Origin of the sequence: Pseudomonas sp. PvP027, assembly GCF_017833005.1 — a bacterium.
GTDB lineage: Bacteria > Pseudomonadota > Gammaproteobacteria > Pseudomonadales > Pseudomonadaceae > Aquipseudomonas > Aquipseudomonas congelans.
In genome coordinates, this window is sequence record NZ_JAFIBK010000001.1 from 1727913 (window position 1) to 1843255 (window position 115343).

Genomic DNA, 115343 nt, shown 5'->3' on the forward strand with positions numbered 1-115343 from the left:
TTGAATAAAAGCTTAGCGGTTGCTAAGCTTTGCAAAGAGGTCTGCAACTGCGCATTCGTCGGGCATGGGTACCAGTTTATAACCCCCCCGCATTTTTGGCAGCAGAGAAGCTGGTTTCTCTGATAGTAGTGACGGTCAACACGCAATGGACAGGAAGTTCAATTGGAGTGCTTGAGTAAGTCTAGGGACGTACTGACGTGTTGAATCGGATTCTGACACCAAGGCCGTAAGGCTGGGAGCTAAAGAATCGCTGCGACTACTCCTCTGTAAATTCAAAAGACGCCTGATGGCGTCTTTTTTTTTGACACCGTCAGACCATCAAAATTTGCCCACGACCTGCCCAACCAATGTCCCACTGGCATTGCGCTTTGGGTACCAGGTCACAACATAGTAACCAAAGCCTCGCCTATCATCACGCCCCTCTAGCACCAGAGATCCAGCCGGTGTTTTCATGACCGTTAGCCTATGGTGCCCACGCACCTCACGAAACTCGCAATAAATGGGTGCCTTGTGCACCACCATGTTCGCGATATGTTGTGGGATTTGGTCAGCAGAAACGCATCCATACCTAGCCAAATCAGATTTATGGGCTTCCCAGATATGCATAATCCCAAACCCCTGATTATTACCTAGATGTATACCGACACGCAGGTAGATCTCGCCGCCCCGTAGACCAAATTTTGGCATGCTTGGAATCGTTCCGAAGCTTTCCGATCCGCTGGGGTGAGGGATCAAAACGTTCTTTTTGAGGGTGGTCAGTAAAGACAAGGCACGTTCCTAGCCAAGATGATATGGGATCTGGTGGCCGCATTGTGCCATGTATAGCACTTCCGCGACTTGGCGTTTTGGATCCAGAACGTTTAGAGCTCCAATCTACAACCGTGATGTCGGCTTCACGCTCGCGCACTCTCGCTCAAAACCCTTTCCGACTGAAAAACGGTTTCCTACTGCTTCTGATCAAGCTTTTTGCGAACGTGCCTCACATCTTGAGTGAGGTCCTCCATGAAGCTGCCACTGCGCCCTTCTCTTTCCCGCGCCACCGTCCTGCAAATCCTGGCCCTGATCGTCCTGATCGGCATGCTGGTTTACCAGCAGTGGCAGATTCTCCACCTGAAAACAGGTTTTGAATCAGCTGCGAACCTGGAAACCGTCAACGCCATCACCCAACGCATCAATGGCGTTGATGACCGGCTCGATGCTGCCAGCCAGCTGAAGTCCGTGACCATCGATGACTTCAGGGCCGGCCAGCAGGCTCTGTCAAACCGCATCGATGCCGTTCAAGCCCTCCTGAAGCAGGTGCAGGAGGCGGCGAAGGACGCTGCCCAACAGGGTGCCTCCATGCAAGAAGTTGTGGTCATGGGCGCTCGGATCGAGGAGCTGCAGGTGAAACTCCAAGACCTGCGTGCGGCTAAACCAGCATCTGTTCAAATCACGGCAGCCAAGCCAAAGACTCCACCCCCCTCCCGCAAAACAACAGCACAAACCAAAGCTGCAGAGGCAACTCCACCGTTTTCGGTCGTGGGTGTGGAGTATCGCGGAGGGGAACGTTTCTTGTCAGTTGCCCCGCCGGGCAGCACTCAACTGAGTCAACTGAACCTGATACGCCCGGGCGACATGGTCGCGGGGAGCAACTGGCAGCTCAACAGCCTGGATGACTCGCGCGCCCTGTTCAGCATCAACGGCTCAACCCGCATTCTGCCCCTGCGCCCTTAGAGGTTCACATGACCGATTACAACCTGCGAATGTTCACACTGACGGGAGTCATCCTGATCACAGCGGCTGGTATGGCCAACGCTGCAACAAACAGCTCTGCACAGTCCACCAGTAGAGAGCAACAGAGCACCGTGCTGGACAGCCAGTCGCAATCGAGCGACGAGATGCTTGCACGAGACTGGAACCTCAGTCCTCAGGAATGGCAGCGCTACCAAACGCTGATGCAGAGTTCACGAGGTGTGTATTCCCCCGGGCTGGATCCGCTGACAGCATTGGGTATCGAAGCCCGCAATGATGAAGAGCGCCGGCGGTATGCAGAGCTCCAGGTCAAAGCCGAGGCGCAGCGCACGGCAAAAGAGTTAGCGTATCAACGCGCCTATGACGATGCCTTCAAACGCGTCTACCCGAACCTGATGCCCATCGCCAGCTCTGCGCCCCAAGGGACGGCCGCGAGCCCAGCTAACCAGGGCAACGGCCGATTGGCAGTGTTTGTTAAGGACGACTGCCCGGAATGCTCGATACGAGTGAAGGCCCTTCAAGCTCAGAAGCAGCCGTTTGACGTGTACATGGTGGGTAGCCAGAACGACGACGAGCGAATTCGCAACTGGGCGATTGTCTCGGGGATCGACCCTGCGAATGTCAGAACCCGACAAATCACCCTCAACCATGACGGTGGACGTTGGCTTGGCCTGAGCTTGGGTGGCGAGTTACCGGCCGTTGTGCGAGAGGTGAACGGGCAATGGCTGCGTCAGTGACGTGGGCAGGCCTTGCCCTGCTGTGCTTCGCGTTGACAAGCCATGCAGCCGAGCTTCCGCCGCCGGCTTATCAGCTGGCTGCCCAAGCCGCGAGTATTCCGTCGGAAGTGCTCTATTCAGTGGCACTGCAGGAAAGCGGGGCGAAGTTGCGTGGTCAGCTTGTGCCGTGGCCTTGGACGCTGAACGTTGCCGGCGCGGGTTACCGTTTTGCAACTCGCGCGGATGCATGCACTGCCTTACTCATAGCCCTCGTCCAGGCAGGCCCTAAGCGTGTAGACGTGGGTTTGGGACAGGTGAACATGGGCTGGAACGGCCATCGTTTCCATTCCAGTAATCCATGCGACTCGCTCAATCCCTACAAGAACCTGGACGTGACCGCGCAGATCCTGGCTGAACAGCGAGCGCTCGGCGGTGACTGGATCACCGTAGCCGGGCGCTATCACCGGCCTGCCGGCGGCGCTCCAGCCGCGAATTACCGTAAGGCTTTTGCCAAACATCTCAGCCGGGTAACCGGCATCCAAATGCTGGTGACCAATCCATGAACCGTTCAGTGATCCTCGGCGCAGCGCTCTGCCTGCCATTTATGATCTGCCAGGCTGCAGAGCTCATCGTGGTAGAAGACAAAGATGGTGACTCAGCGCTGCCTTACTATCGATCTCTCAATCCCGAGCCATCCTCTTCTGTCTCAAATGACCTGACCTCGCAACTGGATCCTGTAGCAGCACAGGGATTGCCGGTACGCACCACTCGAATGACTCCAGGGACAGTTGAGGGCCGAATCATCAACGCGCCAGGCCTGCAGCCTTTGTTCCTGATCGGGGACGATGAAACATCACGCCGATGGCTACAAGAGCGCGGTGCGGTGCTGAAGCAGATGCAGGCCGTAGGACTGGTGGTCAACGTGGCCACACAAGAACGACTTGCCGTAGTCAGGAGTTGGTTGCCCGACGCGCTCGTGTCCCCCGCATCTGGTGACGAGCTTTCTCAACGTCTCGGTCTGAATCACTATCCGGTGTTGATCACCCCAACCGCCATCGAGCAATAGGAGGTCGGGATATGGCTCACGATTACGCCATCGAATCACTGCTCAGGCCCGCCGTTGAGCTCTACACAGTATATGTGTGCGCTGCAGGTGCATTCCTATGCGTGTTCGCGCCCTGGGCATTTGCGCTTACTCCGCTGTTCGGCATCGTGACCTCCGCGGGCTTTCTCGCTCTGGGTTTAGTGCGTCTGAAACAAGCATGGCAGGTGCTGCGCTATCGCCGAAACATCCGTCGACTGCCTCATTACACGATGACCAGTAAAGAAGTGCCGGTCAGCAATCAACGTCTGTTCATCGGTCTTGGCTTTCGCTGGCAGCAGCGCCATACCCAGCGGCTGATGGACACTTACCTGCCGAAGTACTCCAGCTACGTTGAAGCCACCACACTGTTCCGCGCAGCGCGTCGTTTTGAGGAAAGAGCGGAGTTTGCTCCATACCCTGTCCGACTTCTGGCCAGAGCCACATCATGGGACGTGCCCATCAATCCTGTGCGACCTCTACCACCCGTCGGTGGCTTGCCACGGCTGCACGGCATCGAGCCATACGAGGAGAACGTCTCTCTCCCTTTGGGCGAGCGAGTAGGCCATTCGATTGTTCTGGGCACCACCCGTGTCGGAAAAACGCGCCTGGCTGAATTGTTCATCACTCAGGACATTCGGCGTAAAAAACACGGCCAGCATGAAGTCGTTATCGTCTTCGACCCGAAGGGCGACGCCGATCTGCTCAAGCGCATGTATCTCGAAGCCAAACGCGCCGGCCGCCTGAACGAATTTTATGTGTTCCACCTGGGCTGGCCAGACCACTCGGCACGCTACAACGCCGTTGGGCGTTTTGGGCGGATTTCAGAAGTGGCCACCAGGATCGCTGGGCAACTCTCCGGGGAAGGTAACTCAGCAGCATTCCGTGAATTCGCTTGGCGATTCGTGAACATCATCGCAAGAGCCCTCGTCGCGCTGGGCCGTCGACCTGACTACCTGCAGATCCAGCAGCACGTGATCAACATCGAAGGGATCTTCCAGGAGTATGCCTCCAAATACTTTGATGAATATGATCCAAAGGCCTGGGAGGCGATCGTCGCTATTGAAGGCAAGCTCAACGAAAAAAACGTACCGTTCAACATGAAGGGCCGGCCGTTCCGTGTGGTGGCAATCGATCAATACCTGTCTCAGACGCGCGTGGCAGATCCAGTGATGGATGGACTGCGCAGCGCGGTCCGCTACGACAAGACCTATTTCGACAAGATCGTCGCCTCGCTGCTGCCACTGCTTGAGAAGCTGACAACAGGCCGCATGGCGGAACTGATCTCGCCGGACTATCAGGACGTGAACGATCCTCGACCGATCTTTGACTGGATGCAGGTGGTCCGCAAAAAGGCCGTGGTTTATATCGGCCTGGACGCCTTGTCGGACACAGAGGTCGCCGCTGCCGTCGGCAACTCTATGTTCTCCGACCTGGTCTCGGTCGCTGGCCATATCTACAAGTTCGGTGTCGACGACGGACTACCGGGCGGCGTCCCTGGCACCAAAGTGCCTATCAACCTCCATGCCGATGAGTTCAACGAGCTGATGGGTGAGGAATTCATTCCGATGATCAACAAGGGCGGCGGTGCCGGCATGCAGGTGACTGCCTACACCCAGACAATGAGCGATATCGAAGCGAAGATCGGCAACAAGGCCAAGGCTGGCCAGGTGATCGGTAACTTCAACAACGTGTTCATGCTGCGCGTCCGCGAAACGTCCACCGCCGAGCTGCTGACAAACCAGTTGCCTAAGGTTCAGGTTTTCACATCCACCCCGGCCAGCTCGGCGAATGACAGTGCAACGGGCAATACCGCGTTCACATCATCCAGTCATGACCAGGTGCAGCAGGTCAGCGTGCCAATGATTGAGCCAGCGCATGTCGTCGGCCTGCCCAAGGGACAATGCTTTGCGCTCATGGAAGGCGGCAATCTGTGGAAAATCAGAATGCCTTTGCCTGGCCATGATCCTGATGAAGTAATGCCGGCAGATCTGCAGGCCTTGGCGGAAAGCATGCGTCAGACGTATCAGGTGGGCAAGGTCGACGACACTGGCTGGTGGTCAGCGCCCGGTTATCAGACGCTAAACGAGTCGCTGCCTGCAGATCTACTCGACGACTTCAAAAAAATCGCTGTTGCACCTGAGGATGCGGCATGACTCTCGGCGGGTTGAGCGATCGGCAAGGGGGCATCTGATATGGCGGACGTTGCCGATCGCGCGAAACAGCAGCAAGACCACGAACAGTCGTTCATAGGATCTCTCTTCACCCTGCCATTCCGATTCGCTGCAGTGATGTTCCTCTCTCTGGGGGGAGCCATCATCGTCGAATGGATCTGCATGTACTTCTTCTGGCCGGAGGCCGGTTGGCAGCATGCTCGTGCAATGCTCGATCATGAACTCAGCTGGCTCTCCAAGGGGTTCCTGCAGAGTGTGGTTGTTCAAGAGCCAGGCCGAACGGCGACATGGCTGGTTCAAACCACATATGACTGGCTGGTGGTCAAGACTGGGCTTCAGGACTGGGTTCAACACACCTCTGATTATGCTGCGACAGGACAACGATCACGCGGTTTCGATATGCGCTACATGCTAGGCGTGGGAGTCAGCAAGTTTCAGGATTACGGCCTTGCGGCGCTCTACACGACACTGGTGTTTTGCGTGCGTCTGGTGATCCTGACCCTCGCAATCCCGTTATTTGTGATGACGGCATTTGTTGGTTTTGTGGACGGGCTGGTGCGCAGAGACTTGCGGCGGTTCGGTGCCGGCCGCGAGTCCAGCTACCTCTATCACAAAGCTCGAGCAACGATGGTGCCGCTGGTGATAGTCCCCTGGAGCCTTTACCTGGCTCTGCCATTCAGCGTGAGCCCTTTGCTAGTGCTCCTGCCATGCGCGGCACTGCTCGGCCTGGCGGTCAGCATTACGGCGTCCAGCTTCAAAAAATACCTTTAGGTGCCCTCCATGCAATGGACAGAAGAACAACTGCCAGCTATTCACTCCTTCGCAAAGAAGCTACTGGTCCAGGCGTTTGCCGGTACCGGGAAGACAACGACACTCGTCGGTTACGCCACGCACAACTCGTCGGTCAAAATGCTGTACCTCTGCTACAACAAAGCCGTTGAGATCGCGGCAAAGAATCGTTTTCCACGCAATGTGACCTGCAAAACAGCTCACGGCCTCGCCTACGCTGTCTATGGCAGCCAGTACAAACACAAGCAGGCTGGCAATCTGCGTTTGACCGACATCGCGAGGACGATCAATACCCAGGATTGGGAGCTGGCCAAAGATATCGTTTCTACCCTCAATGCCTTCATGGCCAGCAAGGATCTGGAGCTGCTGGAAGACCACTTTGTGCGATTCCAGAGCAACCGCACACTGACCTCGGTCCAGCAGCAGTACATGAGTAAAGCGCTCAACCTGACCAGAGACGTTTGGCAGAAGATGGTCGATATCAACGATCGCTCAGTCCCCATGACGCACGATGGCTATCTGAAGCTGTACCAGATGAGCCAGCCAGATCTGAGCCAGCGTTTCGGTGCGATTTTGCTCGACGAAGGGCAGGACGTGAACCCGGTCATCGCGAATCTGGTCCAGATCCAAACAATAACTCAAGTCACTGTAGGTGATCGGCATCAGCAGCTGTATCGGTTCAGAGGCGCTGTGGATGCTTTAAACAGCCCGGCGATGAAGGACGCCGAGAAGCACTTCCTGACTCAGAGCTTCAGATTTGGACCGGCTGTTGCCTACGTGGCCAACGTCATCCTTTCCTTCAAGGGTGAAAAGATCCCCCTGCAAGGCCTGGGACAGCCGACGCTGGTGAAACGAGCCTTACCGGACGATCTTCCTCATCGCACCTACCTGCACCGTACTGTGAGCGGTGTGATCGAGAACGCGCTGCGCCTGGTCAACCAAAACCACCGCATGCAGTGGATCGGAGGGATCGACAGCTATTCCTTGCGCGATCTGGAGGACCTGTTCTATTTCAGCCGGCATATGAATGACCAGGTCCAGCAGCGCAAATTGCTGACCGACTATGCCGATTACGACCAGTATGTCGTGATCGCGAAGGCCACGCAGGATCCTGAGATGCTGCGCTCGATCAAAATCATCGAAAACTATGCGGATCTGCCCCTACGAATCGAGCAGCTGCGTGCTGCATCTGTCACGTCGGAGCTCGATGCAACCGTGACCCTTACCACTGCGCACAGAGCCAAAGGTCTGGAGTGGGACTTCGTTGGGCTTTATGACGACTTTTCAGCAGATCCGCTTTCCCCTGACATCGATGCCGGCAAACGCGACGATGAGCTGAACCTTCTGTACGTAGCTGTCACACGAGCCATGAAGATTCTGGCCGTCAACTCTCTTGTGATCGACATCATGCAGCGCTTCAAAGACATGAAGCAGCGCTAGAAACCTTGATGCGCTGCCCCATTCCCAATCAACTACCTCTTATGACGCAAGTCTTCTTCGGTCAGATCTAAGAAGGCGGGCTCTACACCGCAATGAGCTACTACGCTTTGAAAGCTCGCGTGTGTCCAATCCGGTTTACGTTCGGAATCAAGGGTAACGATTGCCCACGAACCGTCTGGTGAGATGCCAAGACCGGGGGCATATCGTTCGATCCAAACAGAACGTTCAAGAATTTTATCCATTGACGAAAGCGCCTTGGGAAGGGCTTTTTCAGAATCAAGACGCTTAACAACACCATACATGATGTCTTCAATAACGTTTGTAACGGACGTGCCGTTGTAGTCACGAAGTTGAGCTATCAGACAGACAAGGGATCCGTCATCCTTGATACGCACACGAACAAAACATGCTCCCATGGAGTGGAAGCCTTTGTACTCAAAATTGCGGTAGTCCAGCGTCTGCATCCCTACGTTTCCTTTGAAAATAACTGCGTGGACCGGCTCATGACCGGCGTAGTAAATATCTCACTACCTATACCATTTTCCAAATGGAATAGGTTTGGCGCTTCGCCCAGCGCTTAGAGACTGCAAAAATGACCTGCCCTTCCCCATCTGCTTGCAGTAGGTATCCGATGACACTCTATGAATACACCCAGACCTTCGTCCCCCTGCCCTACAAAACCGTGACCAGCGGCATGTTGATGTTCAAGTCGATAGATGAGACGACCCAGCCGGATGTTGAGAGGTATATGAGCGACCCAGAAACTCTGGCCGTATTGAATCGACATGGCAGAGAAGGATGGGAGCTGGTGAGCGTTCAGCAGATAAATCGTGGCCGTGAACAGATTGGCAACCAAAACGCACAGGGCTGGGCGCTTGGCTACACACTCAGTACGGGCTTCCTATTCTTCTTCAAACGCTGCGTGAGAATTCAGCAAGTCGAATAATGGGACTTCGACCTGCTTTCTGGCGATAAATGACTTGAAGGGAGTGTCGCTGGCCTCCTAAACGTCATGAGCATCGTCCAAGTCGTCAAGAAGCCATGAATAATCTTGATCAAGCATAGGTCTCATCGAGTCGTCGAAATGAATTCTCGCGCGTTTGAGCTTAAAGTTGGACGTAGGCTCGGTTATTTTCCAAAATTTTATGGTCGATTTTTCCCCTCCCAGCATCGACATGGTCGACTCAAAAATTGCTGAAGGACAGTTCATACCAAATGTGACGGATTTGACAGGGAATGGGCTACGGTCTAACCCGATGGGAGCGAGTAACCTCCATTCTTTCTCGTATCTCCACTCGCCCGACTTTGTGAGTAGAGAGGCCCTCTCGACCTCGAGCTGCGACTGTACGTCGCCATCCTGCAACCACCGGAGAATTGAGTCGGCTAGTATTTCACGGCTCTTGCCATACACCACTTTATGGATACGCGTCGATTTGAGATCCGAAGTGTCATACTCAATGCACACACCTCGATGCTGCTGCCCATAGTGTGACCACATCAATGGGCTTGTCGCATTCGCACTGAGACAAAGAACGCCCGTGGCAAGTGTGTCTTTTACTTCACTCTGAATCAGCATCAACAGCTCACGTTGATAATAGCCTGCCTGATCGGTGATCTCTGGATCCGTCGCCATGTACTCTATTCCACGGATAGCATCCTGTACCTCGGTCTCCCCGAGTCGAGCTCGGTGCAAGTCGAGTTTCTGCCCCTTCAACTTTAAGCGTTTCAGCGCTGCAGAGGACTCCTTCTCTACGCGCCTAATGACCATTAACTTTAGAAGCAATTTCAGTCTTTCAATGCTTTGGTCACCAGCGATTACGACAGGCCGGCAATCTAATGGGTCGTTGAACGTCCCTGGATCAGCGTAAAAAACTTTTCCGTGGTACAGCTGCTCTACCATACGATCACTGAAACTTAAATATTTGTACAAGCTTGCTGGTGCTTTACCCATCACATCAATAACTCCAATCCTTCCCTATGAAGCTCTCAGCAGCATGTCTGCTCCGACCCACCATTGAGAGCGCTGCATGCTGTGCATTAAAGCCTCGCCAAACGACTTTCTTCAATGAATCTCTGGCCGGATGAGCAGTTAGCACGCCAACCTAAACCCCCTCAGACCTAAAAAGGGTTTCGTACTGATTCCTTCCGGGGCGTTGGTCATGCTGTGGACATAGATTCCTACAGCTTCCAAGGCCCGCGACGTGAAAATCAAACTCCCCGCGATCAAACCAGCGTTTTCAAGCGTGCAGATCTGCCTGTCTGCAGTCCTCATATGCACACCGCTGCTTTCCTCGCATGCCCGAGCAGCCGGCACGGCTTCCGAGCAAGCCAACGTGGAAGTAATGATTCGCCAGCTCAATGCGCTTGAGGCCGTAGCACAGCGCAGCGCTAACCTACCCAGTGAATCGGCCCAGCGCTATCACCTGGATTACTCCAGATTAGTCAGCGATATCGCACGCATTCGCCAAGGCCTGCAGGATTATCTGACTCCCTCTCGGGCACAGCCCCGCGACCCAGTCGAGATATCAGGCCAATACAACGTCAGCGGTGATCACACGCGATGACGATGTCCTCCACCCAGATCAGTGCCTTTCAGGCCGCTGCCGGCTTTTCACCGTCCAACAGCAACACGCTTTGGACCGGGCTTGCTATGGGCATCCTCATTCTGTGGGGCGTCTGGGTGTTTACAAGCATTTATCGCGGTTGGGCGACAAGAAATCTTGCAGCTCCAGCGGCTGCAGTAGCAGCTACTCGCTGGGCGGTGCTGTTCATGATTATGACTTTCATGCTGTTGAGTTGATTTTTCCAAGGAGACAAAGATGACGCTGTATCGATTATTTTCCCAGGCATTTGCCCTTTTTCAGTCCCGCCGCTCAATCGTCCTGATGGCGGTAAGCCCAGGTAGTGCTTTTGCAGCGCTACCAGGCGCACAGGCTCCGACGCGCGGCACGGGGACCAGCTTCATACAGACGATTCAAAACTACGCGTTTGATGGCTTCACACTACTTGGGTTGTGTCTCTGCGCTTACGGCATCGTGATGGTCGGACGCCATGCGCTTGGCGTCTTCCACGAAATCCATATGGGCAAAGCCAAATGGGCTGACTTGGGCAGCACTGCCATAGTCGGTGTGTGCTTGATTGGCGTCACGATCTACCTGGTCACTACAGCTTCCAACATCCTTTGAGTCGCAGAGGCTTCCATGACTGAGCGCCAGCAAGATCAGCATGAAGACGGCACCCTGCGTTTTCTGCCAAGTCGATTGAACAATCAGCCAGTGGTGATTGGCGGTCTTACGGCGGACGAGATGTGGGTCACTGTATTTGGCTGTGGTGGGTTTGGCTTTGTGATTGGTCTGCCGCTGGCCTTCATGGTGACTCCATCCATGCCGGTGGTATGCGCCCTCATAGGAGGAGTATTGGGAATGCTCATCGCATCTAGGGTCTTGCGACGCCTTAAACGCGGTAGACCAGAGACATGGGTCTACCGCAGGTTGCAGCTACAAACGGCGATGCTCGGCCCGACCTCATTCAACAAAGCCAACCTGGTCCTTCGATCAGGCAACTGGACTTGCCGCCGGAGCGAGCACCGATGAGCCGTTTCTTGAAGTTGGCCGACTCACAACGCGCCCACATCACAAGCTTGAGAATAGCCATTGTATTGCTCGCGCTTATTAATGCCGGGCTCGGTGTCGGCTGGTGGAGCGCCCCCAAGCAATTGACCGTTCACGTTCCGCCAGATCTGAGGTCTGGAAGCACGCGAATGTGGTGGGATGTCCCTCCCCAATCGGTATACACATTCGGCCTGTACATCTTTCAGCAAATGAACCGGTGGCCGGTCGACGGCGAGCAGGACTACCAAGCCAATATCACCCGTCTGGATGCTTACATCACGCCATCTTGCAAGCATTACCTTCAGAGTGATTTTGAACTGCGCAGGTCTAGCGGTGAGCTACGCAAGCGCGTCCGAGGCGTGTACGAAATTCCAGGTCGAGGCTATGGAGATTCGCCAGAGATCAGGACGGTGACCAACTCTATCGACGATTGGACTGTCACGCTCGATATCACAGCAGACGAGTATTACGGCGGGCAGTTGGTCAAGCGTGCCCTCGCGAGATATCCGCTCCACGTTGTACGTATGGACGTCGACCCTGAAACCAATCCCTTCGGTTTGGCCTGGGACTGCTACAACGGCGCACCACAACGCATCGAGGGCAATGTTGAAGCTCCCGCAACTCCGTCGAAAGGAGTCTTCAAATGAGTGTATTGCGGGTAATCACATGCTCGACATTACTGGCGGTGTTGGTTGGCAACGTCCAAGTCGCCTCGGCAGTCGAGATTCTCCGCTGGGAGCGGTTGCCGCTGGCCGTTCCTCTGCGCATCAATCAGGAACGCATCGTCTTCGTTGATCAGAATGTTCGTGTTGGACTCCCGCGTTCGCTGACTGAAAAGCTGCGGGTGCAGAGTACGGGGGGCGCGATCTACCTGTATGCGAAGGAAGCGATAGAGCCAACTCGAGTTCAGCTGCAGAACGCCAAGACCGGTGAGATCATTCTGGTCGACATCGCTGCTACAGAGGCATCTACGGATCAAACGCCGCTTGAGCCGGTGAAGATAGTCGAAGGTGAAACATCATCCGCACGCTATGGAGGGGCTGCTACAGCACGCTCAGCCAAGGCCACTGCGAAGAGCACGGACTCATCCAGCCGTTCAAGCGATGAAGACGATGAACCAGAGGAAGTGGTCAAGCGTGAAACTCCCGTCCCAGTCGTCCTCACCCGCTATGCAGCCCAGATGCTCTATGCGCCATTGCGCACCGTTGAGCCTGTAGACGGCATCGCCCAGGTGAAGGTTGAGCGCAACCTTGATCTGGCCACCCTGCTTCCCACTCTACCTGTGAAGTCCACACCCTTAGGTGCATGGCGTCTGGATGATTATTGGGTGACTGCTGTGAGGCTGCAGAATCAGACGACGCAGCGCATCACGCTTGACCCTCGCGAGCTCATGGGTGAATTCGTCACTGCAGCGTTTCAACATCCTTACCTTGGATCACGCGGCGATGCCAGTGACACCACGACCTTGTACTTGGTCACGCGAGGACACGGGCTGACACAGGCGGCCGTATTCTCGGCGACCCAAGCAGATCCGCGTGCAGCGCAAGGAGCGAAGCATGAAAGGTAATCCGCTGCTCAAGTACCTGGTGATTCCATTCCTCCTGCTTGTGATTTTCGTCGGCATCAAATCACTGGGAAGTGCCCCCGCACCAAGTACCGAAACCCCTGCTCCAAAACTGACGGCTGAGCAAGCCAAAGCTCTTGGTGTGGAAGGCGACACGCCGAGCGATACGCTGCGCACGGTCGTCGCCGAAGGACGCGAGCTCAAGCAACAGATCACAGACGTCATTGCGCAGAACAATGCCTACAAGCAGGACAACGAGACGCTCAAACAGCGACTGGCAAACGTTGACCAGAACGTCGAACAGCGCCTTAAAAACGCCCAGGAGCAATTCAAGCTGGATAGTCAGCAGCAACAGCAGAGCGTGCTGGAGGGCTTGCGCAAACAGATGGATGAACTGACCCGAATGGGACAAAACAGTAATTCCAGTTCGGACCTACCGATTGGTTTGGGTGTTCAGCCTGGTGATGGCCAACAGTTCAAATCGGAAACAAGCGGTTCAGACATCGTGTGGATTGATCCACAGGACGCGACGGCCCTGGACAGCAACGGTAAACCGATCACTGCCGGCAATAGCGTCCCAGCCAGCGCCTACAGCTTTCCTACAGCCTTCGGCGAGTCCGTAGACCGAGGCCAGAAAGCGCTCACAACAGGCGCTCAGTCTGTCCGCGATGACATGGGTGGCCAGCAACAGGAACGTAAGAAGGTACGTCGTGCCTATACCCTGCCTCAGAACTCGACGTTGATGGGATCTGTGGCCATGTCAGCGCTGATTGGGCGAGTCCCTGTTGATGGGACGGTTAATGACCCCTACCCGTTCAAGGTCCTGATCGGTCCCGACAACCTGACCGCCAATGGCATCGACCTTCCCGACGTAGCGGGTGCCGTGGCCAGCGGTACAGCATCCGGCGACTGGACCCTCTCGTGCGTGCGGGGGCAGATCAAAAGTCTGACCTTCGTGTTTACCGACGGCACTGTCCGCACGTTGCCGGCACCGGTTCAGGGTGGGAATCAACAGAACAACAACCAGAACAACTCTGGAGACCAACAACCCATCCAGGGTGGTCTGGGCTGGATAAGTGATCCATACGGCATTCCCTGTATTGCGGGCGAGCGACGCAGCAATGCTCAACAGTACATCGGCTCACAAGCCCTCATTACCGCAGCCGGTGCTGGAGCAGCATCGTTGATCAAGACCGAGGGAAGCACCTCCTCTTACGTCTCGAACGCTTCTGGGACGCTGGGTAGCACCGGTTTGTCTGGTAACGAGGCGATGGGAAAGATCCTGACCCAAGGAGTCACGGATGTTTCGAGCTGGGTTAACAAACTCTACGGACAAGCGTTCGCGGCCATTTATGTCCTGCCTGGTGCGCAAGTCTCACTGCACATCGATCAAGAGCTAGAAATTGACTACGAACTCAAAGGCCGCAAGGTCAAGTACGCCTCAGGAGCGAACCATGCCAATGCCAACCTGGATTGATCACTTGGGCTCAGCGCGCAGCGCGCTGTTGTATTGCGTTCTCACGGCGGGCTTGCTGGCTGGATGCTCGACAAACAAAGAGCAAATGCTGCCACATGGTCAAAACACCATGATGGACGTCTGGAATCAAGGCACGACCGGTTCGGCCGGGAGCGCTAGTGGCCGGCAGTTGCTCGATGCGCGTTCGGAGTTACGCCGTCCAATCGACTTAGGCGCTACCCAGCCTTTGCAGGACAGCGCGGCCTACACCCGTACCGCTCAAAACGAGATCTACAGCCAGTTCAAACGACTGCCCAATCCGGATCTTGTCATGTATGTGTTTCCGCACCTTGCGGGCTCCGATCCAGCACCAGTCCCTGGCTACACCACTGTGTTCCCTCTCTATCAGCGTGTGCAGTACGCCATGCCTGGCGAGCGGGTCGAGGACTACTGATGACTCTTTTTCAACGGCTCAAAAGCCGCGCGTCCCTCAATTCAGCTACGCAGACGGATATAGCGGGCGACCCTCTGCTGAGCGAGCCTTCAGCGGTCGAACTTGAACAGCCTGAGGATGATCTGGTTGGGGATTTGAAAGCTTCAGATCAAAACGATGTGGATGCTGCCCTTGAACGTTACCTGAAGCGACTGGAGGATCAGGGCATACCCGCGCCAGGCGATTGGAGAAACCCGAAGCAGAAGCCTGCCACGGTTGGCGACGTCGCCGCGCTGTACGACGTCAAGCCGAGCTTTGTCGACCTCCTTCCATGGATTGAGTACCTGCCAGCTGAGCAAGCGATGCTGCTTGAGGATGGCAAATCCTTGGCAGCATTCTTCGAACTGACTCCGATCGGCACTGAAGGCCGTGATCCCGAATGGCTTCGCAAGGTGCGCGATGCCCTGGAGAACGCGCTGCAAAACAGTTTTGACGAGCTCGATACTTCACCTTGGGTTGTGCAGTTCTACGCGAAGGACGAAACCAGCTGGGATGACTACCTTCGTAACCTGCGTGAATACATCCGACCACAGGCTAAAGGCAGCCCGTTCTCGGAGCTGTATCTGGATCTTTTCAAGCATCACCTCGATGCAATCGCCAAACCTGGTGGTCTTTTTGAAGACACCACAGTTTCAAAATTGCCTTGGCGTGGCCAGCAGCGCCGCGTGCGGGTAGTCGTGTATCGCCGGGTAGTCGGTGATGCAGCGTTCCGTGGCCAAACCCCTGCCATGCACCTGGACAACATTTGTCAGCGTTTCACAGGAGGTCTGGCCAACGCCGGCATTAAAAGCAAACGGATGGACGGTTACGACATCCGACATTGGCTCCTGCAGTGGTTCAACCCTCACCCTGATCACCTGGGCACGACTCTCAAAGACTTTGATCGCTTCTTTCAACTGGTGAACAAACGCACAGAGGATGCAGGCGAGGATCTCCCACTGGTCACTGGCGACGACTTCGCCCAGGGACTCTTTTATCGAGAGCCAAAATCCGACAGTCAAAAAGGCTTGTGGTACTTCGATGGCCAGCCTCACAGAGTCATCATGCTGGATCGGCTGCGCGAAGCCCCGAAGACCGGCCACCTGACTGGCGAAACACGTAAAGGCGGTGATGCCTTGCATGCCCTGTTCGACAAGTTGCCTGAGGACACTGTGTTGGCCATCACCCTGGTCATCACACCTCAAGACGTGCTGGAGGCTCATCTTGAAAAGCTGGCACGCAAGTCGGTGGGTGACAACCAGGCTTCACTACTGACCCGCGAAGCGGTAAACGATGCCAGGAAACTGATCGGTCGTGAGCACAAGCTGTACCGAGGCAGCATCGCCTTTTACCTCAAGGGAAATGACGAAGCACAGCTCACCGCGCGCAGCATGCAGTTGACCAACGCATTGCTGGGTGCCGGTATGGAACCCGTAGCATCTGACGACGAGGTGGCCCCGCTCAACAGCTACCTGCGTTGGCTTCCCGGGAATTTCGACGTCAATCAAAAGCGATCCATGGACTGGTACGTGCAGATGATGCTCGCCCAGCATGTTGCAAACCTGTGCCCGGTGTGGGGTCGCTCCAGTGGTACTGGGCATCCTGGCATCACGCTATTCAACCGTGGTGGAGCTCCACTGACATTTGATCCATTCAACAAGCTGGATCGTCAGATGAATGCCCACATGTTTCTGTTCGGCCCCACAGGGGCAGGTAAGTCCGCCACGTTGAATAACCTGCTCAACCAGCTCATTGCGGTTTACGCTCCCCGCCTGTTCATCGTCGAGGCGGGTAACAGTTTCGGCCTACTCGGGGATTTCGCGAAAAAGCTTGGGTTGACAGTCAACAGGATCAAGCTGGCCCCGAACTCGGGCGTTAGCCTGGCTCCGTTCGCTGACGCCATTCGCTTGGTAAACACTCCGAGCCAGGTCAAGACCTTGGACGCTGATGACCTAGAGAGCTCTGACGAGGACATGAATGCCAAGCCCGATGAAGACGATGATGAACGGGATGTCCTCGGCGAGATGGAAATCGTAGCCCGTTTGATGATCACCGGCGGTGAGGAAAAAGAGGAAGCTCGGCTGACCCGGGCTGACCGCAGCGTAATCCGACAGTGCATCCTTGCAGCGGCCAGAATTTGCTCCGACGCCGATCGCACCGTCCTGACGGAAGATGTCCGCAATGCGTTGCGCGCGGCCGGGGAAGACACCTCCATTCCCGAGGGCAGACGCAATCGGATGCTTGAAATGGCCGAAGCCATGGACATGTTTTGCATGGGCGCCGACGGGGAGATGTTCAACCGTGCGGGTACGCCTTGGCCTGAGGCAGATCTGACCATCGTCGACTTGGCCACCTACGCACGTGAGGGCTACAACGCCCAGTTGTCGATCGCTTACATCTCGCTGATCAACACCGTGAACAACATAGCGGAGCGTGATCAGTACAAGGGCCGTCCTCTTGTCAACGTGACAGACGAAGGCCACATCATCACCAAAAACCCCCTCCTCGCCCCTTACATTATGAAGATCACCAAAATGTGGCGAAAGCTCGGGGCCTGGTTCTGGCTGGCAACACAGAACATGGATGACTTTCCTCCCTCAACTGCACCAATGCTCAACATGATCGAGTGGTGGATCTGCTTGAACATGCCGCCTGACGAAGTGGAAAAGATCTCCCGTTTCCGTGAGCTCACACCTGCACAGAAAGGCTTGATGCTGTCAGCACGCAAAGAGAGCGGTAAATACACCGAAGGCGTGGTTCTTTCGAAATCGATGGAAGTCCTGTTTCGCGCTGTTCCGCCGAGCCTGTACCTGGCATTGGCCATGACCGAGCCTGAAGAGAAAAAACAGCGTTACGACCTGATGCAGTCCATGGGTGTCGACGAGTTGGGAGCTGCCCTGGAAGTAGCTGCAGATCTCGACCGGAAACGAGGTATTGAGCCCCTGAACATTACATTCCCAACACCCCGTGCATTGGAGAACCTGGCATGAGAGCCATGGATGCCCTGACTCAAAATCTGATCGACAGTCTGACCAAAATACTTCAGTGCCCGCAGGAAGACTCCCTGCTCGCATTGAAGATCTGCGCGCCGGTATTGATCGAGCACTTACAAGTCGTCAAACATGTAGCGGTAGATCGCCGAGAGATTCAGTCCCAACTGCACAAAGCACTGGATCAGTGGCTTGAGCATCACCCTCAGCCTGAAAGCGCTCAGAAAGCTCTTCTGACGCTGCTGGATCAGGAGCTGCTGGCAAAACAGATTCTCGACAAAGAGGCCTCCGCATGAAGCGACCGACGCGCCGGCAAATCCTCTACTGCATCGGTGCGGTCGCCTTGGCTATCTCACCTTTTCTGCTGACCGAGGTGATTCAAAATAACCCTGGCGTCACAGGTGACCCCGTGGCGCCGGCAGCCGATCAGAAGAGACATAGTGGCGGATGGGTATACGGGAGCCGTGGCGCCCGTTTCACCATCGTCGAATATGCAGATCTGGAATGCCCCTACTGCAAGGATTACTTCCCACACCTCAAAGCCTGGGTTGATCAGCATCCAGACGTGAATCTTCAGTGGCACCATCTGCCCCTGACGATGCATGAGCCTGCAGCGAGCTATGAGGCTCGTTGGGCTGAGTGCGCGGGGATTGAGGGAGGCAATGACGCTTTTTGGCTCGCAGTCGAGCTGATTTATCAGCGTACTCGGTCGAACGGTGCTGGAACTGCTGGCAATCCGCAGATCCCTGGGCTTGAAGATCGACAGCACTTCATTGATAACTGCGCTGCGAGAAACCTGTCTGTGCAACAGGCCGTCATTAGCCAGGCTCACAAGGCGAGCCAGGGCGGCATCACAGCCACCCCTACGCTGGTCATTAAGGACAAGCAATCTGGTCGCTCGATCAAGCTGCAGGGAGCACCTGACGGTAACGTGCTTCTTTCCGCAATAGATTGGCTGGCAGCGGGGCCGACCGCTGGTGCTCAGAAGTGAACGCAAACGTCTTCAAAAGCGAAGTAGTGGTCAGCTCACGCCACCCTGTTCGAGGTCGGGTGTGCTGGAGCTACGTATGGAATGGCCACTGCAACTAACCCGATCATTATGTCACCACTCACTAGTCGCGAATTTGCGATGAGACGCCCCCAAGGATGGCGCGATCATGACTCCCGATGCTGGGCGAAAAGGTCGCATCTTTACCAGATCTTCGAGCCCGATAGCTTTGGTAGTGACTACATTGATAATGTGCCCAGCCCCATAGAAGTGTACAGATACTGTATATTCTATACAGCCTGTAAGGATGTTCCGAAGCCGCTACCAATTCAGACGAAAAATACTGATTTTTCTGATCTGCTGCTGCACTGCACTGCACGCAAAAATTATATGCGTACATCCCCAACTCTGAAAAGGGAGATGATAGTAAGCATCTCATCCGGTAGCTGAAGCCGGGCATGCCAGATATAAGTACTTACCTTCATGGAAGCTTCACAGAATACTCCAACCAGGCGTGCTGAATAAGACTCCTGGTGGGCAGAATCGTGTTTGAGACAAGATTCGGACCAAAAGAGCGAATTCTGGATACGGAAAATAGTTTTCTCTTGGAGAAGCACATCCGTTGAAAATCGTGTTTACTAGCCGTCTCCATATCGTAGAAACGGATTTCCCATGCGAGCACTGGCTGATGGATACATCCCGGTAGACCGAACATTTCGTGAACTTGAATTTGACTCTGCTGCCAGCGATGAAACAGTGTTGACGCAGGTATTTGGCCAGGAAAGCGCGCTTCGCTGGGAAGACCTACTTCGAGAACCGCGAGTCGTTGTGTTGTCGGAAGCCGGGGCGGGGAAAACAGCTGAAATCCAAAATGCTGCCAGAAGACTTAGGAATGCAGGCAAGCACGCTTTTTTTATGCGAATAGAGTCCATCACCTCAGATCTGGAAAGTGCCTTCGAAGAAGGCACACACGCTGAGTTTCACGAATGGCTGGCAAGTGGCGAAGAGGGGTGGTTGTTATTGGACTCGGTGGATGAAGCACGATTGCGACATCCAAAGGATTTCGAGGTCGCTATCAAGCGTCTCAGCCTAACACTCAAAAGCGTGATGCAGCAGGCCCACATCCTCATCACAGGACGTACTTCTGCCTGGAGAGTGAAAACCGACCTTATATTGTGCCGAACTAAATTTCCTTTCCAGCTGCATAGATACGAGTCAAATGAACAGGATGCACCTGATGAGCTAGGCGTCGTATCCCGCGAAGATCCCCCTGAGCAAAATGCCGCCGCACCATTCAAAATTTTCGCGTTAGAGCCTCTAGATGGTGATCACATCACCGCATTCCTCCGTGCGAAGGAGGTCCCAGCCCCCAAAGATTTTCTTAATCAGGTTGAGCTTATGGATGCGGGCTCTCTGACAACACGCCCGCAAGACCTGATTGAACTCATCGATTACTGGAAAATTAACCACACCATTGGCTCTCGTTACGACCTGATGCGCAGTAGCGTTGATCGTCGCTTGCAAGAGCGTGATCAGGACAGAGCACAGGCTCGATCGCTCACTCCACTGCAATCGCGAAAAGGAGCCCGGCTTGTTGCGGCGGCTGCAACGTTATGTCAGCAGTCAGCGATTCAAACGCCCGACGGGGAACACAACGATCAAGGGCTAGACATACGAGAGATTCTTCCTTCATGGGATGATGCGAAGCGTCAGCTGCTTTTGGAGCGACCCATCTTCGACGGAGGCATCTACGGTACGGTTCGCTTCCATCACCGTTCAGTGCGAGAGTACCTGACTGCAGAGTGGCTAAGTGAGCTCCTCAAACAGGACTCATCACGCCAACAAGTAGAGAATCTATTTTTTCGAAGTAAGTACGGGTTAGAGGTCGTGATCCCCGTGATGCGACCGGTTTTATCTTGGCTAGTGCTGAAAGACGAACGGATCCTCGACCATGTTTGTAGTCTCTGCCCCGAGGTCATATTTGAAGGCGGCGACCCCAGTCGGCTACCTCTTCCGGTTCGAATTCGTATCTTACGAGACGCTTGTAAGCAACTCTCGCGACCTGCGTATAGCAGATCAATTACTGATTTTTCATCTATCAAACGGTTTGCAGCGCCGGATCTAACTGATGAGATCAAAGCCTTGCTAATTGAGTTCGTTCATAACGAGGACACGTCATGGTTTCTACTACTGATGGTTTGGCAAGGCCGAATGACAGGAGCAGTAGAACAGACAATGCATCTTGCACTGAACTCTCCCCTGCACGGCACTCGGGTTGCGGCGTTTCAAGCCTTGTCAGAGATAGGGTCTAAAAAAAATCGGCAGGATGTACGAACACAAATTCTTGAAGAGGTTGACGAGCTTCATCAAGAATGGTTGCAAGAGCTAATACCTTGGCTCGAGCCTAGTGAAGAGTCGGTCAGATGGCTGGTTCGTGCGCTTGAGCAATCAGCTCCTGCAGAGCGATATATTATTGACTCTTTGACCAGAGTGCTTTCTAAGCATTTAGCAGACTGGCCGGCCTCAATTCTAGCAAATCTAGCTATAGGGCTGCTTGAACTTCTAAATACGCCTCCATTCTTGCAGTCATTCACAACCAGTATATCTGAACGATTTCAGTGGCTGACCAACCCTACAGCCCAAATCATATTGGCACTGATCAGTAGCCGAGCTATTTCGGCTGTAAGTGAGCCAGTGCTGTCTCTGTTGCGTAAGATCCCAATGCTCCACGAAGTTGGCGAGCTCGATTCAAGCAGAATCGTAGAGTCACTGCAGCAGCACGTAGCTAATTGGCCTGAACTGAATCAAGTATTGTTCTGGTACGACGTAGCCGAGTCGCGGGAGTACTTGAGATCTTACAGTCATGGGCTCCAACCCCTAGTCCTTTCTTCACAGGTAGGAATTTTCGGTCATCTGTGGTCGTTTGACGAAAAAGATCTCGTATGGATATGCGGAGACATTAGAAATCGGGAGTTACCGGATGACAAATCGGTGGCGTTGACTCTGGCGTTTTCGCTTTACCGCGATAGCGGAGAGCGTAGTGATGTTTTGGAGTACATAATTTCTGCATGTCCAAGGGACGACGCTCTGGAAGCCTTGCTTCAAAACCTGATAAATCCTCCGCACAATCCCCCCCAGGAATGGGCTGTGCAGCACGAACGCCTCAGAAGAAAAGCCGCGCGTCGGGCCCTTGTGAAGGATGGCCGCAAGCGTCAATGGAGGGAACGGCTACAAGCCGAGAAAGCATTGATCAGAGCTCCTCAAGTGCCAGGACAGTTCAACAAGTACCAATGCTATTTGCTGGAGCGGCTGAGCAGACCATCGAATGGCTCCTCCAATTGGAGCGAGAGAACTTGGCGCGATCTGACTCCAGAATTTGGAGAAGACGTTGCATCCGCCTTCCGCGACGGCGCTGTCGAGTTCTGGCGTGAGTACAAACCTTTGCTGCGCTCCGAAGGTGCAGTTCAAAACTCAACGCTCTACAGCGTCATATTCGGGCTGGTCGGGCTATCCATCGAAGCAAGGGAGGATGAAGGTTGGTTGAAAGCCCTCTCACACGAAGAGGCAGTCCTGGCCACTCGGTACGGCTTGCATGAACTCAACGGTTTCCCGGGCTGGCTGCCTGGACTCTACCGTGAATATCCAGCTGCGGTGCTGGATATATTAAACAAAGAAATCGATTTCGAGTTGACTATCAAGGAACCTAATTCAGACAGTTCTTACGTGTTGTACGATATTAGTTGGGCTGGAGAATGGTTATGGAATGGATTGGCCCAGAGCTTCATCGAGCGTCTAAGAATTACCCCGAAGAGCGTTAAACGGCTTCGCCAAATGCTGACCATAATCCAAGGTTCATCTTTGGAGCAAACGTCTATCATCGGACTAGTGTCTCGCAAAGCGAAAGCCACAAAGGACCTAACAACAGCTCCGCTATGGTTTGCAGCATGGGTCGGCGTTGAACCTCATATGGCCATTCCAGCACTCACCGCACGGCTATCTTCGATCCCCGATGACGCAAGTGCGACTGACTTCGCAATACGTTTCATTACCGCACTAGTCAGCAGTCGTCGAGAGCGAGCATTGGCACGCGACGCTTTTCGCACCATAGACCATATGAAAGCATTGTATTTACTCATGAATACCTATATCCATGAAGAACGTGACATTCGGCGTGCCAACTCTGGAGTTTATTCACCGGAGTTGAGAGACGACGCGCAGGATGCCCGCAATGCGTTGTTCACATTCATTCGCGATACCCCTGGCAAAGAGGCGTTCTATGCCCTATTAGAAATTTCAAAGCATCACCCCAACAGTAGCTCGCGGCCTTGGATGGCTTTGCAAGCTAAGGAAAAAGCTACACTCGACGCGAATATGGCTCCCTGGACCCCTCAGCAGGTATGCGAATTCAATGATCGGCTGGAGCGCACACCCGCAACCCATAGAGACCTATGGGATCTGACTGTGGTACAGCTCCTAGACCTTAAACATTCACTGGAAGACGGCGACTCCAGCATCGCGTCACTTCTTCAGCCAGCGTTCCAAGAAACCGACATCCGCAAATACATCGGCAACTGGTGCAGAGAGCGGTCCCGAAATCGCTACACGGTGCCTCAGGAAGAGCAACTCGCTGACGATAAGCGTCCAGACCTGCGCTTCCACGGTCAAGGCTTTGATGCTCAGGTTCCGGTTGAACTGAAGCTTGCGGAGAAATGGAGCGGCGACCAGTTGCTGGAGCGTTTGGAAAATCAGCTGGCCGGGGACTACCTCCGCGATATTCATTCTAAATATGGCGTCTACTTACTGGTGTATCACGGACAGAAGCCGGGGAAAAAATGGAAGCTCGACGCCGGGAAAGTTGCCGAAACTTTCGAAGAGTTAATCGAAGGACTGCAACAATACTGGAGGAAGCTCGCCCCCCAATTTCCCGAGGTTGAAGATATTGAGGTTATTGGAGTGGACCTCACCAAACGAGGTATTCCCGCGCAAACGCCGTCCAGGAAGCGTCTCAAAAGACAGAAGAGCAAGCCTTAGCGCAAGTACTTGAACTCTGAATTCAAAGATTCCTAAATGCCAAATGCAGGCAGGGTTCCATGCCTGCCTCGAGGCGTAGGTCCCTGTTTATAAACGCTGGTCAACCATGAGGCATGGTGTGGCGTAGCTCGAAACGAACACACTAGAGATAGCCCAGCATAGAAAGGCCGTCTGAGCTTGCTGTCGTCCGCAAACCTCAATCGTCCTGATAACGGTTTCCTACTGACGACAGTTCATTAATCGCGTTTTCTGTACCTGACACCACCTGCAGGTACTGCCTAATGCCACCCTCCAGACCTTACCGTCTCAGCTGCAAGAACCACATGGCCTTACTGATCTTGATTGCGGCCATACAGGTCCCCTTCGCGAACGCGGAGACGTGGATCGTTACTGACCGGAACCACCCAGTTCAGGCACCGGAACGTGTCCGGCTGATCCTCCTGGACGAATCAGAAAGGCTTGAGGCCAAGCTCTCTGAAGGACTGCCGGCTAATCAGCAACAAGCCATCGCAATCATGCAGCAACGCCTCAAGAGCAGCGATGCGCGGCGCTTGCAACGAGATCTGGCTTTAGCTCAACAAGATCTCGTAGACGCTTGGAGCATGGGGGTAACGAAGGTGCCTGCAGTGGTGGTCGACCGCAAGTTTGTTGTGTATGGGGAAACTAACGCTACGGCGGCTGAAAATCGCGTTGCCCAGTGGCGCGCCGCCGCCCAACATCAGAACGCATCTGGCCAGGGAGACGACCCGCGATGAACCTGCGAAAGCCTCGAGCGTGGGCAGCCTTGGCCTTGTCGATCTCAACCTGGCCGGCAGCAGCAGGCACGGTGACATCTGCCACCCTGGTCGCCTCAACCCTGTCGCCTGACTGCCTGGAGTACAAGGTGGTCGGAATCTGCTACTGGCTGCTCTGCACCCCGTTTGGATGCAAGGTAAAGACGTCGACAAAGGTTCGTCACTTCGTTCCAGACGCCGTGGTCTCAAGCTACTCGAATACCGGTGAAAACCCGTGGATTGAGGTCTCTTCATTGAGCTCATCAACTTCGTTCGCCCAGGATGGCGGTGACGGAACCACCAATCACAGCAACGAAGATAGCCTGGCTAAATTCAAAAACGCTGACGTCATAGGCCACCCCGGAGGAGCAACATTCAGTAAGTTTGCCAGCGCCTCGGGCTATGCCTGCCAGGGTGCAGCCACGCCCTACATGCCCTACCTGCTGAGCACTTTGGACACTGTCGCCTGGCGTTACGGCGTTCCAGAATCAGTGTATCCAGAAGCACTGATTCCCGGCCGTCGAGAGGTGGGTGGTCTGACGTCGGGGGACATGTGGGGAAGCGTCTACCCTCGCAGTGGTTTTATCCATCAAGCCGACGATTACAAGGCGGCATCCGTGATCGCGCAGCGTGCAGGTGACGTGGTCACTCGCAGCGGTCAGGTTCATGTCTATCAACCGCTTCTGGCACAGCCGCAACCAGGGTACTGGCCGGCAGGAGAATTGATCGAGACCGACGCCACCACCGGTAAGTGGCAAGAGCTCACGCCGACCCTCAGTCAAAGCTGCGCGGTATTTCCAAACCCCCAGCCCCGTGTGCAGGCGACCGATGGTGGTTACGCCTGGGCGTTATGGCGCCCGTATTCCTGCTGCAAGCGGGAAGGACAAACCTTTCTTGGCAGTACGGACTTTCAATGATGATCAAGAGGACTTCAACTATGCGCCGCGCTGCCTTTCTGACTATTGCATTCATGAGCACCCTGACAGCCCATAGTGCTCTCGCCGAAATCCCGGGAATCAATGCAAGCTCATCGGGCAGCGTGATCGGTGACGACGTGCTCTACAGCGTTGGAGGCGGCAACGCTGTGACGATGGGTACGGCGGGGAATATGGATAGCATCAGCATCGGCGGTGGCTGGAACAGCAACCTGGTCTGCGGAAACATGAGCATGAACAACACGCTCCAGAATCAGTTGAATGGAGCAACTTCCGGATTTCAGACGATCATGGGGTCGATGATCTCAAACGCTACCAGCGCCGTCTCATCACTACCAGGACTGATTATCCAGCGGGCTAACCCGGCTTTGTACAACCTGCTCACCAACGGCATTCTGCAGGGTCGTCTTGACTTCGACCGCTCCAAAGGCACTTGCCGTGCCATTGCTGACAAGATGCTCGATGTCGCCGGAGGACAGATGGGCTGGAACAAGATCGCCGAGGGCCAGGCTATGAGTCAGGCGGTGAAAAACGGGAACACAGATGCAGTCTCAGCCGTTGCACAGGTCGAAAAGCAGGGAGGGAATGACGGTATTACGTGGCTCGGAGGGAATAAGGCCGGCGGATCTGGCCAGCAACCTATCAAGGTCGTAGGCGACGTTACCCGAGCGGGATACAACTTGCTGAACGGACGCGGCGCTGCCGATACATCGTCCATTAGTCCTTCGGCCTGCAACAACGGCATGGTGTGTTCCACCTGGTCCTCGCCTCAGGCAGCTACCACGTTCGCCAACCGGGTACTGGGAGAGCAACAACAACGCACTTGTGAGGATTGCACCAAAACAACCTCCACTGCCGGCGTTGGCCTCACACCTCTCATACAGGAATCCTACGACTCCAAGCTCAAGGCGCTGCAGGAATTGATCTCGGGCAGCAAGGCCCTCACCTCAGAAAACTTGACTGCAGCGAGCAGCGATTCTCTGCCTGTTACCCGTGGAGTGGTCGAGGCACTCAGGACTGAGCACGACCAGGACATTCTCGCAAAACGTCTTGCTTCAGAGGTAGCGTTATCTGAGGTTCTCGGCAAAGCGCTACTGCTTCAGCGCACTATGTTCACCGGCAGCAAAGAACCGAACATTGCCGCCAACGATGTGGCCCTGCAGGCGGTCAGTCAGCAGAACAGCAGCCTGCAACAGGAAATTGACAACCTCAAGACCGAGTTGGATATGCGTCGCAGCTTGGCCAGCAACTCACCGACAGCCATCCTACAGAGGGCTCAGAGCCGGAAGGACAGCTCCAAAGGCATCTTTCAAGGAGATCCAACGCCCGACCGCCTCGATCAGCTGCAGAACCCTGCGAAAGGTAACTGATCATGAGTTCATTGCCGGTTGCCAAGGGATGGCTACGTAGGGGCGCAAAGGCGCTTGTATCGTTCACCTGGCCGGTCTTGCTGACCATTGTTCTGGCTGTGATTTTCATGACGGCCATCGTACATTTCTTTGGGGATGTTGAGCAGTTCAGGGAATGGCAAAAAGCACACTACAACTACATGCTGGCCTGGCGGCTGTCGCTTTATGCAGCGATAGGGCTCGGCTGGTACAGGCTAAGGCGCACCCTTAAACAGCGAGCATCAGACACAAATCTATTCCCCTCGGGGCTTCGTCGCTGCGAGGTCATGGCCATCTTCGTCATTCTCCTTTTCGAGCTTCGGCGCGCCGCCACTGTAGCGGGAGTTGACCTGCCATGATCTTGCACACGAATGACTACCTTGAGTATTACCTTACGTTGGTCGGATGGCTCATAAACGGCGGCATCTGGAACATGATCGAGGACAGCGGACTCTTCGCAGCCCCCTTTGCCGCCATTGTCATCAGCGAATGGCTCAGAGCCCGCGGTGAGGGAGCTGATGAGGGCAACAAGGGCGTCCTCTCGTTGGCCCGAGTAGAAAACCGGTTCTACACGGCAATCCTAGTCATCATCCTGGCTTGCATGCCTCTGGTAAACGTCAGCATTGATACCATCCAGTTCGACCGGAGCCGCTCAGAGCAATGCCAATACTCAATACCCAATCCAACTGATACAGGCTGGGAAACATCCTTCAGTACGCTGAACGGTAAAAGCGCCACAGTGCCCGTCTGGTGGCTGTTTGTGCATGCGATGTCCAAGGCAGCAACTGCGGCCTCAGTCGCAGCTATTCCCTGTGGAGTGGACTTGCAACAGGTCCGGATGGACGTCAACAAGGCCCGCATCAACGATCCGCTGCTTGCCCAGGAGGTCGCTGACTTCACGAACGATTGCTACGCACGTGCGCGCGCAAAGCTGTTCATGACCCAGCCTACCCTCAGCAATGATCAACTCAACGACGTCAACTGGATCGGTTCGCACTTCTTCCTGCAAACATCCGGCTATTACAGCGATGGCTTCTCTGGGTTAAGGTCACACACTCCCCGAACCAAATGGCCCTATGACGCAACCCGGGACGCGGGCCTGCCACAAACCACTGGTGGTGGTGGGTTTCCTACATGCACTCAATGGTGGTCGGATGGAAGCGTCGGTCTTAGAGCCAGGCTGCTGGAACAGGTCAGTCCAGATCTGCTGAGCAAGCTTGCTCAGTGGGCAAAATTCATGACCCCGACCGAAGTGAGCGACTCGGTCATCCGGGATCTGGTCTCTCCGAGGAAGCAGCAACTGACCCAGGGTCAGGTTTATTCAGACTATGGCGGTCAAGTCGGTGGCTCTGTGCTAAATGACTTCACACGCCTTGCAGCTACAGCTGGTCAGGCAGCAGGATCTCTTGTGATGTATCCAGCCATGGACAGTGTAAGGCAAGCAGCGCCCATGGTGATGGCCTTCCTGAAGATGGCTCTCATCATTTGCATTCCATTCGTGCTGGTAATCGGGATGTTCGATCTGAAGGTCGTGATGACGATTACTTTTGCTGCGTTCGCTTTGATCTTTGTCGACTTCTGGTTCCAGCTGGCCCGCTGGGTGGACAGCACGATTCTAGACGCCCTTTATGGAAACGGGCTCGGCAGCAACGTCCCCCACTCCAATTTTGACCCAGTGTTTGGGGCCAGCAATGCCCAAGGAGACTTACTGCTGGACTTTGTGATGGGCGCAATGTTTATAGCACTTCCGGGGTTTTGGGTAGTCGCGCTGGGCTGGAGCGGGATGCAACTTGGTTCACTCATGACAGGACTTACCATCGGCACCAACGGGGCTAAAGATGCAGGAGGTAAAGGCGCTGATGTCGCAATTGGAATCGCGAAGGGGAGAATTTAAAATCTTGAACGTGAGGCTGGTGTTGATCAGGTCCAATGATCAACACCGGGATCAATCTACGCGGACATCGTCTACGTATAGACCGCACCCTTCATACCCATCCTGCAGCTCAGCGTTGGAAGACTTCGTCTGCAAGGATCCGGCCCCTGAGATAGGTCCTCTACTGCCAGAGAGCAAAGCGAATGCAACAGACACCATTGCAAGCAAGCCTGCGGCGTAAAGAAGCCCCCATGCTGCGAATCCTACAGTGAGCACCATTGCTGAAGCGCGAGCGGCCCACTTTACTGGAGTCAAGATTGCATTAGGCACACCGGCTCGAACAAACGTGGTCCATATAGCTCTTTCAGTATGAAGAATCCCACCCACGCCTCGGCCGAGCGCATGCCCTACGCGCATTGCAGCACTACCGTTTTTGCCAGCGTTTGTGGTCATAGCCCACCCCTTGAACCAGTCATAGAACATATCGTTCTGACATCATTTATAGACCTATCCCATCTTATATTCAACCTACTTCCCCTTAGAAATCAACCTCCCGGCGAATAGCCGACCAACTGATACAACCCGTTCAGATGTTCGGTTCGACAGTGTCTTCGAATGAAATACTGTCACAGTAATCCAAGTGCATCCGCGCCTTGATCCCTAACTTTACTGGAGATTTCCGCCAATTTCTGCCTGCGGATAACGTCCGCTTTGGGTCGAAAGCTGCCTGCCACGAATGGCAGCTGGAGTCGATCGCGCTCTATAACGGCAGGCATAATTCGACCCTGAGATGCCCTTCGCGAAAGTCAGCTGCCGGCCAAAAGCGGCCATTCGACTTGGTTTCCGTTCTGATTGAAATACCATCGGTCTCAGCAGGTGCCCATGTATAGGCATGGCACCCGGAGGCCATCATGTTCGTCTCATCATTGAAGACCGATGTGACTACAGCTACCCTATTCCGTATAGGCATAGATATCCGGGCTAGATAACGCCTTCTTTTTCCGTCCACCACCACTAAATGTTACAACTCGGATAGCCTAACTATCATTTTATAAGCGTCTTCACGAGCAATGGGGATTACTGATCGATGAAGGATGATTCCTTCAATCAAAGCGTCTAGCGCGACTGCTGACAAAGGGGAGAAATAGAGTTCGAGTGAAACTCTGATTTCGAGCATCCAGTCTCTCATAACATTCTTCATGACAGGGTTACGGCCCGCAAAAATATAGAGTTCGCAAGTCAGTTGGATCGTTCTAGTGCCGAATGTGGATCTTTCAAAGATTACATCCACTATCGCATGGCAAGCGTCTTCTTTAGTCTTTGCTTTTCGAATTGCTGCTGCAAATCGAGTAGATACGCATTGAGCCAACAGCTGAAATGCCTCTAGCAGCAGCTCCTGCATGCTCGGAAAATAGTGTGTAAGTGAACCGAGAGGCACGCCCGACAGTTCGGAAATTTTTCGGTACGTTGTGCATGCAACCCCGTGCAGCTCGATGCAGTCTAGGGTTGCGTTGAGGATATGCTCCCTACGATGAGGGTCTTGCCGCCAAGTCTTCCGTTTCTCGTTCGTCATGCATGCTCCTATCTCAGCCAGCTGACATTAGCATAGGACGTAAAATCGTACAACTGTACGATTTCATTGACCTTGATTAGCGCTCACAGTAGGATAGAAACCGTACATCTGTACGGTTTCTAGTGCTCAGCATGAGACCGAGCCTAATAGCTGCTGCATAGGAAATTTTCGGATGAACAAATTGACCGGTGTTGTTGATGGTTTTTTGTATGACGCAAATTTCGACGAATCTCTTATTAGTTTGAGGTAGAAGACGAAGGCACTATGCGCTCAGTTCAACGCCACAGCGCAAGATGAAGACCTTGCTAGGTCAGAACCCATCAATGCTACTGGTCGTGGGGACAGGTGATCTCTCTTGGCACAGGGAGGCTGCGCGCTGACTCGTATCGGCTAAGATTCCGGAGAAAAATTCGGCTACTCACCGGGCGTCTACACTGTCGAGCGCTACATCCCTGAGAAATGGGCATAGCTCTCAAGATCGGATGCGTCAGCAAAATTCTTATTATCGGTCTGCGACATATGTTACAGGCACGGTGTGCGTTTGCTAACAACAGGCTTTATTAGATGAATAGTACGGAACAAGCTTTTTTTACCTCTAATACGCTACCTGCTTCCAGATATGCATTCTTCCTGGCCGGATGTGGCATGGGCGCATGGGCACCTTTGGTTCCATTTGCTAAGGAAAGGGCGCAGATAGGTGAGGCGGAACTTGGTCTGCTGCTTCTGGGCCTTGGGACGGGAGCAATGTGCATGATGCCGTTTGTGGCCCGTTTAGCAAACCGAGTTGGCTGCAGAAGTACTGTCTATCTTGCAAGCGCTTTTACCGCTATTGGCTTGGTTGGCCTGGCAACAGCCACTTCATATTGGGTGCTCTTGGCTTTTCTGCTTCTGTTTGGGGCCGCCATCGCTACAGCCGATGTAAACATGAACCTTCAAGGCTCGCTTGTTGAGCGCCACCACGGCAAGCAGATGATGTCTGGCTTTCATGGGCTGTTCAGCGTCGGAAATATTTTCAGCGCGGGCACGATAAGCTTGCTGCTTTGGCTTGGCCTCAATCCCGTCCAGTCAATCGTTATTTTGGCTCTTGGATTGGGCGCGGCGCTCTTGTCTTTTGGTCGTCACATGCTCCCGTTCGCGGAGCTGGAGGGAGCGCCGGCCAAAAAGAAGCCAACCAAGCTGGTGTTGCTGCTGGGGGCGCTGTGCTTCATCGCTTTTCTGGTTGAAGGTTCAATGCTCGATTGGAGTGCCGTCTATCTCACTTCGAATCGGGACATGGAGCCTAATATTGCGGGCATCGGTTACGCCGCGTTTTCCGTGACCATGGCAGTAGGGAGACTGTCAGGCGATTGGATCGTAAGCAAGCTCGGATCGCGAGCAGTGCTACTGGCAGGAAGTGTATTGGCGATGGGAGGCATGGCGTTGGCGGTGGGCATCGACCATTGGATAGTTTCGGTTTTGGGGTTCGTACTCGTCGGATTAGGGATCTCGAATCTCGTTCCGATATTTTGCTCCAAGGCCGGGCATCAGACTGTTATGCCCGTCGCTCAAGCTCTGGCAATCATCAATGCGATCGGCTACCTAGGCATACTGATGGGCCCGGCTGCAATTGGATTTATCGCTCATGCTACGTCCCTAAGCTTCTCTTTGCTGTTCACCTCTGCGTTACTGATCCTCGTCCTCTGCAGCGCCAAGTTCGCATCATACAAATAGCGCTGGGCCTGGCAGGTGGTCGTCATCTCGGGGCTCAGGTGGCGATCACCTTTCATCTCCCTAGATTACCCTGCTGCCGCGCTGGAGGGGGCGGAGATTCTCTCGCCTTGAGACTTTCCCACTCCATAAGCGCCCAGCGTAGAAGTAGCAGTGTAAGCGTCCAATAAAGTCACCTGCCGGCTCCAACCACAGGGGCGATGTGTCCAGCTCAAAAGTAGGAAGACGCTATCGCCCTAATCTCAGGATCTCTATGCAGGGTTGACAGTACGCTTCGATAATATTGACAGCCTGCATGGCCTTCTAGTTTCGACAATCAGATAGGAGTTTCACCCAACTGCCACGACTTACCATTAAATGGATGGCCTGCTGGAACACGTCCTTTGGCATTGTAAGTTTGAATCCAGCCAGGATATGACGGCGCGGGACGGCTTACCTCCTCAAGTTTCAACATGTCGTCATTTTCCAGTACCAATTCCATCGCCGCCAGATTGTCAGCAAGTTGGACTGAACTCTTGACGCCGGAGATGACGCTGGTGACCTGTGGCTGTGCTAGAAGCCAAGCGAGGGCGACCTGCGCAGCACTCGTAGTGTGACGGATCGCGATAGCCTTCAACACTTCGATAACATCGAATGCCCTAGATTCGTCCACCGGAGGGAACTGAATCGTGGCGCGCCGCGAATTAGGATCGGACGAGCCGGTGCGATCAAACTTGCCGGAAAGTAAACCTCCTGCTAACGGACTCCAGCACAAAAGGCCGAGCTTCTGATCGTCGATTGCGGGAATTAACTCTCGCTCGATATCACGAGCCGCCAGTGAATAGAAGGATTGGATGGATGCAAAGCGCGCAAAGTTATTGCGCTCGGAAATACCCATGGCCTTCATCAACTGCCAAGCCGCGAAATTAGAGCATCCGATATATCGCACTTTGCCCTGGCGAACGAGATCGTCGAGTGTACGCATGACGTCTTCCAACGGGACGAGTGGATCAAAATTATGAATCTGGTAAAGATCAATATGGTCTGTTTGCAAACGTTTTAGGCTTCCCTCGACGGCTTCCATCAAGTGAAGACGCGATTGTCCGATTTGATTGGGCCCAGATCCCATCCGGCCGCTGGCTTTGGTCGCCAGCACCACGTCGTGCCGGTGCCCTTTTAATGCTGCAGCCAGCCTTTGTTCCGATGCGCCGCCCCCGTAGACGTCGGCCGTATCAATAAAGTTGATCCCGGCCGCAAGCGCATCGCCCACGATTGTGTTGGTTTCGTTCTGTGACAGCCGCCCAATGGCGGTCGTGACGGCGTTTTCACTGCCCCCAAACGTCATCGCACCGAGGCAAAGACGCGATACGAAAACACCTGTATTGCCAAGCTGAACATATTTCATATTTCCTCCGGTTATCTGCTTCGTAGCTTTGCAGGATTCACCCGCCCGATCCATAATCAACACGACGTAATTCCTATTAGATCGTTCGGAGGCGCTGTGGATCCTCTCTCAGATGTGCTCTCGCTGCTCAAGGTAGAAAGCGTCCTTTCGGCGCGTTTTGAAGGGTGCGGCTCTTGGGCAATGCGTTTTCCTGCTTATCGCCATATAAAATTCGGTGCCGTGGTAGAGGGATCGTTTTGGCTATGGTGTGAAGAATCGATGACACCGTCAAAATTTGAACGTGGCGATTTCTATCTGCTAACCAATGGTTCGCCGTACTGCACCGCGAGTGATTTGACAAGAAGGCCGGAAGACGGACGCCAGATTTTTACTGCCAACAAAGGAGCAGATGGCGTGGTTCGCTATGGTCAGGGGATAGACAAAGTGGTCGTCACAGGGGGGCGGTTTACGTTTGACGATGACGTCAGCCATCTCTTACTCAGCCAGCTACCTCCTCTGATTCGTCTCCCCTCAACAGCGCCATACTCCACATCACTTAAAGCAGTTCTTGATCTTCTCGCTGACGAGACCGAGACAATTCGACCGGGTGACGCAATATCGGCAACCAGCATTGCCAACATCGTTTTAGTTCACACTCTGCGAGCTCATATTGCGGCTATGCCATTCACTACCGGCTGGTTTGGTGCTGTTAGAGACAAACAAATAGGAGCCGCCCTTTCGCTCATGCACGGCGATATCGCCAAACGTTGGACGGTGGATGATCTTGCGTCCACGATCGGGATGTCACGAACCATCTTTGCTCAGCGCTTCAAGAAATTTGTTGGCTTCGCACCACTTTATTATCTGCTGCGCTGGAGAATGACCGTTGCCGGGCAGGAGTTAAAGAAAGGAAAAAGCCTTTCGAAGGTAGCAGAAAGCGTTGGTTACAGTTCTGAAACTGCGTTTAACTCCGCGTTCAAACGAATAACAGGTGAAAGCCCTGGAAGATATCGCGCAGGCGCCAAGCCGAACTCCCGCTAAATGCCAGCACTTCGAAGCTGTTCAAAATACTCCGCTTTTAGGTGGATACCATCGTCCGTATGACCGGTATCTGGGGGACTTTGCCGGAGGGAAACAACTTGCGCAGATCAGGCAGGCGTCCACCGATGCGGTAGCAACTGTTCGATCTCGCTAGCCCGCTGCGTCGGCAACCGCGTCAGCACGTCCTTGAGATAAGCATACGGATCATGCCCGTTGATGCGCGCCGACTGGATCAAACTCATGATCGCCGCCGCCCGCTTGCCGCTGCGCAGCGATCCCGCAAACAACCAGTTAGAACGCCCAAGCGCCCACGGCCGGATCAAGTTCTCGATCTGGTTGTTGTCGATGGGCACGGCACCATCTTCCAGGTAGCGCGTCAGCGCTACCCAGCGTTTGAGGCTGTAATCCAGAGCCTTCGCCGTGGCCGAACCCTCGGGCACAAGTTCACGCTGAGCCAGCATCCACTCATGCAGTTTTTCAACGATGGGCACCGCCGTTTCCTGGCGTAATCGCCAACGGTCTTCTTCGCTCATTTCCTTGGCGTGCCGCTCGACTTCGTAGAGCCCGCCAATCGAGTGAAGCGCGTGCTCCGCCAACTGGCTTTTATTGGCTACATGCAGGTCGAAGAACTTGCGGCGCGCATGGGCCATGCAACCGATTTCGGTGATGCCCAGCTCGAAGCTGGCCTTGTAGCCGGCGAAGTCGTCACAGACCAGCTTGCCGTTCCAGGTGCCCAGGAAGTTACGCGCATGTTCGCCGGCACGGCTGGGGCTGAAGTCGTAGACCACAGCTTTGAGTGCCGAAAACGATGTAGAGCTGTAGGCCCAAACGTAAGCGCGGTGGGTTTTCTTCTCGCCGGGCGCCAGCATTTGTACCGGCGTTTCATCGGCGTGAATTACGCGCTGGGCTAGAACCACTTCGCGCAGCGCATCGACCAAGGGCTGAAGCTGCAAGCCGGTTTGACCTACCCATTGCGCCAGCGTCGAGCGCGGGATGGCTAGGCCGGCACGGCCGAAGATCTTTTCCTGTCGATAGAGCGGCAGGTGGTCGGCGAATTTGGCGACCATCACGTGCGCCAGCAGGCCGGCAGTGGGGATGCCCTTGTCGATCACCTGCGGCGGCACCGGGGCCTGAATCAGTGTTTCGCACTTCCGACAGGCCCATTTTCCACGCACATGCTGTTCGACGGTGAACACGCCCGGCGTGTAGTCCAGCTTCTCGCTGACGTCTTCACCGATGCGCTGAAGCTGGCAGCCGCAAGCGCACTGAGTGTTGTCCGGCTCGTGATGGATCACAGTGCGCGGGAACTGCGGCGGCAACGGCGCACGCTTGGGTTGCTGGCGTGGTTCTGCCTGTGCGGGAGTGGGATGAAGTGCTTTTAACTCGGCCTCGATGGCTTCGAGGTCGGTATTGAGCAGGTCATCGAGCAAGCTGCCTTGCGCCGGGCTGATCTGCTCGCTGCGCTTGGCGAACTTGTGGCGTTTAAGGATGGCGATCTCGTGAGTGAGCTGCTCGATGATCGTTTCGTCGCGATGGATCTTTCGGCCCATAGTGTCGACCTTGGACATCAACTGCGCAGCCAGCGTGCGCAGTTGTTCGGGGCTCATTTGGTCGAGATCGGGCAAGGAAGTCATGGTGTGGATTTTACCAAAGCAGCCCGACTGCTTCAGCTAAAAGGCAGCATTTAAAGCAATGTAATTGCGCCGCCCGCACCGACTCGTTGCCAGGGTAATCCAAGTACCAGCGCCTGGAGTTGTTCTGGGTCGAGTTCGACCTCCGTTCCACGATGGAGGCCTGGCCAATGAAACTTACCTTGGTTCAACCTGCGCGCCGCCAACCAGATACCAACGCCGTCGTGCACCAGCACTTTCATGCGGTTGGCCCGGCGGTTGGCAAAGAGGTAAGCGCAGTGCGGCTTTGCCGCACCGAATACCGCGACCACTCTGGCCAATGCGGTCTCAGTGCCGGCACGCATGTCCATGGGCTCGGTGGCGAGCCAGATGGCATCGATGCGAATCACTGGGCTAGGCCACTGATAAATCGTGCGCAGCCGTCCGGATCCGAGGATGGCCATTTTACGGTGATGGATTTATCGCCCAGAGACAGCGAGATGATCGCCATCTCTTCTATTGCGCGTCTTGGGGGCGTTTTTACGGGAACGAAGGCCGGCAGGGTGGCGGGTAATCGATCCCGGTAAGTCGGTAGCCACTTGCGGATCACATTGGCGTTGATGCCGTGATGAATGGCTACGCTGGAAATCGTCGCTCCAGGTTGCAGGCACTCCTGGACGACTTGGGCTTTGAACGATTTGGGATAAGAGCTACGTTGGCGCATGAAAATCCTGGAGATAAGGGCGATGGTGTCCGCTAAAAATACGCGGACACCATCGCCCTTGATACTGGGATTCTGAAGGTGTGTTCGCCGGGCGCTTACGTAGCAGTAACCGTCCGGGCAAGTCATCTAGCGTAGCTGGCTCTATTGTTTTACGAGATTGCGCAACGATGAAGCTCAGCCCTCAATGTCGATCAGGGACTGCCGGGCATCATCACCCCAGTCAGACCCGATCAAAGCACTTTCTCGTGCTATCAACAATTGAAACGCTTGAGATTCCTTTCAAGCGTTGCTGGATAACTTAAACTTGCCGACTACGCTGCGAAGTTCATTAGCGAGCAATGAAAGCTCGTCAGCCGTTACGGCGTTGTTCTCTACGCCTTCCATGACGATTAAGCTGCTGTTTCGAATGCCGATGACGTTGCGATTGATATCCTCTGAGACCGAATGTTGCTGCACCGCCGCACTTGCAATCTGAGTGTTCATGCCCACAATTCCGTCTACTGCTTCATTGATCTGGTTCAGGCTGCCAGACGCTTGGCTCGCTGCCTGAATGCATTCCCTAGCTCGGGTTTGCCCAGCTTTCATCTGTTGAACAGCGGCATCAGTAGCGCCTTGCAACTGTTGGATGATCCGTCGAATTTCTTCTGTGGAGTTTTGTGTGCGCGAGGCCAGAGTCCGCACTTCGTCAGCCACGACCGCGAAACCACGGCCTTGCTCGCCAGCTCGCGCCGCCTCGATGGCCGCGTTAAGGGCCAGCAGGTTAGTCTGATCCGCGATGGTACTGATGACCTCGATGACACCACCGATTTCTTTGCTGTGTGTCGCTAACGCTTCGACTTTGCTTGCACTGAGCTCCACTTCGTTGGCCAACGCCTCAATAGCGGCACTTGTTTCAATCATAACTTTCAAGCCGTCGTTAGACGCACTGCTTGCAGATTCAGCGGCACGTGCTGCACCCTCGGTATTCTGGGCCACGTCGGCAACGCTCGCGGTCATTTCGTTGATGGCAGTAGCAACCTGCTCGGTTTCAGCCTGTTGTGAGTTCATTGAGGCTTTGGCTTGGCCTATGGAGATCTCTAGTCGCTTTGCCGCATCTGAGACTGAATGCGAGCTACGCTCCACCTGGCTCAGTGAGCCAGAGAAGGCCGTTACCATGCGGTTAAGTCCCTCGCCTACATCACCGATTTCATCGTGGCTGTTGATTCGGACGCGCGCGCTCAGATCGCCTTGAGCAATACGTGCCGTCACAGCTAGGAGCTCATCAACCCCAATCCGCAGAGCCTTGTAGATGCCGACGAACGCATAGAGCAGCAGTATCGCAATGGCGATAAATAGCTCAGTGCCGAAAGTACGCTCATTACTCAGTGTATTCAGACGCTCATCAATTCGAATTCGCAGCGATTCCTGCATCTGATCCTGAGCTTTGTAAAACTGAGCAACGGCGGCGTTTCCACGCTCGCCCAAGGTGTTGGCATTCACGTTTGAGCGCTTGCTCGGATCAAGGTAGTCCACCAGGTCTTTACGCAGATTTTCCAGGTCGGTAATAGCTGTTGTTACAGACGGCTGAACTACACCAGATAATTTAGGCTCTTCTCGGCGAAGCAGGGAAAGGCTCTGCTGCAACTCTTGACGCATTAGCAGCTCCTGTTTCAACAAAGTCTGGGCAAAAATACGAGTGGTGTCGTCCAGAGGACGGTCAGCGCTAAAACCGCTGGCCAGACCGCGAATCTGTCCGACCAGATTTATTTGCCGAGGTAGACGTATAGAGCTTAGATCGATGAGGTACAACGAACCTGCTTCTTCGTCCAAAATCATGCCGGAAGTGGCCGTAATGTAGTAAACGAAATTCATTAGGTCGGTTAACTGGTCGTTCCACGCGGAAAAGATCACCAAAGGTGCTTCGCCTGCTTTGGCGCGTTCAACCAGCTGCACACTAGCGGTACGCAACGTCTGAACTCGGTCTGTCGTTGCCAGTTGGGTGCTAAATTTTGCGTCCTGCGCAGCAAGAGTCGCATAGGCATCGTTAAGCTTTTCAGCATTGCGTGCTGCATTGGCTACTGCGTTGGTGTCACCGCTGAGCATGCCGTGTGTCAGCGCCCTCTGAATCATGGTTAGACGCAGGATAGGGGTGACGTCCAACAAGTATTGTTGACCCACCTGTTCATGCTTGATGCCCGTGATGCTCGTGTTCAGTGAAAGCATCACCCGGGTGCCTAGCAGGAGCAGAGGAATCAGGACAATAAATCCCAAAATTGCGAATTTCATGGGGAATCGAACACGGTTGGTAACGAACAGGGCAGGCGCTAATAAATTCATCGGGTTCTCGATCACTCAAGGTCTGTGAGTGCTTTCTTAGGCGTTAAAAAGTGCCCATCTCTCATTTATGGTTATGAGGTAATGAAAGCATTCCAAGAGATCTTCCTCAAAAGCCGCTTACTCTCCTTTGTTACAGGATCGAATTGCCGCGCTTCTCTTGGTACGAAAACTATCGGCTGAACCGGGCGAAGCTGTAGGGAGGAATGCATGGATAACCAGCATAAAGGCTAAGTAGACCGGTAATGGCACCAGTTGGAGGTGCGTCCGGGCATCCCGTCTTGCGCAACTAAACCGGTCGCCACCTATGCGGTAGTAGCTCCGCAATCTCACTTGCCCGCTGCGTCGGCAGGCGCGTGAGGACGTCCTTCAAATAAGCATACGGATCATGGCCGTTGAGTCGCGCCGATTGGATCAAACTCATGATCGCCGCTGCACGTTTACCGCTGCGTAACGATCCCGCGAACAGCCAGTTCGAACGCCCAAGAGCCCACGGCCGGATTTGATTCTCGCACCAGTTATTATCGATGGGCACGGCACCGTCATCGAGATAGCGCGTCAGCGCTATCCAGCGTTTGAGACTGTAATCCAGCGCCTTGGCGATGGCCGAACCCTCAGGCACAAGCTGTCTTTGGGCGATCATCCAGGTATGAAGTGCGTCGGCGATTGGCGCTGCTTTTTCCTGCCGTATTCGCTGCCGATCACCCGGCTCCAGCTCTCGGACTTCTCGTTCAGCTTCGTACAAGGCCGCGATGTAGTTCAGCGCTTTTTCGGCGACCTGGCTCTTGTTGGTCGCGTGCAAGTCGAAGAACTTCCGGCGGGCATGGGCCATGCAGCCGATCTCCGTAACGCCCAGTTCAAAGCCTGCCTTGTAGCCGGCAAAGTCATCGCAGACCAGCTTGCCGTTCCAACTGCCCAAGAAGGCTCGGGCATGTTCGCCAGCGCGGCTCGGGCTGAAGTCGTAAACGACCGCCGCCAGGTTGGAGAACTGACTGGTGGCATAGGCCCAGACGTAAGCGCGATGAGTTTTTTTCGCACCAGGCGTCAGCATTTGTACCGGCGTCTCGTCGGCGTGAACGACGTCGTGCGTCAGCACGGCTTCGCGCAGCGCATCAACCAGCGGCTGTAATTGCACGCCGCAGTTGCCCACCCACTGCGCCAAGGTCGAACGGGCGATGGGCAGCCCGGCGCGGCCGAAGATTTTCTCTTGGCGATACAGCGGCAGATGGTCGGCAAACTTGGCCACCATGATGTGGGCCAGCAGGCCTGCGGTCGGGACGCCTTTGTCGATGACGTGCGCCGGTACCGGCGCCTGGATCAGTGTTTCGCACTGTTCGCAGGCCCACTTTCCAAGGATGTGGCGTTCGACTGTGAACACGCCGGGCGTGTAGTCGAGCTTTTCGCTGGCGTCTTCGCCGATGCGCTTGAGTGCGCAGCCGCACTGGCAGTGGCTGTTGTCCGGTTCGTGATGGATCAGTGTGCGAGGAAACTGCGGTGGCAGCGGTGCGCGCTTGGGTTGCTGGCGCACTTTGGCTTCGACAGGTGCCGGTTGCAGCGCCTCAAACTCGGCTTCGATAGCGGCGATATCCGTATCGATCAAGTCGTCGAGCAGGCTGGCTTGATCCGGGCTCAACTGCTCGCTGCGCTTGGCAAACTTGAAGCGTTTGAGCAGCGCGATCTCGTGGGCCAGCTTCTCGTTGACCGATTTGTGATGAGTGATTTGCTTGTCCATCGTCTCGACGCGCTGGATCAACTGCGCCGCCAAGGCACGCAGTTCTTCAGGGTTTAATTGATCGAGATTCGGATGCGAAGTCATGCCGCCGATTTTGCCAGAGAGGGCTAGTGGCGGCGATAGACTGATGGGCCAATTGCGCTGGCAAGCAGGCCATGGCAGGCGAATTAGAGCACCGTGATGGCTCCTCCGGAACCGACGCGTTGCCAAGGCAAGCCGAGCACCAAGGCTTGAAGTTGCTCTGCATCCAACTCGACTTCAGAGCCGTGCCGCACGCCCGGCCAAAAAAAACGTCCTTGATTCAAGCGCCGGGCAGCAAGCCAAATCCCCAAGCCATCATGCACCAGCACTTTCATGCGATTGGCACGACGGTTGGCAAACAGATAAGCACAGTGCGGCTTCGCCGCACCGAACACCGCCACGACCCGCGCCAGCGCAGTTTCAGTGCCTGCGCGCATGTCCATGGGCTCGGTGGCAAGCCAGATGGAGTCGATGCGGATCATCGCAGCAGGTCTCGCAGGAAAGCAGAACACGCCGCTGCATTTTCTGCCGGCCAACTCACCACGACTACGCCTTTTGAATGCGGCACTTCGATTCGGATCGTGGCAGGAAGGGCCTGATGCATCGGCACCGGCGGCGATGTCTTGACCGGGATGAAGGCGGTTTGAAGTGTCAGGTTTTTCTGTGCATGCACCCGAATCCATTTATGGACGAGGTTTGCATTGAGGTTGTGGGTCAAGGCGACATTGGCAATTGAAGTGTCAGGTTGGGCGCACTCAGCAATGACCTGGGCCTTGAAGGACTTGGAATAGGAACGGCGTTCTTGTGGCATGGGCGTCCGCTTAAAAAGGCTAAAAATGGTGTCCACCTATATTTGGGTGGACACCATCGCCTCAAGCGACGGTGTCAGGAAGGTGTGTTGCCCGGACGGTTACAAGTAGCACTCAATCCTTGTAGAAGAAATATCCAGCGAGCATCTTCCTCACCGGCGTACTCGGCGCCTTCACTTGTTCTATACCACTTCGCTACAAGCTATATGGATGTCTACGCACCGTAAGCGTCTGCCGAAATCACCTCGCACTGCTCAGGCAAATACGCTTGAAAGGATAGGCGGGGGATCTCGCTACGCCTCGGTAACGTGTGAACGGTAAGTCTACAAAAAGGATCTGCAAATGCTCATTGGCAAGGCGATGCTTGTTGATCCCCTTCGTAGAGATTTTAGGCTCCGAGTTAGCTCGCCAGTCATGGCGTTCATGGTTGCCAATGCTTTCTAACTAAATTATCGTAGGTCTCTCTGGGTACCGCTGACATAACGTTCTTGGTAAGGCATTCGGTATAAATGTCTTCCTTGGGGACAGCTATGCCATACCGAACCCTATGGTCTATCGCGCTTTTACTGGTCACCGCTGTCTGGGGCTGGAGCTTTGTAGCTAAGCACGAAACGTTGGCAATCATGGCTCCATCCACGCTGAACGCATGGATGTTCACCTTAGCGGCTCTAGCGCTTCTTCCATTTTCAATCCGCTCATTTCGACATCTGAAACCGCGAGACTGGGCGAATGCAGTATTTGCTGGAATAGTCCTATTCGCCGCGTTCTCACTGCAGACCTCAGGAACAGCCCTCACAACGCCCTCCAATGCCGGGTTCATCACCGGCTTGTGCACAGTTTTCACTCCATTGTTTGTTTATCTCATAGGAAGAGGACGCCCAAGTCCTAAACAGGCAGCAGGAACAGTGATTGCCGTACTTGGGCTCGCTTTACTGAGCCTTGACGGATTCGCGCTGCACTACGGTGATCTATTGATTTTGGGGTGTGCTGCATGCTTCGCATTACACATCGTTATTGTCTCAACGTTCGCAACACACGCCAATTCCATGGCGTCAACTTCAATCCAGCTAGGGCTGGTTGGCACGCTTTCTTTGATATGGAGCTTGGCCGGTAACCAGTTTTCTATTCCCAGCGCGCTCCCTACGACAGTTACCATCCTTTCGCTCGCGCTGTTCGCTACTGCCTTGGCTTACGCCATTCAAAATCGAGCTCAGGCTGTGCTTTCCCCTGAAAAGGTCGCCCTGATACTTATTTGCGAACCTGTGTTTAGTGGGGCTTTTGGTTATTTTCTCGCTGGAGATCGTTTACCCCCTGAAAGACTCGCAGGGGCGGCGCTAATCATTCTGGGCATTGCAGTCACGGAGCTCAGAATCACGCGTACGGAAGGAGGGACAAACCGTCCTGCCGGACGGCGCGCAGATGGCTAGCGATCGGAGGCAAGCGGGGCGAGCAACCCGACCAAACGAACCTTAGAGTTAACATAGAGCTGCGAGTCGCGAAGCAGCCTCTCGTGCTTACCGGAGGCAGACGCGATGACACGTGCACCGCTCGCCTTTGGCTTGCCCGCCGTAGAAGAGTATTGCCATCCTGAACCGGATTCGCTTGATGTCTCGGTTGAGGCTGTAATCGCTTTTGAAATTTAAATTATTGAGTACACATGATGCAGTTTAGCGAAAGTAGCGATATAACGCTGGTGGTCACCAGTTGCGGACGGTTCGATCTGCTGACGCGCACGCTTGAAACGTTTGACCAGTTCAACTCCGCACCGATTCGCACCGTGCTGATCACCGAAGACTCCGGGGATGCCCAGGTTGAAGCTTGCATCCCCGAGCACTGGCGCCCCTTCACCCGCTTCATCATAAACAACCCGAAACTCGGACAAATGCGCTCGGTGGATGCCGCTTATGCACTGATTGAAACGTCATGGGTGTTCCACTGCGAGGACGACTGGGATTTTTACCGCCCAGGTTTTGTCGAAGAGTCCATGACTCTGCTGGAAAACGACCGTCAGGCATTGCAAGTCTGGCTGCGCAGCTACAACCATGATCTTCGGGTGCACAGCCCCTACTTATTCCTCAATGACCGGGATGTTTTGAAGGGCATCGCCTTCTACAAGCTGGGCTCGCACAAGCCCGAGTGGCAGGGTTTTTCATTCAATCCTGGCCTGCGGCGCCTTGCTGACTATAAAGAACATGCTCCCTATGCCGCACACAGCGGCGAAAAGAAGCTGGCGGGCATTTATGCAGCGCAAAACCGTTACGCGTTGATTCTGGAAAACGACGCGGTCTTGCACACCGGCTTCGACAACCACGTCGAGCTCCCTCAGGAACGCGTTAACAAGCAGCGTCGTAAGCTTCGTGATCGCATTAAATTGCTCGCGGTACTGGTTGTCGGGGTAATTGTAGGTTGGGCTTTCAGTGATGTTGGCTAACACGCTGAACACATACTCGGGCAAACATCGCCGCTTGCTTCAGCGCAGCTTTGGTTGCCTGTATTTTGAGCTAAATCCTTTGGGATTCGGCCAAGTCCACCAATAACCTAGTTTTACGCATTTATTGCTTTGCCAGGGCAGGTCATCTGATATCTCCGTCGATGGAGGTTTGCATGACCCTGCGCAAGAAGGGCCGCAGTCGGCCAAGGGCTGTCATCCGTGAGTGTCCGCTATGGGTCGACTCCTGCCGGTCAAGGCGCGCCCATTGCGCGGGTCAGATCCGATGCAAACAATTGGTCAAGTCGAATGCAAATTGGTGGTCAAGTCCATGCGATTACGCACTTTACAGAGCTACTAGAGACTTTTCACCTCCCACAGCTCATCGAGCCTGGTCGTATAACTTTGACTCATCAGCTCGCGACGCATAGCCCACTCCGGATTGGAAGGAACACTCCCAGCTCGTAAAGTCCCTCTGCCCCAGCGTGTATTGATCTCGTCCAGGACTCCCATCACCTTCTCCGAAGATGCCGGCTGCGAAGCAGCGAACATGTCATCCGTAAATTCGCCAGGCTGTCTCAGATCCAGCAACAGAACCTCAGCTTTGCTGTACTTAAACCCCGGTCGAAACAAACGATCCACTGCATCAGTCGCCGCCCTGGTCATCAAGCGCACGTCGTTGGTGGGGTATGGCAATTCAACCAAAGCGCCGTTGGCGTACTTGGCTTCTTCCGGATTGAACATGCCGGTACGGATGCTGACTCGGATCTTCTTGCACAGCGAGTTTTGAGAACGGAGCTTCTCGGCCGCACGCTGAGTGTAGGTGGCCACCGCCTCTTTGATAGGCTGAATGGTGGTTAGCCGTTTGCCGAACATTCGGCTGCAACAGATCTCCTGCTTGGGTGGCGCAGCTTCCCCCAGCTCCAGGCACGAAGTACCTGCCAGCTCACGTGCGGTCTTTTCAATGACCACGCTGAACCGGTCGCGCAGAGTACGCGGGTCGGCGGTTGCAAGGTCCATTGCGGTGCGGATGTTCATAGCCTCCAGGTGGGCATTCATCTTCTTCCCTACCCCCCAGACCTCTGAGACCGCCGTATTACGCAGTACCCAGTTGCGGTTATGCAGGTCGCAAATGTCTACAACACCGCCTGTATGGGATAGCAGTCGCTTAGCAGTGTGGTTTGCCAGCTTGGCGAGCGTTTTCGTAGGACCGATACCCACACCCACAGGAATGCCAGTGCATTTAAGAATGTTCGCCCGGATGCGTCGACCGAAAGCTGTTAGATCTCCGGGGATCCCAGTGAGGTCTGCAAACGCCTCATCAATGCTGTAGACCTCAGAGGCTGGCACCATCGACTCGATGATCGACATGACACGTTCGCTCATGTCGCCGTATAGGCCGTAATTGCTGCTGAAAACCTTGATCCCGTTGCGGCGCAGCAGTTCTTTGATCTGGAAATAGGGCGCGCCCATTTTTACAAACGGCTTGGCATCGTAACTTCGAGCTATGACACAACCGTCGTTATTGCTGAGTACCACGATGGGCGTCTTCTCCAGATCCGGACGAAAAACACGCTCGCAGCTGGCATAGAAGCAATTGCAATCGATAAGCGCGAAAATAGGCTCATGCTTTTGCATGACGGCGCATGCTGTAGTTCACTACGCCCCAGATGACGAGGTTGTCACCCTCAAGGATGTGCTTGGACGGGTAGGCACTATTTTCGGATTGAAGTTTGACAACCCCATCCATCATGAAGAGCCGCTTGCAAATCGGTTCCGAATTGTTAAGCGCTGCCACGACGATCTCTCCATGCTCGGCAGTGCGACTGCGATCGACGACGATCAGATCCTTATCAAAAATACCTGCCCCAATCATGCTGTCTCCGAGAATTTTCGCCAGGTACACATGCGGTGCCCGTACCTCGGCCAACTCGTCCAGGGACACGTGCTTCTCGATGTAATCGACAGCGGGAGAAGCAAACCCAGCTGGCACCTGAAATGAGTAGAGCGGTAGCTTGATACCCCCTTCAGACAACGGACCAAGAATGACTACGCTCATGATGAAGACCTTTCTATAAAGTTAGCTGTATAGATATACAGTTAACTCTCTGGCCAGCGCGCGGTCAATCTTACTGAAAGGCATTTTCGACGAGTGACATTAGGGGTGACATCATGTGCGGACGCTACTCGATCTACGAATCCATGGACCACTACCTCAAGGAGCTTGCCCCAGAGCAGATCGTGATCAATGGGAACGACCTCCTGCCCATAGAGCGCTACAACGTGGCTCCTAGCACTCGGGTTGAGATCATCCGTCCCACCGAGGAGGGTCTGAGTGTCGACAAGGTTCGGTGGGGGTGGGAGCCTTTCTGGGCGAAAGGCAAACGACCAGCCCCAATCAACGCTCGAGTCGAAACCGTAATGACGGGAAAGTTCTTCAAAGAGCTCTGGCCTACCGGACGGGCAGTTGCCCCAGCGAACGGTTGGTTTGAATGGGTGAAGGACCCGGATGACCCCAAGAAAAAGCAGCCCTACTTCATCCGTCTCAAGAGTAAAAAACCTATGTTCTTCGCGGCATTGGCCCAGGTCCACAGAGGGCTTGAGCCGCATGATGGCGACGGGTTTGTCATCATCACGTCGGCAAGCGACTCGGGAATGGTGGACATTCATGATCGCCGCCCGGTGGTACTGACGGCAGAAGATGCGCGGGCATGGCTTGATTCCGAAACTACACCGCAGAAAGCCGAAGCGTTGGCAAAAGAGCACTGCAGGATTGTTGACGATTTTGAGTGGTTCCCGGTTGATCGCGCAGTGGGGAACGTGCGGAATCAAGGACCGGAGCTCATCCAGCCCGTTGAGCTTTGACTGCCCAACGCCTTTGACTTCGACCCGACCAACGGCTATCCGTATTCGTCTGCCCCAGGTAGTCCGCACCGAAAGGGCGAAATGGGCTGAAGCAAATGGCAAAGCGAAGGGTTTGAATGGAATGGGGGAATAAGGGTAAGTGCCTTACCCGAAAGGGCCGGCGAGTCCGCCGGAAATGGATGCCGAAAGGGTTCGAAAGGCGTCCTCAATAAAAATGAAATTTACAAAAAATGTTACTTAACAGTCACTTGGAGGCTACATTTTTTTACGCAAGCGTGGCAACATCCGATTCTGTCACTGTTTGGATCCCAGCCAATCAAGTGACAGCTTATGTATATAACCTTTCCAGGATGGATATAGGTTTCGACTTGTCACGCTGAGCCATATAAAGCAAAAGGCCCACCAATGACTTCATCATGGGTGCCTAAATGCTTAGTTTCTTCACGCGAAGAAAAGCGTCTCCGATCTCGTCCAATGCTGCTGCAGGCTTTTTCAAACCAGAATCTCCCGACGCGTTGCTGTCGACTTCCCGACGGCGCCGGTTGATTGAAAACATCTGGCAGCGGACCTCTCTGCCCCGTGAGCAGTTCGAGACGCTTTACATGCAGGCATTCAAGAGCTACGCAGCCTTGGTGCAGCATCTCCCAGCCTCTGAGAATCATCACCATGCATATCATGGTGGCATGCTGGATCACGGTCTCGAAATCGTCGCCTACGCACTTAAGATACGGCAAATGTATCTGCTCCCCATCGGAGCGCCGCCCGAGTCGCAGGCGGCTCAGTCAGAAGCATGGTCTGCAGCATCGGCCTATGGTGCGCTCGTCCACGACCTGGGCAAGATTGCGGTAGACGTCAAGGTTGAACTCGCAGATGGCACTATCTGGCATCCATGGCACGGGCCTCTGGATCAGCCATACCGATTCAAGTACGTGAAAGGTCGAGACTATCGGTTGCATGGAGCAGCTTCGTCGCTGATCTACTCCAATGTGATTCCGGCGAAGGCATTGGACTGGCTCAGCGGGTTTCCCGAGCTCTGGTCTCAACTCGTGTTCGCGTTCGCAGGTCAGTATGAGCATGCCGATATCCTTGGTGAAATTGTCTCCCAAGCTGACCAGGCTTCCGTGGCACAGGAACTCGGAGGCAATCCTGGCCGAGCTATGTCAGCGCCCAAGCAGTCTATCCAACGGCAGCTGGCTGAAGGCCTGAGGATGCTCGTGGCGGATAAATTCAAGTTGAATCAGGCCGACGGTCCCTCAGACGGATGGCTGACTCAGGAAGGCTTGTGGCTTGTCAGCAAGCCAGCTGTAGATCAGCTCAGAGCACTTCTGCTGTCTCAGGGTATCGAACACATCCCCTCGTCCAACGCCCCAATGTTTAATCTGCTCCAGGATCAAGCGATCATTCAGCCCAACGAAGAGGGAAAAGCCATTTGGAAGGCCAGCATCGATAATGGTCGCGGCTGGAAGAACACGTTCACAGTGCTGAAAATAGCGCCGGCACTGATCTGGCCAAACACCACTGATAGACCTGAGACGTATACCGGCACGCTGACCGTGGAATCTGCACCAATGGCGGATGACAACGAGCAAGTTCCTACTGGAGGCGACGAATCTCAACCGGTGAACAGCAAAAATACGCCTGCAGCATCAGCATCGCGCCCTGCACCTAAGCAGGCACCTGCTGCAGCAAAAGATTTTGATGCGCTGGACGAGCTGCTCGATCTGTTCCCGGACCCGGTAGCGACAGCACCGACTCAACCAGCACCCGAGCCGGTAGGCGATGATGATCAGATTCCGTTTTTGCCCCCTCCTCCGGCAGCTACCAGTCTTAGCCAACCTCGGCAGCTTGTGGGTAACAAGGCAGAGAACCACACAGCCCCAGTCGAAGAGCCGGCAAAAGTCTTGCCGGAAAGTAGCTCAAGCCACGGCTTGAACTTCCTCACCTGGCTGAAGGGGGGCGTGATCTCCCACAGGATCATCATCAATGACGCCAAGGCACGTGTGCATACCGTGGATGGCACTGCGTTCCTGGTGAGCCCGGACATATTCAAACGTTACGCACTTGAGCACCCAGACATAGAGCGTGAGGCTAAAGAGCGGGATCTGGAAGCTTGGCAGGTCGTTCAGCGTTCTTTTGAGAAGCTGAAAAAACATCGCAAGACTGGCGCAGGCCTGAACATCTGGACATGCCTGGTCAAAGGACCACGAAAAAGCAAGCAACTGCGCGGCTATCTGCTCATAGAGCCTACCGACGTTTTCAGCGAGGTGCCCTATGACAACCCGGTCATCAGCTTGGCAGAATTGGTAGACAAGGACACATCTGAATGAAACCGATGACGCTTCCGGAACTGACCCAGGAGTACATCCTCACCCATGACCTTCGTCCTGACACAGTAAAGATTTACAGAGCGGCTACGAAAGCGTACGTGAACTTTTTTGGCGAATGCCTAGCCTACGAAACCACTCATCGAGACATGCTCGAATGGCGCCGATCGGAGCTGGCAAGGATCTCCAAGCGGAGCTGGAATACTTACTCAAGCCATCTGCGGACGGTGTACAGGTACGCAATGGAGCACGGGCTTGTCGAGCTGAAAGTAAATCCGCTAAAGGATACCCGTGTCATGCCTACCAAACGTCCGAAGAAGACGATTGGCAACGACGTCATTGTTCGGGCACGCAACTGGCTAAGGTTTCTCGTACAAGAGGAACTATCGACTGGAAAACGATCAGAGATCACTCCAGCATGGTTCTGGTTGGCAGTGTATGAAACCTTCTATTACACAGGCATAAGACTCAACGCGCTGCTGTGCTTGAGGTACGAAAACGTAGATCTGGGACAGAGACTGATAAGAGTGAGGGGAGAAACAGAGAAAACGCACCGGGAGTTTATTATTCCAATACCTGATGGACTGATGCCGCATTTAGTGCTGGTGATGGACACAGCCAAGAAGGTTGGCTTTTCTAGTACTGACCAAGTTTTCAATATCAACAGATTCTCCGGTCACTACAAACGGGAGTATATGAACTCTGATCAGGTGGAGGCCATGTACAAAAAGCTGACCAATATGACTGGCACGCGCATGACACCGCACCGCTTTAGGCACACGATAGCCAGCGAACTGATGAGGCAGCCCGAGCGTAATATTCACATCACAAAGAATCTGCTGAATCATTCAAATATAGCAACGACGATGGAGTACATAGAACCAGACTACGATCTGATGCGTGAAGTTATGAATGAAAGAGGTCAACAACAGGCCAAAATCAATTATCTAGTTAGACCGATAATCCCCAAAAGTTCAGGCCCTGCGGCTGGCAGCGCAGCACCGCGGGTGAGCTTGGTATCCGGGAAAGAGCTGCAACCGGCGACGACCGAATCAAGTGAGGCCAAAAAAGCCGACGATACGGCCTCCAATCCCCCTGTAGCGGAGCGTCTCGAACTGATGGCGTCCGCACCTTTGGTCAATGTATTAAAATCCACACCAGTTTCTGTTCATAGCGAGCCCGTTACCTCAAACGAGGCCAAAGCGCAGGCATTGAGTTTGATATTGGACGCACCGGAGATGGACTATGAGTTCGGCGAATTGGAGGATATTGCTCGCTGGATCAGGGAAAATGCTGCTGGAGAGATGGTTGTTCAGATTGCAGCCGAAGAAGACATAGGCATAATCAGCGAAGGCAAGGCATCTATTCAATCGCCCGACGGCTATTACAGGATCCCTTGGAGCAGTGGATCTGTAAAGTGAGTCGACGGTGCGGCAGATCCCTAAATGCCATCATCATGAGCACTCGCCAGAGCATGCATTCAGTTTCAGTAAACGTGCAAGATAGCCGATAACAGCCACGCACTGCGTCAGGTAAAAAAAATATGCGTGGCCTCCAGTAGCTCTGAAGCTGCACTCCGCCTTGCAATTTGACATCACGGCTTGCCGGCGCTATGTTTCGCGACAGACGGCTGCTTGTCTGGGTGCGCATCGCGCTCAAACGGTATCGCCTGCCTTCAGCTTCGAAAGACTAGCCAGCTGCCTTACAGATCGTTGCCTCAATGCCGTGACGGAAGCCCAATCAGCTACCCCACCTCAGGCCGGATAATCTGCAAGGCAAAAAAAAACCTGGAAATCCGCATTTTCATGGGCCTTCCAGATTTTCGAAATGGTGGGTCGTGTGGGATTCGAACCTACGACCAATTGGTTAAAAGCCAACTGCTCTACCAACTGAGCTAACGACCCTCTGTTGTGTGGCGCGTATATTACTGATTTTTATCAGTAATTCAACACCTTTTTTGAAAAACTTTAAAAATAACGAGTCGGATCTGCGATACCGGCAGCGGTAAAGCCCTCGGCGCGCAAGCGGCAGCTGTCGCATTTGCCACAAGCACGACCCTGGTCGTCAGCCTGGTAGCAGGAAACCGTCAGCGAGTAATCAACCCCCAACGCGGTACCTGCCTTGACGATGTCCGACTTGCTCAGATTCTGCAGCGGCGCCCTGATCGTGAAGCCCTGCCCTTCCACACCGGCCTTGGTAGCGAGATTGGCCATGCGCTCGAACGACTCGACAAACTCGGGACGGCAATCCGGGTAACCCGAGTAATCCACGGCATTGACGCCGATGAAGATATCCCGCGCGCCAAGGACCTCAGCCCAGCCCAGGGCGAGCGACAGAAAGACGGTGTTGCGTGCCGGTACGTAGGTGACCGGAATGCCTTCAGAAGGCGACTCAGGCACGGCAATGGAGCTGTCGGTCAATGCCGAGCCGCCAATACCGTTGAGGTTCAGGCCGATGACCTTGTGCTCCACGGCACCGAGATCACCGGCAACCCGCGCAGCGGCATCCAGCTCGGCGCGATGACGCTGGCCGTAGTCGAAGCTCATGGTGTAACACACGTACTCCTCGGCGCGCGCCATGGCTACCACGGTCGCAGAATCCAGGCCACCTGACAGAAGGATCACGGCTCTTTTTTCAGTCTTGGTCAATTCACTCATATCAGCGCCCCGGCTCGTCGTCCCAAAGAATTTTATGCAACTGCATCTGCAGGCGTACCGGCAGGTTGTCGGCAACGATCCAGTCTGCCAGATCACGGCCCTTGAGCTCGTGGTGGCTGGCAGAGAACAGAACTTCGCCCGCACGACGATCAAGACCGTACTGAATCAGCTTGGAAACGGCCCAGTCGTAATCTTCACGCGAGCAGATCACGAATTTGACCTGATCGTTGGCCGTCAGCAGTTCCATGTTCTCGTAGCGGTTACGCGAGACTTCTTTTGACCCTGGGGTCTTGAGGTCTACCACGCGACTGACGCGAGGATCCACCGCCGAGATATCCAGCGCGCCACTGGTCTCCAGAGACACTTCATAGCCCGCGTCGCAAAGACTCTTCAGCAACGGAATGGCATTGGGCTGGGCGAGCGGCTCGCCACCGGTGACGCAGACATAACGAGGGCGATAGGAGGCCACTTGCCCAAGGATATCGTCCAGCGGCTGAATGGTGCCGCCGCTGAACGCATAGGCGCTATCGCAGTACTGACAGCGCAACGGGCAGCCGGTAAGGCGGACAAATACGGTGGGCAGGCCAGCCGTACGGGTTTCACCCTGCAACGAGTGAAAGATTTCGGTGATGCGTAATGTGTCTTGCATATCAGCCACGGGCGTAACAGCTAAACAGGCCGTCCGCCTCCGTCAGGCACTTCAAGGGACTCGGCAATCGCGGAATCCAGAAAAGCGTAAGGTGTACCGGAATTTCGGGTGCGAGATTCTAACGAAAAAAGCCGCGACTAGCGCGGCTTTCTTGATCAGCGGGTCAGGACATCAAAGGCGCTGGAGATCTCGTTGCGCCAATTGTGCAGCTGAAGTGCCCGGATACTGGGCGACGACCTGCTGCAATATGCCTTTTACCTTGTCGGCATGACCCAGACGGCGTTCGACATCAGCCAGCTTGTACAGCGAATCAGGCACCTTGGCATGCTTCGGATACTGCTGACTGACTTTGGCGAACGCCTGACCGGCGCCCTGAAGGTCGCCTTTGGCCAGATTGACTTCACCCAGCCAGTATTGGGCATTGCCCGCATACGAACTGTTGGGGTATTTGCGCAGGAAAGCGGTGAAGGCCTGACTGGCCTTGTCGAAATCCTTTGCCTTGATCAAATCGAAGGCTGCTTCGTAATAAAGCTTCTCCTTCGCCGGATCAGGAGGCTCGGTGCCTGCTGCCGGTGCCTGCTGAGCCGCTGAGGCCGAAGGCGTCCCGCCGGCGTCGATAGCGCCACCAGCAGGTTGGGAATTATTGGTAGCCGGAGCGGATGCGCCACTGGCTATACGTTGATCGAGTTCCTGATAACGCTCCAGGGCTTCCTGCTTCATGCGCTGGATGTCATTTTGCTGGACCTCGACAACACCGCGCAAACGCGCGATTTCGTCCTGCATTTGCTGCAGCTGCATGAACAGCTGACCTTGTGCCGAGGCAGGGGCCGTAACCCCTCCCCCGGCATAGGCGCCGGACGTGCCATAACCCGCTGGCGGATAACTGCTGCTGCCAGAGCCAGAATTGTTATCGACCACAGGTGCCGCACCCAACGCTGAAAGCGGAAGGGCGAGGGCCAAAACGGTTAGAGCACGTCGGCACGTTCGCATGTCAAATTACTTACGCAGTTCGACGCGACGGTTTTGAGCCCAGGACTGCTCGTCGTTGCCGGTAGCAACTGGACGCTCTTCGCCGTAGGAAACCAGTTCCAGCTGAGCTGGGGAAACACCTTGCAGTACCAGGTAGCGCTGAACGGCTTTCGCACGACGCTCGCCCAGTGCCATGTTGTACTCGCGAGTACCACGTTCGTCGGTATTGCCTTCCAGAACAACGCGAGCGCCGTTAGCTTTCAGGTCTTTGGCGTGCACGTCCAGGGAGCGCATGGCTTCTGGCTTCAGGTCCGAACTGTCGTATTCGAAGTAGAAGGTGGTGATTGCGCGCAGAGCAGCTTCTTCGCTCAGGGAGCCGTCAACAGCACCCGAGTTGGCGCCGTAACCAGCGTTAGGATCAACAGCAGCACCGCCTGCACCGGCATTGTCGCCGCCTTTGGACGAGCAACCTACAGCTACAGCCATGGCCAGAGCCAGCGCAGCAAATTTACCAAACTTCAGCATTTCCATCTTGAAACTCCTAATGAACCCCAGTGTGTTAAGCAAATCGTGTAGCGCCGCGTCAGTTCAGGTAAGGGGACCAGGAAGGTTCTCTGACTTCGCCTTGAGCGGTAGGAAGCGGGAGCCTTACGCGTCCGTTAATGGACACGAGCATCAAGACTCCCCGGCCCTGCTGGCGGGTGGCGTAGATTACCATGGTGCCGTTGGGCGCAACAGTAGGCGACTCATCAAGGTTGCTATCTGTGAGGATTTTTACGCTACCGCGGGCCAAATCCTGCACTGCCACCTTGAAATTAGTGAAGCCGTCCTGCCGGTGAATCATTACCAGCGTCTTTTCATCGGCTGACAATTTCGGGTTGGCGTTGTAGTTACCCACGAACGTCACGCGTTCGGCACCGCCGCCATTAATATTGGTCTTGTAGATCTGTGGCTTGCCGCCACGGTCCGACGTGAAGTATAGCGTAGACCCGTCCTTACCGAAGAAAGGTTCAGTATCAATCGAAGAATCGTTGGTGACGCGGCTCAATTGGCGCGACGCCAGATTGATCACGTAGATCTCCGGGTTACCGTCCTTGGACAGCACGAACGCCAGCTTGCTGCCATCCGGCGACCAGGCGGGCGCGCCGTTCAGGCCTTCGAAGTTGGTGATCTGTTCACGACGACCGGTGTCGATGTGCTGAACGAAGATGCGTGGACGCTTCTGCTCAAACGAGACATAGGCAATACGCTTGCCGTCCGGGGCGAAACGCGGCGACAGGATCGGCTCACGGGATTGCAACAGGGTTACCGCACGAGCACCGTCGTAATCCGAACGCTGCAGGGTGTAACGCGTGTTGTTCTCCGAGAAGCGTTCGGCCGTCACGTAAAGCATACGTGTTGAAAACGCACCCTTGATACCGGTGAGCTTCTCGAACGACTGGTCAGCAATGTAGTGCGCCATGTCGCGCAGCTGGTCATTGGTACCCGATACGTTACCGGTCAGAACCTGCTGCTCGGTAGCCACGTTGAACAGTGCGTACTGGATCTGCAGACGTCCGCCGGCAGGCGTGATGTTGCCGACCATGACGTACTGCGCACCCAGCGCTTTCCAGTCACGGAAAATGACTTCGCTGGCCTGGGTCGGCAAGCTGATCATGTTCTGCTTCGGGATCGGCGCGTAGTAGCCGGAGTTGCGCAGATCGTTGCTTATGATTTCGGCCATGTCTTCAGGCAGAACGTTGCCGCCCTGCCATCCGAAAGGCACAACAGCGATGGGCGCTGCACGGTCACTGCCGCTGGTGACCAGAATGTTCTTTTCTTCTGCCGACACCATTGCGGATGCGAAACAGAGAACGACCAGCAGTCCTCGAAAAAGGTTGATCACAAGGCTAGATCTCCAGGTGTGAATGTCATCTTGAATGAACGATAGGGCGCGAAGTCAGCCGGCTTCAGACCCTGCATTTCTGTCAAACGTCCAATGTTCTTCACCGCAGCAACCGCAGAGCTGTCAAACGGTCCGTCGCCACTGGATTTGGCAATCGATACAGAGGCAATCGTACCGTCCGGCAACATCCCGATCTGCAACGTTACCGACATGTTGTTACGTGCCGATGGTGGACGACTCCAGCCTTCGGAAGCCCTGACACGAATCAGGTCATCGAAACTGCCAGCCGTTTCATCGCCCCGCTCGTCAGCCAAAGCCTGTTGCCGCTCCGGTTTGTCGGACAGCAAATCGGCCAGTGCCTGCGCCTTCTTGTCTTCAGCGGATTTACGAGCTGCTTCCTGCGCCTTCTTGGCGGAATCGGCAGCGGCTTTTTTCTTCGCGTCCTCGGCAGCCTTTTTCTTGGCGTCTTCTGCGGCCTTTTTCTTGGCCTCATCAGCAGCCTGCTTCTTGGCTTCCTCGGCAGCAGCTTTCTTGGCGTCTTCTTCGGCTTTTTTCTTCGCCTCGTCTTCGGCCTTCTTCTTGGCTATATCAGCCAGCTGCTTCTCTTCAAGCTTTTTGGCGTCGGCAACCTTCTTGGCTTCATCGGCTTTCTTGGCATCGTCAGCCTTTTTGGCCTCCTCTGCTTTCTGTTCGGCCTTTTTGGCTTCGTCGGCAGCTTTCTGCTCTTCGGCTTTTTGAGCTGACTCTTCTTTCTTTTGTTCCGCAGCTTTTACAGCTTCCTGTTTTTGCTGCTCGATCTTTTTCTGCTCCAGCTGTTCGACTTCTGTCTGTCGTGCAGCGGTTTTCTTCGCCTCACCGGCAATCTTCTGGTTGGTCTGGGTAGTGGCCTGGCTCTTGGACTTGAGCTGATAGAGCGTTGCCTGAACGATAGGCTTGGCTTCGGGCAGATCCGGAGTCATGGCAAAGCTGACGAACAGCATGCCGAAAATCAGAATATGCAATGCCACGGCCCAGACACTGGGCCAGAAGTAGCTTTCCGAGGCGGACGGCTCTCGAATCGGCTGCATCAGGGTGCCTCGGTAATCAAGCCAACATTCCCGACCCCAGCCTTCTGCAGCCCGCCCATCGTGCCCATGACCGAGCCGTAATCGACGGTCTTGTCACCACGAATGAAAACCTGGGTCTGCTTGCCTGCGTCACGACCGGCAGCGACGATCTTGGTCACGGCGGCAGTCAGCTGTGGCAGGGTCATTGCCTTGTCCATCTGCTTGTCGGTGTCGACTTCGCTGCCAAGGTTCCAGTAATAGGTCTTGTCAGCCTTGATCGAAATGGTCAGGACCTGATTGTTGTTGTCTTGCGGCAAAGCCTCGCTGGAGACCTTGGGCAAGTCGACTTTCACGCCCTGGTTGATCATGGGAGCCGTCACCATGAAAATCACGAGCAACACCAGCATCACGTCGATGTAGGGCACTACGTTCATTTCGGCGACCGGCTTGCGTTTTCTGCGACGATCTCGAGCGATTAAAGCCATGGGGAATTACCTGCTCACTCTTCGCTGGTGTGCACTTTACGGTGCAGGATGGCCTGGAACTCGTCAGCAAACGTGTAGTAACGGCTGATCAAGGTCTCACTGCGCGCGGCGAAACGGTTGTAGGCAATAACGGCCGGAATGGCTGCAAACAGGCCGATGGCCGTTGCAATCAGTGCTTCGGCAATACCCGGTGCCACAGTAGCCAGAGTTGCCTGCTGCGCAGTCGCCAGACCGCGGAAGGAGTTCATGATCCCCCAGACAGTACCGAACAGACCGACATAAGGACTGGTAGAACCGACGGTCGCCAGATACGGCAGACCGGCTTCGAGTTTCTCTTCCTCGCGGGAGATGGCAACCCGCATGGCGCGCGCCACACCTTCCATGACCGCATCAGGATCGACGCCGGACTGCTGACGCAGACGCGAGAATTCCTTGAAACCGGCACGGAAGATCTGCTCGACGCCCGAGTCAGGATCGGGATTGCTGCCCGCCTGACGGTACAGCTTGGACAGATCGATACCCGACCAGAAACGCTCTTCAAAGCTGTCCAGTGCACGTCGACCTGCACGCAGCATGTTGCTGCGCTGAAAAATCACGATCCACGAAGTGACCGAAGCAGCTACCAGAATCAGCATTACCAACTGAACAACAATGCTGGCATTGCTGACCAAACTCCACATGGAGGAATGGTCGACGACGTTAGCTTCCACGCTTTATCTCCTGCTCTGAATGTATGCCCGCGCCGCCCTGGTCGGCAAAGGCCGCTCGCAGAGCTTCGGGAATGGCCCGGGGTTTAAAACTATCGGCGCGTACACACGCCACCAGGAACTGCCCTTCACAGAGCAGCGTTGCATCCGACGCCCGCCTGATCTGCTGTTTAAAGCGCAGGCTGACGCGATTCAATTCGGTTACTTCTGCACTGACGAGCAGCTCGTCATCCAGCCGCGCCGGCTTGTGATAACGCGCCTCACTGGAGTGCACGACAAATAAAAGGTTTTCCTGCGCCAGTTCGGATTGGGCAAAGCCCAATTCCCGTAGCCGCTCGGTACGAGCCCGCTCCATGAATTTCAGATAATTGACGTAGTAGACGATGCCGCCGGCATCGGTGTCCTCGTAATAAACGCGACAGCGATGTGCGAACGACTGAACCCCGTTTTGCGCGCGCATACTCTAGAGCTTACTCCTCGGGTTGCCAATCGGGTCAGGCAACTGTTTTTCAACGTTTTGCCACTTAGTTACAGGTATCGGCGGCAGGACTGGCAATGTGACCACGCAGAACGCAAATAAATTGCAAACCATTGCTATAAATCCACAGGCTCATCGCCGAAATCGTCCGGTATCGGTATCTCGCCCATCCTCGACGGGATATTCAGGCCGAAATGCAGATACGCATGCCGGGTCACCACACGCCCGCGAGGTGTGCGCATGATATAGCCTTGCTGGATCAAATAGGGCTCGAGTACGTCCTCGATTGTATGACGCTCTTCGCTGATGGCCGCCGCCAGGCTGTCGATACCCACCGGACCACCGTCAAACTTCTCGATCATGGTCAGCAGCAAACGCCGGTCCTGATGATCGAAGCCGTGCTCGTCGACGTCCAGCAGGTTAAGGGCCTTGTCAGCGGTCTGCCGGGTAATCTGCCCGTTGCCACGCACCTCGGCGAAATCCCTTACCCGACGCAACAGGCGGTTGGCGATACGCGGCGTGCCACGCGCGCGCCTGGCGATCTCGAAAGCGCCCTGCGGCTCGATGACCAACCCCAGAATGCCTGCCGAGCGCGAGACAATCGTCGAAAGATCGGCGATGTTGTAAAACTCGAGCCGCTGCACGATGCCGAAGCGGTCGCGCAACGGATTGGTCAGCATGCCGGCACGAGTGGTCGCGCCGACCAGCGTGAACGGCGGCAGGTCAAGCTTGATGGAACGCGCTGCCGGCCCCTCACCAATCATGATGTCGAGCTGAAAGTCTTCCATTGCCGGGTACAGCACTTCCTCGACGATCGGCGACAGACGATGGATCTCGTCGATGAACAGCACGTCGTTGGGTTCGAGGTTGGTCAGGATCGCTGCCAGATCACCGGGCCGCTCGAGGACCGGGCCGGACGTACTCTTGATCGACACGCCCATTTCCTGAGCGATGATATTGGCGAGCGTGGTCTTGCCCAGGCCGGGCGGACCGAAGATCAGCGTGTGATCCAGCGCTTCGCTGCGACCACGGGCAGCCTGGATGAACAACTCCATCTGCTCGCGTACGGTCGGCTGGCCGATGTAGTCGGCGAGGCTCAGTGGCCGAATCGCACGGTCCATCTGTTCATCACGATCACGGCCACCGGTGGCGGTTATCAGGCGGTCGGCGTCTATCACTTAACCCATCCCCTTCAACGCACGGCGAATCAGATCCGCACTGCTCAAATCTTTTTCCTTGATGGCGGAGACAGCCTTGCTCGCCTCCTGAGGTTTGTAACCCAGCGAAATCAGTGCGCTGACCGCATCGGATTCTGCCGACGCTACAGGCTCAGCCTGATTGGGGCCATTCGAAACCAGCGTAAAGGTGCCTGGCAAGGACTCCCAGGCCTTGAAACGGTCCTTGAGCTCGACCAGCAGCCGCTCGGCGGTCTTCTTCCCCACGCCGGGAATGCGCGTCAGCGCCGAAGTGTCCTGCGCCTGCACGCAACGCACCAGCTCATCGACTTCCAGACCGGACATCAGCGCCAGCGCCAGCTTGGGGCCGACGCCATTGAGCCGGATCAGCTCACGAAACAGCTCACGCTCGCGCTTTTCGTAGAAGCCGTACAACAGATGCGCGTCTTCGCGGACCACAAGATGGGTGTGCAATGTCACCGTTTCGCCAACATGCGGCAGCCGGTACAGGGTAGTCATCGGCACTTCCACCTCATAGCCGACACCGTTGACATCCAGCACCAGATGCGGAGGCTGCTTTTCGGCGAGAGAGCCGCGTAAACGTCCAATCACGTTTCAGATCCTTTCGTGTTGCCTGTCGCTCGCGCGAAGAAATTGAACACCGTCATCATCATAATGCCTGTCAGAGCCGCAAGCGGCCGCCGCGACTGCGTGCAGTGCCCAAGCCGTGAGGAATCAGACTGGAGCGCGTATGCGCATGGCACAGGGCGATGGCAAGAGCATCGGACGCATCGATTTGCGGCTTTTGGGTCAGTTTGAGCAGGTGCATGACCATCATCATCACCTGTTCTTTATTGGCACCGCCAGTTCCTGCAACGGCCTGCTTGACCTGGGTTGCGGTGTATTCGGCAATTTCCAGCGCCTCTTCGGCACCCGCCACGATGGCTGCGCCCCGGGCCTGCCCTAGCTTCAATGCCGAATCGGCGTTACGCGCCATGAAAACCTTTTCGATGCCCATCGTCACAGGTCCGTAGGTCTTGATGACCTCCCGCACGCCGCGATAAACGATCTGCAAACGCTCGTGCAGCTCGCCGCTGCCGGTGCGGATGCAGCCCGACGCGACATAGACACAGCCGCGTCCGGTGTCGCGTACCACGCCATAGCCGGTGATTCGCGAACCGGGATCGATACCAAGAATAAGAGTCATAACGCCTGCAGCTTGAGGAGGTCACGCAAAACAATAGATGCAGCATAAAGGCAGAAGCCGGGGGCCGATAGCTGCGCGTTGCTCACAGCTTCGTTCCCCCGGCTTCCGACCTGGTGTTACCTGTGAGCGATCAGCCCAGCTGCTCCATCACTTCGTCCGGGATTTCCGCGTTGGAATAGACGTTCTGTACGTCATCCAGGTCTTCGAGCATATCAATCAGCTTGAGTACCTTTTCAGCGGTGTCCAGATCAAGTACGGCGCTGGTGGTCGGCAGCATGACGATCTCTGCGTCTGCAGCCTTGAAGCCCGCAGCCTCCAATGCATTACGTACCGCATAAAACCCGGAGAACGAGGTGAACACATCGATCGAGCCGTCTTCGTTGGTCACCACATCGTCAGCATCGGCCTCCATGGCAGCCTCGATCAGCGAATCCTCATCGACACCGGCAGCGAAGGAGATCTGGCCCTTGCGATCGAACAGGTAGGCAACAGAGCCGTCGGTGCCGAGATTGCCGCCGCACTTGGTGAACGCATGACGCACAGCCGCCGCGGTACGATTGCGGTTGTCGGTCATGGTTTCAACCATGATCGCCACGCCGCCCGGACCGTAGCCCTCGTAACCCAGCTCCTCGACATCATCACCGTCGGACGCCCCTACCCCTCGCGCCACCGCACGATCAATGGTGTCACGGGTCATGTTCGCACCAAGTGCCTTGTCCAGCGCCAGACGCAGACGCGGGTTGGAACCGGGATCACCGCCACCCTGACGCGCAGCAACGGTCAGTTCACGGATCCACTTGGTGAAAATCTTGCCTTTTTTGGCATCCTGACGCTCTTTGCGGTGCTTGATGTTCGCCCACTTAGAATGACCTGCCATTTTTCGCTCCAGATTCTTTTTGAAACACCTTCACCTTTCGCCCTGATTAAACGGGCAAAAAGCTTAACTCAATAAGGGCAGATACAGGGCGTATCGACGATACGCCCTGCCCGGCATCACTCGGCCTTCGGCTGCTCGCGCAGACGGATGTGCAGCTCGCGCAATGCTTTGGCATCGACAACACCAGGCGCCTGGGTCATGACATCGGCCGCGCTCTGGGTTTTCGGGAACGCGATCACTTCACGAATCGACTGCGCGCCGGTCATCAGCATTACCAGACGGTCCAGACCGAAAGCCAGACCGCCGTGCGGTGGTGCGCCGTACTTCAAGGCATCGAGCAGGAAGCCGAACTTCTCCTGCTGCTCGTCTTCGGCAATGCCCAGTAGACGGAACACCGCCTGTTGCATTTCCTTGCGATGGATACGGATCGAACCGCCGCCCAGTTCGGTGCCGTTGAGCACCATGTCGTAGGCACGGGACAGCGCGGTCGCCGGGTTGGCTTCCAGCTCTTCAGGCGTGCACTTGGGTGCAGTGAAGGGGTGGTGCAACGCGGTGAAGCTGCCGTCGTCGTTTTCTTCGAACATCGGGAAGTCAACGACCCACATCGGTGCCCACTCGCAGGTGTGCAACTTGAGGTCGTTACCGATCTTGATGCGCAGCGCGCCAAGGGCCTCGCTGACGATCTTGAACTTGTCCGCACCGAAGAAAACGATGTCGCCATCAACCGCACCAACGCGATCGAGGATGACGTTCAGGTTGTCTTCCGGGATGAACTTGACGATCGGCGACTGCAAGCCTTCCGGCCCCTTCGCGCGCTCGTTGACCTTGATGTAGGCCAGCCCCTTGGCACCGTAGATGCTGACGAACTTGGTGTAGTCGTCGATCTGGCTGCGCGCCATGCTGGCGGCGCCCGGCACACGCAGTGCGGCAACACGCCCCTTGGGATCGTTGGCCGGGCCGCTGAACACCTTGAATTCGACGCCGGTGAGCTGATCGGCAACATCCACCAGCTCCAGCGGGTTGCGCAGGTCCGGCTTGTCGGAACCGTAGCGACGCATGGCCTCTTCGAAGGTCATGTGCGGGAAATCACCGAACTCCAGGTCCAGGACTTCCTTGAACAGCTGACGAACCATCTTCTCGGTCAGACCGATGATGTCCTCTTCGTTGAGAAAGCTGGTCTCGATGTCGATCTGGGTGAATTCCGGCTGACGGTCGGCACGCAGGTCCTCGTCGCGGAAGCACTTGGCGATCTGGTAGTAACGGTCAAAGCCGGCCACCATCAGCAGTTGCTTGAACAGCTGAGGCGATTGCGGCAGGGCGAAGAAGCTGCCCGGGTGTGTGCGGCTTGGAACCAGATAATCGCGAGCGCCTTCCGGTGTAGCGCGGGTCAGGATCGGCGTCTCGACGTCGAGGAAGCCGTTGTCATCCAGATAGCGACGGATACTGGTAGTGATGCGCGAACGCAGACGCAGCTTCTCGGCCATTTCCGGACGGCGCAGGTCGATGAAGCGATAACGCAGACGTGTCTCCTCGCCGACATCGGAATACTCGTTCAGCGGGAACGGCGGCGTCTCGGACTCGTTCAACACCTCGAGCTCGTAGCCCAGAACCTCAATGGCGCCTGACGCCATGTTCGCGTTCACGGCACCTGCCGGACGAGCACGAACCTTGCCCACGACCTTGACTACGTACTCGCTGCGCACGCGGTCGGCGGCTGCGAAACTGTCGGCACGATCAGGGTCGAAAACGACTTGAGCCATGCCTTCACGGTCGCGGATATCAAGGAAGATAACGCCCCCGTGGTCACGACGACGGTGGACCCATCCGCAAAGGGTAATTTCCTGGCCTTCCAGACTTTCGTTCAGTTGGCCGCAATAATGGCTGCGCATCATGATGGTGTTTTCACTTCTCGTAATTCGAATTCGGTGGCGATTTCGCTCCTGGCTTGCGCTCAGTGGTACAAGGCACCGGCACAGGGCTAAAAGTCAGCCCAGGCCCACACAGAGTCACGCCCGCTAGCAAGACAGGGGATTATATAGAGTTAATTGGCACCGTGCAGCCGGACGAACCTATTAACGCCCGGATAAGTTCGTGACCACCCCGCGCAGCCGAGCCGTTTACTCGCGCCGCGGGGAAAGCGCAGGCACACCTTGGCGAGCCCGCAGGAATGAGGATAAAGCCAGGCTAGACGTGAGAATTTTCCAGGCAATCGCCCTTCAAAAGATGCGCCACACAGACAACACGAATCAGACCACTGAAATTCTTGACGCCACCGTAACGTAAGTGAACCTCCCGATCGATGTAGGACAATACTGCGTTGACAGAGCAGTCATTGGAACTGGCGATACCCGAAAGAATGTTCCAGTACACTTTCTCCAGACGCAGACAAGTGGCCAGACCATTAAGTCGAACGGATTTCGAATGCGGCTGCGCCAGCGTCATATTGAAATCCTCGACAAAAGGGTCATGGCGTATTTCCACCTCCCGATGTAACAACTTAAGCTCTCGCTCAGCACTTCGTAACACCATAACCGCCACCTTCGAATCATTGAGTTTTAAACACCAAAAGAAATATTCAAAAACAAATAAATATCCCGATGTATAAAACATGATTGGCGACTTTATAGCCAGAAGGCCCTACACGTTGTCACTGTAGGACATGGCTACAGGAATCAGCGGAATATCGTTCAGGCTTGAAGGGATAGTGAAAAAGGAAGCAACTACTGCAAGACGTTACGCACACAGTCGGCGACTGGCAGGCGTTGACCTGACTGGCAGCTACAGCACTGGACGTGAGCTCATGCAGTGGCCCGCCAGGGACGGATGAAGAGGCGGGCGAGTGGCAATAACACCACTCGCCTTGGCCATTACTTCGATTCGAGCATCGAGCGCAACATCCAGGCCGTTTTTTCATGAACCTGCATGCGCTGCGTCAGCAGGTCAGCTGTCGGCTCATCGCTGACCTTGTCCAGAAGAGGAAAGATACTACGAGCAGTACGGACAACAGCCTCTTGACCCTGCACCAGACTTTTGATCATATCTTCAGCACTTGGCACACCTTCTTCTTCCTTGATGGAAGACAGACGCGCATAAGTCGAATAAGTACCCGGCGCCGGAAAGCCCAGAGCACGAATACGTTCGGCGATGGAATCAACGGCCAAGGCCAGTTCGTTATACTGTTCTTCAAACATCAAATGCAGCGTGCGAAACATCGGACCACTGACATTCCAGTGAAAGTTATGAGTCTTGAGGTACAGTACATAAGTATCCGACAGCAGATGCGACAAACCGTCAACGATCGACTTGCGATCCTCTTCACTGATACCGATATCGATTGCCATGTTTCATGCCCTTTTGGTGAGGATTGAAAAGCAGTAAAGAAGGCTACTCTATCAAGAGAAGCCGAATGACGCAGCTTTCCGTTGGCGTCGAGGACTTCTGCCGACGGCGACTTACGCACATGCCAGGGCGATTCCTGCCGGTTCGCAGCGAGCACCCTGGGGTGGGAAATTCTCGCAAGCCCGGTAAAAACGTTGGCAAAAGCTCTCCGAGCGCTCTGGTTCAGCACCTGTAGGGTCACTGCAGAACGGTCGACTGCCAAGGCCGGAGAGACACCGGCACCATTATCGATTGCTGATTTGAGTAGGATCAGGCTTTGCTGTTAAATACACCGCGTGTCGCCATCGAGTTGCCATTCAGCGCTGGCACATAGGCTGGCCCAGCGTCCGTGCATCACGCCTCATCGTGTTCAGAAGCGTACCGGGTGCCACCAGCTATTTCTTGTAATCCTTCTTGCATGTGAGCTTTTTAAAATGTTGAAAATTGTCCATCTGGTGACGGGAGCAGCAGCCCTGTTGCTCTCTTTCATACCCAGCCTGCGTAGTGAAGCGGCCTCTCTCTACCTGCAAAATCCTGACGCGATCTGCCTGGCTTTCCTCGGCCTGCTTAACCTGATACTTGCTCCGGTAATCCCTTACTGGAATCGAGGCCCGCGTCATACGTTGCAAAATCTGGTCAGTGCACTGCTTGTCATCGCGGTAATCGTACAGACGCTAACCTTGCTTGTTCCTCTACCCGACATCGCAGGTCAACCCGCCATTCTGGTCAGCCTAGCTGTCGCTATCGTAGCCGTCGTCCTGCATCTGGGCGTCAGCTTTTACAGGTCTTACACCCCTTCGTCCGCGCCGCAAAGCCACGACATGGGAAATCGTGATACTGGCACCGTAAAGTGGTTCAACACCTCCAAGGGCTTCGGCTTCATCTCCCGGGATTCCGGCGACGATATTTTTGTGCATTTTCGCGCCATTCGCGGTGAGGGTCATCGCGTACTGGTCGAAGGGCAGCGCGTCGAATTTTCCGTGATGAACCGCGACAAAGGCCTGCAGGCCGAAGATGTCATCGCAGCCCTGCCACGCCGCTAATTGTTTCAAGCAATAAAAAACCGCGACATCCTGACGGAGGTCGCGGTTTTTTTATGGCAGCCCATCAATAGTGAGGTGGCGGCGCATCTTCCTCGAAGGTCTCGAACTGACTGCCCATTTCCTCCTGACGCTTGAGCATCGCCGCCATCTGCAGTTGCAGATGATCAAGCTCGCGCCGCTGCTTTACCAGTACGTCATTGAGTGCCTGGATCGTATCGTCCTGAAAGGCCATACGGCTTTCAAGCTCCATGACTCGCTCTTCAAGGCTCATGATTGCTCCCCCTCAAATCGAAAATCATTTGTCAGTACCGGCTTCAGTTGCCGACGGATTGCCGAGAGCTGTTCGTCGGTATAAGCAGTCGCGGCATGCTTGCCCCAAACGGGAGCAGGCCATGCGGCATCGTCACGCTTGCGCACAATGACGTGCATATGCAGCTGACTCACCACGTTGCCCAATGCGGCAACGTTGATTTTATCAGCATCGAAAAGCTCGTTCAGCAGCTCGGCCAGTGCGCTCGTCTCCTGCCACAACTGCATCTGATCTGCAGCAGTCAGTTGAAAGACTTCCGTGATGTCTGCCCGACGCGGCACCAGAATGAACCATGGGTATTGGCTGTCGTTGGAGAGTAGCAACCGGCACAGCGGAAAGTCGCCGATCGGCAGGGTGTCTTGTTGAAGGCGGGAATCCAGAACGAACACGATAAAAAGCTCCTGACTGCCAGGTGAATGTACCTGCCCTGTCGGTAACAGGGTGCTGCGATAGGCAGGCAGGATACTAGGCTTCGCGCGACGCTTCACCTGTGCACCAGAATGCACCCGCAATCAACATCGGCGCACCGATTTGAGGCCTTCGACTGGAAGCAGACGTCGCCGTAAATAGCCCCACCTTTAACCACCGCCTTACAATTGCCGTCATCGGATACATGAAAATGAAACACCTACTGCCTCACCATGATCGCCAGCCAGAGCAATGCTCCAGGTTCAGGCGAGCCCGATAGGCACTGCACCAAAATCACACACTGCTGTTGCGACAGCAACACAGCAGATTCGTTTTCTACTCAACACAAGTCGGTACCGGTAACGTTTTTGGGCGATAAGGGCAGCGCCCACCCTCGAGGGAGAAAAGCCAGAGGTATTTTAAAAAAATAAAAATAGTCACTGAAAACAGTCAGATGGAGCAAAAAGGCGATCCTGATTCTGATTTTTCACAAAATTTTTTCATTTTCGGAAACTTTGTGCACGCTTGTTGCTTTATCACCCATATGATGACGGCAACCCTGGCGGAAAACAGGGGTACCAGAATCAAGGGAAACAAGGCTTGCGACCCCGGGGGACGCTGTGACGAACCGCACTTTGACCTAACGGGCCAAGTGCAGAATGCCACTACAGGCCAGCCCGGCAGCGCGTCGTAAAGATTCTGAAAGGATAAGGCTGTAGCTATAGCAACCCAAGTCAGCGTGATATAGATTCCGCCGACAAAAATAGAAAGAGCCGCCCAGATAAAAAAACAGGTGGGACGGCAGAAAAAATCTTCTAAAAACCAAAGGAGCAATCACGATGAGAGTGATGAAGTGGAGCGCAATCGCACTGGCCGTTACGGCCGCCAGCGCCCAAATGGCAACAGCCGCACCTTTCGTCAGCGATCAGGCTGATGCCAAGGGCTTTGTGGAAGGCAGCACACTTGACCTGAAGTTGCGCAATTACTATTACAACCGTGACAAGAAAGGCGGATCTCAAGACGATCGCGACTGGACTCAAGGTATCCTGGCCAACTTCAGCTCCGGCTATACCCAAGGCACCATCGGCGTCGGCGTTGAGGCTTTCGGTTACGGCGGTCTCAAGCTATGGGGCCCTGATAAATACTCGGGTTCAGGTAACCTCGCCACCAGCGCTGACGGGCCTGATCGGGATAATAAAGATACATTTGGCAAATTAGGCGGAGCAGTCAAATTCCGTATTTCCAAAACCGAGCTGAAAATCGGTGACATGCAACCTACCAGCCCGGTATTTGCTGTGGGTGGTTCGCGCCTTCTGCCTCAAACCGCGAGCGGTCTGAGCCTGCAAAGCAGTGAGATTTCCGGTCTCGATCTGGAAGCAGGTCACTTCTACTCGGGTACCAGTCAGGACACGACGAGCCATGAAGGTACGATCTGGGCAACCTACGCAAACAACTTTAACGGCTTGCCTGCGAAAAGCGCTGACTTCGTGGGCGGCAAATATGCGATCACCGACGGGCTTGGCGTAGCGTTCTACGCATCCAAGCTTGAAGACATCTGGGATCAGTACTACGGCAATGTGAACTACGCACTGCCTTTGGGGAACGATCAATCCTTGGCGTTTGACGTCAATCTGTATCGCACACTTGATGAAGGCAGCGCCAAAGCCGGCTCGATCAACAACACGACCTACTCCGCGTCGGCAGCCTATTCATTCCTGGCAGCTCATACAGTTACTGTTGCCTTCCAGAAGGTTGACGGTGATACGCCGTTTGACTACATCGGTATCGGCAGCCAGAACCGTGGCGGTGACTCGATTTTCCTGGCCAACTCTGTTCAGTACTCTGACTTCAACGGCCCAGGCGAGAAATCGTGGCAGGTGCGCTACGACCTGAACATGACACCTTACGGTGTTCCAGGTCTGAGCTTCATGACCCGCTACCTGAACGGTGACGACATAGACGGCACCAAGGTAAATGCGTCCAGCGCCTATGCAGGCATGTACGGCGAAGACGGCAAACACCACGAAACCAACCTTGAAGCCAAATACGTCGTACAGACTGGCCCAGCCAAAGATCTGTCCTTCCGTATGCGTCAGGCATGGCACCGTGGTAACGATGCCCAGTCAGACGGCGACGTCAACGAGTTCCGCCTGATTGTCGATTACCCGATCTCGATCCTGTAATCACCACTCAGCACTCGTTAATAGAAGAAGCCCGGCACATGCCGGGCTTTTTCATGAGGACAGGAAAGCGTCTTCCTGCGACCTGCAAGCCAGCCCCGCCCTGTACGCGACCGGAACAGCGCCGTACAATGCCAGGTCATTTCCTGTCTCAGCAACCGACAACGGCCAACCATGCGCACCAGTCAATTTTTGCTCGCCACACAGAAAGAAACCCCTTCCGATGCGGTCGTGGTCAGCCATCAGCTGATGCTGCGCGCCGGCATGATTCGCAAGCTGGCCTCCGGCCTCTACACCTGGCTGCCCATGGGCCTGCGCGTACTGCGCAAGGTCGAAGCCATCGTTCGTGAAGAAATGGACGCCGCGGGCGCACTCGAAATTCTGATGCCCGGCATTCAACCCGCAGAGCTGTGGCAGGAATCCGGACGCTGGGAGCAGTATGGCCCGGAGCTGATGCGTCTGGTCGACCGCCACAACCGCGAGTTCTGCCTGGGCCCGACCCATGAAGAAGTCATCACCGATCTGGCACGCAATGAGCTCAACAGCTATAAACAGCTGCCGATCAACATGTATCAGATCCAGACCAAATTCCGTGACGAGATCCGCCCACGCTTCGGCCTGATGCGTGGACGCGAGTTCGTCATGAAAGACGCTTACTCGTTCCACGCCGATCACGAATCGCTGCAGGTCACCTACGACCGCATGCATCTGGCGTACAGCAATATCTTCACCCGACTGGGCCTGAAGTTCCGCCCGGTCGAAGCCGATAACGGCTCGATTGGCGGCGCAGGCTCGCACGAATTCCACGTACTGGCCGAATCCGGCGAAGACGATATCGTGTTCAGCGACGGCTCCGACTATGCAGCCAACATCGAAAAGGCCGAGGCGATTCCTCGCGAGAAGACGCGCCCTGCCCCTAGCGAAGAGTTGCGTCTGATCGACACGCCGAACGCCAAGACCATCGCCCAACTGGTCGAAGGTTTCGGTCTGCCAATCGAGAAAACCGTCAAGACCCTGGTGGTCCATGCTGCCGAAGAAGGCAAGCTGATCGCCCTGATCATCCGCGGCGATCACGAGCTCAATGAAATCAAGGCCAGCCAGCTGGAACAGGTCGCCAACCCGCTGGTCATGGCGTCCGAAGCCGAACTGCGCGACGCTATTGGCGCAGGCGCAGGTTCCCTGGGCCCATTGAACCTGCCACTGCCGTGCATCATCGACCGTTCCGTCGAGCTGATGAGCGACTTCAGTGTTGGTGCGAACATCGATGACAAACACTACTTCGGCGTCAACTGGGAGCGCGATCTGCCGGTTCCGACCGTGGCCGACCTGCGTAATGTGGTTGCGGGCGACCCGAGCCCTGACGGCAAGGGCACGCTGGAAATCAAGCGCGGCATCGAAGTGGGTCACATCTTCCAGCTGGGCACCAAGTACAGCGAAGCGATGAAGTGCCAGGTGCTGGGTGAAAACGGCAAGCCGGTCAATCTGGCGATGGGTTGCTACGGCATCGGTGTTTCCCGAGTGGTTGCAGCTGCCATCGAACAGAACAGCGACGAAAACGGCATCATCTGGAACGACACCCTCGCGCCGTTCCAGATTGCACTGATCCCGCTGCGCTACGAGACAGAGGCCGTTCGCGAAGCGACGGACAAACTGTACGCCGACCTGACGGCTGCCGGTTTTGAAGTATTGCTCGATGACCGCGACAAGAAGACCAGCCCGGGCATCAAGTTCGCCGACATGGAACTGATCGGTATCCCGCACCGCATCGTGGTGAGTGACCGAGGCCTGGCCGAAGGCAATCTGGAATACAAGAGCCGTACCGAATCGCAGCCGCAAGCCATTGCGGTCGCGGACGTGCTGTCGTTCATCCAGGGCAAAGTGAACCGCTGAGTAAAAAGGCGCACCTGTTCGCAGGTGCGCCGCTCTTCACTCGCCCAATCCGCATCAGAGATCCCATGCTCAAACGAAGCACCCTAAGCCTCGGCAGCGCCGTTCTGTGCGGCTCATTTCTCGTCGGCGGCTGTGCCAACCAGCTCTCTCAGCGCAGCGAGCACGAGGAGCGAGTCGAACGCAAACTGCTCGAACATACCCTGCAAGTCGATATCGGCGAACCCAAGACACTGGAGTTGCCGCAACGCCGCGTAAGGATTCACGAGCACAAATCGTTCGAAGTCACCGACTTTGAAGTCACCCGCCACTATGACCGCTACACGCCTTACCAACCATGGCGGGAGGTCTATGAGATCCCGCTCGGCGCGGTTGCTGTTGTCGCGGGTGTCGGGGCCAACGTGGTCAATGTGTTTGCGCTGGGTAATTTGCCGGAAAGCATGACCAAGGACTGGATTCACTACGGCGTGGCAGGCATGAACCCGTTCATGAATGCCCCGTCCCACGGCCGCGCCGAGCAGAATCTGGCGAGCATCGACGAGGTTCAGAAGGACAAGCGGATCGAGAACTCCACGCTGCCCTGGAATGAACGCCCGGTGATGGTCAAGGCTGGCAATGAAACTCACGAAATGAGCACTGACCGCAACGGCATTCTGCGCCTGAACCTGCTGGACAGTCCGTTTGCCGAACAGGACCTGAGCCGCATCACGCGCATCTATATCAATGTCGAAGACGATCAGGACAGCGCGCACGCAAACGCCAGTTTGCCCATCAGCCATTCGCTACGCGGCAAGTTGCTGGAGGCGCACGCCCTGATCTACGACGATCTTGAAGATGACGAGGTCAGCCAGTGGGTGCATCGCGTCAAACGTCTTTCTGATATGGGCCTGGAAGAAGAAGCCAGCGAGCTGGAACAGAGCCTGATCGAACTGACGCGCAACGATCCGCAACTGCAGGGTGAATTTCTCAAGTCACTCGCCAGAGACGCCGGCCGCCTGGTCGCCGTTCCTGCCCAGAGCCAGTAACGTGAAAGGCCGCGGCGTTTAACCGCGGCCAGTCACAGTCATTATCGAGAGAACAATTCCAGCTGTTCATGGGCTGCACGCAGATCGTGCAGACGTACGCCTATGCCCAGCAACCTGACCGGCTTGCCACCGCGAGCGAACGCCTGAGCCAGCAACTGTTCATAACTGCCCAGATCCCTGCCGGCTCCGGATTGCTCCAGAGTCGTCTGCGTGAAATCGTGAAACTTCACTTTGACGAACGGCTTGCCGGGCCGGTACTGCCCTTCCATTCTGGCCATCCGGCCACTCAGGGTTTCCAGCAGGTCGGGCAGCTTTTCCAGGCAGGCCGCCAGATCGGGCAGATCCGTGTCGTAAGTATTTTCAACGCTGACTGACTGACGCCGGCTGTCATTCTGCACCGGCCGGTCATCGATCCCGTGCGCCAGACTCCAGAGGCGCTCACCAAAGCTGCCGAACTCCCTGACCAGCGCGAGCTTGCTGCGGCTTCGCAGGTCGGCACAATCGACGATACCCAGTCGGCCGAGCTTGTCTGCGGTGACTTTTCCTACGCCATGAAGCTTGGTGACTGGCAGGGAGGCGACGAAATCCTCGACCTGATCCGGCGTGATGACGAACAACCCGTTGGGCTTTTTCCAGTCGCTGGCGATCTTGGCGAGAAACTTGTTGGGCGCAACGCCTGCCGACACCGTGATATGCAGCTGATTCGAGACCCGGCGACGGATGTCCTGCGCGATGCGCGTGGCGCTCCCGGAAAAGTGCCCGGCCTCGGACACGTCCAGAAAGGCCTCATCCAGAGACAACGGCTCTATAAGGTCGGTGTAATCCCGACAGATCGTATGGATTTCCCGCGATGCTTCTTTATAAGCATCCATGCGCGGCTTGACGATGGTCAGGTCCGGGCAGAGCTTGAGCGCATGCCGGGACGACATGGCCGAACGCACACCGTAGGCGCGCGCCTCATAATTACAGGTCGCAATCACCCCGCGCCGCTCCGCAGAGCCGCCGACCGCCAGCGGCTTGCCAGCGAGGTCGGGCTCGTCACGCATTTCAATGGCTGCATAAAAGCAGTCACAGTCGATGTGGATGATTTTGCGCTGCGTCATGACCTGATGGGATTTTGCAATCAATGGCCGCGCAGTATCTCATTCGTACCGGCAAGTAACATCCAATGATGTGAAAGGTCGTCATGAAAAGCAGTCAAAAGCCCATCACGGATGACCGAAACAGCTGCAAAGGCCCGTCATGCAAGCGCCGATGCCGAGCAGACCGATCATTTGGATCCGCTAAGCATTTGAAGAAAAAGCACTTTTTTGAAACTAACCATTGACACCTCGTCATCTCTCTGTAGAATGCCGCCACACAGACGCGGGATGGAGCAGTCTGGTAGCTCGTCGGGCTCATAACCCGAAGGTCGTCGGTTCAAATCCGGCTCCCGCAACCAAACATCAAAAAAGGCTACTCGAAAGAGTGGCCTTTTTTGTGCGCGCCTGAAAAGCGCCCTTCTCAAGCCAGGACATTGCCCATGCCTCGCGCAGCTATAAAGCGCTCGCGACGCCCTGCGGCAAATCCTCACTGCCTGGCCACCCGCCTTGCTGATAATGCTCCACGCAGACATGCAGCCCTGAAAAACGAGCATCCGGCCTCTGGCGTGCAAAATGAGCACAATACGCTACTTATTCGCATGCTTTCCGGATTAAGGGTTGACACTTCAGCGTTCGGCTGTAGAATGCCGCCACACAGACGCGGGATGGAGCAGTCTGGTAGCTCGTCGGGCTCATAACCCGAAGGTCGTCGGTTCAAATCCGGCTCCCGCAACCAAACATCAAGAAAGGCTACTCGAAAGAGTGGCCTTTTTTGTTTCCGGTAAAAAAGTAGCGCGGGCAACGGCTAACTGCCTGACAAAAAAGACTATTTCCAAAGCCCTTTGAAACCCTATCATCACATCTGTAACGTAATGCGTGCATTTACGACAGTTTTTGCGTGCGCTGCCGATAGGTGTTACTAAGCTGAATCACGACTGAACCGTAGCTGAACAGCATCACCCGGCTCGATTCGCTATTCGCTCGTTAGACGTTGACGCGCTAACATCCTGAAATATTTTCTGCGTAGGGATTGGTAACTTGGCTGCATACCTCCATCCTGTCGCGCACGATCCAAGGAGTGATTGATGCGCGACAACATGTCCGATTCCAATGAAACCATTGATGCAGAACAACCGGTCAGCCCACCGCGCCATAACTGGCGGGAGCTGCTGAGCAAATACCGACAGCCCATAGGGCTGGCGGTGATGCTGCTGTTGTTCAGCCTGGCCCTTATAGCCTGCCGCCACATGCTGGTCGAAATGGACTGGTATGCGCTGCACGACTCGCTGTTCGCAGTCCCCCTGCCCGCCCTGGGCGGTGCGCTGCTCGCGGCAATCGTCGGCTACATCATCCTGATGGGCTATGAACTGTCCGCCAGTCGTTACGCCAATGTCGACCTGCCAATCAAGACGCTGCTTCTCGGCGGCTTCACCTCGTTTGCCATCGGCAATGCGGTCGGCCTGTCGATGCTGTCCGGTGGTTCGGTACGCTACAGGCTTTATTCACGCCATGGCGTAGGCGCAATCGAAATCGCCCGCATGACCGTGTTCGCCAGCCTGTCATTGGGCTGTGCGCTGCCGCCACTGGCTGCACTGGCCACGTTGAGCAACCTGTCAGGCGCGTCACTGGCACTCAAGCTTCCGGTCGATGTGCTGGCTGTAGTCGCTACCGCGGTGTTGATCGGCAGTCTGCTGCTGGCGGTGTTCGTCTACCGTCGTCGCCTGCCGGAACAGGATATCCCGCACAATATTCTGGTTCGTCTCGGTCGTCGTACCTTGCGCCTGCCGGACCTGAAGCTGACGCTTATTCAGTTGGTGATCACCGCGCTGGACGTCGCCGCCGCAGCGATGGTGCTGTATCTGCTGCTGCCGCATGCGCCACCGCTGGGCGCCTTCATTCTTATCTACCTGCTGGCGCTCGCTGCCGGCGTGCTCAGCCATGTGCCTGGCGGCGTCGGCGTTTTCGAGGCGATTCTGCTCGCAGCCTTCGCCAACGAGCTGGGTGCCGCCCCCCTCGCTGCTGCGCTGCTGCTGTACCGCCTGATCTACGTGATCCTGCCGCTGCTGCTGGCTTGCCTTACCCTGCTGTTTACCGAGGCCCAGCGCCTGCTGCCGACCCGGCAGGCCATGCGCGTCGCTTCAGGGCTGGCGGCACCGATTCTGGCACTACTGGTTTTCTTGTCGGGGGTGGTGCTGCTCTTCTCTGGTGCCACCCCTGAAATCGATACCCGTCTCGAAAACGTCGGCTTCATGATCCCGCATCGACTGATCGATGCGTCGCACTTCGGGGCCAGCCTGGTAGGTGTGCTGTGCCTGCTGCTGGCACAGGGCCTGCGTCGTCGACTGTCGGCTGCATGGATGCTGACCTCTATTTTGTTGCTGGTAGGTGCAGTGCTGTCGATACTCAAGGGCTTCGACTGGGAAGAGGCCAGCATGCTGTTGCTGACCGCCTGCCTGCTGCTGACATTCCGCCGTTCGTTCTACCGTCCAAGCCGCCTGCTGGAGCTGCCGTTCTCACCGGTCTACCTGATTGCCAGCATTTGCGTGGTCGGGGCCTCGATCTGGCTGTTGCTGTTCGCCTATCAGGACGTGCCCTACAGTCACCAGTTGTGGTGGCAGTTCACCCTCGATGCCGACGCCCCGCGTGGCCTGCGTTCGGCGCTGGGCAGCGCAGTGCTGCTGGTGGTGGTTTCGCTGACCTGGTTGCTGCGCACTGCCAGACCGGTTATCAAGCTGCCCGACGCGGCAGACCTGGACAAGGCGGCCGAGATCCTCAAAGCATCCAAACAGCCGGATGGCGGCCTGGTGCTGACCGGCGACAAGGCCATCCTGTTCCATCCGGCCGGCAATGCGTTTCTGATGTACTCGCATCGCGGCCGCAGCCTGGTAGCGCTTTACGACCCGATCGGCCCCACACAGCAGCGTGCCGAGCTGATCTGGCAGTTCCGCGACCTGTGCGACGTGCACCATGCGCGTCCAGTGTTCTATCAGGTACGTGCAGAAAACCTGCCGTTCTACATGGACATCGGTCTCACGGCTATCAAGCTGGGTGAAGAGGCGCGCGTCGACCTGCGTCGCTTCGACATCGATGCCAAGGGCAAAGAGATGAAAGACCTGCGTTACACCTGGAACCGGGGTGGCCGCGACGGTCTTTCGCTGGAGATCTACGAACCGGGCCAGGCGCCGATCGACGAGCTGAAAGTGATTTCCGATGCCTGGCTGACGGGCAAGAATGTCCGTGAAAAAGGCTTCTCGCTGGGCCGCTTCAGTACTGAGTACCTGAAGTACTTCCGAATTGCCATCGTGCACTTCCAGGGCAAGCCGGTTGCGTTCTCCAACCTGCTGGAAACCACCAGCCCGGAACTGGCCAGCCTTGACCTGATGCGCTCGCACCCGGATGCACCCAAGCTGACCATGGAATTCATGATGGTCGGCCTGATTCTGCATTACAAAGCCCAGGGCTACGCGCGATTCAGTCTGGGCATGGTGCCTTTGTCGGGCCTGCAGCCACGACGCGGTGCACCCATCACCCAGCGTCTGGGTTCGATGATCTTCCGCCGTGGCGAACAGCTGTACAACTTCCAGGGGCTGCGTCGCTTCAAGGACAAGTTCCAGCCCGATTGGGAACCTCGTTATATGGCTGTGCCTGCCGGACTTGATCCGCTCGTGGCACTGGCTGACACCGCCGCCCTGATTGCGGGCGGCCTGACTGGATTGGTGAAACGCTGATGATTCGACGCTCCTGGCGCCTTTTGCTCGCAGCTCTGGTAATTGTTCTTTTAATCGTAGCGCTGGGAGTCTGGGTCTGGACCCGCCCCGCCCCGCCCGCCTCACTGGAACATTCGAACCTTGACGGGGGCGCGCCGCTGACCAGCGTAACGCCGGCCACCAGCATCAAGACCCGTATCGCACTGGCCGTCACCGCTGAAGACATGCTGACCGACAAGCAATTGCTGGCGATCAGCAAGGATGCGTCGGCACGCATCATTCAGGTGGTGTTGCCCAAGGACGACTGCGTCCTGCAACAAAAGACCTTTCAGGACGCGCTGACGAAGCTCGACGGCCCTGCAAAGGTCGTCGGTGGCATAGGCCCTGGCGCGACACTGGCCTGGCGCTGGCTGGCCGGGCAGGCCGATGACAAGGCGCAGGCCATATCCGTAGGTTTTGCGCTTGAGCATGCCTCGAATCCGCCGCCTGTTGTGGAAGAGGACGAAAAGCCGCCACAGATCTGCGACGTGCCGCTGCCGCAGAAGGCTGCACACGGACACTGGCTGGCCGCCTGGAACGACGCGCCGGATGATCCGAGCGCAGCATTTGTACGCGACCAGAGCAACGCCGACACCAGCATCAGCGACTACGACATTCCGCTGCCTCAGGTGCTCAACACCGAACTTCGTCACCTGCTGCTCGGCGAGAACGACAGCGGCGGACTGGGCATACCGACAGTCGAAGTCCCAGCCAGCCAACCTTCCGACACTGTGACGCTGTTCATGTCCGGTGATGGCGGATGGCGCGACCTGGATAAAGTCGTGGCCGGTGACATGGCCAAGATGGGCTACCCGGTAGTGGGCATCGACGTATTGCGCTACTACTGGGAACACAAGACGCCGGAACAGACCGCCGTCGACCTCACCGACCTGATGAACCACTACCGTCAGAAATGGGGCACCAAGCGCTTCATCCTGGCTGGCTACTCGTTCGGTGCGGACGTCATGCCGGCCATCTACAACCGCCTGGCGGCAGACGATCAGAACCGGGTTGACGCGATCATTCTGCTGGCCTTCGCGCGCACCGGCAGCTTCGAGATTCACGTTGACGGCTGGCTCGGCAACGCGGGTAAGGAAGCCACCACCGGACAGGAAATGGCCAAGTTGCCAGCCGCCAAGGTGTTCTGCGTTTACGGCGTCGAAGAGAAGAAAGACAGCGGTTGCACCGACACCACTGCCGTCGGCGAAGCGGTTCAGTTGCCAGGTGGTCATCACTTCGATGAGGACTATCCGGCGCTGGCCAAACGTCTGATCGACGCGATCAACAAGCGTCAGGGCAAGACTGCCGCTCAATAACGCCACAGTCTGCGACAAAAAAAATCCCGGCACCGTGAGGTTGCCGGGATTTTTTTATCTGCGCTGCCGGATAGCCCGGCCAACGTTTACATCTCCACTTGGGTACCCAGCTCAATCACCCGGTTGAACGGCAGCTTGAAGAAGCGCAGGTTGCCGTTGGCGTTCTTGAGCATGAAAGCGAACAACGCTTCACGCCAGCGCGCCATGCCGTCCATCTTGGAGGGGATCACTGTCTCGCGGCTGAGGAAGTACGTGGTGCGCATCGGACTGAAGTCCAGCTCCGGCAGGTGACACAAGGCCAGCGCAGCGGGTACATCGGGCTCATCGATAAAGCCGAAGTGCAGGATCACCCGATAGAAGCCTTCGCCATAGGATTCGACTTCGAAGCGCTGAGCGGACGGCACACGGGGCGAATCTTCATACACCACCGTCAACAGCACCACTTGCTCGTGTAACACCTGGTTGTGCAGCATGTTGTGCAGCAGCGCATGGGGCACGGCATCCGAACGCGCAGTCAGGAACACCGCCGTGCCCTGCACCCGATGCGGCGGCTGAACGCGAATGCTGCCGATGAAGATCGGCAATGGCAGCCCGCCCTCGTCGATTCGCTCCGCGAGCAATTGCTTGCCGCGCTTCCAGGTGGTCATGAGGATAAACAGCACCGCACCGGCCAGCACCGGGAAGGCCCCGCCCTGGAAGATCTTGGGCACGTTGGCCGCGAAGAACAGACCGTCCACCAGCAGCAGGCAGATCAGCAGCGGAACGGCCAGCAATGGCGGCCATTTCCAGAGCATCAGCATGACCGTCGACACCAGAATGGTGGTGCAGAGCATGGTCCCGGTCACCGCGACGCCGTAGGCAGATGCCAGCGCACCAGACGATTCGAAGCCGATCACCAGCAGAATCACACCCGCCATTAGCGCCCAGTTGACGGCACCGATGTAGATCTGGCCTTGCGCGTCGCTGGAGGTGTGCTGGATGTGCATGCGCGGGATGTAGCCCAGCTGGATCGCCTGCAGGGTCATCGAGAAGGCGCCGGAGATTACCGCTTGCGAGGCAATGATGGTCGCCATCGTCGACAGGCCGATCAGTGGCAGTAGCGCCCAGCCCGGCGCCAGCAGGTAGAACGGGTTGCGAACCGTCTCGGGATTGCCCAGCACCAGCGCACCCTGACCGAAATAGTTGAGCAGCAGCGCAGGCAGCACGAGGATGAACCAGGCACGTGAAATCGGCTTGCGGCCGAAGTGGCCCATGTCGGCATACAGCGCCTCGGCACCGGTCAGAGCAAGCACCACAGCACCGAGGATGGCCACGCCAATGCCTGGATGGATGATGAAGAAATTCACGCCCCATGCCGGATTCACCGCTTTCAGCACTTCCGGCGACTGCATGATGCCGTAGACACCCAGCGCGCCGAGCACCAGGAACCAGGTCACCATCACCGGGCCGAACAGCACGCCGATGCGCGCAGTGCCATGACGCTGAATCAGAAACAGGCCCACCAGCACAATCAGCGCCATGGGCACGATCCAGTGATCAAGGCCGTCGAACGCCAGTTCCAGCCCTTCCATCGCCGACAAGACCGAAACTGCCGGGGTGATCATGCTGTCACCGTAAAACAACGCGGCGCCGAACAGTCCGAACACCACCATCATCATTTGCAACCGTGGATGCTTGGCGGACGCACGCCGCGCCAGGGCCATCAGCGCCATGATGCCGCCCTCACCCTGGTTATCGGCACGCAGTACGAACGCCATGTATTTGAAGGAAACCACCCAGATCAGCGACCAGAAGATCAGCGACAGCACGCCGAGAATCGCATCATGGGTCACGTCCACGCCGTAACCACCCTGAAACACTTCCTTGAGGGTGTACAGCGGACTGGTGCCGATGTCGCCGTAAACCACCCCTACTGCGGCGATCAGCAGCCCGATGGGCTTGGCAGCGCCTCCGGCCTCCGCATGACTGTTTGCTTGACTCATCCACTACTCCCGGAAACCAGACATGAGGTTCAACACTGAGAACATCACAAGGCGTAACAATTCAGATTCAGCCAGACATTGGCATGCCTCGGCGCGATGGCGCGAAGCATAACGCAGCACTCGTCGTAATTCTTGGTGAAACGCAGATCGTCGCAACGATCCGGCCTGCCGTCACGCATTGATCACGGCCTGCCGAAGCAGTTATTCGAGGCAATATTTCTCATGGAACGACAAAAATATCGGCCGGTCATTAGTTAAGCCTGCCGCATCAGGGGTCTTCAAGAACCGCATCGACGCCCGGGCACCCTGATTACCTCTGACCGAGATGCTCTGATGACCACACAAAACCTGACTGTCCAGCCGTTACTCTTCCAGCCCTCATTTGAAGTCGTTCCGGACGATGAAGCGCAGACCGGCAAAGAGCTGGTCGAAGCCATGCACTCCATCCTCGAAACCACTTATCAAGATACGGGGCACGCCATTCGCAGTGTGCACGCCAAGGCTCACGGCTTGCTCCACGGTCAGATTCAGGTATACGGCGACCTGCCCGAGCCGTTGGCACAAGGTGCCTTTGCCACGCCCGGCAACTTTCCGGTGGTCATGCGCTTCTCGACCAACCCCGGCGACATTCTCGACGACAAGGTATCCACGCCCAGAGGCCTGGCCATCAAACTGGTCGGCGTCGAAGGCGCGCGCTTGCCTGGCAGCGCAGAGGCAACCACCCAGGACTTCGTCATGCAAAACGCCAAGGCCTTTACCGCCAAGGACCCCAAGGCCTTTCTGAAGACCTTGAAGTTGCTGGCCAAGACGACCGACAAGGCTCCGGGCATGAAACGCGCGCTGTCTGCCGTCCTGCGCGGCATCGAATCGGTGATCGAGTCGGCCGGGGGCGAAAGCGGCACACTGAGAAGCCTTGGCGGGCACCCGATGACCCACATTCTGGGCGAGACGTTCTACACCGTCGTACCTTTTCTGTACGGCCCCTACTACGCCAAACTCAGCGTCGTGCCTTTCTCCGCCGAGCTGATTGCGTTGACCGACAAGGCGCTGGACCTGAAAGACAACCCGGACGGTTTGCGCGAAGCGGTCAAGGCGTTCTTTCTTGAACACGACGCCAACTGGGAGGTCCGCGTGCAACTGGCCACGGATCTGGAAAAAATGCCGATCGAGGACGCCTCGGCGATCTGGCCGGAAGACCTCAGCCCTTACGTGGCGGTCGCTCGAATCGATGTGCCACGCCAGTCGTCGTGGTCCGAGCAAAACGTCCAGGAAATCGACGAAGGCATGGCATTCAGCCCATGGCATGGCCTTGAGGCGCACCGTCCGTTGGGCGGCGTCATGCGCGTACGCAAACCGGCCTATGAACACTCGGCAGGCTTTCGCAGTCAGCACAACGGCTGCCCGATGCATGAGCCAAAGCGCTGAGAACATTTGACAGCCAGTCCAGGCCCGCGCAGGTAGGCCTGGACTGGATTCAGCCGGCCTGAAAGACCATTAACTTCGGCTCGCCTTGAACCGATGTAAACAAAACCACTGTCCTGTGCAAGATCGGCCATCCTCCCCGATACACTGCGTGTGACCGACTTACTGTCGGTAGTGATGCGATGGGCTCGTCAAGTGCTGGTCCCGGCTGCGTCTCGCGTACGTCGTAATTCTCATGCAAACGCTGGTCATCCTGCCCACTCACCGCTAGAATTGCGCACTTTTTGATCAGAGGCGCAGCAAGCGCCCAGTCAGCGCCTGCGCTTCGCGTCCGGGCGCCCTTCACGCCGAGGTTTGCCATGTCCACCGTCACCACGCCGTCCGCCCCCAAGGTTGGATTCGTTTCACTGGGTTGCCCAAAGGCACTCGTTGACTCCGAACGCATCCTGACCCAGTTGCGCATGGAAGGTTACGAAGTCGTTGCGACCTACGAGGACGCCGACGTGGTCGTGGTCAATACCTGTGGCTTCATCGATACGGCCAAGGCCGAGTCGCTGGAAGTGATCGGCGAAGCCATCAAGGAAAACGGCAAGGTCATCGTGACCGGCTGCATGGGCGTCGATGCCAGTGTGATTCGCAATGTGCATCCGAGCGTACTGTCGGTGACCGGCCCTCAGCAGTACGAGCAGGTGGTCAACGCCGTGCACGATGTGGTGCCGCCCCGCCACGATCACAATCCGTTGATCGACCTGGTGCCGCCACAAGGCGTCAAACTGACCCCGCGTCACTATGCGTATCTGAAAATTTCCGAAGGCTGTAACCACAGTTGCAGCTTCTGCATCATCCCGTCGATGCGCGGCAAGCTGGTCAGCCGCCCGGTGGGTGATGTACTGGACGAGGCCAAGCGCCTGGTCAAATCCGGTGTAAAGGAGCTGCTGGTCATTTCCCAGGACACCAGCGCCTATGGCGTTGATGTCAAATACCGCACCGGTTTCTGGGACGGTCAGCCGGTCAAAACCCGCATGACCGAGCTGTGCCAGGCGCTGGGCTCGATGGGCGTCTGGGTGCGCCTGCACTATGTCTACCCGTACCCGCACGTCGACGAACTGATCCCGTTGATGGCCGCTGGCAAGATCCTGCCGTACCTGGACATCCCGTTCCAGCACGCCAGCCCGAAAATCCTCAAGCTGATGAAGCGTCCGGCCTTCGAAGACAAGACCCTGGCACGCATCAAGAACTGGCGCGAGCAGTGCCCTGACCTGATCATCCGCTCGACCTTCATCGTCGGCTTTCCCGGCGAAACCGAAGAAGACTTCCAGTACCTGCTGGACTGGCTGACCGAAGCACAGCTGGACCGGGTTGGCTGCTTCCAGTACTCGCCGGTTGAGGGCGCGCCTGCCAATCTGCTGGACGCGGCCATCGTGCCGGACGACGTCAAGCAGGACCGCTGGGATCGTTTCATGGCTCATCAGCAGGCAATCAGTGCTGCTCGCCTGCAGATGAAGATCGGCAAGGAAATCGAAGTGCTGATCGACGAAGTCGACGATCGGGGTGCCGTGGGCCGCTGCTTCTTCGACGCCCCGGAAATCGACGGCAACGTGTTCATCGGTCTGGAGGATGGCAGCACCGTTCAGCCTGGCGACAAGATCATGTGCCGGGTGACCGATGCAGACGAATACGACCTGTGGGCCGAGATGCTCTAAGCACCCTCCCTCGCCGCAAGCGAAAGCCCTGCCCTTAAATCGGCAGGGCTTTTTTGTCTCTGGCTGTTGTCTATCCAGGACCGGCCGAATGGAGTACGCGAGATGCCGTTATATATACCGGATACCCACGATTACCCGGAATTGACCGAAGTATGGGAACGCTCGGTGCGCGCGACCCATGACTTTCTGCCAGACGCCTACATCAACCGGCTCAAGGGGTTGCTGCCGCAGTATCTGGGTAGCGTGAACCTATTCTGTACCCAGGATGAGCAGCTCAACATCACCGGCTTTGCGGGCACAAGCAAGACCAGGCTGGATATTCTGTTCATCGACCCTGACCATCGCGGCCAGAAGCTGGGCACGCAGTTGCTGACTCACGCAATCGAGCGGTTCAATATCCGCGAACTGGACGTCAACGAACAGAATACTCAGGCACTGGGGTTTTACCGCAGGCATGGTTTCGAGGTTGTCAGCCGCTCTGCAGTCGATGGTCTGGGCCAGCCTTACCCCATGCTCAGAATGCGTCTGACCGGCTGTGACTGACACCGATTGCAGCGCAAATGCAATGTTGCCGCGATTAACCGTCGCCGGGCGGTTACAATGGCGACTTTATTTTAGCAAACGGCTTTTTTGTCATGACAGACCCCATTCGCCTTTCCAAACGCCTCATCGAGCTGGTCGGTTGCTCCCGCCGGGAGGCCGAACTGTTTATCGAGGGTGGCTGGGTCACTGTGGACGGCGAGGTCATCGAGGAGCCGCACTTCAAGGTCAGCACCCAGAAAATCGAGCTCAGCCCGGACGCCAAGGCCGACTCCCCGGAGCCTGTGACGATCATCCTGCACAAACCCGCCTCGGCAAGCGCCGAAGAGGCTTTGCAGATGATTACGCCGGGCACGCTTTCCGTAGAGCACAGCTACAGCAAGCGTCCGCTCAAGAGCCATTTCATGCGCCTCGAGGCGATTTCAAGCCTGCAGGCCAACGCCAGCGGCTTGATGGTGTTCAGCCAGGACTGGAAGATCCTGCGCAAGCTCACCGATGACCGCAGCAAGATCGAGCAGGAATACGTGGTGGAGATCTCGGGCGAGATGGTTGCCCATGGCCTCAACCGGCTGAACCACGGCCTGACCTACAAAGGCAAGGAACTGCCAGCCGTGAAGGCGAGCTGGCAGAACGAGAACCGTCTGCGCTTTGCGATGAAAAATCCGCAGCCCGGCATCATCGCCCTGCTGTGCGAGGCCGTCGGCCTGAAGATCGTCGCCATTCGCCGCATCCGTATCGGCGGCGTGTCCATGGGCAAACTGCCCGAGGGCCAGTGGCGCTACATGACGGCCAAGGAAAAGTTCTGACCCTCGCAGCACCCACCTTATTACAGCGCGCATGACCACCGTCATGCGCTGCCCTACGACTTATCAGGAAACACGCCTCATGATGAACAACGACGTACTGCGCAGCGTGCGCTACATGCTCGATATCAGCGACAGCAAGATTGTCGAGATCACCGCACTGACCGGTTTTGAAGTGTCGAAGAGCGATGTCATCGCCTTCATGAAAAAAGAGGAAGAAGAAGGCTACCTGGATTGCAGCGATGAAATCATGGCGCACTTCCTCGATGGCCTGGTCTACTTCAAGCGTGGCAAGGACGAAAGCCGTCCGCCACAGGCGATCGATTTGCCGATCACCAACAATATCGTTCTGAAAAAACTGCGCGTGGCGTTCGAACTGAAAGAAGACGATATGCACGCCATCCTCAAATCAGTCGACTTCCCGGTCTCCAAACCGGAACTGAGCGCCCTGTTCCGCAAGGTCGGGCACACCAACTATCGCGCCTGTGGCGATCAACTGCTGCGCAACTTCCTCAAGGGCCTGACCCTGCGCGTGCGTGGCTGAACCAGCCTCGATGAGCTACAACGTCTCCCCTGTCGGCTTCGTGCGCTCCTGCTTCAAGGAGAAATTCGCCATTCCGCGCCAGCCACAACTGGCCCCGGCGGCACGCGGCGTGCTGGAGTTGGTGGCACCTTTCGATCAGGGTGAAGCCATTCAGGGGCTGGAACAGGTCAGTCACGTCTGGCTGCTGTTTCTGTTCCACCTGGCGCTGGAAGACAAGCCACGCCTGAAGGTGCGCCCGCCGCGCCTGGGTGGCAACCAGTCGATGGGCGTGTTCGCTACCCGCGCCACCCATCGCCCCAATGGCATCGGCCAATCGGTGGTCAAGCTGGACAAGGTCGAAGCCGGGAGACTCTGGCTGTCCGGCATCGACCTGCTGGATGGCACGCCGGTGCTGGACATCAAGCCCTACGTGCCCTACGCCGATGCAATTGCCGACGCAACCAACCACATCGCCAGTGCTGCGCCAGACCTGATACCGGTGCACTGGCAAGACGCCGCGCTGCGACAGGCTCGCGAACACGCACTGCGCCTGAATGAGCCACTGGTCGAACTGATCGAGCAGTGTCTGGCCCAGGACCCGCGCCCGGCCTACCAGCTCCCCACGCCGGAACGTCGCTATGGTGCTCAGTTCTGGGACCTGGACGTGCGCTGGCACTATCCGCAGGCCGGCGTGATCTGCGTGCTGGAAGTGCTGCTCGCCTGAAGCCGCTACTTGTTGTCTGACACAATCGGAGCGACAAATTCCGCGCAATAAAAACCCGCCTGATCCACTCAAGGACGAGGCGGGTCTTGTGCAGCAGGCTTACTTCTCGACGAAGGCACGCTCGATCAGATAGTCGCCCGGCTCACGCATACGCGGCGAAACGGTCAGGCCGAAGCTGTTGAGCACTTCGCTGGTCTCGTCGAGCATGCTCGGGCTGCCGCACAACATGGCACGGTCATCCTGCGGGTTGATCGGCGGCAGGCCGATGTCGCTGAACAGCTTGCCACTGCGCATCAGGTCGGTCAGACGGCCTTCGTTCTCGAAGGGCTCGCGGGTGACCGTCGGGTAGTAGATCAGCTTGTCACGCAGCGCTTCACCGAAGAACTCATTCTGCGGCAGGTGCTCGGTGATGAATTCGCGATAGGCGACTTCGTTCACGTAACGCACACCGTGGCAGAGGATGACTTTCTCGAAACGCTCGTAGGTCTCGGGATCCTGGATGACACTCATGAACGGCGCAAGGCCGGTACCGGTGCTCAGCAGGTAAAGATGCTTGCCCGGCTTGAGATCGTCCAGCACCAGCGTGCCCGTAGGCTTCTTGCTGATGATGATCTCGTCGCCTTCCTTGAGGTGCTGCAACTGGGAAGTCAACGGGCCGTCAGGCACCTTGATGCTGAAGAATTCCAGATGCTCTTCCCAGTTCGGGCTGGCAATCGAGTAGGCGCGCATGAGCGGACGACCGTTTGGCTGCTGCAGACCGATCATCACGAACTGACCGTTCTCGAAACGCAAACCAGGGTCGCGGGTGCACTTGAAACTGAAGAGGGTGTCGTTCCAGTGGTGGACGCTGAGGACACGCTCGTGGTTCATGTTGCTCATGTACGTGAGGACTCCTGAAAAAATAGTGCGCGCAGAAGCACTGCGCTATTGCGCGACATTCTAGTGGCAGACACAATATCTGTTAAATGAATTATCAAGATATAGGTTATCGGTTATATAGATATGCGATTTACTCTCCGTCAGCTCCAGGTATTTGTGGCAGTCGCCCGGCAGGAAAGCGTCTCCAAGGCCGCAGTACTGCTGTCGCTTTCGCAGTCGGCTGCCAGCACCTCCATCACCGAGCTGGAGCGCCAGTCGAGCTGCCAGCTGTTTGACCGTGCCGGCAAGCGGCTCAGCCTCAACGCCACGGGCAGGCAATTGCTGCCGCAAGCCGTCGCGCTGCTTGATCAGGCCAAGGAAATCGAAGACCTGCTCAATGGTAAATCAGGCTTCGGCTCACTGGCGGTCGGCGCTACGCTGACGATCGGCAATTACCTGGCGACCCTGCTGATCGGCGGCTACATGCAGCGCCACCCCGAAAGCCAGGTCAAGCTTCACGTCCAGAACACCGCGCATATCGTGCAACAGGTTGCTCACTACGAGATAGATCTGGGCCTTATCGAAGGCGATTGCAGCCATCCGGACATCGAAGTGCAATCCTGGGTCGAAGACGAACTTGTGGTGTTCTGCGCCCCGCAGCATCCGTTGGCCAAACGCCCCCAGGTAACGCTGGAGGAACTGACTCATGAAGCCTGGATCCTGCGGGAACAGGGCTCAGGCACACGCCTGACATTCGACCAGGCCATGCGTCATCACCGTAACGGGCTGAACGTCCGACTGGAGCTTGAGCACACCGAGGCCATCAAACGCGCAGTCGAGTCCGGGCTGGGCATTGGCTGCATCTCCAGGCTGGCGCTGCGCGACGCCTTTCGGCGCGGCAATCTGGTGGAACTGGCCACGCCGGAGCTGGATCTGGCCAGGCAGTTCTACTTCATCTGGCACAAACAGAAATACCAGACCTCGGCCATGCGCGAGTTTCTCGAACTGTGCCGCGCCTTCACCGCCGGGGCTCAGCGCAGCGACGAGATCGTGCTGCCAAGCCTGTATTGACGAGTCTGTACGAAAGGCGTCAGCCCAGCAGAATGATTGCCCAGACCAGACCGATCATGCTCAGGGCGATGAACTGGGCAGCACTGCCCATGTCCTTGGCGTTCTTGGACAGCGGGTGCAGGTCCAGGGAGATGCGGTCAATGGCCGCCTCTACGGCCGAATTGAGCAGCTCGACGATCAGCGCCAGCAGGCATACAGCAACCAGCAGGGCATGCTCGCCCTTGCTGACGTGCAGAAAAAACGACAGCGGAATCAGGACCACGTTGAGCAGTACCAACTGGCGGAAAGCCGCTTCACCTTTGTAGGCTGCGCGCATACCGTCCAGTGAATAACCAGCGGCGTTAAGAATACGTTTCAGACCGGTTTGGCCTTTGAAGGGCGACATAGAGAGGCTGCTGTGTAAAAAGATGAGGAAAGCTAAGGCAATAAAGGTCAAAAAAGCGTGAATGCTCGCAACCTGAAAGCCGTCAGCTGGATGAAATGGACTCAAGCTGTTGTAACAACAATGCTGCCTGGGTACGCGTGCGTACTCCAAGCTTGCGGAAAATCGCCGTGACATGTGCCTTGATGGTGGCTTCGGACACACTGAGCTCAGAAGCAATCTGCTTGTTCAGCAAACCTTCACAGACCATCGTCAACACTCGAAACTGCTGCGGCGTGAGGCTGGCAAGGCCTGCGCTGGCAGCTTTCGCCTCGTCTGAAACACTGATCACTTCATTGACCTGCGGCGGCCACCAGACGTCACCATCGAGCACTTTGCGGACCGCCTGCTGAATCACTTCCAGCGAGCTGGATTTGGGAATGAAGCCACTGGCACCAAACTCTCTGGAACGTACCACGATGGAGGCTTCTTCCTGCGCCGAGACCATCACCACCGGTATCTGCGGGTACTGGCCACGCAACAGGACCAGCCCGGAGAAGCCATAGGCGCCCGGCATGTTCAGGTCCAGCAGAACCAGGTCCCAATCAGCCTTCTCCCCCAGGCGCGATTCGAGCTGGGCAATGCTTTCTGCCTCGACCAGCCGTGCGTCAGGCCCCAGGCCGATGCTCAGCGCCTGATGCAGCGCACTGCGAAACAGGGGATGATCATCAGCGATCAGGATGTCGTAGGTCATGTAATGATCCTGTTTTTATAGTGAGGGGCCGAAGAATCGGCCGCCCAGCGAGGCTGGCGAACGCGCAGTGCGAAACCCCATAGCGGGCCCCGGCGCACCGCCAGACCACATGAATCGGCTTCCAGGCGGCGCCAAGCATGCCCAGCATGGCCATGACGGTCAAGCGCGAAGCGTCGATACCAGGGAACATGGATGGCAATTAGCCAAACCAGCGCAGTTCTGCCGCCCTTGTCCATGAAAAGCCTTCAAATGAACGCCTTCAAATGGGTATGCGCAGCGTCGTCGGAATCAATCGGATTCTGGTACTTGGCGCCCAGATAATGGGCGCTGAACACGTCCAGATAAGCATCCAGCACTCCGCTGGCACTGGCGTCACCGGCCAGTTCCAGACAGAGGGCGGCCACTTCCGCCGTGCAGAAGTGATCATCGCGCCTCGATCGACGCAAACGGTAGCGCGAGATCTGCTCGGGCTCCAGACTCAATACCGGAAACCGCTCCAGATACGGGCTCTTGCGAAACATCTTGCGTGCTTCGGTCCAGGTGGCGTCCAGCAGAATGAACAGCGGACGCTTGCCATCCAGGCATGCAACCTTGTTCACCACGCGCTCTTCGGCAACAAACTCTCCGGGAAAGACGATGTAGGGCTGCCACTGCGGGTCGTCCAGCAAGGCGAGCAATTGCTCATCGACCTCTATCCGTGACCAGAGGAAGGCATGAGTGTCCTTGATGACATCGGCTATCAGCCAGCCGGTGTTGGTCGGCTTCAAGGGCTCGGTGTCATACATCAGCAGGCAGATGCCCGACTCGGCAGCGACGCTGGGCCGCCATTCGCACAGACAATAGCTGGAGATCACCCGGCATTCCGGGCAGCGCGGCGCGCGCGAGCCACGGGCAATGAAAGGCCTGGTACTGCGGGCCAGACGCTCATCGCGCAGGCGGGAAACGGCATGGCTCATTACAGGACACGCCTGCGGGGGAAATACATCGACACCACAAAGACTCGGCAGGATTAAAGTCCGCGCAGTTTATCAGAGCCCCGGCACTTCAACGCGCTTTCGGTCCGGCCGCCTCTTTTCATACAGAGTCTAGGCCCGATGAAGACTCCTGCTCTATACTTCTGCGCCATCGCACCCCGCGCTATCGGTGGGCTGCCCGGAACGCACTTTGAAGTCGCTGGTCCAACGGCCAGTTACTTAATCAGGAGAGTTTAATGCTGCGCCTTATCGTACCCACCCTTACGCTTTTGCTCGTTGCTCCACTGTGCGCCCAGGCGGCGTCGAAACAGGAGTTCGAACTCAGCAAGATGCTGGAAAAAGTCGCTAAGGAAAGCAGTGTCGGCACGCCGAGAGCGATCAACGAAGACATCCTTGATCAGGGCTATACCGTCAGCGGCAACCAGCTGATCAACCACCTGAGCGTTCGTGAAGGCCAGGCTCAGCAGATGCGCGCCAATCCGGACGTGATGCGCAACCAGCTGGGCAATAGCGTTTGCCACAACAACGGCTTCCGCCAGTTGATGACCAAGGGTGCCGTACTCAAGTATCAGTTCACCGAGTACAAGACCAACCGCCCGGTTGTGACGCAGACCTTTCAGGCTTCCGACTGCACTGTAAAGCCCAAGCAATAAGCCACACCCGACATTTAGCCGCCCCCCACGCGCGCCTGTCTCTCAGGCGCGTCAGTCGAGCAATACTCAAGACATCCTGCAACTCATCCACCCTTGCAATGAGCAGGGAATGGGTAGCCTTTCTGTGCAAACCGGGACATCATCGATTCAACACGCCCCAACGGGCCATTGACTCTGCAGGAGGAAAAATCCCGAATGCCGTATGTACCTGACGATCTTCTATCCCGACACTTTCAAAGCGACGGCCTCGACCTGACCAGCAAGATTGAAGAGCACATCAATGAGGTGGCTCCGGGCACGAAAAACCTGCCGCTGTACCGCGACATGATGCTCACGGTGCTGCGCATGGCCCAGGACGACCGCAACCGCTGGGACGTCAAGATAACGCTGCAAACCCTGCGCGAACTGGACAAGGCCTTTCGGGTGCTCGAGCGCTTCAAGGGCCGTCGCAAAGTGACCGTATTCGGCTCCGCTCGTACGCCGACGGAACATCCTCTGTACGCACAGGCCATGGAACTGGGTGAAAAGCTGGCCCGCTCCGACATGATGGTCATCACCGGCGCAGGCGGCGGCATCATGGCGGCAGCCCATGCCGGTGCAGGCTTGAAGCACAGCCTTGGGTTCAACATTACCCTGCCCTTCGAACAGCATGCCAACCCCACCGTAGAGGGCAGCGAAAACCTGCTGCCTTTCCACTTCTTCTTCACGCGCAAGCTGTTCTTCGTCAAGGAAGCCGACGCGCTGGTGCTGTGCCCCGGCGGCTTCGGAACTCTGGATGAAGCGCTGGAAGTGCTGACGCTGATACAAACCGGCAAAAGCCCTTTGGTACCCGTCGTATTACTGGACACGCCTGGCGGGAGCTTCTGGCAAGGTGCGCTGGACTTTATCAAGCATCAGTTGCAGGACAATCACTACATTCTGCCAGCCGACATGAAGCTGATGAGGCTGGTGTACAGCGCCGACGAAGCGGTGGAAGAGATCAACCAGTTTTATGCCAACTTCCATTCCAGCCGCTGGCTGAAAAACAAGTTCGTTATCCGTATGCATCATGCGCTGAACGAGCAAGCCCTGGAGCACATGCAGGAAGCTTTCGCTGACCTGTGCATCAATGAAAACTTTCATCAGCACAGTTATCAGGGCGAAGAGCACGATGAAGCGCAATTCAGTCACCTGACACGACTGGCGTTCACCTTCACAGGACGCAATCAGGGCAGGCTTCGGGAACTGGTGGATTACATCAATCAACAGGAAAACTGGGAAGACGCCTCAGCGGCGAAGGACTCGGTTCAGAGACGGGCGCCAGAATAAGCGCCCTGATATATCAGTCATCCCCGCCACGGCCGCTTAACAGGCGGCCGATCATTTCCAGCGGATAGCCGCGATAACTCAGAAACCGTCCCTGTTTGGCTCGCTCGCGCGCATCGGCGGGCAAGGCACCGGCAAACTTGCGCTGCCAAAGCTCGTGAAGCTTCTCCTGCCAGTCCACGCCACACTCCCTGAGCGCCTGCTCGATGTCGGAACGTTGCAAGCCACGCTGACCAAGCTCTTCGCGAATACGGACAGGACCGTAGCCCGAACGTGCCCGGTAAGAAACGAAGCTTTCAAGGTAACGGGACTCGGAGAGCAAGCCTTCCTCGACCAGACGATCAAGGGCTGCATCGATAAGCTCGGGGGGAGCGCCGCGCTGACGCAGTTTACGCGTCAGCTCGACTCGACCGTGCTCGCGACGTGCGAGCAAGTCCATTGCAGTGCGCCTGACGGCGACAGGTGTATCAAGCACGGCAGGCATGGCTATCAGATATCGACATCTGCTTCAGACATATCATCGGCAACCACTGCTTCACGGGAGCCGACAGCCTTGGTATCGACGCCAGGGGTCAGCAACTTGTCGCGGATCTGCTTCTCGAGCGCTTTGCAGATTTCCGGATTATCTGCCAGGAACTTGGCCGAGTTAGCCTTGCCCTGACCAATCTTGCTGCCCTGGTAGCTGTACCAGGCACCGGACTTCTCGACAAAACCATGCAGAACGGCCAGATCGACGATTTCACCGTTCAGGTAGATACCCTTGCCGTAAAGAATCTGGAACTCGGCCTGACGGAACGGCGGAGCTACCTTGTTCTTCACAACCTTGACGCGGGTTTCGCTGCCGACAACTTCATCGCCTTCCTTGACCGCGCCTGTACGGCGGATGTCCAGACGTACCGAAGCGTAGAACTTAAGCGCGTTACCACCGGTGGTGGTTTCCGGGCTACCGAACATCACGCCGATCTTCATACGGATCTGGTTGATGAAGATCACCAGGCAGTTGGCGTTCTTGATGTTGCCGGTGATCTTGCGCAGGGCCTGCGACATCAGACGCGCCTGCAGACCCACGTGCATGTCACCCATTTCGCCTTCGATCTCTGCCTTCGGCACCAGCGCAGCAACGGAGTCGACCACGATCACGTCGATGGCATTGGAACGCACCAGCATGTCGGTGATTTCCAGCGCCTGCTCACCGGTGTCCGGCTGCGAAACCAGCAGGTCGTCGACGTTGACGCCCAGTTTGCCGGCGTATTCCGGATCCAGTGCGTGCTCGGCGTCGACAAAGGCACAGGTAGCGCCCATTTTCTGGGCCTGAGCGATGACCGACAGCGTCAGTGTGGTTTTACCGGAAGACTCAGGACCGTATATTTCCACGATCCGGCCTTTCGGCAGACCACCAATACCAAGTGCGATATCCAGACCCAGCGAACCGGTGGAGATGGCAGGGATCGCCTGGCGATCGTGATCGCCCATGCGCATCACGGCACCTTTACCGAACTGACGCTCGATCTGACCCAAGGCCGCAGCCAAGGCTTTCTTCTTGTTGTCGTCCATTGAAGTCCTCACGTAATCAAATTCAATTAGGGCCTTGATGGCCGCAACACCTGTATAAGTAGACAGTATTATTCCACAGCAGTGAGCGCGCGCCTACCCCTGTTTTGGCATTTCTCCGCGTGCAAGCTGTATCAGCCCGTGCAGCGCGGCTTCGACCGCCTGTCGACGGACCTGATCACGGTCGCCATCGAAGTGGCAACACCGGGCGATCAGCGCCTCATCCTTGCCCCAGCACAGCCACACGGTACCGACCGGTTTGTCCGGCGAACCGCCGCCGGGCCCTGCGACACCGCTGACCGCGACGGCGAATCGTGCACCACTTTCACGCTGTGCGCCTTGCATCATGGCTTCGACAACCGCCTGACTGACCGCTCCGACCTGTGCGAACAACCCCTCGGGCACCCCTAACTGCCGGGTCTTCTGGGCATTCGAATAGGTTACGTAGCCGGCTTCGAACCACGCCGAGCTGCCGGCAATGCGCGTGATCGCTTCAGCGATTCCGCCCCCGGTACAGGATTCGGCCGTCGTCACTTGAGCGTTCATTGCATCGAGAAGCCTGCCAAGCGTATCGGCAAGCCCGGTTATCTCATCCACGGTGTCCTCATTCATGCTGGAAGGCCTGTAAAAGTGAATCCTGAGGCAGCGCGCGCCCCTTGCTGAGGGGCTGTGCCTGCCGATTTATCGATCATTTTTCCCGCGCGCAAGCTTTTTGACCGTTTCCACCGTGGTTTCTCTCGGCCTTTTTCGGGCTTCTTCCAGGGGGATGAAGCGCCCGTTGACGGAGTCCCTTGCTCGTCTGTTCTTCATATAAAAGTCCTTTTTTATAAATGACCGCCCGGTGATCGGGTGGCAGCGATGAAAGTCTATACGGCAAATCGAGGTTGATGGCTGCCGGGAAACGACCAGTCACCAATTCGGGGCCAGGCAACGCTGTAACTGCACCACCCGGTCGAGCGTGATAACCTTGCGCCCATCGCACATACCCGGCAGACGCCCCTTGATTCAGACAGGGACTACCCGTCACGCCCCAAGGTTGCCTCACTCCTCTCAAGAACTTGCCTAAGCCACTGATGAACAAAGCAATTTCCGACCTCTCCGCACACACGCCGATGATGCAGCAGTACTGGAAACTCAAAAACCAGCACCTGGATCAACTGATGTTTTATCGCATGGGCGATTTCTACGAGATCTTCTATGAAGACGCGAAGAAAGCCGCCAAGCTGCTGGACATAACCCTGACCGCACGCGGCCAGTCGGCAGGCCAGAGCATTCCCATGTGCGGGATTCCCTACCATGCGGCCGAGGGTTATCTGGCCAAACTGGTGAAGCTGGGCGAATCGGTGGTGATCTGCGAGCAGATAGGCGACCCGGCCACCAGCAAGGGGCCGGTGGATCGTCAGGTGGTGCGGATCATCACGCCAGGGACGATCAGCGATGAGGCCCTGCTCGACGAGCGCAGGGATAACCTGATTGCCGCGGTGCTGGGTGACGAACGCCTGTTCGGCCTCGCGGTACTGGATATCACCAGTGGCAACTTCAGTGTGCTGGAGATCAAGGGTTGGGAGAACCTGCTGGCCGAGCTTGAACGGATCAATCCGGTCGAGCTGTTGATTCCGGATGACTGGCCGCAAGGTCTGCCTGCCGAGAAGCGCCGCGGTTCTCGACGTCGAGCACCCTGGGATTTCGAGCGCGACTCAGCCCATAAAAGTCTGTGTCAGCAGTTTGCAACCCAGGACCTGAAGGGTTTCGGTTGCGAAAACCTGACGCTGGCCATCGGTGCTGCTGGCTGCCTGCTCAGCTACGCCAAGGAAACCCAGCGTACCGCCCTGCCCCATTTGCGCAGCCTGCGTCACGAACGTCTCGACGATACCGTGATCCTCGATGCCGCCAGTCGCCGTAACCTGGAACTGGACACCAACCTCTCCGGGGGCCGTGACAATACCCTGCAATCGGTCATGGACCGCTGCCAGACCGCGATGGGCACGCGGCTGCTGACCCGCTGGCTGAACCGGCCATTGCGCGACCTGACCATCCTTCAGGCGCGCCAGACGTCGATCACCTGCTTTCTGGAACGCTATCGCTTCGAAAACCTGCAGCCACAGCTCAAGGAAATCGGCGATATCGAACGGATTCTGGCGCGTATCGGCCTGCGTAACGCGCGGCCACGCGACCTCGCCCGCCTGCGCGACGCCCTGAGCGCACTGCCCGAGCTGCAACAGGCGATGACCGATCTGGAAGCGCCGCATCTGCAGCAACTTGCGCAGACAGCCAGCACCTATCCCGAGCTGGCCGACCTGCTGCAGCGCGCGATCATCGACAATCCGCCCGCCGTCATCCGTGACGGAGGCGTTTTGAAAACTGGCTACGACGCCGAACTGGATGACCTGCAATCGCTGAGTGAAAACGCCGGTCAGTTCCTGATCGACCTGGAAGCCCGCGAAAAAGCCCGTACCGGCCTTGGCAACCTGAAGGTCGGCTACAACCGTGTGCACGGCTACTTTATCGAACTGCCAAGCAAGCAGGCCGAGCAGGCGCCGGCTGACTACATACGCCGCCAGACTCTTAAGGGTGCCGAGCGCTTTATCACGCCCGAGCTCAAGGAGTTCGAGGACAAGGCGTTGTCGGCCAAGAGCCGCGCGCTGGCACGGGAAAAGATGCTCTACGAGGCGCTGCTCGAAGACCTGATCGGTCATCTTGCACCGCTTCAGGATACGGCAGCGGCCCTTGCCGAACTGGACGTACTGAGCAACCTTGCCGAGCGCGCGCTGAATCTGGACCTCAATTGCCCACGCTTTGTCGCCGAACCCTGCATGCGTATCGAGCAGGGCCGTCACCCGGTCGTGGAACAGGTCCTGAGCACGCCTTTCGTTGCCAACGACCTGGCGCTGGACGACAGCACTCGCATGCTGGTCATCACCGGCCCGAACATGGGTGGTAAATCGACCTACATGCGTCAGACGGCACTGATTGTGCTGCTGGCCCATATCGGCAGTTTCGTACCCGCCGCCAGCTGCGAATTGTCACTGGTCGACCGGATCTTCACCCGCATCGGCTCCAGCGACGACCTGGCGGGCGGGCGCTCGACGTTCATGGTCGAAATGAGCGAAACGGCAAACATCCTGCACAATGCCACCGATAAAAGTCTGGTGCTGATGGACGAAGTCGGGCGCGGAACCAGTACCTTCGACGGTCTTTCGCTGGCCTGGGCAGCGGCTGAATGCCTCGCGCAACTGCGCGCATACACACTGTTCGCCACGCACTATTTCGAACTGACGGTGTTGCCGGAAAGCGAACCGCTTGTGACCAATGTGCACCTCAACGCCACCGAGCATAATGAGCGCATCGTGTTCCTGCACCGCGTACTGCCGGGGCCTGCGAGCCAGAGCTACGGTCTGGCCGTGGCACAACTGGCCGGCGTGCCGGGCAAAGTCATCAGCCGCGCCAAGGAGCACTTGCAGCGCCTGGAAACCACCAGCCTGCCGCATGAGCAGCCGCGCGCAAAACCCGGCAAGCCAGCGGTCCCGCAACAGAGCGATATGTTCGCAAGTCTGCCGCACCCGGTGCTCGACGAGCTGTCGAAGGTCAAGGTCGACGATATGACCCCGCGACAGGCGCTGGATTTGCTATACACATTGCAAACTCGCCTGTGACGCGAAGCGTTACATACTGTTAGAATCCCGCGCGGTTTGGGACGCTCTCGGCTTTTAGCCTGGTCGAGGCGTTTTTCGAGCCGCGTGAAAATGCAGCGAACCACCGGTAGGTAGCAGGGGCAGGTAGCAAACGACGCAGTCTTGCTGCCTCAAGGCCGCCTACCAAAAGCACGTGTTTTCATAGGGCCGGGAAACCTCCCGAACCTGGCACCCCTGTCTGGAAGGGCTCTGCCGCAGCCGCCTGAGGAGAGAATTAGAAATGACCTTCGTCGTCACCGACAACTGCATCAAGTGCAAGTACACCGACTGCGTAGAAGTCTGTCCGGTGGACTGCTTTTACGAAGGCCCGAATTTCCTGGTGATCCACCCGGACGAGTGCATCGACTGCGCGCTCTGCGAGCCAGAGTGCCCTGCCGTAGCCATTTACTCGGAAGACGAGATCCCTGCCGGCATGGAAAACTTCATTGAGCTCAATGCCGAGCTTGCCGAAGTCTGGCCCAACATCACCGAAAAGAAAGACGCCATGCCGGATGCGGCAGAGTGGGATGGCAAAACCGGCAAGATCGCTGAACTGGAACGCTAGATTCCACGCAGAAAAAAGGCCCTCAAGAGGGCCTTTTTTGTTGAATACAATTTTCTGCAGACAAAAAAAGGGGCGGTATGACCCGCCCACATTTTCCTTGTTCCCTGTATTCCCTGGTCATCATCCTGATGAATCGCATCCCGCGATATCCCTGACCGTCATCCTTGATGGCCTGTGCCCGTCCGTTGGCACAGCTTCGATATTAGAGACTTAACCTCGAAGAGCAACTCCCCAAACGCTCCAGAATATTTCCGCAATGAGCGACGGCAGGAATTAAATCCCTTATAAAACAAAGTCTTGAAATTTAAAAACCGACAAGTTGGCGACAAGCCTCACTGCTGTTACCCGGATGACTTACAGCAAGCGTACGCAATGACTTACAGGCTTTGAACATTCTGATTACGATTACACTGCTACCGGCCAGACAAGGCGCCCCCATCTGATGCAGTGACCAACGACATTTAAATGATGAAAGACATATAAAAAGGCCGATATACACATGCTGTGTCATATCGGCCGGGGATTGATGCTGCGCAAGGGGACTACTGGAAGAGCGACTCGCTGGACAGACCGTTCTTCTCAAGGATCTCACGCAGGCGCTTGAGTCCTTCGACTTGAATCTGCCTTACACGCTCACGCGTCAGACCGATCTCAAGCCCTACATCTTCAAGCGTGCTGCTTTCATGCCCGCGCAAGCCAAAGCGGCGAATCACAACCTCGCGCTGCTTCTCGGTCAGTTCAGACAGCCATTGATCGATGCTCTGTGAAAGATCGTCGTCCTGCAGCAACTCGCAGGGATCTGTTGGGCGATCGTCGGTAAGGGTATCAAGCAGCGTCTTGTCCGAATCCGGCCCCAGCGAAACGTCCACCGACGAGACACGCTCGTTCAGGCCCAGCATGCGCTTGACCTCGCCTACCGGTTTTTCCAGCAGGTTGGCGATCTCTTCAGGAGAGGGTTCGTGATCCAGCTTCTGGGTCAGCTCTCTGGCCGCACGCAGATAAACGTTCAGCTCCTTGACCACATGAATCGGCAGCCGGATGGTCCGTGTCTGATTCATGATCGCGCGTTCAATGGTCTGACGAATCCACCAGGTAGCGTAGGTCGAGAAACGAAAGCCGCGCTCCGGGTCGAACTTCTCAACCGCCCGGATCAACCCCAGGTTGCCCTCCTCGATCAGATCAAGCAATGACAGCCCACGATTGACATAGCGTCTGGCAATTTTCACCACCAGGCGCAGATTGCTTTCAATCATGCGTTTGCGCCCGGCCGGGTCTCCACTTTGCGACAGGCGCGCAAAATGCACTTCTTCTTCCGGGGACAATAGAGGAGAAAAACCGATTTCATTGAGGTACAGCTGGGTAGCATCGAGCGCCCGCGTGTAATCAATGTACTTGTGTTGTTTGAGCGATGTTGAATGCTTGGCCTTGGTACGTCCCGAGACAGCGGCTGGCTGCTTCTCGTTCGACGCTTCCTTCAGGACAATGCCGGCTTCCATAAGGAGCACTTCATCATCGATGTCAAACTCCGGCGCTTCGTTGCCAAGAGCCATTGTTTTAGTCCTTTGGTGAGTTCGACCTCAAGCTCCAGCGTCGCCTGGTTCCATGGCAACACTTGAGCCTGTTCCTATTACGCCAGGAACAGGCTGGCAACTATCAACGACGTGGCAAGAATCCTAAAGGATCTACAGGTTTCCCTTGGCGGCGAATCTCAAAATGCAGTTTCACCCGGTCAGTTCCTGTTGACCCCATTTCGGCAATCGTCTGCCCTGCCTTGACCTGTTGACCTTCCCGTACCAAAAGCCTGCGGTTATGACCGTAGGCACTGACGTAGGTATCGCTGTGTTTGATGATGATCAATTCGCCGTAGCCCCGTAATCCACTTCCGGCGTAAACAACTGAACCATCAGACGCTGCCAAAACAGGCTGTCCCAAATCACCAGCGATATCAATTCCTTTATTCAAACTGCCGTTTGAGGAAAATTTTCCTATCAAAATGCCACTCGAAGGCCAGGTCCAACCCGTCGGAGACTTGCCAGCCGGGCCTGTCCCGGTGGTCGCCGAGGGAGGTATAACCACTGGTACAACCGCAACAGGTTTGGACATGACCGTGGTTTTGACGGATCCGGAACTGCTCGTACTGGTGGATGTGGACGTTACCGGACGCCCGGCGCCAGACGTTGAAACCACACTCGGCGTTGAAGAGGAGCGTCCGTCAAAGCGAATTGTCTGACCTGGCTTGATGGTAAACGGCTCCGGAATCTGGTTACGGGCAGCCAGTGCCTTCCAGTCCCAGCCGTAACGAAATGCAATGGAAAAAAGTGTGTCACCACGCCTGACCACGTATTGGCCAGTGGTGACAGTCGGACGCTGGGCGACGGCATTGCCGTTGCGATCAACAACGCGAACGCCGCCTGAAGGCGAGCTGGAGCAGCCGACCAAAAGGACACTGAGAGCAATGCCAATCACCAGGCACTGATAACTTTTTGAAGACCTGAGCTGCTGAATGACTGTGAGACTCACCCGCCACTCCCTTTACTGGTGACTGAATTCAAAAAAGATGCCTATTGTGCCGTAATAGCGACGGGCAGCCAGTGATAAACCGCTGAAAAACGCTGTTAAGTATCAATCATCTGCATGGAAATGATGCCATCAGGCCATTCAAGATTCCGGGCCGCGCGCTGTAGACAGACGACTGACGCCAGAATTCATTGTTTACCGCAGACAATCTTCAAGCGATGGGCCCATTGAGCAACGGTACGAAGCGCACAGCCCCCAGCACATGCCGGGAAAAACCGTTTTCTTCACGGATGATCAGCATCAACTGCTGAACCTCCCCCGAGCCCACGGGTATGACCAGACGGCCTCCCGGTGCCAGTTGATCAAGCAGTGCCTGCGGTACATCGGTCGCTACCGCCGTGACGATGATGCCGTTATACGGCGCCAGGGCTGGCCAGCCCTCCCAGCCGTCGCCCCAGCGGAAAACCACGTTGCGCAGATTGAGCTCGACCAGACGCTCCTTGGCACGGTCCTGCAGCACCTTGATACGCTCGACCGAAAACACCCGCTCCACCAGCTGCGCCAGCACAGCGGTCTGATAGCCGGACCCCGTACCGATCTCCATGACCTTGTCCAGCGGCCCTGCTGCCAGCAGCAGCTCGCTCATCCGCGCGACCATGTAAGGCTGGGAAATCGTCTGGTTGTGGCCGATGGGCAGTGCGGTGTCTTCATAGGCGCGATGCGCCAGCGCTTCATCGACAAACAGATGACGAGGCGTCTTGCGAATGACGTCCAGTACCCGCTGGTTGGAAATGCCCTCCTCACAGAGGCGCTGAATCAGACGCTCGCGGGTACGCTGCGACGTCATTCCGATCCCTCGACGCAATAGATCATCCTGCTCGCGTGACATCAACGAAGTCCCTCCAGCCAGGTGTTCAGGCTGCTGAATCCGTCCTGATAGGTTCTATCCAGTTGTAACGGCGTGATCGATACGTAGCCTTGCACGACCGCATGAAAGTCGGTCCCGGCACCGCCGTCCTCGACGTCGCCGGCGGCAGCGATCCAGTAGCCGGCGCGGCCACGCGGGTCGACAACCTTGATAGGCGCCGCAGCGCGGGCACGATGCCCCAATCGGGTCAGTTGAATGCCGCGGATATGCTCGAGCGGCAGGTTGGGAATATTCACGTTCAATACCGTGCGGGGTGGCAGGTCGAGTTGCTCATGGGCCTCGACCAGCAAGCGCGCGTAATGCGCCGCCGTCGCCAGATTATCCGGCTGACGTGACAAAAACGAAAAGGCAAACGACGGGCGCTGCAGAAAACGCCCTTCAAGGGCTGCAGCGACCGTTCCTGAATACAGTACATCGTCGCCCAGATTGGCCCCCAGGTTGATGCCTGAAACCACCATGTCCGGTTGACGCTCCAGTAGCCCGTGAATACCCAGATGCACACAGTCGGTAGGCGTACCGTTGACACTGATGAAACCATTTTCCAGGGTGTGCGGATGCAAGGGCCGGTCGAGTGTCAGAGAACTGCTGGCACCACTTTTGTCCTGATCAGGGGCAATTACCACGCAGTCGGCGTAGTCCGCCAACGCCGCATGGAGCGCGACAAGACCGGGCGCATTCACCCCGTCATCATTTGATATCAGAATACGCATGAGCTGTCCGTCTGCCCAACCGGCACCAGATCGATGAGTTCGCGTACCAAGACGGTCGCGAAGCATCCGGGCGGAAGGACGAATTCCAGTTGCAGAATGTCAGACTCGGGATAATGCCACGTCAGCCGCCCAATGGGCAGTCGCAGGATGCGACGTTCGTGCTCCATGCCCGCTCTGACCAGCCAGTCACGCAACACGGACTCGTCGTCGGCAATGGTATTTTCCAGCGCTGCCGTCGCATCGCCAGCTGGCGAAGAGCCTTCACCCCATTGAGGTCCGGTAGGGTGCAGATCGAGGATCGCCAGACGGGGATCGCTACATTCATCCACCCCGGCCGGGAAAAAGCTGCGGCTGTCGGTGAACGCGAGCAAATCACCGACCTGAGCCTTCTGCCAACTGCCATCGGCAACCCGGGCGGCCAATACCCGATTGAACAGGTAACTGCGCGCGGTGGACAACAGTCGCGAACGCACCGCACGTTGCTCAGGCAGCGCCTTGCGGGCGGCGTAATCACGAGCCTCGCCAAGATTTCCGCCCTGATAGCCAAAACGCTGCGTGCCGAAATAATTGGGGATGCCCTGCCGGGCAATGGTTTCAAGGCGCTGATTCAAGGCGTCCTTGTCTGCATCCAGCTGAGTCAGACGCAGCGTGAAGCCATTGGCCGCATGGGCGCCGCGCTGCAGTTTGCGTTTGTGCCGCCCGCTCTTGAGAATCTGCAGCGTGTCATCCTGTGCAGCGGACAGATCAGGATCGGCCTTGCCCGGCAATTGAATGCTGAACCACTGGCGGGTCAGTGCCTGACGATCCTTGAGCCCGGCATAGCTGACTGTGCGCAGCTGGACGCCCGCAGCGCGGGCCAGTCGGCGGGCCGCCTCTTCCGTGTTAAGACCGCGCTTCTCGACCCATAGCCACAAGTGCTCGCCATCCCCGGAAAGCGGGATGTCCAGCACTTCGTCGACCTGAAAATCTTCGGCAGTCGCTTTGAGGACTGCACGTCCCAATGCATCGCCGTAAGCTCGCGGCCCCAGCAGTTCAAGTTCATTCATGCGCGCAGCAACAACGCAACGGCATGCACCGCGATGCCTTCTTCACGCCCGGTGAAGCCAAGCTTCTCGGTGGTTGTGGCCTTGACGTTGACCTGGTCCAGCTCGACCTGAAGATCTTCAGCGATCACTGCACGCATGGCATCGATATGCGGCGCCATTTTCGGTGCCTGAGCGACGATGGTGGCGTCGACATTACCGACCTTCCAGCCCTTGTCATGAATAAGCGTGAGGACATGACGCAGCAGCACGCGGCTGTCGGCGCCCTTGAACTGCGGGTCGGTGTCGGGAAAATGCTTGCCGATATCGCCCAGCGCTGCAGCGCCCAGAAGCGCGTCGCTCAAGGCATGCAGCAGGACATCGCCATCGGAATGGGCCAGCAGGCCGAACCCGTGTGCAATCCGCACGCCGCCCAAGGTAATGAAGTCGCCTTCAGCGAAACGGTGCACATCATAGCCATGGCCAATACGCATAAAAAAACGCCCTGAAAAAAGTCAGGGCGTGATTCTACCTGCTTTGGCGCGCGTTAGCTGTTCAAGGCTGCAGCGTGATGCCTGAGATGGTCTTCGATGAAGCTGGCGATGAAGAAATAGCTGTGGTCATAACCTGGCTGCATGCGCAGCGTCAGCGGATAGTCCGCAGCCTTGGCCGCCTGAACCAGCACCTCGGGCTTGAGCTGATTGACCAGAAAATCGTCACGATCGCCCTGATCGACCAGCGTCGGCAGCTTTTCGGAAGCCTGCGCAATCAGCACGCTGGCATCCCACTCGCGCCAGCGGGAACGGTCTTCGCCCAGATAACGCGAGAATGCCTTTTGCCCCCATGGGCAATCGATCGGATTACTGATGGGCGAGAACGCCGATACCGAACGATAGCGACCAGGATTGCGCAACGCACAGACCAGTGCGCCGTGCCCGCCCATCGAGTGCCCGCTGATACTGCGCACCTGTGACGCCGGAAAATGCCCTTCGATCAGCGACGGCAGTTCCTTGACCACGTAATCATGCATTTGATAATGCCGCGCATAAGGCTGCTCGGTGGCGTTTAGGTAGAAGCCCGCGCCTTGACCGAAGTCCCAGGCGCCGTCAGGGTCGTCTGCCACGTCGGCACCGCGCGGACTGGTATCAGGCGCCACGATGATGATGCCCAGCTCGGCCGCCAGGCGATGGGCGGCCGCTTTCTGCATAAAGTTTTCATCCGTGCAGGTCAGCCCGGACAGCCAGTACAACACCGGCAGCTTGCCGCCCTGCTCCGCCTGCGGTGGCAGATAGACGGCAAACACCATGTCGCAACCGAGCACTTGAGAATGGTGCTTGTAGCGCTTGTGCCAGCCGCCGAAGCTCTTTTGGCAGGAAATATTTTCCAAAGGCATAGGGTTTCCTCCAGTTGCAGGCTTCCAACCTCATGCAGCAAGCGCGTATCCGATCATCTTGCTTGCTGCGTGAGGCGGAGAGCCCGCCGCTGCTCCTTAAAAATGAATGACCGTACGGATGCTTTTGCCTTCATGCATCAGGTCGAACGCCTTGTTGATGTCTTCCAGGCCCATGGTGTGGGTGATGAAAGTGTCCAGCGGAATTTCACCGGTCTGCGCCATGTCCACATAGCTCGGCAATTCGGTACGGCCACGCACGCCGCCAAATGCCGAACCGCGCCAGACGCGCCCGGTCACCAGCTGGAACGGACGGGTAGCGATTTCCTGGCCGGCGCCGGCTACGCCGATGATGACCGACTCGCCCCAGCCCTTGTGGCAGGATTCCAGCGCTGCACGCATCAGTTGCACATTACCGATGCACTCGAACGAGAAGTCGACGCCGCCATCGGTCATGTCGACAATGACCTCTTGGATCGGACGGTCGAAATCCTTCGGATTGACGCAATCAGTCGCGCCCAGCTGTTTGGCGATCTCGAACTTGGCCGGGTTGATGTCGATGGCGATGATTCGGGCGGCCTTGGCTTTGACCGCACCGATCAATGCCGAGAGGCCGATACCGCCCAGACCGAAGATGGCCACGGTATCGCCAGGCTTGACCTTGGCGGTGTTGAGCACCGCACCGATACCGGTGGTGACACCGCAACCCAGCAGGCAGACTTTTTCCAAAGGTGCCTGTTTGTCGATTTTGGCCACCGAGATTTCCGGCAGTACGGTGTACTCGGAAAAGGTCGAGGTGCCCATGTAGTGGAAAATCGGCTCGCCCTTGTAGGAAAAGCGCGTGGTGCCATCCGGCATCAGGCCTTTACCCTGAGTGGCACGAATCGCTTGGCACAGGTTGGTCTTGCCCGAGCGGCAGAACTTGCACTGACGGCATTCCGGGGTGTACAGCGGAATCACGTGGTCGCCGACCACCACCGAGGTCACGCCCTCACCTACCGCCTCTACAATCGCACCGCCTTCGTGGCCGAGGATCGACGGGAAAATCCCTTCTGGGTCAGCCCCGGACAGTGTGTAGGCATCGGTGTGGCAGACGCCGGAGGCCACTACTCTGAGCAGCACTTCTCCCGCCTTGGGCATGGCGACATCGACTTCAACGATCTCCAATGGCTTTTTGGCTTCAAAAGCGACAGCAGCGCGCGACTTGATCATCAATCTTCTCCGACGGGTAAAAACAAGGATTGCAGTGTAGTACAGTGCCAATTGACGAGTAATGCGGCTAAAAGCAAAACATTAATGCTGTGCAGGGATAATCGATGTACACCAATCGCTGGGAAGGTCTGGATGAGTTCGTTGCCGTCGCGGAATGCGGGCAGTTCACGGCGGCCGCTCAGCGGCTCGGGGTTTCCTCGTCGCACGTCAGCCGTCAGATCGTGCGCCTTGAAGAACGCCTGCAGACCCGTCTGCTCTACCGCAGCACCCGCAAGGTCGCGCTCACCGAAGCCGGCCAGACCTTTCTGCATCACTGCCAGCGCCTGCAGGACGGCCGCGAGGAAGCACTGCGCGCCGTGGGCGATCTGGCCAGCGAACCGAAGGGGTTGTTGCGCATGACCTGCGCCGTGGCCTACGGGGAGCGCTTCATTACGCCGCTGGTCACACGTTTCATGGATGTGTACCCGCACCTGCGCGTCGATATCGAGCTGAGCAATGACACGCTGGACCTGGTTCATGAGGGCATGGACCTGGCGATTCGTCTGGGCCGGTTACAGGATTCGCGCCTGGTCGCAACCCGCCTCGCGCCACGGCAGATGTACCTGTGCGCTTCGCCGTCCTATATCGAGCGTTACGGTAGACCGCACAGCCTTTCGGAACTGAATCGCCACAATTGCCTGATCGGAGGCAGCGACACCTGGCAGCTCCAGCAGAACGGACGTGAGTTTTCCCAGCGCGTGCAAGGCAACTGGCGCTGTAACAGCGGCCAGGCCGTGCTGGATGCCGCGCTGCACGGAGTCGGTTTGTGTCAGTTGCCGGATTATTACGTGCAGAAACATCTCAACGACGGCACGCTGGTTTCATTGCTGGAGGCGCATCAACCGCCCAACACCGCCGTGTGGGCGCTCTATCCGCAGCAAAGGCACCTTTCACCCAAGGTGCGCAAACTGGTGGATTATCTTAAGGAAGGGCTGGCGATGAGGGATGAATACCGTCAGTAACAGCGCTTAACGGCCGAACTCGCTGCGGCGCTGGCGCAGCCACTCCAGGTCTTCGGGACGCGTAACCTTGATGTTGTCCGAGCGCCCCTCGATCAGGCGTGGCGATTGACCCGCCCACTCGATGGCCGATGCCTCATCGGTGATACTGACGTTAGAGACCAGGCTGTCCGCCAGGGCGCGATGCAGGGCCCCGAGACGAAACATCTGCGGCGTGAACGCTTGCCAGATCAGGCTGCGATCCACTGTTTCAAGCACGCGACCACTGCTGTCGGCACGCTTGAGCGTATCGCGGGCCGGCACGGCCAGCAGGCCGCCGACAGGATCATCGGCCAGTTCGCCAAGCAGATTATCCAGATCACTGCGCGCCAGGTTCGGACGCGCAGCGTCATGAACCAGCACCCAGTCATTGTCACTGGCGCCCTGCGCATGCAGGTGCAGAAGCGCATTGAGCACCGAGCCCGAGCGCTCGCTGCCGCCGTCCACGCGCTGAATACGAGTGTCATGCGCGCAGGGCAATGCAGCCCAGTAAGGGTCATCCACAGCCAGACTGATCACCAACCCCTTGAGCCGGGGGTGATCGAGAAAGCAGAGCAGGCTGTGTTCAAGAATTGTCAGGCCGCCCAGTTGCAGGTACTGCTTGGGACGGTCGGCTGCCATGCGAGCGCCAATGCCCGCTGCAGGTATCACTGCCCAGAAGGCAGGAAGAGAGTCTTTCATCGCACCAACTTGATTATTGCGCGAGCTGGTAAAGGGTTTCGCCGTCCTTGACCATGCCCAATTCATGTCGGGCACGCTCTTCGACGGTTTCCAGACCTTTTTTCAATTCCATGACCTCGGCATCAAGCACGCGGTTGCGCTCCAGCAGCACCTGATTTTCAGCGTGCTGGTCGGCAATCTGCTGAGTCAGGCTGGCCACTTGCGCAAGGCTTCCGTTACCGACCCAAAGGCGGTACTGCAAGCCAGCCAGCAACAGGAGCAGGACGAGGAACAACCAGTTAGGACTGCGCATTGAAATATCAGGTACCCAGTAAAAAAGACAGCAGAGCCAACGTGAACAACAAACGACTGAGGGCATTGAGCCTGACATAAGCCAGGCTCAATCACTCCAGATTACCGCGGAGCGTCAGCATCGGAGCTGCACAGGCGAGTCAGGGAACCCGAACCTGCGCAGCACTCTGCGTCTTTTTACCATCTATGGCTCAGCCGCGAAACTCGGCACGACCACGATACACAGCCTTGGAGCCCAATTGCTCCTCGATGCGCAGCAATTGGTTGTACTTGGACACTCGGTCGGAGCGGCACAGCGAACCGGTTTTGATCTGACCGGCAGAGGTGCCCACCGCCAGGTCGGCAATGGTCGAATCTTCGGTCTCGCCGGAACGGTGAGAGATGATCGCAGTGTAACCGGCAGCCTTGGCCATCTGAATGGCTTCCAGGGTTTCGGTCAGCGTGCCGATCTGGTTGAACTTGATCAGGATCGAGTTGGCGATCTTCTTGTCGATGCCTTCCTTGAGGATCTTGGTGTTGGTCACGAACAGGTCGTCACCTACAAGCTGGGTTTTCTCGCCGATCTTGTCGGTAAGGATTTTCCAGCCATCCCAGTCGGACTCGTCCAGACCGTCTTCAATGGAAATGATCGGGTGCTTGCGAGTCAGCTCGGCAAGGTATTCGGCGAACTCGGCAGAGCTGTACTCGCCCTCTTCGCTCAGTTTGTACTTGCCGTTCTTGTAGAACTCGCTCGCTGCGCAGTCCAGCGCCAGGGTCACGTCGGTGCCCAGCGTGTAACCCGCCTTGGAAACCGCCTCGGCGATAGCGTCGAGCGCTTCCTTGTTGGATGCCAGGTTGGGCGCAAAGCCACCTTCGTCACCCACTGCGGTGTTCAGGCCACGCGCCTTGAGGACCGCCTTGAGGTGATGGAAAATCTCGGTGCCCCAGCGCAGGCCTTCAGCGAAGGATTTGGCGCCGACAGGCTGGATCATGAATTCCTGGATGTCGATGTTGTTATCGGCATGCTCGCCACCGTTGATGATGTTCATCATCGGCACCGGCATGGAGTACACGCCCGGTGTGCCATTGAGGTTGGCGATGTGCGCGTACAGCGGCAGGTCCTGATCCTGCGCCGCGGCCTTGGCAGCTGCCAGGGAGACCGCGAGGATGGCGTTTGCGCCCAGGCTTGCCTTGTTTTCGGTGCCGTCCAGCTCGATCATCGCGTGATCAAGTGCCTTCTGGTCGACCGGATCCTTGCCCAGAAGCAGGTCACGGATAGGGCCATTGATGTTGGCCACAGCTTTCAGAACGCCCTTGCCCATGTAACGGCTCTTGTCGCCATCACGCAGCTCCAGCGCTTCGCGCGAGCCGGTTGAAGCACCGGACGGCGCGCAGGCGCTGCCGATGATGCCGTTATCGAGGAGCACATCTGCTTCCACGGTGGGATTGCCACGGGAGTCGAGAACTTCACGACCTTTGATGTCGACGATTTTTGCCATTGTTGTAAACACTCCAAGATTGACGAAAACGACGCAGCTGGGAAAACAATGCTCGCAATCAGACGCAGAAAAAGGCAGGTCTGAATGCGACAACCCCGTCACGAATGACGGGGAACGGCACTTTACCGGAGAACCCTGTTCAAGCGGTCTCTACGATCGGAAAACTCTTTACAAGTTCATCCAGGGACTTGAGTTGGGCCAGGAACGGCTCAAGTTTGTCCAGACGCAAGGCACATGGCCCGTCGCATTTGGCGTTGTCAGGATCCGGATGGGCTTCAAGGAACAGGCCGGCCAGATTCTGACTGATACCGGCCTTGGCCAGATCCAGCACCTGGGCGCGGCGCCCGCCGGCGGAATCGGAACGACCGCCCGGCATCTGCAGGGCGTGGGTCACGTCGAACAGGATCGGGTACTCGAACTGCTTCATGATGCCGAAGCCGAGCATGTCCACGACCAGATTGTTGTAACCGAAGCTGGAGCCCCGCTCACAGAGAATCAACTGATCGTTACCGGCCTCTTCGCACTTGGTCAGGATGTGTTTCATTTCCTGAGGTGCGAGGAACTGGGCTTTCTTGATGTTGATGATTGCACCGGTTTTCGCCATCGCGACGACCAGATCGGTCTGCCGCGACAGGAAAGCCGGCAGCTGAATGATGTCGCAGACTTCGGCCACCACAGCAGCCTGATGGGGCTCGTGAACATCGGTGATCAGCGGCACGTTGAAGGTGCGCTTGATCTCTTCGAAAATGCGCATGCCTTCTTCAAGGCCCGGCCCACGGTAAGAGTTCACCGACGAGCGGTTGGCCTTGTCGAAGCTGGCCTTGAACACGTAAGGGATACCGAGCTTTTCGGTCACCTTTACGTATTCTTCACAGACCTGCATGGCCATATCCCGGGATTCGAGTACGTTCATGCCGCCGAACAGCACCATCGGCTTGTCGTTGGCGATCTCGATCGAACCTACGCGGATGATTTTCTGAGCCATGTCTGCAGTCCCTGTCAGGAATTTTTCTGATGTTGAGCCAGTGCCGCCTTGACGAAACCGCTGAACAGCGGATGACCGTCACGGGGCGTGGAGGTGAATTCCGGGTGGAACTGGCAAGCGACGAACCATGGATGATCCGGTGCTTCGACCACTTCAACCAGCGCGCCGTCGCCGGAGCGGCCGGAAATCTTCAGACCGGCCTCGATCAACTGCGGCAACAGGTTGTTGTTCACTTCATAGCGGTGGCGATGGCGCTCGACGATTACGTCCTTGCTGTAGCAGTCGTGGACCAGCGAACCGGCTTCAAGCTGGCACTCTTGCGCGCCCAGACGCATGGTGCCGCCCAGATCGGAGCTTTCGGTACGGGTTTCGACTGCGCCGGTGGCGTCTTCCCACTCGGTGATCAGACCCACTACAGCGTGCGCGCTGGTACGGTCGAACTCGGTGGAGTTGGCGTCTTTCCAGCCCAGCACGTTACGGGCGAACTCGATGACCGCGACCTGCATGCCCAGGCAGATACCCAGGTACGGAACCTTGTTCTCACGGGCGAACTGAACGGCAGTGATCTTGCCTTCGACGCCGCGCAGACCGAAGCCACCCGGAACCAGGATTGCGTCCACGCCTTCGAGCAGGCCGGTGCCCTGGTTTTCAATGTCTTCAGAGTCTATGTAACGCAGGTTGACCTTGGTGCGATTGGTGATACCGGCGTGGCTCATGGCTTCGATCAACGACTTGTAGGCGTCGAGCAGTTCCATGTACTTGCCGACCATCGCAATGGTCACTTCATGTTCCGGGTTGAGCTTGGCGTCGACGACCTTGTCCCACTCGGACAGGTCTGCACCACCACATTGCAGGCCGAAGCGCTCGACCACAAAATCGTCCAGGCCTTGCGAATGCAGAATGCCCGGGATCTTGTAGATGGTGTCCGCGTCTTCGAGGGCGATGACCGCACGCTCTTCGACGTTGGTGAACTGAGCGATCTTGCGACGCGAGGAAACGTCGATCGGGTGGTCGGAACGGCAGACCAGCACATCAGGCTGCAGGCCGATGGAGCGCAATTCCTTCACCGAATGCTGGGTCGGCTTGGTCTTGGTCTCGCCGGCAGTGGCGATGTACGGCACCAGCGTCAGGTGCATCAGCATCGCGCGGCGTGCGCCGACTTCGAAGCGCAACTGGCGGATGGCTTCCAGAAACGGCTGGGACTCGATGTCGCCTACCGTACCGCCGATCTCGACCAGCGCCACGTCGGCATCGCCTGCACCCTTGATGATGCGACGCTTGATTTCATCGGTGATGTGCGGGATGACCTGAATGGTCGCGCCCAGGTAATCACCACGGCGCTCTTTGCGCAGGACGTGTTCGTACACACGGCCGGTGGTGAAGTTGTTGTTCTGGGTCATGGTGGTGCGGATGAACCGCTCATAGTGACCAAGGTCCAGGTCGGTCTCGGCGCCGTCGTGAGTGACGAACACCTCACCGTGCTGGAACGGGCTCATGGTGCCTGGGTCCACGTTGATGTAGGGATCCAGTTTGAGCATGGTGACCTTGAGTCCCCGCGCCTCCAGGATGGCCGCCAATGAAGCCGAGGCAATGCCTTTCCCCAATGAAGAAACAACACCGCCCGTGACGAAGATGTAGCGCGTCATGAAAAACCCTAGAAGTCTGCGTTAAAGCGGTCAGAGCCGCCGGGGATAGCGAAGGAAGGCCGAAGCCCCCGATTACCGACAAAATTCACGGTGCACTCCCGAAACTGCTGCGTTGAAACCGACCGGCAAAAGCCAGTGTGGTGTGCGCTACATTTTAAGAATTACCCAGTAAATACTGGTTGGTAACCGGCAACTCATGTCGTTTCAAAAGAGCCGACAGAAGCTGTATCAAGAAGGGAGCGTAGTCTACCTGAAAGGGCCTTTCAGCTCAAACTTTGGTCGCCGGTCGGCGTAACCCAGCGCAAACGCCAGTTTTCATTGGGTGAACCGTCCAGTCCGGGCAGGTTGGCGACGGCCAGCAGCACGTTATCGACGTATAGCAGCGGCAATCTGCCGCGCAGAAACGCCGGCACTGACTGCTCGTTGAGCAAGCGCTTGAGATCTCGGCTGCCACGCCCGCCGAGGCGCAAGACTTCACCGCCCTGCCGATAGCGGGCTTGCAGACACCCCGACGGCGCCTCACCTTCCAGAACCACGCGACCATTGCCCGGCAAATCCAGCGCCACACCAGGGTCAGACCAGTCCATTGCCTGATGACAGAGCGGCTCCCAGTCAGCGGGCACCCACCAGAGACAGCCCTGCGCCCTGTGCAGCGTTCCTTCGGCGAGCCGCCACAGCGGACTCGCGTCTTGCGCCGCATCGCGCAACGCCTCCCAGCCAGCCCAGTGATCGGTGTCCGGCAGGCGTGTCAGTGGCGCAAGCCAGTGACGCAGTGCATTACGCTGCCGTGCTGGGGACAATACGGCAATCGGGCCAAGACTCAACACCGGCAGGCCGACCCAGCCGAACGCCGTTGCAGCCTGGGCATTGGCAATATCCTGCAGCGCGAGTTCGTCCAGCAATTGCTGCGCTTCGCCGAGGTGGCGTGCCGTACGTGCCAGACTGGCCGCTGCCTGCGGCCATCTGGAGGTCAGCAACGGCAGCACCTGACTGCGCAGAAAGTTGCGCGAGAACTGCTGATCGTCATTGCTGGGATCGTCGATCCAGTTCAGCCCATGCCGACGCGCGTAATCCTCCAGCTGCATTCGCGACACATCCAGTAGCGGCCTCACCAGATGCCCACGCCCCAGCACTCGCCGATCGGGCATGGCAGCCAGACCGCGTACGCCCGCGCCGCGCAGCAGACGGAACAACAGGGTCTCGGCCTGATCATCGCGATGCTGCCCCGTCAGCAGCACCTCCCCTTCAGCCAGCCGCTGGCTGAACGCGCTGTAACGCGCCTTCCGGGCAGCCTGCTCGATACTTGCGCCAGGCTCGACCTGAACGCGAACAGACTCAAATGCCACCCCGAGCGTCTTGCAGACCTGCTGACAATGCTCTGGCCAGGCACCGGCAGCGGGCTGCAGACCGTGGTGCACATGGATTGCATTGAGCGCAGGCAGAGTTTCGCGACTGGCGAGTTCAGCCAGAAGATGCAAAAGCACGGTTGAGTCGAGGCCGCCGGAGAAACCGACATGCCAGACAGGCGCATCGCGCCATGGGACCAAGGCTTGAAGAAGCCTGGCAGAAAGATCATGACCGGTGCGTGAAGGGGTGGTCATGGATGTTTTTCACCGGCCTGGCTGATTCGCACACTCACTGCTTCAGTGCTCAAACCAGTCCTTTCGCGAACAGGTTCGCTCCCACGCCTTTCGGGCAGAAGCCCGCAAGACGTGGAAGCAATCGGGGCGACGCAGCTTACAGACCGTAGCTCATCAAGCGGTCATAGCGGCGGGCCAGCAGCGCGTCGTTATCGAACTCCTTGAGCATCGCCAGCTGACCGCTCAGCTCTTCGCGAATCAGGGCAGCGGCGGCGACCGGATCACGATGCGCGCCACCCAGTGGCTCGGCGATGACCTTGTCGACGATACCCAGGCCTTTCAGGCGGTCAGCGGTGATGCCCATGGCTTCGGCAGCATCCGGGGCCTTCTCGGCGGTTTTCCACAGAATCGACGCGCAGCCTTCCGGAGAGATCACCGCGTAGGTCGAATACTGCAGCATGTTCAATTGGTCACAGACACCGATCGCCAGCGCACCACCGGAACCGCCTTCACCGATAACGGTAGCGATGATCGGGGTCTTGAGACGGGCCATCACGCGCAGGTTCCAGGCAATCGCCTCGCTCTGGTTGCGCTCTTCGGCGTCGATACCAGGATAGGCACCCGGCGTGTCGATGAAGGTCAGGATCGGCATCTTGAAGCGCTCCGCCATCTCCATCAGACGGCAGGCCTTGCGATAACCCTCAGGGCGCGGCATGCCGAAGTTGCGGCGAACCTTCTCGCGCACTTCCCGGCCTTTCTGATGACCGATGACCATGACTGGCTGGTTGTCCAGACGGGCAATACCGCCGACGATCGCCGCATCATCGGAGAAATGACGATCACCGTGCAGCTCATCGAACTCGGTAAAGATGTTTTCGATGTAGTCCAGCGTGTAAGGACGACGCGGATGGCGCGCCATGCGCGCAATCTGCCAGCTGGTCAGGTTGCCGAAGATGCTTTCGGTGAGCGTCTTGCTCTTGTCTTGCAGCCGGGAGATCTCGTCGCCGATGTTCAGCGAGTTGTCGTTACCCACCAAGCGCAGTTCTTCGATTTTGGCCTGCAAGTCAGCGATAGGCTGTTCGAAATCAAGAAAATTCGGGTTCATAGGCATCCGTCTTGGGTCGACGGCCAAGAGGCCGGCCGGTTGATCCGTCTGCGCCGTTCCTGTTCGGAACCGGCGCGTTCAGGTCGAAATTAAAATTCAGGGTTGAGCGCAAGTCGAGCCTGCGACGTTCAACGATACTGGAGAAAGACGTTCTCACGCCCGAACTGGTCACGCAGAGCTTGAATCAAGCTGTCCGCAGGATCAATCCGCCATGCTTCTCCCAATTGCAGCAATGCGCGGGCGTCCTGCCCCGTGTAGTCCACCGTGATCGGACAGGCACCGCGATGGCGCTTGCACAGATCGCCCAGCCAGCGCAGCCGGTCGCCCTTGAGCGCTTCGGCACGCACCGTCACGCGCAGGCTCTCGGCCAGATTGGTGCGGGCATCTTCGATGCTCATGACACGCTTGGCACGCAGGCGCAGCCCGCCGGAGAAGTCATCATTACTGACTTCGCCCTCGACCACCACCATAGCATCGGTCTGCAACAGTGACTGAGCCGAATGGAATGCTTCGGCAAACAGCGACGCCTCGATGCGCGCAGAGCGATCGTCCAGGGTAATGAACCCCATCTTGTCGCCCTTCTTGTTCTTCATGACGCGCAGGGCAATGATCAGGCCTGCGACCGTCTGGGTGTCTCTTGCAGGCTTTAGATCGATAATCCGTTGACGAGCGAAACGGCGGATCTCGCCTTCATACTCATCGATCGGGTGCCCGGTCAGGTACAGCCCCAGGGTTTCCTTTTCACCACGCAGACGATCCTTGAGGCTCAGCTCGCGGGTCTTGCGGTGGTTGGCGTAGACATCGGCATCCGCTTCGACGAACAGACCGCCGAACAGGTCGGCGTGACCACTGTCATGACTGCGTGCAGTCTGTTCTGCCGCCTGAATGGCTTCTTCCAGAGCGGCAAGCAACACCGAACGGTTACGGTCGATATTGGCCTGATAGGCCTTGGGCTCCAGTTCGAAGTACGGTCCCAGACGATCCAGCGCACCGCTGCGAATCAGACCATCCAGCGTTCGCTTGTTGACCCGTTTGAGGTCGACGCGGGCGCAGAAATCGAACAAGTCCTTGAACGGCCCGCTCTGGCGCGCATCGGTAATCGCCTCGACCGGCCCCTCACCTACCCCCTTGATCGCCCCAAGCCCATAAAGAATTCGGCCATCGTCGCTCACCGTGAACTTGAACTCCGAAGTGTTCACGTCCGGCGCGTCGAGGCGCAGCTTCATCGTGCGCACTTCTTCGATCAAGGTCACGACCTTGTCGGTGTTG

108 protein-coding genes and 3 tRNA genes (1 of these 111 only partly in view) are annotated in these 115343 nt (G+C 56.7%); 52 read left to right on the top strand and 59 right to left on the bottom strand.

All coding sequences use genetic code 11. The features are described from left to right. Nucleotides 1-318: 318 nt before the first annotated feature. Nucleotides 319-768 carry a hypothetical protein gene (locus JOE33_RS06970; RefSeq protein WP_017699419.1) on the bottom strand — a complete coding sequence of 150 codons (450 nt, stop codon included), beginning with the start codon at nt 766-768 and terminating at the stop codon, nt 319-321. A 234-nt stretch (nt 769-1002) separates the two neighbouring features. On the opposite strand from JOE33_RS06970, the gene JOE33_RS06975 reads away from it, so the two are divergent. Genes JOE33_RS06975 through JOE33_RS07005 form a run of 7 tightly spaced genes read left to right on the top strand, consistent with a single transcriptional unit; the run spans nt 1003 to nt 7931 of the window. Continuing rightward, a complete protein-coding gene (locus tag JOE33_RS06975; protein WP_003425091.1) occupies nt 1003-1713 on the top strand; it encodes a hypothetical protein in 711 nt (236 codons plus the stop codon). Between the two features lie 8 nt (nt 1714-1721). Next, on the top strand, nt 1722-2468 hold the full coding sequence (locus JOE33_RS06980; RefSeq protein ID WP_003425092.1) for a TIGR03759 family integrating conjugative element protein: 747 nt from the start codon (nt 1722-1724) through the stop codon (nt 2466-2468). Beyond that, complete coding sequence (locus JOE33_RS06985; RefSeq protein ID WP_003425094.1) at nt 2453-3010, top strand: hypothetical protein; 558 nt, start codon at nt 2453-2455, stop codon at nt 3008-3010. The genes JOE33_RS06980 and JOE33_RS06985 overlap by 16 nt, the downstream gene beginning before the upstream one ends. Beyond that, on the top strand, nt 3007-3513 hold the full coding sequence (locus JOE33_RS06990) for an integrating conjugative element protein (RefSeq protein WP_003425097.1): 507 nt from the start codon (nt 3007-3009) through the stop codon (nt 3511-3513). Before JOE33_RS06985 ends, JOE33_RS06990 begins: the two co-directional genes overlap by 4 nt. 11 nt (nt 3514-3524) lie before the next feature. Then, a complete protein-coding gene (gene traD, locus JOE33_RS06995) occupies nt 3525-5684 on the top strand; it encodes a type IV conjugative transfer system coupling protein TraD (protein ID WP_003425099.1) in 2160 nt (719 codons plus the stop codon). Between the two features lie 39 nt (nt 5685-5723). After that, nucleotides 5724-6473 carry a TIGR03747 family integrating conjugative element membrane protein gene (locus tag JOE33_RS07000; protein WP_003317503.1) on the top strand — a complete coding sequence of 250 codons (750 nt, stop codon included), beginning with the start codon at nt 5724-5726 and terminating at the stop codon, nt 6471-6473. 9 nt (nt 6474-6482) lie between these two features. Further along, nucleotides 6483-7931, top strand: a complete 1449-nt coding sequence (locus JOE33_RS07005; protein WP_209924052.1) for a UvrD-helicase domain-containing protein — start codon at nt 6483-6485, stop codon at nt 7929-7931. A gap of 32 nt (nt 7932-7963) precedes the next feature. Here the strand turns inward: JOE33_RS07005 and JOE33_RS07010 are convergent, their stop codons facing one another. Beyond that, nucleotides 7964-8395, bottom strand: coding sequence for a hypothetical protein (locus JOE33_RS07010; RefSeq protein WP_017699417.1), 432 nt, complete (start codon nt 8393-8395; stop codon nt 7964-7966). A 167-nt stretch (nt 8396-8562) separates the two neighbouring features. Here JOE33_RS07010 and JOE33_RS07015 point away from each other — a divergent pair, with 167 nt between their 5' ends. Beyond that, nucleotides 8563-8877 carry a DUF4177 domain-containing protein gene (locus JOE33_RS07015; protein WP_004409778.1) on the top strand — a complete coding sequence of 105 codons (315 nt, stop codon included), beginning with the start codon at nt 8563-8565 and terminating at the stop codon, nt 8875-8877. 57 nt (nt 8878-8934) lie between these two features. Here JOE33_RS07015 and JOE33_RS07020 read toward each other — a convergent pair whose 3' ends face one another. Then, complete coding sequence (locus JOE33_RS07020) at nt 8935-9882, bottom strand: DUF2971 domain-containing protein (RefSeq protein WP_235810023.1); 948 nt, start codon at nt 9880-9882, stop codon at nt 8935-8937. 250 nt (nt 9883-10132) lie between these two features. On the opposite strand from JOE33_RS07020, the gene JOE33_RS07025 reads away from it, so the two are divergent. From JOE33_RS07025 to JOE33_RS07105, 17 genes are all read left to right on the top strand, one after another. After that, entirely contained in the window at nt 10133-10495 is a 363-nt protein-coding gene (locus tag JOE33_RS07025; RefSeq protein ID WP_074594590.1) for an RAQPRD family integrative conjugative element protein, read from the top strand. Next, nucleotides 10492-10731: a TIGR03758 family integrating conjugative element protein gene (locus JOE33_RS07030; protein WP_054994236.1), complete on the top strand. Its 240-nt coding sequence runs from the start codon at nt 10492-10494 to the stop codon at nt 10729-10731. The genes JOE33_RS07025 and JOE33_RS07030 overlap by 4 nt, the downstream gene beginning before the upstream one ends. A gap of 19 nt (nt 10732-10750) precedes the next feature. Then, nucleotides 10751-11116 carry a TIGR03745 family integrating conjugative element membrane protein gene (locus JOE33_RS07035; protein WP_054994237.1) on the top strand — a complete coding sequence of 122 codons (366 nt, stop codon included), beginning with the start codon at nt 10751-10753 and terminating at the stop codon, nt 11114-11116. Between the two features lie 15 nt (nt 11117-11131). After that, complete coding sequence (locus tag JOE33_RS07040; protein ID WP_054994238.1) at nt 11132-11524, top strand: TIGR03750 family conjugal transfer protein; 393 nt, start codon at nt 11132-11134, stop codon at nt 11522-11524. Then, a complete protein-coding gene (locus JOE33_RS07045; protein ID WP_054994239.1) occupies nt 11521-12189 on the top strand; it encodes a PFL_4703 family integrating conjugative element protein in 669 nt (222 codons plus the stop codon). The genes JOE33_RS07040 and JOE33_RS07045 overlap by 4 nt, the downstream gene beginning before the upstream one ends. Next, nucleotides 12186-13109, top strand: coding sequence for a TIGR03749 family integrating conjugative element protein (locus tag JOE33_RS07050; protein ID WP_209924053.1), 924 nt, complete (start codon nt 12186-12188; stop codon nt 13107-13109). Before JOE33_RS07045 ends, JOE33_RS07050 begins: the two co-directional genes overlap by 4 nt. Continuing rightward, nucleotides 13099-14583: a TIGR03752 family integrating conjugative element protein gene (locus tag JOE33_RS07055; RefSeq protein ID WP_209924054.1), complete on the top strand. Its 1485-nt coding sequence runs from the start codon at nt 13099-13101 to the stop codon at nt 14581-14583. Before JOE33_RS07050 ends, JOE33_RS07055 begins: the two co-directional genes overlap by 11 nt. Further along, entirely contained in the window at nt 14561-15016 is a 456-nt protein-coding gene (locus JOE33_RS07060; RefSeq protein ID WP_209924055.1) for a TIGR03751 family conjugal transfer lipoprotein, read from the top strand. Before JOE33_RS07055 ends, JOE33_RS07060 begins: the two co-directional genes overlap by 23 nt. Beyond that, nucleotides 15016-18024 carry a conjugative transfer ATPase gene (locus tag JOE33_RS07065; protein ID WP_074594595.1) on the top strand — a complete coding sequence of 1003 codons (3009 nt, stop codon included), beginning with the start codon at nt 15016-15018 and terminating at the stop codon, nt 18022-18024. Before JOE33_RS07060 ends, JOE33_RS07065 begins: the two co-directional genes overlap by 1 nt. Then, nucleotides 18021-18320: a hypothetical protein gene (locus tag JOE33_RS07070; RefSeq protein ID WP_054994242.1), complete on the top strand. Its 300-nt coding sequence runs from the start codon at nt 18021-18023 to the stop codon at nt 18318-18320. The genes JOE33_RS07065 and JOE33_RS07070 overlap by 4 nt, the downstream gene beginning before the upstream one ends. Continuing rightward, nucleotides 18317-19015 carry a thioredoxin domain-containing protein gene (locus JOE33_RS07075; RefSeq protein ID WP_054994243.1) on the top strand — a complete coding sequence of 233 codons (699 nt, stop codon included), beginning with the start codon at nt 18317-18319 and terminating at the stop codon, nt 19013-19015. Before JOE33_RS07070 ends, JOE33_RS07075 begins: the two co-directional genes overlap by 4 nt. Before the next feature lie 669 nt (nt 19016-19684). Then, nucleotides 19685-24043 carry a hypothetical protein gene (locus JOE33_RS07080; RefSeq protein WP_209924056.1) on the top strand — a complete coding sequence of 1453 codons (4359 nt, stop codon included), beginning with the start codon at nt 19685-19687 and terminating at the stop codon, nt 24041-24043. A gap of 281 nt (nt 24044-24324) precedes the next feature. After that, complete coding sequence (locus JOE33_RS07085) at nt 24325-24798, top strand: TIGR03757 family integrating conjugative element protein (protein WP_209924057.1); 474 nt, start codon at nt 24325-24327, stop codon at nt 24796-24798. Continuing rightward, nucleotides 24795-25733 carry a TIGR03756 family integrating conjugative element protein gene (locus tag JOE33_RS07090; protein ID WP_209924058.1) on the top strand — a complete coding sequence of 313 codons (939 nt, stop codon included), beginning with the start codon at nt 24795-24797 and terminating at the stop codon, nt 25731-25733. Before JOE33_RS07085 ends, JOE33_RS07090 begins: the two co-directional genes overlap by 4 nt. Further along, the gene (locus tag JOE33_RS07095) at nt 25730-27121 is read left to right on the top strand and encodes an integrating conjugative element protein (protein WP_004409751.1); all 1392 of its coding nucleotides are present in this window, start codon (nt 25730-25732) and stop codon (nt 27119-27121) included. Before JOE33_RS07090 ends, JOE33_RS07095 begins: the two co-directional genes overlap by 4 nt. 2 nt (nt 27122-27123) lie before the next feature. Beyond that, nucleotides 27124-27498 (top strand): hypothetical protein, encoded by a 375-nt coding sequence (locus JOE33_RS07100; RefSeq protein WP_209924059.1) that lies wholly within the window; start codon nt 27124-27126, stop codon nt 27496-27498. Continuing rightward, entirely contained in the window at nt 27495-29033 is a 1539-nt protein-coding gene (locus JOE33_RS07105) for a conjugal transfer protein TraG N-terminal domain-containing protein (RefSeq protein WP_209924060.1), read from the top strand. Before JOE33_RS07100 ends, JOE33_RS07105 begins: the two co-directional genes overlap by 4 nt. Before the next feature lie 51 nt (nt 29034-29084). On the opposite strand, the gene JOE33_RS07110 is transcribed toward JOE33_RS07105, so the two are convergent. Then, on the bottom strand, nt 29085-29495 hold the full coding sequence (locus JOE33_RS07110; RefSeq protein ID WP_348635080.1) for a DUF3742 family protein: 411 nt from the start codon (nt 29493-29495) through the stop codon (nt 29085-29087). Between the two features lie 538 nt (nt 29496-30033). Continuing rightward, complete coding sequence (locus tag JOE33_RS07115) at nt 30034-30585, bottom strand: TetR family transcriptional regulator (protein WP_101270432.1); 552 nt, start codon at nt 30583-30585, stop codon at nt 30034-30036. Nucleotides 30586-31149: 564 nt separating this feature from the next. On the opposite strand from JOE33_RS07115, the gene JOE33_RS07120 reads away from it, so the two are divergent. Next, complete coding sequence (locus tag JOE33_RS07120; protein WP_025990951.1) at nt 31150-32295, top strand: MFS transporter; 1146 nt, start codon at nt 31150-31152, stop codon at nt 32293-32295. Nucleotides 32296-32608: 313 nt separating this feature from the next. Here JOE33_RS07120 and JOE33_RS07125 read toward each other — a convergent pair whose 3' ends face one another. Next, nucleotides 32609-33730: an aldo/keto reductase gene (locus JOE33_RS07125; RefSeq protein WP_228601283.1), complete on the bottom strand. Its 1122-nt coding sequence runs from the start codon at nt 33728-33730 to the stop codon at nt 32609-32611. Between the two features lie 42 nt (nt 33731-33772). Between JOE33_RS07125 and JOE33_RS07130 the strand changes: the two genes are divergently transcribed. After that, nucleotides 33773-34696 (top strand): AraC family transcriptional regulator, encoded by a 924-nt coding sequence (locus JOE33_RS07130; protein ID WP_097085928.1) that lies wholly within the window; start codon nt 33773-33775, stop codon nt 34694-34696. A gap of 107 nt (nt 34697-34803) precedes the next feature. On the opposite strand, the gene JOE33_RS07135 is transcribed toward JOE33_RS07130, so the two are convergent. The 7 genes from JOE33_RS07135 to JOE33_RS07165 all read right to left on the bottom strand — a co-directional run bounded on the left by JOE33_RS07135 (nt 34804) and on the right by JOE33_RS07165 (nt 41907). Further along, nucleotides 34804-36330: an IS66 family transposase gene (locus JOE33_RS07135; protein WP_137220377.1), complete on the bottom strand. Its 1527-nt coding sequence runs from the start codon at nt 36328-36330 to the stop codon at nt 34804-34806. 50 nt (nt 36331-36380) lie between these two features. Then, nucleotides 36381-36716 carry an IS66 family insertion sequence element accessory protein TnpB gene (gene tnpB / locus JOE33_RS25760; RefSeq protein WP_164740670.1) on the bottom strand — a complete coding sequence of 112 codons (336 nt, stop codon included), beginning with the start codon at nt 36714-36716 and terminating at the stop codon, nt 36381-36383. Then, nucleotides 36713-37030 (bottom strand): transposase, encoded by a 318-nt coding sequence (locus JOE33_RS07145; protein ID WP_047579082.1) that lies wholly within the window; start codon nt 37028-37030, stop codon nt 36713-36715. The genes tnpB (JOE33_RS25760) and JOE33_RS07145 overlap by 4 nt, the downstream gene beginning before the upstream one ends. Nucleotides 37031-37309: 279 nt before the next feature. After that, nucleotides 37310-39346: a methyl-accepting chemotaxis protein gene (locus JOE33_RS07150; protein ID WP_209924062.1), complete on the bottom strand. Its 2037-nt coding sequence runs from the start codon at nt 39344-39346 to the stop codon at nt 37310-37312. Between the two features lie 286 nt (nt 39347-39632). Beyond that, nucleotides 39633-41159, bottom strand: coding sequence for an IS66-like element ISPsy43 family transposase (locus tag JOE33_RS07155; protein WP_209924063.1), 1527 nt, complete (start codon nt 41157-41159; stop codon nt 39633-39635). Nucleotides 41160-41242: 83 nt separating this feature from the next. Further along, complete coding sequence (gene tnpB, locus JOE33_RS25765) at nt 41243-41578, bottom strand: IS66 family insertion sequence element accessory protein TnpB (RefSeq protein ID WP_017279403.1); 336 nt, start codon at nt 41576-41578, stop codon at nt 41243-41245. Continuing rightward, entirely contained in the window at nt 41575-41907 is a 333-nt protein-coding gene (locus JOE33_RS07165) for a transposase (RefSeq protein WP_003317539.1), read from the bottom strand. The genes tnpB (JOE33_RS25765) and JOE33_RS07165 overlap by 4 nt, the downstream gene beginning before the upstream one ends. A gap of 528 nt (nt 41908-42435) precedes the next feature. Here JOE33_RS07165 and JOE33_RS07170 point away from each other — a divergent pair. Then, nucleotides 42436-43332 (top strand): DMT family transporter, encoded by an 897-nt coding sequence (locus JOE33_RS07170; RefSeq protein ID WP_209924064.1) that lies wholly within the window; start codon nt 42436-42438, stop codon nt 43330-43332. Nucleotides 43333-43562: 230 nt separating this feature from the next. Next, nucleotides 43563-44336: a hypothetical protein gene (locus JOE33_RS07175; RefSeq protein ID WP_074845228.1), complete on the top strand. Its 774-nt coding sequence runs from the start codon at nt 43563-43565 to the stop codon at nt 44334-44336. 354 nt (nt 44337-44690) lie between these two features. Here JOE33_RS07175 and umuC read toward each other — a convergent pair whose 3' ends face one another. Both umuC and JOE33_RS07185 read right to left on the bottom strand, forming a co-directional pair. Next, the gene (umuC, locus tag JOE33_RS07180) at nt 44691-45971 is read right to left on the bottom strand and encodes a translesion error-prone DNA polymerase V subunit UmuC (protein WP_074842386.1); all 1281 of its coding nucleotides are present in this window, start codon (nt 45969-45971) and stop codon (nt 44691-44693) included. Further along, a complete protein-coding gene (locus JOE33_RS07185) occupies nt 45958-46392 on the bottom strand; it encodes a S24 family peptidase (protein ID WP_054994254.1) in 435 nt (144 codons plus the stop codon). The genes umuC and JOE33_RS07185 overlap by 14 nt, the downstream gene beginning before the upstream one ends. Before the next feature lie 113 nt (nt 46393-46505). Here JOE33_RS07185 and JOE33_RS07190 point away from each other — a divergent pair, with 113 nt between their 5' ends. The 3 genes from JOE33_RS07190 to JOE33_RS07200 all read left to right on the top strand — a co-directional run bounded on the left by JOE33_RS07190 (nt 46506) and on the right by JOE33_RS07200 (nt 50943). Next, nucleotides 46506-47198 carry an SOS response-associated peptidase family protein gene (locus JOE33_RS07190; protein WP_074842388.1) on the top strand — a complete coding sequence of 231 codons (693 nt, stop codon included), beginning with the start codon at nt 46506-46508 and terminating at the stop codon, nt 47196-47198. Nucleotides 47199-47626: 428 nt separating this feature from the next. Further along, nucleotides 47627-49525, top strand: a complete 1899-nt coding sequence (mobH, locus tag JOE33_RS07195; protein ID WP_209924065.1) for a MobH family relaxase — start codon at nt 47627-47629, stop codon at nt 49523-49525. After that, nucleotides 49522-50943, top strand: coding sequence for a site-specific integrase (locus tag JOE33_RS07200; protein ID WP_209924066.1), 1422 nt, complete (start codon nt 49522-49524; stop codon nt 50941-50943). Before mobH ends, JOE33_RS07200 begins: the two co-directional genes overlap by 4 nt. Before the next feature lie 407 nt (nt 50944-51350). Here the strand turns inward: JOE33_RS07200 and JOE33_RS07205 are convergent. The 17 genes from JOE33_RS07205 to JOE33_RS07285 all read right to left on the bottom strand — a co-directional run bounded on the left by JOE33_RS07205 (nt 51351) and on the right by JOE33_RS07285 (nt 64998). Beyond that, nucleotides 51351-51426, bottom strand: a tRNA-Lys gene (locus JOE33_RS07205). Nucleotides 51427-51489: 63 nt separating this feature from the next. Beyond that, complete coding sequence (queC, locus tag JOE33_RS07210; RefSeq protein WP_187626010.1) at nt 51490-52179, bottom strand: 7-cyano-7-deazaguanine synthase QueC; 690 nt, start codon at nt 52177-52179, stop codon at nt 51490-51492. A gap of 1 nt (nt 52180) precedes the next feature. After that, the gene (queE, locus tag JOE33_RS07215) at nt 52181-52828 is read right to left on the bottom strand and encodes a 7-carboxy-7-deazaguanine synthase QueE (protein WP_187626011.1); all 648 of its coding nucleotides are present in this window, start codon (nt 52826-52828) and stop codon (nt 52181-52183) included. A 171-nt stretch (nt 52829-52999) separates the two neighbouring features. Then, entirely contained in the window at nt 53000-53818 is an 819-nt protein-coding gene (gene ybgF, locus JOE33_RS07220; RefSeq protein ID WP_187626012.1) for a tol-pal system protein YbgF, read from the bottom strand. 6 nt (nt 53819-53824) lie between these two features. Further along, the gene (gene pal, locus JOE33_RS07225; protein WP_003314369.1) at nt 53825-54328 is read right to left on the bottom strand and encodes a peptidoglycan-associated lipoprotein Pal; all 504 of its coding nucleotides are present in this window, start codon (nt 54326-54328) and stop codon (nt 53825-53827) included. 52 nt (nt 54329-54380) lie between these two features. Further along, nucleotides 54381-55631, bottom strand: a complete 1251-nt coding sequence (gene tolB / locus JOE33_RS07230) for a Tol-Pal system beta propeller repeat protein TolB (protein WP_210434907.1) — start codon at nt 55629-55631, stop codon at nt 54381-54383. A gap of 47 nt (nt 55632-55678) precedes the next feature. After that, complete coding sequence (gene tolA / locus JOE33_RS07235) at nt 55679-56749, bottom strand: cell envelope integrity protein TolA (protein ID WP_004406115.1); 1071 nt, start codon at nt 56747-56749, stop codon at nt 55679-55681. Beyond that, on the bottom strand, nt 56749-57204 hold the full coding sequence (gene tolR / locus JOE33_RS07240) for a protein TolR (RefSeq protein WP_161420636.1): 456 nt from the start codon (nt 57202-57204) through the stop codon (nt 56749-56751). Before tolR ends, tolA begins: the two co-directional genes overlap by 1 nt. Nucleotides 57205-57227: 23 nt before the next feature. Continuing rightward, complete coding sequence (tolQ, locus tag JOE33_RS07245; protein WP_002554655.1) at nt 57228-57923, bottom strand: protein TolQ; 696 nt, start codon at nt 57921-57923, stop codon at nt 57228-57230. Further along, nucleotides 57913-58380 carry a tol-pal system-associated acyl-CoA thioesterase gene (gene ybgC, locus JOE33_RS07250; RefSeq protein WP_003314364.1) on the bottom strand — a complete coding sequence of 156 codons (468 nt, stop codon included), beginning with the start codon at nt 58378-58380 and terminating at the stop codon, nt 57913-57915. Before ybgC ends, tolQ begins: the two co-directional genes overlap by 11 nt. A 134-nt stretch (nt 58381-58514) precedes the next feature. Continuing rightward, nucleotides 58515-59576, bottom strand: a complete 1062-nt coding sequence (gene ruvB, locus JOE33_RS07255; protein WP_010432212.1) for a Holliday junction branch migration DNA helicase RuvB — start codon at nt 59574-59576, stop codon at nt 58515-58517. Continuing rightward, the gene (gene ruvA / locus JOE33_RS07260) at nt 59577-60185 is read right to left on the bottom strand and encodes a Holliday junction branch migration protein RuvA (RefSeq protein WP_003364731.1); all 609 of its coding nucleotides are present in this window, start codon (nt 60183-60185) and stop codon (nt 59577-59579) included. Between the two features lie 70 nt (nt 60186-60255). Further along, nucleotides 60256-60780, bottom strand: a complete 525-nt coding sequence (gene ruvC, locus JOE33_RS07265) for a crossover junction endodeoxyribonuclease RuvC (protein WP_003364732.1) — start codon at nt 60778-60780, stop codon at nt 60256-60258. Nucleotides 60781-60910: 130 nt separating this feature from the next. Further along, nucleotides 60911-61657: a YebC/PmpR family DNA-binding transcriptional regulator gene (locus JOE33_RS07270; RefSeq protein WP_010432219.1), complete on the bottom strand. Its 747-nt coding sequence runs from the start codon at nt 61655-61657 to the stop codon at nt 60911-60913. Between the two features lie 116 nt (nt 61658-61773). Then, a complete protein-coding gene (gene aspS, locus JOE33_RS07275) occupies nt 61774-63549 on the bottom strand; it encodes an aspartate--tRNA ligase (protein ID WP_002554661.1) in 1776 nt (591 codons plus the stop codon). A gap of 292 nt (nt 63550-63841) precedes the next feature. After that, complete coding sequence (locus JOE33_RS07280; protein ID WP_025990971.1) at nt 63842-64186, bottom strand: ribbon-helix-helix domain-containing protein; 345 nt, start codon at nt 64184-64186, stop codon at nt 63842-63844. A gap of 338 nt (nt 64187-64524) precedes the next feature. Further along, nucleotides 64525-64998, bottom strand: coding sequence for a Dps family protein (locus tag JOE33_RS07285; protein WP_003314356.1), 474 nt, complete (start codon nt 64996-64998; stop codon nt 64525-64527). A gap of 471 nt (nt 64999-65469) precedes the next feature. Here JOE33_RS07285 and JOE33_RS25985 point away from each other — a divergent pair, with 471 nt between their 5' ends. Further along, nucleotides 65470-66078, top strand: a complete 609-nt coding sequence (locus JOE33_RS25985) for a cold-shock protein (protein WP_025990972.1) — start codon at nt 65470-65472, stop codon at nt 66076-66078. Between the two features lie 64 nt (nt 66079-66142). Here JOE33_RS25985 and JOE33_RS07295 read toward each other — a convergent pair whose 3' ends face one another. After that, on the bottom strand, nt 66143-66349 hold the full coding sequence (locus JOE33_RS07295; RefSeq protein WP_003364741.1) for a SlyX family protein: 207 nt from the start codon (nt 66347-66349) through the stop codon (nt 66143-66145). Beyond that, a complete protein-coding gene (locus JOE33_RS07300) occupies nt 66346-66777 on the bottom strand; it encodes an HIT domain-containing protein (protein ID WP_187626013.1) in 432 nt (143 codons plus the stop codon). Before JOE33_RS07300 ends, JOE33_RS07295 begins: the two co-directional genes overlap by 4 nt. An 858-nt stretch (nt 66778-67635) precedes the next feature. On the opposite strand from JOE33_RS07300, the gene JOE33_RS07305 reads away from it, so the two are divergent. The 3 genes from JOE33_RS07305 to JOE33_RS07315 all read left to right on the top strand — a co-directional run bounded on the left by JOE33_RS07305 (nt 67636) and on the right by JOE33_RS07315 (nt 71888). Continuing rightward, nucleotides 67636-68979 carry an OprD family porin gene (locus tag JOE33_RS07305; protein ID WP_122591871.1) on the top strand — a complete coding sequence of 448 codons (1344 nt, stop codon included), beginning with the start codon at nt 67636-67638 and terminating at the stop codon, nt 68977-68979. Between the two features lie 171 nt (nt 68980-69150). Continuing rightward, entirely contained in the window at nt 69151-70866 is a 1716-nt protein-coding gene (locus JOE33_RS07310; RefSeq protein ID WP_032616061.1) for a proline--tRNA ligase, read from the top strand. Nucleotides 70867-70931: 65 nt separating this feature from the next. Next, nucleotides 70932-71888 (top strand): hypothetical protein, encoded by a 957-nt coding sequence (locus tag JOE33_RS07315; RefSeq protein ID WP_032616059.1) that lies wholly within the window; start codon nt 70932-70934, stop codon nt 71886-71888. Between the two features lie 41 nt (nt 71889-71929). Here JOE33_RS07315 and dinB read toward each other — a convergent pair whose 3' ends face one another. Then, nucleotides 71930-72991, bottom strand: coding sequence for a DNA polymerase IV (gene dinB / locus JOE33_RS07320; RefSeq protein ID WP_122530291.1), 1062 nt, complete (start codon nt 72989-72991; stop codon nt 71930-71932). Between the two features lie 261 nt (nt 72992-73252). Here dinB and JOE33_RS07325 point away from each other — a divergent pair. The 4 genes from JOE33_RS07325 (at nt 73253) to JOE33_RS07340 (ending at nt 78032) form a co-directional block, all read left to right on the top strand. Further along, nucleotides 73253-73329 (top strand) — tRNA-Met (locus JOE33_RS07325). A gap of 300 nt (nt 73330-73629) precedes the next feature. After that, nucleotides 73630-73706 (top strand) — tRNA-Met (locus tag JOE33_RS07330). 349 nt (nt 73707-74055) lie between these two features. After that, nucleotides 74056-76698: a bifunctional lysylphosphatidylglycerol flippase/synthetase MprF gene (gene mprF / locus JOE33_RS07335; RefSeq protein ID WP_003409381.1), complete on the top strand. Its 2643-nt coding sequence runs from the start codon at nt 74056-74058 to the stop codon at nt 76696-76698. Further along, a complete protein-coding gene (locus JOE33_RS07340) occupies nt 76698-78032 on the top strand; it encodes an AcvB/VirJ family lysyl-phosphatidylglycerol hydrolase (RefSeq protein WP_032616055.1) in 1335 nt (444 codons plus the stop codon). The genes mprF and JOE33_RS07340 overlap by 1 nt, the downstream gene beginning before the upstream one ends. Nucleotides 78033-78118: 86 nt before the next feature. On the opposite strand, the gene JOE33_RS07345 is transcribed toward JOE33_RS07340, so the two are convergent. Beyond that, nucleotides 78119-80014, bottom strand: a complete 1896-nt coding sequence (locus JOE33_RS07345) for a potassium transporter Kup (RefSeq protein WP_004406174.1) — start codon at nt 80012-80014, stop codon at nt 78119-78121. 333 nt (nt 80015-80347) lie between these two features. Here JOE33_RS07345 and JOE33_RS07350 point away from each other — a divergent pair, with 333 nt between their 5' ends. From JOE33_RS07350 to tsaA, 6 genes are all read left to right on the top strand, one after another. After that, on the top strand, nt 80348-81439 hold the full coding sequence (locus tag JOE33_RS07350) for a catalase family protein (RefSeq protein WP_187626014.1): 1092 nt from the start codon (nt 80348-80350) through the stop codon (nt 81437-81439). 356 nt (nt 81440-81795) lie between these two features. After that, nucleotides 81796-83139: a 30S ribosomal protein S12 methylthiotransferase RimO gene (gene rimO, locus JOE33_RS07355; RefSeq protein WP_010432259.1), complete on the top strand. Its 1344-nt coding sequence runs from the start codon at nt 81796-81798 to the stop codon at nt 83137-83139. 102 nt (nt 83140-83241) lie between these two features. Continuing rightward, nucleotides 83242-83682 carry a GNAT family N-acetyltransferase gene (locus JOE33_RS07360; RefSeq protein WP_122530293.1) on the top strand — a complete coding sequence of 147 codons (441 nt, stop codon included), beginning with the start codon at nt 83242-83244 and terminating at the stop codon, nt 83680-83682. Nucleotides 83683-83774: 92 nt separating this feature from the next. After that, complete coding sequence (locus JOE33_RS07365; protein WP_122693623.1) at nt 83775-84485, top strand: rRNA pseudouridine synthase; 711 nt, start codon at nt 83775-83777, stop codon at nt 84483-84485. Nucleotides 84486-84564: 79 nt separating this feature from the next. Further along, on the top strand, nt 84565-85026 hold the full coding sequence (locus tag JOE33_RS07370; RefSeq protein WP_003314340.1) for a DUF1456 family protein: 462 nt from the start codon (nt 84565-84567) through the stop codon (nt 85024-85026). 10 nt (nt 85027-85036) lie between these two features. Then, the gene (tsaA, locus tag JOE33_RS07375) at nt 85037-85729 is read left to right on the top strand and encodes a tRNA (N6-threonylcarbamoyladenosine(37)-N6)-methyltransferase TrmO (RefSeq protein ID WP_122693622.1); all 693 of its coding nucleotides are present in this window, start codon (nt 85037-85039) and stop codon (nt 85727-85729) included. A 99-nt stretch (nt 85730-85828) separates the two neighbouring features. On the opposite strand, the gene fpr is transcribed toward tsaA, so the two are convergent. After that, complete coding sequence (fpr, locus tag JOE33_RS07380; RefSeq protein WP_002554680.1) at nt 85829-86608, bottom strand: ferredoxin-NADP reductase; 780 nt, start codon at nt 86606-86608, stop codon at nt 85829-85831. Nucleotides 86609-86731: 123 nt separating this feature from the next. On the opposite strand from fpr, the gene JOE33_RS07385 reads away from it, so the two are divergent. After that, nucleotides 86732-87658: a LysR family transcriptional regulator gene (locus JOE33_RS07385; RefSeq protein ID WP_010432271.1), complete on the top strand. Its 927-nt coding sequence runs from the start codon at nt 86732-86734 to the stop codon at nt 87656-87658. A gap of 19 nt (nt 87659-87677) precedes the next feature. Here the strand turns inward: JOE33_RS07385 and JOE33_RS07390 are convergent, their stop codons facing one another. The 3 genes from JOE33_RS07390 to JOE33_RS07400 all read right to left on the bottom strand — a co-directional run bounded on the left by JOE33_RS07390 (nt 87678) and on the right by JOE33_RS07400 (nt 89729). Then, nucleotides 87678-88043 carry a diacylglycerol kinase gene (locus tag JOE33_RS07390; RefSeq protein WP_010432274.1) on the bottom strand — a complete coding sequence of 122 codons (366 nt, stop codon included), beginning with the start codon at nt 88041-88043 and terminating at the stop codon, nt 87678-87680. 82 nt (nt 88044-88125) lie between these two features. After that, on the bottom strand, nt 88126-88773 hold the full coding sequence (erdR, locus tag JOE33_RS07395; RefSeq protein ID WP_122693621.1) for a response regulator transcription factor ErdR: 648 nt from the start codon (nt 88771-88773) through the stop codon (nt 88126-88128). A gap of 245 nt (nt 88774-89018) precedes the next feature. Further along, nucleotides 89019-89729 carry a tRNA-uridine aminocarboxypropyltransferase gene (locus tag JOE33_RS07400; RefSeq protein ID WP_010432280.1) on the bottom strand — a complete coding sequence of 237 codons (711 nt, stop codon included), beginning with the start codon at nt 89727-89729 and terminating at the stop codon, nt 89019-89021. Nucleotides 89730-89983: 254 nt separating this feature from the next. Between JOE33_RS07400 and JOE33_RS07405 the strand changes: the two genes are divergently transcribed. Next, entirely contained in the window at nt 89984-90400 is a 417-nt protein-coding gene (locus JOE33_RS07405) for a quorum-sensing-regulated virulence factor family protein (protein WP_003314332.1), read from the top strand. A gap of 195 nt (nt 90401-90595) precedes the next feature. Further along, nucleotides 90596-91708 carry an LOG family protein gene (locus tag JOE33_RS07410; RefSeq protein WP_187626015.1) on the top strand — a complete coding sequence of 371 codons (1113 nt, stop codon included), beginning with the start codon at nt 90596-90598 and terminating at the stop codon, nt 91706-91708. 13 nt (nt 91709-91721) lie between these two features. On the opposite strand, the gene recX is transcribed toward JOE33_RS07410, so the two are convergent. The 3 genes from recX to JOE33_RS07425 form a co-directional block, all read right to left on the bottom strand. Further along, complete coding sequence (gene recX, locus JOE33_RS07415; protein ID WP_010432287.1) at nt 91722-92189, bottom strand: recombination regulator RecX; 468 nt, start codon at nt 92187-92189, stop codon at nt 91722-91724. A 5-nt stretch (nt 92190-92194) separates the two neighbouring features. Further along, nucleotides 92195-93259 carry a recombinase RecA gene (gene recA / locus JOE33_RS07420; RefSeq protein ID WP_096102138.1) on the bottom strand — a complete coding sequence of 355 codons (1065 nt, stop codon included), beginning with the start codon at nt 93257-93259 and terminating at the stop codon, nt 92195-92197. A 93-nt stretch (nt 93260-93352) separates the two neighbouring features. Continuing rightward, nucleotides 93353-93868 (bottom strand): nicotinamide-nucleotide amidohydrolase family protein, encoded by a 516-nt coding sequence (locus JOE33_RS07425; RefSeq protein WP_222943759.1) that lies wholly within the window; start codon nt 93866-93868, stop codon nt 93353-93355. A 473-nt stretch (nt 93869-94341) separates the two neighbouring features. Between JOE33_RS07425 and mutS the strand changes: the two genes are divergently transcribed. Together mutS and fdxA are read left to right on the top strand one after the other, a co-directional pair. Continuing rightward, complete coding sequence (gene mutS / locus JOE33_RS07430) at nt 94342-96909, top strand: DNA mismatch repair protein MutS (protein WP_163031764.1); 2568 nt, start codon at nt 94342-94344, stop codon at nt 96907-96909. A 259-nt stretch (nt 96910-97168) separates the two neighbouring features. After that, on the top strand, nt 97169-97492 hold the full coding sequence (gene fdxA, locus JOE33_RS07435; RefSeq protein WP_003339547.1) for a ferredoxin FdxA: 324 nt from the start codon (nt 97169-97171) through the stop codon (nt 97490-97492). Between the two features lie 542 nt (nt 97493-98034). On the opposite strand, the gene rpoS is transcribed toward fdxA, so the two are convergent. From rpoS to JOE33_RS07475, 8 genes are all read right to left on the bottom strand, one after another. After that, the gene (rpoS, locus tag JOE33_RS07440; RefSeq protein ID WP_010434275.1) at nt 98035-99042 is read right to left on the bottom strand and encodes an RNA polymerase sigma factor RpoS; all 1008 of its coding nucleotides are present in this window, start codon (nt 99040-99042) and stop codon (nt 98035-98037) included. A gap of 103 nt (nt 99043-99145) precedes the next feature. After that, entirely contained in the window at nt 99146-100012 is an 867-nt protein-coding gene (locus JOE33_RS07445) for a peptidoglycan DD-metalloendopeptidase family protein (protein WP_187626016.1), read from the bottom strand. A 208-nt stretch (nt 100013-100220) separates the two neighbouring features. Beyond that, the gene (locus JOE33_RS07450; RefSeq protein WP_002554702.1) at nt 100221-100856 is read right to left on the bottom strand and encodes a protein-L-isoaspartate(D-aspartate) O-methyltransferase; all 636 of its coding nucleotides are present in this window, start codon (nt 100854-100856) and stop codon (nt 100221-100223) included. Between the two features lie 41 nt (nt 100857-100897). Further along, the gene (surE, locus tag JOE33_RS07455) at nt 100898-101647 is read right to left on the bottom strand and encodes a 5'/3'-nucleotidase SurE (RefSeq protein WP_187626017.1); all 750 of its coding nucleotides are present in this window, start codon (nt 101645-101647) and stop codon (nt 100898-100900) included. Next, nucleotides 101635-102693 carry a tRNA pseudouridine(13) synthase TruD gene (gene truD, locus JOE33_RS07460; protein ID WP_010434269.1) on the bottom strand — a complete coding sequence of 353 codons (1059 nt, stop codon included), beginning with the start codon at nt 102691-102693 and terminating at the stop codon, nt 101635-101637. The genes surE and truD overlap by 13 nt, the downstream gene beginning before the upstream one ends. Next, nucleotides 102690-103163, bottom strand: coding sequence for a 2-C-methyl-D-erythritol 2,4-cyclodiphosphate synthase (ispF, locus tag JOE33_RS07465; protein WP_096102140.1), 474 nt, complete (start codon nt 103161-103163; stop codon nt 102690-102692). The genes truD and ispF overlap by 4 nt, the downstream gene beginning before the upstream one ends. Nucleotides 103164-103216: 53 nt before the next feature. Then, nucleotides 103217-104062, bottom strand: a complete 846-nt coding sequence (gene fghA, locus JOE33_RS07470) for an S-formylglutathione hydrolase (protein WP_096125100.1) — start codon at nt 104060-104062, stop codon at nt 103217-103219. Nucleotides 104063-104158: 96 nt separating this feature from the next. Next, on the bottom strand, nt 104159-105271 hold the full coding sequence (locus tag JOE33_RS07475) for an S-(hydroxymethyl)glutathione dehydrogenase/class III alcohol dehydrogenase (RefSeq protein ID WP_003314319.1): 1113 nt from the start codon (nt 105269-105271) through the stop codon (nt 104159-104161). Nucleotides 105272-105375: 104 nt separating this feature from the next. On the opposite strand from JOE33_RS07475, the gene JOE33_RS07480 reads away from it, so the two are divergent. After that, a complete protein-coding gene (locus JOE33_RS07480; RefSeq protein WP_003433355.1) occupies nt 105376-106272 on the top strand; it encodes a LysR family transcriptional regulator in 897 nt (298 codons plus the stop codon). Nucleotides 106273-106278: 6 nt separating this feature from the next. Here JOE33_RS07480 and ispD read toward each other — a convergent pair whose 3' ends face one another. From ispD to dnaE, 8 genes are all read right to left on the bottom strand, one after another. Continuing rightward, entirely contained in the window at nt 106279-106989 is a 711-nt protein-coding gene (gene ispD, locus JOE33_RS07485) for a 2-C-methyl-D-erythritol 4-phosphate cytidylyltransferase (protein WP_010434260.1), read from the bottom strand. 13 nt (nt 106990-107002) lie between these two features. Next, nucleotides 107003-107281: a cell division protein FtsB gene (gene ftsB / locus JOE33_RS07490; RefSeq protein WP_003314315.1), complete on the bottom strand. Its 279-nt coding sequence runs from the start codon at nt 107279-107281 to the stop codon at nt 107003-107005. A 190-nt stretch (nt 107282-107471) separates the two neighbouring features. Next, entirely contained in the window at nt 107472-108758 is a 1287-nt protein-coding gene (gene eno, locus JOE33_RS07495) for a phosphopyruvate hydratase (protein ID WP_010434258.1), read from the bottom strand. Nucleotides 108759-108897: 139 nt separating this feature from the next. Beyond that, complete coding sequence (gene kdsA, locus JOE33_RS07500; RefSeq protein WP_010434256.1) at nt 108898-109743, bottom strand: 3-deoxy-8-phosphooctulonate synthase; 846 nt, start codon at nt 109741-109743, stop codon at nt 108898-108900. Between the two features lie 14 nt (nt 109744-109757). Next, nucleotides 109758-111389 (bottom strand): CTP synthase, encoded by a 1632-nt coding sequence (locus tag JOE33_RS07505; protein ID WP_032616036.1) that lies wholly within the window; start codon nt 111387-111389, stop codon nt 109758-109760. Nucleotides 111390-111652: 263 nt separating this feature from the next. Next, nucleotides 111653-112990, bottom strand: a complete 1338-nt coding sequence (tilS, locus tag JOE33_RS07510; RefSeq protein WP_187626018.1) for a tRNA lysidine(34) synthetase TilS — start codon at nt 112988-112990, stop codon at nt 111653-111655. Nucleotides 112991-113126: 136 nt separating this feature from the next. Next, nucleotides 113127-114074: an acetyl-CoA carboxylase carboxyl transferase subunit alpha gene (gene accA / locus JOE33_RS07515; protein WP_122579375.1), complete on the bottom strand. Its 948-nt coding sequence runs from the start codon at nt 114072-114074 to the stop codon at nt 113127-113129. 128 nt (nt 114075-114202) lie between these two features. Then, on the bottom strand, nt 114203-115343 hold the 3' portion of the coding sequence (dnaE, locus tag JOE33_RS07520; RefSeq protein ID WP_003415548.1) for a DNA polymerase III subunit alpha. 2381 nt of this gene lie beyond the right edge of the window; the window shows 1141 of its 3522 coding nt (coding positions 2382-3522); its start codon lies off the right edge, out of view; the stop codon is at nt 114203-114205.

Coding starts and splice junctions, on each gene's coding strand:
- JOE33_RS06975 (WP_003425091.1), top strand. CDS start 1,003: ATGAAGCTGCCACTGCGCCCTTCTCTTTCCCGCGCCACCGTCCTGCAA.
- JOE33_RS06980 (WP_003425092.1), top strand. CDS start 1,722: ATGACCGATTACAACCTGCGAATGTTCACACTGACGGGAGTCATCCTG.
- JOE33_RS06985 (WP_003425094.1), top strand. CDS start 2,453: ATGGCTGCGTCAGTGACGTGGGCAGGCCTTGCCCTGCTGTGCTTCGCG.
- JOE33_RS06990 (WP_003425097.1), top strand. CDS start 3,007: ATGAACCGTTCAGTGATCCTCGGCGCAGCGCTCTGCCTGCCATTTATG.
- traD (WP_003425099.1), top strand. CDS start 3,525: ATGGCTCACGATTACGCCATCGAATCACTGCTCAGGCCCGCCGTTGAG.
- JOE33_RS07000 (WP_003317503.1), top strand. CDS start 5,724: ATGGCGGACGTTGCCGATCGCGCGAAACAGCAGCAAGACCACGAACAG.
- JOE33_RS07005 (WP_209924052.1), top strand. CDS start 6,483: ATGCAATGGACAGAAGAACAACTGCCAGCTATTCACTCCTTCGCAAAG.
- JOE33_RS07010 (WP_017699417.1), bottom strand. CDS start 8,395: ATGCAGACGCTGGACTACCGCAATTTTGAGTACAAAGGCTTCCACTCC.
- JOE33_RS07015 (WP_004409778.1), top strand. CDS start 8,563: ATGACACTCTATGAATACACCCAGACCTTCGTCCCCCTGCCCTACAAA.
- JOE33_RS07020 (WP_235810023.1), bottom strand. CDS start 9,882: ATGGGTAAAGCACCAGCAAGCTTGTACAAATATTTAAGTTTCAGTGAT.
- JOE33_RS07030 (WP_054994236.1), top strand. CDS start 10,492: ATGACGATGTCCTCCACCCAGATCAGTGCCTTTCAGGCCGCTGCCGGC.
- JOE33_RS07035 (WP_054994237.1), top strand. CDS start 10,751: ATGACGCTGTATCGATTATTTTCCCAGGCATTTGCCCTTTTTCAGTCC.
- JOE33_RS07040 (WP_054994238.1), top strand. CDS start 11,132: ATGACTGAGCGCCAGCAAGATCAGCATGAAGACGGCACCCTGCGTTTT.
- JOE33_RS07045 (WP_054994239.1), top strand. CDS start 11,521: ATGAGCCGTTTCTTGAAGTTGGCCGACTCACAACGCGCCCACATCACA.
- JOE33_RS07050 (WP_209924053.1), top strand. CDS start 12,186: ATGAGTGTATTGCGGGTAATCACATGCTCGACATTACTGGCGGTGTTG.
- JOE33_RS07055 (WP_209924054.1), top strand. CDS start 13,099: ATGAAAGGTAATCCGCTGCTCAAGTACCTGGTGATTCCATTCCTCCTG.
- JOE33_RS07060 (WP_209924055.1), top strand. CDS start 14,561: ATGCCAATGCCAACCTGGATTGATCACTTGGGCTCAGCGCGCAGCGCG.
- JOE33_RS07065 (WP_074594595.1), top strand. CDS start 15,016: ATGACTCTTTTTCAACGGCTCAAAAGCCGCGCGTCCCTCAATTCAGCT.
- JOE33_RS07070 (WP_054994242.1), top strand. CDS start 18,021: ATGAGAGCCATGGATGCCCTGACTCAAAATCTGATCGACAGTCTGACC.
- JOE33_RS07075 (WP_054994243.1), top strand. CDS start 18,317: ATGAAGCGACCGACGCGCCGGCAAATCCTCTACTGCATCGGTGCGGTC.
- JOE33_RS07080 (WP_209924056.1), top strand. CDS start 19,685: ATGCGAGCACTGGCTGATGGATACATCCCGGTAGACCGAACATTTCGT.
- JOE33_RS07085 (WP_209924057.1), top strand. CDS start 24,325: ATGCCACCCTCCAGACCTTACCGTCTCAGCTGCAAGAACCACATGGCC.
- JOE33_RS07090 (WP_209924058.1), top strand. CDS start 24,795: ATGAACCTGCGAAAGCCTCGAGCGTGGGCAGCCTTGGCCTTGTCGATC.
- JOE33_RS07095 (WP_004409751.1), top strand. CDS start 25,730: ATGATGATCAAGAGGACTTCAACTATGCGCCGCGCTGCCTTTCTGACT.
- JOE33_RS07100 (WP_209924059.1), top strand. CDS start 27,124: ATGAGTTCATTGCCGGTTGCCAAGGGATGGCTACGTAGGGGCGCAAAG.
- JOE33_RS07105 (WP_209924060.1), top strand. CDS start 27,495: ATGATCTTGCACACGAATGACTACCTTGAGTATTACCTTACGTTGGTC.
- JOE33_RS07110 (WP_348635080.1), bottom strand. CDS start 29,495: ATGTTCTATGACTGGTTCAAGGGGTGGGCTATGACCACAAACGCTGGC.
- JOE33_RS07115 (WP_101270432.1), bottom strand. CDS start 30,585: ATGACGAACGAGAAACGGAAGACTTGGCGGCAAGACCCTCATCGTAGG.
- JOE33_RS07120 (WP_025990951.1), top strand. CDS start 31,150: ATGAATAGTACGGAACAAGCTTTTTTTACCTCTAATACGCTACCTGCT.
- JOE33_RS07125 (WP_228601283.1), bottom strand. CDS start 33,730: ATGGATCGGGCGGGTGAATCCTGCAAAGCTACGAAGCAGATAACCGGA.
- JOE33_RS07135 (WP_137220377.1), bottom strand. CDS start 36,330: ATGACTTCCTTGCCCGATCTCGACCAAATGAGCCCCGAACAACTGCGC.
- JOE33_RS07145 (WP_047579082.1), bottom strand. CDS start 37,030: ATGCGCCAACGTAGCTCTTATCCCAAATCGTTCAAAGCCCAAGTCGTC.
- JOE33_RS07150 (WP_209924062.1), bottom strand. CDS start 39,346: ATGAATTTATTAGCGCCTGCCCTGTTCGTTACCAACCGTGTTCGATTC.
- JOE33_RS07155 (WP_209924063.1), bottom strand. CDS start 41,159: ATGACTTCGCATCCGAATCTCGATCAATTAAACCCTGAAGAACTGCGT.
- tnpB (WP_017279403.1), bottom strand. CDS start 41,578: ATGATCCGCATCGACTCCATCTGGCTTGCCACCGAGCCCATGGACATG.
- JOE33_RS07165 (WP_003317539.1), bottom strand. CDS start 41,907: ATGCCACAAGAACGCCGTTCCTATTCCAAGTCCTTCAAGGCCCAGGTC.
- JOE33_RS07170 (WP_209924064.1), top strand. CDS start 42,436: ATGCCATACCGAACCCTATGGTCTATCGCGCTTTTACTGGTCACCGCT.
- JOE33_RS07175 (WP_074845228.1), top strand. CDS start 43,563: ATGATGCAGTTTAGCGAAAGTAGCGATATAACGCTGGTGGTCACCAGT.
- umuC (WP_074842386.1), bottom strand. CDS start 45,971: ATGCAAAAGCATGAGCCTATTTTCGCGCTTATCGATTGCAATTGCTTC.
- JOE33_RS07185 (WP_054994254.1), bottom strand. CDS start 46,392: ATGAGCGTAGTCATTCTTGGTCCGTTGTCTGAAGGGGGTATCAAGCTA.
- JOE33_RS07190 (WP_074842388.1), top strand. CDS start 46,506: ATGTGCGGACGCTACTCGATCTACGAATCCATGGACCACTACCTCAAG.
- mobH (WP_209924065.1), top strand. CDS start 47,627: ATGCTTAGTTTCTTCACGCGAAGAAAAGCGTCTCCGATCTCGTCCAAT.
- JOE33_RS07200 (WP_209924066.1), top strand. CDS start 49,522: ATGAAACCGATGACGCTTCCGGAACTGACCCAGGAGTACATCCTCACC.
- queC (WP_187626010.1), bottom strand. CDS start 52,179: ATGAGTGAATTGACCAAGACTGAAAAAAGAGCCGTGATCCTTCTGTCA.
- queE (WP_187626011.1), bottom strand. CDS start 52,828: ATGCAAGACACATTACGCATCACCGAAATCTTTCACTCGTTGCAGGGT.
- ybgF (WP_187626012.1), bottom strand. CDS start 53,818: ATGCGAACGTGCCGACGTGCTCTAACCGTTTTGGCCCTCGCCCTTCCG.
- pal (WP_003314369.1), bottom strand. CDS start 54,328: ATGGAAATGCTGAAGTTTGGTAAATTTGCTGCGCTGGCTCTGGCCATG.
- tolB (WP_210434907.1), bottom strand. CDS start 55,631: ATGGTGTCGGCAGAAGAAAAGAACATTCTGGTCACCAGCGGCAGTGAC.
- tolA (WP_004406115.1), bottom strand. CDS start 56,749: ATGCAGCCGATTCGAGAGCCGTCCGCCTCGGAAAGCTACTTCTGGCCC.
- ybgC (WP_003314364.1), bottom strand. CDS start 58,380: ATGCGCGCGCAAAACGGGGTTCAGTCGTTCGCACATCGCTGTCGCGTT.
- ruvC (WP_003364732.1), bottom strand. CDS start 60,780: ATGACTCTTATTCTTGGTATCGATCCCGGTTCGCGAATCACCGGCTAT.
- JOE33_RS07270 (WP_010432219.1), bottom strand. CDS start 61,657: ATGGCAGGTCATTCTAAGTGGGCGAACATCAAGCACCGCAAAGAGCGT.
- aspS (WP_002554661.1), bottom strand. CDS start 63,549: ATGATGCGCAGCCATTATTGCGGCCAACTGAACGAAAGTCTGGAAGGC.
- JOE33_RS07280 (WP_025990971.1), bottom strand. CDS start 64,186: ATGGTGTTACGAAGTGCTGAGCGAGAGCTTAAGTTGTTACATCGGGAG.
- JOE33_RS07285 (WP_003314356.1), bottom strand. CDS start 64,998: ATGGCAATCGATATCGGTATCAGTGAAGAGGATCGCAAGTCGATCGTT.
- JOE33_RS25985 (WP_025990972.1), top strand. CDS start 65,470: ATGTTGAAAATTGTCCATCTGGTGACGGGAGCAGCAGCCCTGTTGCTC.
- JOE33_RS07295 (WP_003364741.1), bottom strand. CDS start 66,349: ATGAGCCTTGAAGAGCGAGTCATGGAGCTTGAAAGCCGTATGGCCTTT.
- JOE33_RS07305 (WP_122591871.1), top strand. CDS start 67,636: ATGAGAGTGATGAAGTGGAGCGCAATCGCACTGGCCGTTACGGCCGCC.
- JOE33_RS07310 (WP_032616061.1), top strand. CDS start 69,151: ATGCGCACCAGTCAATTTTTGCTCGCCACACAGAAAGAAACCCCTTCC.
- JOE33_RS07315 (WP_032616059.1), top strand. CDS start 70,932: ATGCTCAAACGAAGCACCCTAAGCCTCGGCAGCGCCGTTCTGTGCGGC.
- dinB (WP_122530291.1), bottom strand. CDS start 72,991: ATGACGCAGCGCAAAATCATCCACATCGACTGTGACTGCTTTTATGCA.
- mprF (WP_003409381.1), top strand. CDS start 74,056: ATGCGCGACAACATGTCCGATTCCAATGAAACCATTGATGCAGAACAA.
- JOE33_RS07340 (WP_032616055.1), top strand. CDS start 76,698: ATGATTCGACGCTCCTGGCGCCTTTTGCTCGCAGCTCTGGTAATTGTT.
- JOE33_RS07345 (WP_004406174.1), bottom strand. CDS start 80,014: ATGAGTCAAGCAAACAGTCATGCGGAGGCCGGAGGCGCTGCCAAGCCC.
- JOE33_RS07350 (WP_187626014.1), top strand. CDS start 80,348: ATGACCACACAAAACCTGACTGTCCAGCCGTTACTCTTCCAGCCCTCA.
- rimO (WP_010432259.1), top strand. CDS start 81,796: ATGTCCACCGTCACCACGCCGTCCGCCCCCAAGGTTGGATTCGTTTCA.
- JOE33_RS07360 (WP_122530293.1), top strand. CDS start 83,242: ATGCCGTTATATATACCGGATACCCACGATTACCCGGAATTGACCGAA.
- JOE33_RS07365 (WP_122693623.1), top strand. CDS start 83,775: ATGACAGACCCCATTCGCCTTTCCAAACGCCTCATCGAGCTGGTCGGT.
- JOE33_RS07370 (WP_003314340.1), top strand. CDS start 84,565: ATGATGAACAACGACGTACTGCGCAGCGTGCGCTACATGCTCGATATC.
- tsaA (WP_122693622.1), top strand. CDS start 85,037: ATGAGCTACAACGTCTCCCCTGTCGGCTTCGTGCGCTCCTGCTTCAAG.
- fpr (WP_002554680.1), bottom strand. CDS start 86,608: ATGAGCAACATGAACCACGAGCGTGTCCTCAGCGTCCACCACTGGAAC.
- JOE33_RS07385 (WP_010432271.1), top strand. CDS start 86,732: ATGCGATTTACTCTCCGTCAGCTCCAGGTATTTGTGGCAGTCGCCCGG.
- JOE33_RS07390 (WP_010432274.1), bottom strand. CDS start 88,043: ATGTCGCCCTTCAAAGGCCAAACCGGTCTGAAACGTATTCTTAACGCC.
- erdR (WP_122693621.1), bottom strand. CDS start 88,773: ATGACCTACGACATCCTGATCGCTGATGATCATCCCCTGTTTCGCAGT.
- JOE33_RS07400 (WP_010432280.1), bottom strand. CDS start 89,729: ATGAGCCATGCCGTTTCCCGCCTGCGCGATGAGCGTCTGGCCCGCAGT.
- JOE33_RS07405 (WP_003314332.1), top strand. CDS start 89,984: ATGCTGCGCCTTATCGTACCCACCCTTACGCTTTTGCTCGTTGCTCCA.
- JOE33_RS07410 (WP_187626015.1), top strand. CDS start 90,596: ATGCCGTATGTACCTGACGATCTTCTATCCCGACACTTTCAAAGCGAC.
- recX (WP_010432287.1), bottom strand. CDS start 92,189: ATGCCTGCCGTGCTTGATACACCTGTCGCCGTCAGGCGCACTGCAATG.
- recA (WP_096102138.1), bottom strand. CDS start 93,259: ATGGACGACAACAAGAAGAAAGCCTTGGCTGCGGCCTTGGGTCAGATC.
- JOE33_RS07425 (WP_222943759.1), bottom strand. CDS start 93,868: ATGAATGAGGACACCGTGGATGAGATAACCGGGCTTGCCGATACGCTT.
- fdxA (WP_003339547.1), top strand. CDS start 97,169: ATGACCTTCGTCGTCACCGACAACTGCATCAAGTGCAAGTACACCGAC.
- rpoS (WP_010434275.1), bottom strand. CDS start 99,042: ATGGCTCTTGGCAACGAAGCGCCGGAGTTTGACATCGATGATGAAGTG.
- JOE33_RS07450 (WP_002554702.1), bottom strand. CDS start 100,856: ATGACGTCGCAGCGTACCCGCGAGCGTCTGATTCAGCGCCTCTGTGAG.
- surE (WP_187626017.1), bottom strand. CDS start 101,647: ATGCGTATTCTGATATCAAATGATGACGGGGTGAATGCGCCCGGTCTT.
- truD (WP_010434269.1), bottom strand. CDS start 102,693: ATGAATGAACTTGAACTGCTGGGGCCGCGAGCTTACGGCGATGCATTG.
- ispF (WP_096102140.1), bottom strand. CDS start 103,163: ATGCGTATTGGCCATGGCTATGATGTGCACCGTTTCGCTGAAGGCGAC.
- fghA (WP_096125100.1), bottom strand. CDS start 104,062: ATGCCTTTGGAAAATATTTCCTGCCAAAAGAGCTTCGGCGGCTGGCAC.
- JOE33_RS07475 (WP_003314319.1), bottom strand. CDS start 105,271: ATGATCAAGTCGCGCGCTGCTGTCGCTTTTGAAGCCAAAAAGCCATTG.
- JOE33_RS07480 (WP_003433355.1), top strand. CDS start 105,376: ATGTACACCAATCGCTGGGAAGGTCTGGATGAGTTCGTTGCCGTCGCG.
- ispD (WP_010434260.1), bottom strand. CDS start 106,989: ATGAAAGACTCTCTTCCTGCCTTCTGGGCAGTGATACCTGCAGCGGGC.
- ftsB (WP_003314315.1), bottom strand. CDS start 107,281: ATGCGCAGTCCTAACTGGTTGTTCCTCGTCCTGCTCCTGTTGCTGGCT.
- eno (WP_010434258.1), bottom strand. CDS start 108,758: ATGGCAAAAATCGTCGACATCAAAGGTCGTGAAGTTCTCGACTCCCGT.
- kdsA (WP_010434256.1), bottom strand. CDS start 109,743: ATGGCTCAGAAAATCATCCGCGTAGGTTCGATCGAGATCGCCAACGAC.
- JOE33_RS07505 (WP_032616036.1), bottom strand. CDS start 111,389: ATGACGCGCTACATCTTCGTCACGGGCGGTGTTGTTTCTTCATTGGGG.
- tilS (WP_187626018.1), bottom strand. CDS start 112,990: ATGACCACCCCTTCACGCACCGGTCATGATCTTTCTGCCAGGCTTCTT.
- accA (WP_122579375.1), bottom strand. CDS start 114,074: ATGAACCCGAATTTTCTTGATTTCGAACAGCCTATCGCTGACTTGCAG.